The sequence below is a fragment of the Streptomyces sp. NBC_00358 genome, from assembly GCF_036099295.1.
Classification (GTDB): Bacteria; Actinomycetota; Actinomycetes; order Streptomycetales; family Streptomycetaceae; genus Streptomyces.
Genome location: NZ_CP107976.1, coordinates 285,146 through 400,488 on the forward strand (window position 1 = coordinate 285,146; position 115,343 = coordinate 400,488).

General features: G+C 70.6%; 61 protein-coding genes and 6 pseudogenes (2 of these 67 running past the window's edge). 26 read left to right on the forward strand and 41 right to left on the reverse strand.

What is annotated here, in order from left to right:
- Positions 1 to 2,862, forward strand: partial view of a lantibiotic dehydratase gene (locus OHT01_RS01430; RefSeq protein ID WP_328551242.1) — the 3' portion only. 519 nt of this gene lie to the left of the window's left edge; the window shows 2,862 of its 3,381 coding nt (coding positions 520-3,381); its start codon lies beyond the left edge, outside the window; the stop codon is at positions 2,860 to 2,862.
- Positions 2,863 to 2,928: 66 nt separating this feature from the next.
- On the opposite strand, the gene OHT01_RS01435 is transcribed toward OHT01_RS01430, so the two are convergent.
- Complete coding sequence (locus OHT01_RS01435; RefSeq protein ID WP_328551243.1) at positions 2,929 to 3,570, reverse strand: class I SAM-dependent methyltransferase; 642 nt, start codon at positions 3,568 to 3,570, stop codon at positions 2,929 to 2,931.
- A 284-nt stretch (positions 3,571 to 3,854) separates the two neighbouring features.
- On the opposite strand from OHT01_RS01435, the gene OHT01_RS01440 reads away from it, so the two are divergent.
- The 3 genes from OHT01_RS01440 (at position 3,855) to OHT01_RS01450 (ending at position 6,807) form a co-directional block, all read left to right on the forward strand.
- Positions 3,855 to 4,826: a lanthionine synthetase LanC family protein gene (locus OHT01_RS01440; protein ID WP_328551244.1), complete on the forward strand. Its 972-nt coding sequence runs from the start codon at positions 3,855 to 3,857 to the stop codon at positions 4,824 to 4,826.
- 102 nt (positions 4,827 to 4,928) lie between these two features.
- Entirely contained in the window at positions 4,929 to 5,756 is an 828-nt protein-coding gene (locus OHT01_RS01445; protein WP_328551245.1) for a class I SAM-dependent methyltransferase, read from the forward strand.
- A gap of 154 nt (positions 5,757 to 5,910) precedes the next feature.
- Positions 5,911 to 6,807: an aminoglycoside phosphotransferase family protein gene (locus tag OHT01_RS01450; RefSeq protein WP_328551246.1), complete on the forward strand. Its 897-nt coding sequence runs from the start codon at positions 5,911 to 5,913 to the stop codon at positions 6,805 to 6,807.
- Positions 6,808 to 6,994: 187 nt separating this feature from the next.
- Here the strand turns inward: OHT01_RS01450 and OHT01_RS01455 are convergent, their stop codons facing one another.
- Entirely contained in the window at positions 6,995 to 8,446 is a 1,452-nt protein-coding gene (locus OHT01_RS01455; protein ID WP_328551247.1) for a hypothetical protein, read from the reverse strand.
- 784 nt (positions 8,447 to 9,230) lie between these two features.
- On the opposite strand from OHT01_RS01455, the gene OHT01_RS01460 reads away from it, so the two are divergent.
- Positions 9,231 to 11,120 (forward strand): N-acetylmuramoyl-L-alanine amidase, encoded by a 1,890-nt coding sequence (locus tag OHT01_RS01460; RefSeq protein WP_328557991.1) that lies wholly within the window; start codon positions 9,231 to 9,233, stop codon positions 11,118 to 11,120.
- Positions 11,121 to 11,725: 605 nt separating this feature from the next.
- On the opposite strand, the gene OHT01_RS01465 is transcribed toward OHT01_RS01460, so the two are convergent.
- The 3 genes from OHT01_RS01465 to OHT01_RS01475 form a co-directional block, all read right to left on the reverse strand.
- Positions 11,726 to 13,279: an alpha/beta hydrolase gene (locus tag OHT01_RS01465; RefSeq protein WP_328551248.1), complete on the reverse strand. Its 1,554-nt coding sequence runs from the start codon at positions 13,277 to 13,279 to the stop codon at positions 11,726 to 11,728.
- A gap of 394 nt (positions 13,280 to 13,673) precedes the next feature.
- A complete protein-coding gene (locus tag OHT01_RS01470; RefSeq protein WP_328551249.1) occupies positions 13,674 to 14,702 on the reverse strand; it encodes a LacI family DNA-binding transcriptional regulator in 1,029 nt (342 codons plus the stop codon).
- Positions 14,699 to 17,098 carry a glycoside hydrolase family 2 protein gene (locus tag OHT01_RS01475; protein ID WP_328551250.1) on the reverse strand — a complete coding sequence of 800 codons (2,400 nt, stop codon included), beginning with the start codon at positions 17,096 to 17,098 and terminating at the stop codon, positions 14,699 to 14,701. Before OHT01_RS01475 ends, OHT01_RS01470 begins: the two co-directional genes overlap by 4 nt.
- Before the next feature lie 284 nt (positions 17,099 to 17,382).
- Between OHT01_RS01475 and OHT01_RS01480 the strand changes: the two genes are divergently transcribed.
- From OHT01_RS01480 to OHT01_RS01490, 3 genes are all read left to right on the forward strand, one after another.
- Positions 17,383 to 18,699, forward strand: coding sequence for an ABC transporter substrate-binding protein (locus OHT01_RS01480; protein WP_328551251.1), 1,317 nt, complete (start codon positions 17,383 to 17,385; stop codon positions 18,697 to 18,699).
- A 74-nt stretch (positions 18,700 to 18,773) separates the two neighbouring features.
- Positions 18,774 to 19,742 (forward strand): carbohydrate ABC transporter permease, encoded by a 969-nt coding sequence (locus OHT01_RS01485; RefSeq protein ID WP_443043348.1) that lies wholly within the window; start codon positions 18,774 to 18,776, stop codon positions 19,740 to 19,742.
- On the forward strand, positions 19,739 to 20,590 hold the full coding sequence (locus tag OHT01_RS01490; RefSeq protein ID WP_328551252.1) for a carbohydrate ABC transporter permease: 852 nt from the start codon (positions 19,739 to 19,741) through the stop codon (positions 20,588 to 20,590). Before OHT01_RS01485 ends, OHT01_RS01490 begins: the two co-directional genes overlap by 4 nt.
- A 389-nt stretch (positions 20,591 to 20,979) precedes the next feature.
- On the opposite strand, the pseudogene OHT01_RS40135 reads toward OHT01_RS01490, so the two are convergent.
- From OHT01_RS40135 to OHT01_RS01505, 4 genes and pseudogenes are all read right to left on the reverse strand, one after another.
- A pseudogene (locus tag OHT01_RS40135) lies at positions 20,980 to 21,203 on the reverse strand (hypothetical protein); the annotation flags it as partial.
- A 1,542-nt stretch (positions 21,204 to 22,745) separates the two neighbouring features.
- Positions 22,746 to 23,441, reverse strand: coding sequence for a DUF899 domain-containing protein (locus OHT01_RS01495; RefSeq protein ID WP_328551253.1), 696 nt, complete (start codon positions 23,439 to 23,441; stop codon positions 22,746 to 22,748).
- Between the two features lie 827 nt (positions 23,442 to 24,268).
- Positions 24,269 to 24,865: an NADPH-dependent F420 reductase gene (locus tag OHT01_RS01500; RefSeq protein WP_328551254.1), complete on the reverse strand. Its 597-nt coding sequence runs from the start codon at positions 24,863 to 24,865 to the stop codon at positions 24,269 to 24,271.
- A gap of 41 nt (positions 24,866 to 24,906) precedes the next feature.
- Entirely contained in the window at positions 24,907 to 25,725 is an 819-nt protein-coding gene (locus tag OHT01_RS01505; protein ID WP_328551255.1) for an inositol monophosphatase family protein, read from the reverse strand.
- A 137-nt stretch (positions 25,726 to 25,862) separates the two neighbouring features.
- Here OHT01_RS01505 and OHT01_RS01510 point away from each other — a divergent pair, with 137 nt between their 5' ends.
- Positions 25,863 to 26,768, forward strand: coding sequence for a LysR family transcriptional regulator (locus OHT01_RS01510; protein ID WP_328551256.1), 906 nt, complete (start codon positions 25,863 to 25,865; stop codon positions 26,766 to 26,768).
- Positions 26,769 to 27,368: 600 nt separating this feature from the next.
- Positions 27,369 to 27,941 carry a hypothetical protein gene (locus OHT01_RS01515; RefSeq protein WP_328551257.1) on the forward strand — a complete coding sequence of 191 codons (573 nt, stop codon included), beginning with the start codon at positions 27,369 to 27,371 and terminating at the stop codon, positions 27,939 to 27,941.
- A gap of 75 nt (positions 27,942 to 28,016) precedes the next feature.
- Here OHT01_RS01515 and OHT01_RS01520 read toward each other — a convergent pair whose 3' ends face one another.
- Complete coding sequence (locus tag OHT01_RS01520) at positions 28,017 to 28,553, reverse strand: DUF4240 domain-containing protein (RefSeq protein ID WP_328551258.1); 537 nt, start codon at positions 28,551 to 28,553, stop codon at positions 28,017 to 28,019.
- Between the two features lie 284 nt (positions 28,554 to 28,837).
- On the opposite strand from OHT01_RS01520, the pseudogene OHT01_RS01525 reads away from it, so the two are divergent.
- Positions 28,838 to 28,993, forward strand: a pseudogene (locus OHT01_RS01525) (IS630 family transposase); the annotation flags it as partial.
- On the opposite strand, the gene OHT01_RS01530 reads toward OHT01_RS01525, so the two are convergent.
- Complete coding sequence (locus OHT01_RS01530) at positions 28,994 to 29,233, reverse strand: hypothetical protein (protein ID WP_328551259.1); 240 nt, start codon at positions 29,231 to 29,233, stop codon at positions 28,994 to 28,996. It lies immediately after the preceding pseudogene.
- A gap of 269 nt (positions 29,234 to 29,502) precedes the next feature.
- On the opposite strand from OHT01_RS01530, the gene pnuC reads away from it, so the two are divergent.
- The 4 genes from pnuC to OHT01_RS01550 all read left to right on the forward strand — a co-directional run bounded on the left by pnuC (position 29,503) and on the right by OHT01_RS01550 (position 32,952).
- Positions 29,503 to 30,111 (forward strand): nicotinamide riboside transporter PnuC, encoded by a 609-nt coding sequence (gene pnuC / locus OHT01_RS01535; RefSeq protein WP_328551260.1) that lies wholly within the window; start codon positions 29,503 to 29,505, stop codon positions 30,109 to 30,111.
- Complete coding sequence (locus tag OHT01_RS01540) at positions 30,108 to 31,199, forward strand: AAA family ATPase (protein ID WP_328551261.1); 1,092 nt, start codon at positions 30,108 to 30,110, stop codon at positions 31,197 to 31,199. Before pnuC ends, OHT01_RS01540 begins: the two co-directional genes overlap by 4 nt.
- The gene (locus OHT01_RS01545; RefSeq protein WP_328551262.1) at positions 31,196 to 31,924 is read left to right on the forward strand and encodes an NUDIX hydrolase; all 729 of its coding nucleotides are present in this window, start codon (positions 31,196 to 31,198) and stop codon (positions 31,922 to 31,924) included. Before OHT01_RS01540 ends, OHT01_RS01545 begins: the two co-directional genes overlap by 4 nt.
- A gap of 860 nt (positions 31,925 to 32,784) precedes the next feature.
- A complete protein-coding gene (locus OHT01_RS01550; protein WP_238427035.1) occupies positions 32,785 to 32,952 on the forward strand; it encodes a hypothetical protein in 168 nt (55 codons plus the stop codon).
- An 89-nt stretch (positions 32,953 to 33,041) separates the two neighbouring features.
- Here the strand turns inward: OHT01_RS01550 and OHT01_RS01555 are convergent.
- Positions 33,042 to 33,191 (reverse strand): annotated as a pseudogene (locus OHT01_RS01555) (ATP-binding protein); the annotation flags it as partial.
- 145 nt (positions 33,192 to 33,336) lie between these two features.
- Between OHT01_RS01555 and OHT01_RS01560 the strand changes: the two are divergent.
- The 3 genes from OHT01_RS01560 to OHT01_RS01570 all read left to right on the forward strand — a co-directional run bounded on the left by OHT01_RS01560 (position 33,337) and on the right by OHT01_RS01570 (position 36,362).
- Positions 33,337 to 34,401, forward strand: coding sequence for a tyrosine-type recombinase/integrase (locus OHT01_RS01560; RefSeq protein ID WP_328551263.1), 1,065 nt, complete (start codon positions 33,337 to 33,339; stop codon positions 34,399 to 34,401).
- Positions 34,398 to 34,712 (forward strand): helix-turn-helix domain-containing protein, encoded by a 315-nt coding sequence (locus tag OHT01_RS01565; RefSeq protein WP_328551264.1) that lies wholly within the window; start codon positions 34,398 to 34,400, stop codon positions 34,710 to 34,712. The genes OHT01_RS01560 and OHT01_RS01565 overlap by 4 nt, the downstream gene beginning before the upstream one ends.
- 402 nt (positions 34,713 to 35,114) lie before the next feature.
- Complete coding sequence (locus tag OHT01_RS01570) at positions 35,115 to 36,362, forward strand: tyrosine-type recombinase/integrase (RefSeq protein ID WP_328551265.1); 1,248 nt, start codon at positions 35,115 to 35,117, stop codon at positions 36,360 to 36,362.
- Between the two features lie 465 nt (positions 36,363 to 36,827).
- Here OHT01_RS01570 and istB read toward each other — a convergent pair.
- From istB to OHT01_RS01585, 3 genes and pseudogenes are all read right to left on the reverse strand, one after another.
- Positions 36,828 to 37,475: pseudogene (gene istB, locus OHT01_RS01575) on the reverse strand (IS21-like element helper ATPase IstB); the annotation flags it as partial.
- Positions 37,472 to 39,085, reverse strand: coding sequence for an IS21 family transposase (istA, locus tag OHT01_RS01580; protein WP_328557993.1), 1,614 nt, complete (start codon positions 39,083 to 39,085; stop codon positions 37,472 to 37,474). The pseudogene istB and the gene istA, both read right to left, overlap by 4 nt.
- Positions 39,086 to 39,188: 103 nt before the next feature.
- Positions 39,189 to 39,863 (reverse strand): alpha/beta hydrolase, encoded by a 675-nt coding sequence (locus tag OHT01_RS01585; RefSeq protein ID WP_328557994.1) that lies wholly within the window; start codon positions 39,861 to 39,863, stop codon positions 39,189 to 39,191.
- Positions 39,864 to 40,067: 204 nt separating this feature from the next.
- On the opposite strand from OHT01_RS01585, the gene OHT01_RS01590 reads away from it, so the two are divergent.
- The 3 genes from OHT01_RS01590 to OHT01_RS01600 are packed head-to-tail and all read left to right on the forward strand — an operon-like array spanning position 40,068 to position 44,010.
- The gene (locus OHT01_RS01590; RefSeq protein WP_328551034.1) at positions 40,068 to 41,138 is read left to right on the forward strand and encodes a tyrosine-type recombinase/integrase; all 1,071 of its coding nucleotides are present in this window, start codon (positions 40,068 to 40,070) and stop codon (positions 41,136 to 41,138) included.
- Positions 41,135 to 43,474 carry a tyrosine-type recombinase/integrase gene (locus OHT01_RS01595; protein WP_328551033.1) on the forward strand — a complete coding sequence of 780 codons (2,340 nt, stop codon included), beginning with the start codon at positions 41,135 to 41,137 and terminating at the stop codon, positions 43,472 to 43,474. Before OHT01_RS01590 ends, OHT01_RS01595 begins: the two co-directional genes overlap by 4 nt.
- A gap of 44 nt (positions 43,475 to 43,518) precedes the next feature.
- On the forward strand, positions 43,519 to 44,010 hold the full coding sequence (locus OHT01_RS01600) for a hypothetical protein (protein WP_328551032.1): 492 nt from the start codon (positions 43,519 to 43,521) through the stop codon (positions 44,008 to 44,010).
- Here the strand turns inward: OHT01_RS01600 and OHT01_RS01605 are convergent.
- A complete protein-coding gene (locus OHT01_RS01605) occupies positions 43,977 to 45,557 on the reverse strand; it encodes an ISL3 family transposase (RefSeq protein ID WP_328551266.1) in 1,581 nt (526 codons plus the stop codon). The two genes, OHT01_RS01600 and OHT01_RS01605, sit on opposite strands and share 34 nt — an antisense overlap.
- Before the next feature lie 738 nt (positions 45,558 to 46,295).
- Positions 46,296 to 46,619: a DUF5132 domain-containing protein gene (locus tag OHT01_RS01610; RefSeq protein ID WP_328551267.1), complete on the reverse strand. Its 324-nt coding sequence runs from the start codon at positions 46,617 to 46,619 to the stop codon at positions 46,296 to 46,298.
- Positions 46,620 to 46,820: 201 nt separating this feature from the next.
- Between OHT01_RS01610 and OHT01_RS01615 the strand changes: the two genes are divergently transcribed.
- Positions 46,821 to 47,752, forward strand: a protein-coding gene (locus OHT01_RS01615) for an IS5 family transposase (protein WP_443043345.1) whose coding sequence is annotated in 2 segments (ribosomal slippage) — positions 46,821 to 47,196 and positions 47,196 to 47,752 — 933 coding nt in all. Because the reading frame shifts where the segments join, the coding sequence is not laid out codon by codon here.
- A gap of 15 nt (positions 47,753 to 47,767) precedes the next feature.
- Here the strand turns inward: OHT01_RS01615 and OHT01_RS01620 are convergent.
- The 11 genes from OHT01_RS01620 to OHT01_RS01670 form a co-directional block, all read right to left on the reverse strand.
- Positions 47,768 to 48,880, reverse strand: coding sequence for an alpha/beta hydrolase (locus tag OHT01_RS01620; RefSeq protein ID WP_328551268.1), 1,113 nt, complete (start codon positions 48,878 to 48,880; stop codon positions 47,768 to 47,770).
- 260 nt (positions 48,881 to 49,140) lie between these two features.
- The gene (locus OHT01_RS01625) at positions 49,141 to 49,821 is read right to left on the reverse strand and encodes a thioesterase II family protein (protein ID WP_328551269.1); all 681 of its coding nucleotides are present in this window, start codon (positions 49,819 to 49,821) and stop codon (positions 49,141 to 49,143) included.
- Between the two features lie 539 nt (positions 49,822 to 50,360).
- A complete protein-coding gene (locus OHT01_RS01630) occupies positions 50,361 to 50,768 on the reverse strand; it encodes a DUF5132 domain-containing protein (RefSeq protein ID WP_328551270.1) in 408 nt (135 codons plus the stop codon).
- Between the two features lie 129 nt (positions 50,769 to 50,897).
- A complete protein-coding gene (locus tag OHT01_RS01635; RefSeq protein ID WP_328551271.1) occupies positions 50,898 to 52,658 on the reverse strand; it encodes a DUF885 domain-containing protein in 1,761 nt (586 codons plus the stop codon).
- Between the two features lie 223 nt (positions 52,659 to 52,881).
- Positions 52,882 to 53,070, reverse strand: a complete 189-nt coding sequence (locus OHT01_RS01640; protein WP_328551272.1) for a hypothetical protein — start codon at positions 53,068 to 53,070, stop codon at positions 52,882 to 52,884.
- 32 nt (positions 53,071 to 53,102) lie between these two features.
- Entirely contained in the window at positions 53,103 to 53,846 is a 744-nt protein-coding gene (locus OHT01_RS01645) for an SRPBCC family protein (protein WP_328551273.1), read from the reverse strand.
- Positions 53,847 to 53,873: 27 nt separating this feature from the next.
- Positions 53,874 to 55,121, reverse strand: a complete 1,248-nt coding sequence (locus tag OHT01_RS01650; RefSeq protein WP_328551274.1) for a cytochrome P450 — start codon at positions 55,119 to 55,121, stop codon at positions 53,874 to 53,876.
- Positions 55,122 to 55,132: 11 nt separating this feature from the next.
- Positions 55,133 to 55,348 (reverse strand): MbtH family protein, encoded by a 216-nt coding sequence (locus OHT01_RS01655; protein WP_328551275.1) that lies wholly within the window; start codon positions 55,346 to 55,348, stop codon positions 55,133 to 55,135.
- 5 nt (positions 55,349 to 55,353) lie between these two features.
- Entirely contained in the window at positions 55,354 to 79,377 is a 24,024-nt protein-coding gene (locus OHT01_RS01660; RefSeq protein WP_328551276.1) for a non-ribosomal peptide synthase/polyketide synthase, read from the reverse strand.
- A 117-nt stretch (positions 79,378 to 79,494) separates the two neighbouring features.
- A complete protein-coding gene (locus OHT01_RS01665; RefSeq protein WP_328551277.1) occupies positions 79,495 to 81,792 on the reverse strand; it encodes an ABC transporter ATP-binding protein/permease in 2,298 nt (765 codons plus the stop codon).
- Positions 81,793 to 81,998: 206 nt separating this feature from the next.
- The gene (locus tag OHT01_RS01670) at positions 81,999 to 82,304 is read right to left on the reverse strand and encodes a DUF5132 domain-containing protein (protein ID WP_328551278.1); all 306 of its coding nucleotides are present in this window, start codon (positions 82,302 to 82,304) and stop codon (positions 81,999 to 82,001) included.
- An 800-nt stretch (positions 82,305 to 83,104) separates the two neighbouring features.
- On the opposite strand from OHT01_RS01670, the gene OHT01_RS01675 reads away from it, so the two are divergent.
- Positions 83,105 to 84,445, forward strand: coding sequence for a glutamine synthetase family protein (locus OHT01_RS01675; RefSeq protein WP_328551279.1), 1,341 nt, complete (start codon positions 83,105 to 83,107; stop codon positions 84,443 to 84,445).
- Between the two features lie 321 nt (positions 84,446 to 84,766).
- Here OHT01_RS01675 and OHT01_RS01680 read toward each other — a convergent pair whose 3' ends face one another.
- The 3 genes from OHT01_RS01680 to OHT01_RS01690 form a co-directional block, all read right to left on the reverse strand.
- Positions 84,767 to 85,324, reverse strand: coding sequence for a GNAT family N-acetyltransferase (locus OHT01_RS01680; RefSeq protein ID WP_328551280.1), 558 nt, complete (start codon positions 85,322 to 85,324; stop codon positions 84,767 to 84,769).
- Positions 85,321 to 86,553, reverse strand: a complete 1,233-nt coding sequence (locus OHT01_RS01685) for a type III PLP-dependent enzyme (protein ID WP_328557995.1) — start codon at positions 86,551 to 86,553, stop codon at positions 85,321 to 85,323. Before OHT01_RS01685 ends, OHT01_RS01680 begins: the two co-directional genes overlap by 4 nt.
- A 790-nt stretch (positions 86,554 to 87,343) precedes the next feature.
- A complete protein-coding gene (locus tag OHT01_RS01690; protein WP_328551281.1) occupies positions 87,344 to 87,607 on the reverse strand; it encodes a hypothetical protein in 264 nt (87 codons plus the stop codon).
- A gap of 673 nt (positions 87,608 to 88,280) precedes the next feature.
- On the opposite strand from OHT01_RS01690, the gene OHT01_RS01695 reads away from it, so the two are divergent.
- Both OHT01_RS01695 and OHT01_RS01700 read left to right on the forward strand, forming a co-directional pair.
- Complete coding sequence (locus OHT01_RS01695; protein ID WP_328551282.1) at positions 88,281 to 89,450, forward strand: acyl-CoA dehydrogenase family protein; 1,170 nt, start codon at positions 88,281 to 88,283, stop codon at positions 89,448 to 89,450.
- A gap of 4 nt (positions 89,451 to 89,454) precedes the next feature.
- Positions 89,455 to 89,637: pseudogene (locus tag OHT01_RS01700) on the forward strand (AMP-binding protein); the annotation flags it as partial.
- A gap of 156 nt (positions 89,638 to 89,793) precedes the next feature.
- Here the strand turns inward: OHT01_RS01700 and OHT01_RS01705 are convergent.
- The 4 genes from OHT01_RS01705 to OHT01_RS01720 all read right to left on the reverse strand — a co-directional run bounded on the left by OHT01_RS01705 (position 89,794) and on the right by OHT01_RS01720 (position 93,716).
- On the reverse strand, positions 89,794 to 90,561 hold the full coding sequence (locus tag OHT01_RS01705) for a thioesterase II family protein (protein WP_328551283.1): 768 nt from the start codon (positions 90,559 to 90,561) through the stop codon (positions 89,794 to 89,796).
- 93 nt (positions 90,562 to 90,654) lie between these two features.
- A complete protein-coding gene (locus tag OHT01_RS01710; RefSeq protein ID WP_328557996.1) occupies positions 90,655 to 92,265 on the reverse strand; it encodes a GMC oxidoreductase in 1,611 nt (536 codons plus the stop codon).
- A 500-nt stretch (positions 92,266 to 92,765) separates the two neighbouring features.
- Positions 92,766 to 93,323, reverse strand: a complete 558-nt coding sequence (locus OHT01_RS01715; protein ID WP_405914928.1) for a LuxR C-terminal-related transcriptional regulator — start codon at positions 93,321 to 93,323, stop codon at positions 92,766 to 92,768.
- A 186-nt stretch (positions 93,324 to 93,509) separates the two neighbouring features.
- Positions 93,510 to 93,716: a hypothetical protein gene (locus OHT01_RS01720; RefSeq protein ID WP_328551285.1), complete on the reverse strand. Its 207-nt coding sequence runs from the start codon at positions 93,714 to 93,716 to the stop codon at positions 93,510 to 93,512.
- A gap of 104 nt (positions 93,717 to 93,820) precedes the next feature.
- Here OHT01_RS01720 and OHT01_RS01725 point away from each other — a divergent pair, with 104 nt between their 5' ends.
- Positions 93,821 to 97,360, forward strand: a complete 3,540-nt coding sequence (locus OHT01_RS01725) for a BTAD domain-containing putative transcriptional regulator (protein WP_328551286.1) — start codon at positions 93,821 to 93,823, stop codon at positions 97,358 to 97,360.
- Positions 97,361 to 97,515: 155 nt separating this feature from the next.
- Here the strand turns inward: OHT01_RS01725 and OHT01_RS01730 are convergent, their stop codons facing one another.
- From OHT01_RS01730 to OHT01_RS01755, 6 genes and pseudogenes are all read right to left on the reverse strand, one after another.
- The gene (locus OHT01_RS01730; RefSeq protein ID WP_328551287.1) at positions 97,516 to 97,710 is read right to left on the reverse strand and encodes a ferredoxin; all 195 of its coding nucleotides are present in this window, start codon (positions 97,708 to 97,710) and stop codon (positions 97,516 to 97,518) included.
- A 53-nt stretch (positions 97,711 to 97,763) separates the two neighbouring features.
- Positions 97,764 to 98,978, reverse strand: coding sequence for a cytochrome P450 (locus OHT01_RS01735; protein ID WP_328551288.1), 1,215 nt, complete (start codon positions 98,976 to 98,978; stop codon positions 97,764 to 97,766).
- A 597-nt stretch (positions 98,979 to 99,575) separates the two neighbouring features.
- Positions 99,576 to 100,784: a cytochrome P450 gene (locus OHT01_RS01740; RefSeq protein ID WP_328551289.1), complete on the reverse strand. Its 1,209-nt coding sequence runs from the start codon at positions 100,782 to 100,784 to the stop codon at positions 99,576 to 99,578.
- 64 nt (positions 100,785 to 100,848) lie between these two features.
- On the reverse strand, positions 100,849 to 102,105 hold the full coding sequence (ccrA, locus tag OHT01_RS01745) for a crotonyl-CoA carboxylase/reductase (RefSeq protein WP_328551290.1): 1,257 nt from the start codon (positions 102,103 to 102,105) through the stop codon (positions 100,849 to 100,851).
- Positions 102,106 to 102,165: 60 nt separating this feature from the next.
- Positions 102,166 to 112,215: pseudogene (locus OHT01_RS01750) on the reverse strand (type I polyketide synthase); the annotation flags it as partial.
- A 46-nt stretch (positions 112,216 to 112,261) separates the two neighbouring features.
- On the reverse strand, positions 112,262 to 115,343 hold the end of the coding sequence (locus tag OHT01_RS01755; protein WP_328551292.1) for a type I polyketide synthase. It continues 15,413 nt past the right edge of the window; the window shows 3,082 of its 18,495 coding nt (coding positions 15,414-18,495); the start codon falls outside the window, past its right edge; its stop codon occupies positions 112,262 to 112,264.

Here is a 115,343-nt window from a genome sequence, read left to right on the forward strand (position 1 = left end):
GACCACCCGTCCGTCCGTGACAGCGTGCGCTTCCATCCGAACACGACGCTCTACGAGGCGGCCGGACGTCTCCGGTACATCTGCGAGCGCGTGAAGGACGGACACCGGACCCATCACCTCGTCGCCGTCGCCCCTTCCGCGGAGTTGTCCGCTGTCCTGAAGCGCGCCGCCTCGGGAGCGCGACGGTGCGAACTGGTGGCGGCCCTCGGTAGCGAGGACGCCGACAGCGCTGACGAAGACGCCACCGATTTCGTGAACCAACTCATCCACCACCGGATCCTGGTCCCCGAGCTCGGCCCGAGCGTCTGCGGACCCGACCCCGCGGCCCAGCTCATCGGGCAACTGCGGAGCCTGACGGACTCAGGCCCGACCGCCGACGTCGTCGACGGGCTGACCCGGGTGCGTGACGCCCTGGCCGTCCTCGACGCGCAACCCCTCGGATCGGAACCCGCCGTCTACCGGAGGATCTCCTCGGCCCTGCCGAGCCCGCCGGCGAACACGAGGGGACACCGCGTCGCGCCCTTCCATACCGACCTCGTGAAGCCGGCGCGGTCCGCCGTACTCGGCCAGGACGTGACGGAGGAGATCCTCCGCGGCGCCCGCTTCCTCCACCGGATGGACCGCGGCGGCCACGACCGTGAGATCCACTGTTTCGCCGACGCTTTCAGGCAGCGGTACGGCGGCCGGGACGTGGCGCTGTGCGAGGCGCTCGACGAGGAGACCGGGATCGGCTTTCCGGTGTCGGAGGCGCAACGACCGGCCGCCGAGTCACTTCTGTCGGGACTCACGTTCCCCGACGCCACAGCGCACCACGCCGCACCGTCCGCCGACCACGACCTCCCTCCCCTGCTCCTGGCGAAATTCGGCGATGCCCTGCGCTCGGACGCCGGCGAACTCAACGTGGACGAGACCGACCTGCATGCCTTCGGCCTGAGCGAGGACAGGCAGGCCAAGCCTCTGCCGGACTCCTTCAGCGTGGTGGCGACCCTGCTGGCCAAGGACGAGCGGAGTGTCGCCGCGGGCACCTACCGGGTCTTCGTCTCCGCCGTTGTGGGCCCCTCGGCCGTCACGCCCCTCGGGCGACTGTGCCGTCATGACCGTGAGCTGACGGAGCTGCTGCGCACTCACGTCAAGGCCGAGGAGGCCCTACAGCCCGACGCGGTGTTCGCGGAGATCGTGCATGTGCCCGACGCGCGCGTCGGAGACGTACTGACGCGGCCCTCTCTGCGCGATGCCGAGATCGCCCTGCTGGGACATCCTGGAGGCGACCTCACCCGCCGTATCCCCTTGACCGACCTGTACGTCCGCGTCTCCGGTGACCAGGTGGTGCTCATGTCGCGTGAACTGGGTCGCAGAGTGCTGCCCCGGCTGACATCTGCACACAACTTCGGCGGACCCACCAATCTCGGCCTCTACCGCTTCCTTGGCGCGCTGCAGGGGCAAGGGGTGACGCGCCCGGCGTTCTCGTTCGGCGCGCTGCGGGCGGCACCGTATCTTCCGCGGGTGACGTCCGGCCGTCTCGTGTTGTCGCCGGCCCGGTGGAACATCGCGAGCGAGGAACTCCCGCCGCTCGCAGGGCTGGAGGACCGGGAGCGGTTCGAGGCGGTACGGCAGTTGCGCACACGCGTCCGCATGCCGCGCTGGGTGGCGCTGACGGAAGACGATCGCCTTCTGCCGGTCGATCTCGACAATGTGATCAGCGTCGACGGCCTGGTCCACCACCTTCTCCGCCGGCCCCGCGATGCGACGTTCACCGAGTTGTTCCATGGACCGGACGACGTATGGGTGCGAGGCGATGAGGGGCGGTACACCCATGAACTGGTGGTGCCGTTCCTTCGGGTTCCGCACACGCGGCCTGCACCGAGCCCGGCTTCCAGGCGTTCTGCCCTCCAGGTGCCTTCCGTGGCCAGGGCTCACCCGCCGGGATCCGACTGGCTCTACGCCAAGCTCTACACGGGGCCTGCGGCGGCGGACGACATCCTGCGAGAAGTCGTGCGGCCGGTGGTGAGACATGCGCAGCAGGCGGCTCGCTGCGACAAGTGGTTCTTCATCCGCTACGGCGACCCCGCGTGGCACGTGCGCCTCAGAATCCACGGCGACCGCAGTCGGCTCCTGCGCGAAGTCCTGCCCTGTCTCGTCGACACCGTCGCACCCTTCCTCTCCGACGAAACGCTCCAGGGTATGCAACTGGACACCTACGAGCCGGAGATCGAGCGGTACGGCGGCCCGGAAGGCATGCTCCTCGCCGAACGCCTCTTCTGCGTTGACAGTGAGGCGGTCCTCACCGCCTTGGAAGCACTGGCACTGGCCACGCACCGGACGGAAACAGAAGCCGGTCCGGAGAACGCCCTGGCAGCAGACCCCGACGGTCGCTGGCGGCTCTGCCTGGTGAACATGGACCGGATTCTGCGCGGACTGGGCATGTCCTTGACGGCCCGACGCGCGGCGACGACCGCCGCGCGCGACACTCTGGCCGAGGAACTCTCGGCCGACCGGGCTCTGCGCCGCGGGATCGGTGAGCGATACCGCTCGGAGCGCGGGGTTCTGGAGCACTTGATGGGCCCTGACTCCCCCGGCGAAGGACGCCGAAGGACCACTGCACCCCCGAGCGGGGTCCGGGCGCTGGACGGACTCAGTGTTCCCTTGCCGGCGGTGCAGCAGGTGGCCGAGGACCTGCGCCGCGCGATCGAGGCGGGGCAGGTCACCGCCTCGCTCCCGGAGCTGGCGAGCACCTATCTGCATATGCACGCGAACCGTCTCCTGCGCTCGGCCGCCCGACCTCAGGAGCTGGTGCTCTACGACTTCCTGCACCGGCTGTACGCGTCACGAGCCGCACGGCGCGGCGGCGCCGGGCGACCGTGAATCCGCGTCCCGCCCCTGACTCTGACTCTGACTCTGACTCTGACAGAGAGTGAGCGACGCGAACGGTCACACCGGTGGATACCGGATGAGGACCATGCCCGCGCCGTCCTGCCGGTGCAGCACGACGAACCCCGCCTCAAGAAGGAGGTCGTGGTGCCGGGAGTGCGCGTAGACGACGAAGAGCCGACGGGGAGCCCTCCGCTGGGACGCGGTGATCCGCTCGATCACGCGGCTGAGCGTGGGGGGCGGGAAGGGGTTGTACAGGTATACGACCTCCACCGCGTCCGGGATGTCGAAGCCGCCGGCGTCGGCGCAGTGCACTTCGATCGCGGTCCCGGGGTGGCGGCGCAGAGCACGGTGCACGTTGCGCCCGGCGATGCGGCACAGCGCCGGCGAGATCTCCACGCCGATGGCTCTGCGGAAGCCGTGCCGTCCGGCGAGCAGTAACGCCCTGCCCTTCCCCGCTCCCAGGTCGAGGAACACGCTCTCCTGCGGAACCACCGGGACCCGGCGGATCAATTCCATGAACACCAAGGGATTGGAGGCCTCGTGACCGGAGCGGGAGGCGCTGCCAAGCGGCGTGGTCGGGTCAGGCAACTCGATGGACGTGTCGGTTCCGTGAACGACGTCGAAGAGGATCTCGTGCAGCGCGAGACGGAGCCCGCGTGGGGTTCCGTGCCTCCTGCGCACGGAGGGAAACGCGCGCATCACCGTCGCCGTATGCCGCAACGTTCGTTCGCACACGGCCCCACACCCTTCTGACGACACGGACGGCCGGGCGCTCGAATGCCGCGCGCGTCAAGCGATTGGCGATGGGCGATGGGCGATCAACTGATCCAGCACTGCACGACGGTCGCAGATCGCTTCATATCATGACATCTTGTCCATATAGCCGCGATCTCTGCCGGGCAGGACACTCCCGTGCCCCGTGGCGTCCGACGCAAGTGAGCGCCCCACGATGGACAGGAAGGAAGAGAGAGCGGAGCGAGAGGGTGACAGGTGCACCTGAACCGACGTGGACCAGCGTGGTCGGCGGGGTACGCCAAAGCGCCGCGCTGGAAGTGGCCCTCGATGTCGCAGAACGTGCCGTCGGCTGCCGGGACATCGCCGACAGGCCTGCGGCGACCCGCGATCCGGCCCCCTCCCCGCAGACCTGGCGGCCGTACTCCGTGGCAGCAGGCGACGCAGGGCTCGCCGTGCTCTGCTCGTACCTGGACCGATGCTTCCCCCGAGCCGGGTGGGACGCGACAGGCGACAAGTTTCTCCGTGCGGCGCTGCGCGCAGCCGACCGCTCAGCGCACCTGTCCGCCGGTCTCTTCGCCGGGATCAGCGGACTGAACTTGACCGCAACACTGCTGCACCGGCACGACACACATGACCAGCACCCCACGGCAGCCCTGGACGCGGAACTGGCCTCGCGCATCTCGCTCATGACATCCCGCCTGCACTCCGGTCAAGGGCTTGCCCCAATGGAAGGCCACGACGTCGTCTCCGGGGTGAGCGGTGTGGCCACCGGCCTGCTGGCCCATGACCCGTACAACAGGCTGCCGGAGGTACTGGGTGCCCTGGTGTGGCTGGCCGCCCGCGTACCCGGCCCACCGCGCTGGGCGACCCCGCCCGAACGGCTGGTGAGCGAGCCGGCGCGCCGGTTCTACCCCTACGGCAAGCTTGACTGCGGGCTGGCGCACGGCCTCCCAGGCCCATTGAGCGCACTGGCCCTGGCACTGCTGGAAGGCCATGAGGTACCGGGCCAGTCAGCAGCCGTACGGCACATGGCCGACTGGTTGGTGGAACATCGCAGCGACGTGTCCTGCGCACGCCGGGCACGCTCCGCCGCCACCAGTGGTTCCAGGTGCTCCCACACAGAGATCACCGATCCGCCCGGGATACCCGGAGACGGGCTCAATGCCGACCACGCCATGCGTGACGAGGGCGCCCAGGTTGTCGCGGGCAAGATCGGATGAGGGCAGTTCTCATGCACGAACGTCCGCGCCCGGGCCAGTCGTACGGTGCGGTGTCGGCTTCCGGCGGCATCTCCATGGACGAGCCCTATAGTTTGTGCGCTCGTGACCAATGACCCGAAGGCGCGCCTGAATGCACACGACCTCGGCCGGGTGTTCAACGAGGTCCCGGAGCTCTACGACCGGGTCCGGCCGGGATACCCCGACGAACTGTTCGCGGACCTTGTCGCCGTCACCGGTACGGACGACAGGTCGTCGGTGCTGGAGGTGGGCTGCGGTACCGGTCAGGCGACGCGCTCGCTGGCAGCACTCGGATGCTCAGTGACCGCCATCGAGCCGGGCCCCGACATGGCCGCACTCGCTCGCCGGCGGATCGCCTCCTTCCGCAACGTCCAAGTCGAGACGTCAACGTTCGAGCAGTGGGACGACCGCGGTCGACGCTTCGATGTCCTCGTGGCTGCGTCGTCGTGGCACTGGGTCGATCCGTCGATCGGCTGGCGGCGAGCGCACGACGTGCTCCATTCCGGAGGCTGGATGGCGCTGCTCGGCCACGTCGTCGTCCGCCAGCCGGGAGAGCCGGAGGTGTATGCCGAGACCGCCGATCTCCACGAGCGGTTCTGCCCCGGGAACCCCGATTGGGGTCATCCGCCACTCGAAGAAGACGTGCGTTCCACCGACGAGGGCTGGGGCCTGGTCGACGATCCCGGCGGTTTGTTCGGCCCAACTACCGTCCGCTGGTATCCAACCGTTCAATGGTTCACCGGGGACGGCTTTGCCGATCACCTTCGCTCGTTGTCGCTGTACCGGAGGCTTGACCGCGATGTTCGCGAGCCCCTGCTCGACGCCATCGCCGAGCGCATCCGTACCCGGATGGGCGACCGAGCATCACGTCGCTATTTGAGCGTCCTACGTGTCGGACAGCGCGCTGAGTGAGACCGGGAACCGATCTGAACTTTGAGGCCGTTCCGTCCCAAGGCCTCTGATCCCAAGCTCTCTGAAACCGCATTGATGACGCCAGAGGATCACAGCGACATGTTCCGGAGAGCGAGAGCCCGCTCCGTCTGCTGCCTGAGTACGGTGACGTCTCATGACCGACACCGGGATCGAGATCACCGCAGACCTGGTCCGCGACCTGCTGCTGGAACAACATCCAGATCTTGCAGGGCTGGCCATCCGCGAGGTGGCGGGCGGCTGGGGCAACCAAATGTGGCGCCTCGGGGACGAGTTGGCCGTACGCATGCAGCGCATGGACCCCACCCCGGAGCTCCAGCTCAAGGAGCGGCGGTGGCTCCCCGTGCTGGCCCCGCGCCTGCCGCTCCCGGTGCCGACCCCGGTGCGGTTCGGCGAACCGTCCGAACGCTTCCCCAAGCACTGGACCGTGATGACGTGGGTTCCCGGCGAGCCACTGGACCACGGCTCGATCAGCCGCGGCGACCACGCGGCCGACACGCTGGCGGGCTTCCTCCGGGCGCTCCATGTGGAGGCGCCCGCCGAGGCGCCGATCGCTACGGACCGCGGCGGCCATCCCAAGAACTGTACGGAGGGCTTCGAGAACTTCTTCCGGGCCGTTGTCCCCGACGACATCGCTGCGGATGTCCGGGCCGTCTGGGACGACGCCGTTGCGGCCCAGGCGTGGGAGGGACCGCGGGTGTGGGTGCATGGCGACCTCCATCCCGCAAACGTCGTCGTCTCGGACGGAACGCTCTCCGGCATCGTCGACTTCGGCGACATGTTCGCCGGCGACCCAGCGTGGGACCTCGCCGCCGCATGGGTGCTACTACCCGCGGCCACTGCCTCACGGTTCTTCGACGTGTACGCCCATGCAGACGACGCGGCGATCCGGCGCGCCCGCGGGCTGGCCGCCATGAAGAGCCTCTTCCTGATGCTCATGGGGCAGAACGGAGACCGGGGCCTCCCCGGCGGCAAGCCGAACTGGGGACCCGCAGGCCGGGCGGCACTTGAGCGTGTTCTGAAGGGCGTTTGACGCACGCTCCTTTGCTGAGTTCCATGCTCCGCGCAACGACTGATCAGCCCGGAGAGCAACGCAGTTCAGCTTGCTGGTGCGAGAGTATCCAGCTTCCCGACGCTGTCGAGTGGCGGTCGGACCAGCAGGTCGCATCCGGTCGGCACCGCCGGGCCGGCTGACCCGGCGGCGCGCCCGCCGCGACCTGTCATTCGGGGGCGAAGGTGTCCGTGACGAAGGACGTCCGGTCGCGGGAGCCGGTGCCGTCGGTGATCCACCAGTACGCGGGGTGCTCGCCGTACAGGCCGAACAGCAGACCCGGTGCCCAGGCCAGGACGAGTTCGTCGCGGCCGTCGCCGTCGAAGTCTCCGGCGCCCACGGGGCGGGCGTGCAGCCACTTGGCCGGCGTGTGCTCGCCGCCGACGGTCGCGGGGCCTTGGCGCAGCACGTTGGTGCGGCGGTCGCCGTCGATCAGGGTGGCGCCCTGGTAGGTGGCGACCAGGATGCCGTCGCGGCCGTCGCCGTCGGGGTCGGCGGCGGTGAAGCCTCCGGGGCCGTAGTCGGTGCCCAACCCCTCGGGAACGTCCGGCAGCCGGTGCACGACGGGCGGCGTGCCGGAGCCGGGGTAGACCGTCAACGAGTTGTCCGCGGGTGCGGTACCGGGCGCGTCCTCGTCGTTGCGACTGTGGTCGCCCCCGACGGCGACGTCTCGCACACCGTCGCCGTCGAAGTCGCCGAAGGCGTGGGCATTGCCCCGGCGCAGCACGGTGCCCCGGGCGGCGAGCCCGGTGCCGCGGTGGGCGACGACGAGCGTATTGCCGGACTGTTCACCGTCGTTGATGTCGTGCACGAGCAGGGAGGTGGCACGCGGCTTGCCGGACGGATCGATCGCGTCGGCGAAGAGTGAGCCGCTCAACCAGGGCAGCCGGGTGTCTGTACGGGCCGGGGCACCGGAGCGGTCGAACGGGCCGTAGAGCACCACCAGGGATGATTTGTCCGCGGCGGATCCGGCGAGGTCGTGGTGCCCGTCGCCGTCGAAGTCGCCGCGGACCAGCGTCGAGATCCCCAGGTTCGCCACCCGGCCGGGCATCCGCAGCGGGGTCGCCCCGGGCGTCGGTCCGGTCGGGCCGCCCCAGGAGACGTACGGGACGGCGCGCGACACGGGGAGGAAGCCCTTCTCCTTGACGGTGGGCCCGCTGCGGACCGTCACGAAGTCCGGGAAGCCGTCGCCGTCGAGGTCGGCGGTGACCACCCCGGCGGCGGGGAGGGTGTCCTTGAAGCCGTGCGCCACGTCCGGCTCGGGCAGGCCCAGGTCGGCGCGCGACCAGACGCTGTGAACGGCGGGGTCGAGGCCGTGGGCGGAGCCGAAGACGACGCCGACGCGTTCCTCGCCGGCGGGGTTCGTCTTCCGGTCGAATCCGCCGACGGTGACGGGGACCAGCAGGTCACGGTAGCCGTCGCCGTTGACGTCGTCGGGGTCCGTCGAGACCTTGCCGGAGTGCGGTGCCTGGCGGGCGGGGGGCGTGGCCGGTGACGTCGAGCCCGGGGACGGCCGGCCGGCCGTCGCGTCGCCGCATCCGGCGAGGGCGAGGGCGAGCAGGGCGCAGGCGACAGCGGTCGCGGACGTGGGCGACGCGGACCACGGAACTCGGCACTTCATCCGCCCACCCTCGCATCCCCGAACGGAGCGTCGGCAGGCGGGTGGGTGCGGGAGCGTCCAGGGCCCGCCAGGTCCGTGCGAGTTCCGCGGCCCACCGCCCGAGAATCACTTCGTTCGCCCGGCCACGGAATCCCGAGCCTCGGCAGCGGTCGGGCCAGGGCGTCAGGGCGGTCGGCTGGGTCAAGCCGCCGTGAGCCACGTCAAGGTTCCCTACGTTGTTCTGCGGGAGGCCTTGAGCCCTTCGTAACGGAACGGCGGGCGTTCGTCGGTCAGCCCACCGCACTGGGCATACCTCATGTACTCCGCATACCGCGGGGTTGACGGACCGTCAGTTCTCTCACGCCACGCTTTGAAGGTCAGTGGCCTTTACGGGACAGCCCTTACGGAGTTGGAATCAGCTGCACGTCTTGGAACGATGCGCTGCCGCCCAAATCCTCAAGAACAGTTCTTTCCCTGAACAACGTTCCGACAGAACTCCATCCCTCTCAGTCAAGTGGTCAATCTGCCCAATCCTAGGGTGTCTTGCACGTCAGAGCTCGCTGACCATATAGTTTCAGTTCATCCACTTGACGAGACTTTTGACGTCTCGACATGAAGTGCGATACAGCAAGAGTCGCCTTCGGGGGCGTTCACGGCACGGCAATCTCTGAATTTTTCTCACTTTCCACCCCGAAGCGACATCGACCTTGACGTCCGACAAACACGCAAAGTCGACGATTCCTTCCCGGTTGTCCTGGAGCACAAAAAAGTGAAGACGAAGAAGACAACGGACAGCGCTTCCCAAATGCGCGCGTCCCGGTACCGGCTGATCTGCTTGGCCGCCACGAGTGTGTTGACCGCAGGAGCCTTAACTGCCCTGGCACCCGCGACCGCACAGGGCGCCGCAGCCGTACCGAGCACACGGCAGCATGCCTTCGTGGCCGCCGCTGCCAAGTACCACGTCCCCGTCGAGGTGTTGCTCGCTGTGGCGTACCAGGAGTCGGCATGGGACGCCCACTCCGGCCGGATGAGCACCAGTGGCGGCTACGGCCCGATGCACCTCACGGACGTCACTCCCGCGATGCTGGCCGACGGTCCGGCCGGGGCCGTGGGGCGGGCGGATCTCGGCGAGTTGGCGAAGGACCCCGCCCTGCACACCCTGCGGGCTGCGGCCAGACTCACCGGCCTGACCGTTGCCGAACTGCGCGAGGACCCTGCCGCCAACATCGCGGGCGGTGCCGCGCTTCTGGCCTCCTATCAGCGGGCCGTGTCCGGCAGTCGGTCCTCGGACGCCGGCCAGTGGTACGGGGCGGTGGCCCGCTACAGCGGTTCGTCGCAGAAGCGGGGCGCCAGGGCGTTCGCCGGCCGCGTCTTCGCCACCATCAGGACCGGGGCCACGCGTACCACCCCCGACGGCCAGCGGGTGTCGCTGAGCGCCGACAGCAACGTCCGCGTCGCTACGGGGCAGTTGAGCAGGCTCGCCCTAACCGGCACCACGGAGTCCGAGGCGACCGAGTGCCCGCCTGAAGTCTCGTGCACGTTCGTGCCGGCGGCGTCGTCCAATGGCCAGGTCTCCAACCGCCCGGCCAACGGCATCAGGATCGATACGATCGTCATCCACGACACCGAGTCGTCGTACGAATCTGCCATCACGACCTTTCAGAGTGCGGGCGGAAGTGCCGCGCACTATGTGATGCGGTCCTCGGACGGCGCGGTGACGCAGATGGTGCCGACCAAGGACATCGCCTTCCACGCCGGCAACTACTCAACGAACCTCCACTCCATCGGCATCGAGCACGAGGGTTACGCCGCGCACGGCGGCACCTGGTACACCGAGGCGCAGTACGAGGCGACGGCGTCCCTGGTGCGGTACCTCTCGGACCGCTTCGGCATACCGCTGGACCGTGAGCACATCATCGGCCACGACAATGTCGCAGGCCCCAACTCCAGCCTCGTCGCGGGCATGCACTGGGACCCGGGCACTTCCTGGGACTGGGAGCACCTGATGAGCCTGCTCGGCGCTCCGGTGGCGGGGGACCACGGAGTCGGGTCGGTCGGCTCGGCGGTGACGATCACTCCCGGCTTCACCGAGAACCAGCAGACCGTGCAAGTCTGCCCCGGCGACGACCCCACCGGCGCCACTCCTGTCTGCACCCCTCAGCAGCAGTCCTCCAACTTCGTCTTCCTGCGTACCGCGCCCAGCAGCACCGCCCCGCTCTTCGGCGACCAGGCCATTCACAAGGGCGGAGCGGGCACTGACCGGATCAGCGACTGGGGGTCCACCGCCCAGGCGGGACAACAGTTCGTGGTGGCCGACGCCGACGGCGACTGGACCGCCATCTGGTACAGCGGCGAAAAGGTCTGGTTCTACAACCCGGACGGCATCAACACCACCCCCGCGCACGACGCAACGCTGATCTCCGCCGGCGGCACCACACCGGTAGCGGTCTACGGCTCCAGCTACCCCGACCGAGCGGAATACCCCGCGGGACTGTCCCCTTCCACGCAGGCACCCGTCAGCTGGTACACCGTCCCCGTCGGCCAGGCGTACGTCGCCACCCGGCCGCCGGCCTACACCGACGACTACTTCACCTCCGGGGCAGTCGTCATCGGCGCCAAGCAGATGTACACCATCCAGTACAACCACCGCGTCGCGTTGGTCTACTCGGCGGATGTGACAGCGACGGGCATGTGACCTCGGCTTCTGGCCCGTCACGCCGATCCGCCCAATGGCCGTCACACGTGGTCGCGTTGATCAGACCACGGGCAGTTTACGAAGCCGTCCACCCGGGCTCTTCCTCCCGGTCGTCTTGCAGGGCGGCGTCCCGCCCGGACCTGGATGAGTCTCGACGAGTTGGCCTCCTGAGGCCGGCCTGACGGCAGCACGTTGCGACCGTGTTCGGTACATCTTTTGATGTGCCGAACACGGAACTGCCCGTCAGCGATGCGCGGTGTTGCCGGTGATGGCACTCAGCTTTGCGGAGTCCGAAGCTGCTCCTACTGAGAACGCGGAGTGCCAACCGGGTCACGACTCCAACACCGCGGCCGGTCAACGTAGATGCGCACTCACGTATCGCCGTTTGCGCGCCCTGGCGCGAGCCTCGACCAGCCAGAGCCCACGGCATGGACCCAGCAGCACCTGATCCCTCAAGAAGACTTGGCGTCTGCCTGCGGATCTCACCCCGGACGTCGTACCACTCGGTGTGCCACAGAAGAGCCGGAAGGTGCGGCTGCTCCCGGTCGATGAAGGCGCCGGCGGGACAGGCTTCCTGCCCGGTGGCATGTACGGCAGTACGAGCCTCAGGACATGCTGCCCCGGCACACCTTCCCCGGGGCCGGGGTGCGGCCCGTGCGGAGGTAGTGGTCGACCGTCTCCGTGACGCAGCGGTTCATCGGGTAAGTGCCGTGGCCCTCCTCCTCGGCCGTAAGGAGGACACCGACGCCGTCGCCCAGGGCGCGGGCCATGTGGCGGGCGCCGGGGTAGGGGGTGATCGGGTCGCCGGTGCCGCCGACCACCAGGACGGGGGCCGCGCCGTCGGCGTTCACCTGGAGCCTGGCGCGCTCGCCGTCGAACGGCCAGCCGTAACAGAGGTAGACGCCGCTGGACCAGGCCGCGCCGAAGACGGGTGACGCGGCTTTGATGCGGGCCTCGTCCCTGTCAAGGCGTTCGAAGCCGGGGCGCAGGCTGGAGTCCGCGCAGGTGATCGCTGTCAGGGCGACGCGGCTGTTGTCGCGCGGGGTCGCCGCGCGGTCGGCGGAGCCGATGTCCTCCGCGCCCTTGCTCAGCGGACGGCCGTCGTTGTGGTCGATCAGCGCGGTGAGGGCCTTGGCGAGCGGCGCCCAGCCGTCCGTGCCGAGGCGGAGATGGTCGCTGACGGCGTACGCGAGGTCGTCGGCGTCGAGATTCCTGCCGACGCCGGCCGGGGCGGGCTTCTTCTCCAGGCGGTCGGCCAGGCGCGCCATGCGCCGCGCGGCCTCCTCGGGCCCGTCGCCGGTCGGGCAGTGGCGGATACGGGCCGCGCAGTGCGCGGCGAACCGGTCGAACGCCGCCTGGACCGCCTTGACCTGCGACACTTCCTTCTCGTCGTGGTCCTCGGTCGGATCGACGGACGCTTCGAGGACGAGCCGTCCGACGTGCGACGGGTACAGGTGGGCGTAGACCGCGCCGAGCGCCGTTCCGTACGAGACGCCGAAGTAGTGCAGCCGCTCGTCGCCGAGGAGGTAGCGCATCAGGTCGAGGTCACGCGCGGTGTGCGAGGTGCCGATGTACGGGAGGAGCGCCCCGGAGTGCTCGGCGCAGGCGTCGGCCCCGTCGTAGCCGGTGTCGTCCGCGGTCTTCCCGCATCGCACGGGGATGGTCGCGCCGACGCCGCGCGGGTCGAAGGAGACCAGGTCGTAGCGGTCGAGGAGCGGCTCGTACTCGTTGAGGAATTCGGGCAGTCCGCTCACGCCGGACACACCGGGGCCGCCGAAGTTGAGGACGAGCGAGCCGATGCGCCGGGCGTTCGGGCCGGTGGCCTTGCGGCGGATCAGGGCGACGTCGATCGTCCTGCCGTCCGGTTTCCGGTAGTCGAGGGGGGCCTTCATGGTGACGCAGTCGTAGCCCGTGCGCGCGGTGGGCGGCGAGGTGCACTTGTGCCAATGGAGGTGCTGGCCGGTGGTGAGCGCGGTGGGCAGACCGGCGGGCGGGTTGTTCGCGGTGAACTCCGTACGCGGCTGCGCACTCCGACCGGGAGCGTCGTGGTGGAGCCAGGTGCTGACGGACCCGATCGCGGCGAGGACGACCACCGCGATGATGCGCGCGCCGACCGAGAGACCCGGCCTGTGGCTTCGTATCGGATGTGCGTCACTCATCGAAATCCCCGCGCTCCCGCCCCTGGACGCCCGCCCCGTGCCCGCACGCCCGTATCCGTGATCGTCCGATCGTCGAATGCGTGCAGGATACAAGCCGCCTCCGACAGCACGGCCGGACGCCTGGCGTGCAATGTTCGGGGGGGGCGGCGGGCTCGTCACGGCCGGTCAGCCGGTGGCGGACGGGGACACGGCTCGACCACCGGCGCGCGGGCGGCGCCCAGGCCCGACAACCGGCGGTGCCCATGTCACTCGTAGTGGATGGTGTTCCGACTCGCGCCGACGGAGCCGGGTTCGCGGAGAATTCATCGGAGGTTCCCTCCACGGCGCCGACTTCGATCGCGGCGATGAGGTGCCGGAGCTCATCCGGGCGGCGCGGCAGGTGGCGCGTTCGCGTTCAGCGCGACGGTGGACCCGTCGAGCCTCGCGGGGTGAGGCTGGGAGTGGACACCTGGTGGGAAGCGGGTCCTTGGCCCGAGATGACGGCGAACAATGTACGCATCACCTCGGCTCCGAAGCCGTGCACATCGTGGCTCATCGCAGAGAGCGGGGGGTGGGTCAGACGGCACAACTGCGAGTCGTCCCACGCCAGCAGCGACAGGTCGCCGGGGACGGCGAGCCCGAGCTCCTGCGCCACGGCCGCGCCCGCCACCGCCATGATGTCGTTGTCGTAGACGATGGCCGTGGGCCGATCGGGAGTAAGGAGCAGCGAGCGGGTGGCGCGGGCGCCGTCCTCGCCCGCGAACCCGGTGGCCACCTGTGGGCCGCTCTCCAGCCCGAGTTCACGTCCTACCGACTCGAACGCTGTCGTGCGGATCCCACTGTGTCCGAGGCCGGCCGGGCCTCCCACTCGGGCGATGCGGCGGTGTCCGAGCGCGGCCAGATAGCGGACGGCTTCCTCGACCGCGGTGGCGTCGTCGGTCCACACGGACGTCAGGTCCCCGGTGAGGGAGGGGTGGCCCACGGCCACCGTGGGCATGCCGAGGTTCTCCAGCGCGGGGACGCGGGGGTCGTCCTGGTGGAAGTCGACGACGATGGAACCGCCGACCTGCCGACCCTGCCACCAGTGCTTGTAGAGATTGACCTCTTCGTCAAGATCTCGTACGAGGCGCAGTAGCAGTGAGTAGGACCGGTCGCTCAGTACGCTCTCGATACCGGAGATGAATTCCATGTAGAACGGTTCGAGCCCGAGCAGTCGTGCCGGCCTGCAGATGGCGAGTCCCACGGTGTCCACCCGGGTCCCGGACAGGCTGCGCGCCCGGCTGTTCGGGGTCCATCCCAGTTCGCGCGCTGCCTCGATGATGCGCTCGCGGGTGGCGGGGGAAACCCCGGGTTTGTCGTTGAACACGATGGAGACGGCTCCCGTGGACACCCCGGCGTGCCGGGCGACGTCCCGGATGGTGACACGGTCGGACGGAGCGCTCACGCCGGCTCCACGCAGAACAGCGCAGCCCGTACGGCCTGGACGTCACGCCCCGTCCAGCCGCGGACGCGGATGCGGACGTCTTCACCGGGGAGCAGGCTGGTCAGCCCGCGGTCCGCGGTCGCGTCGGGGGCCAGGCGGTCGGGCTGCAGCAGCAGATCGCGTACCAGGGTGTGTGCGGTGACCACGATGTCGACTCTATCGCCCTTCCCGTCCACCGGCTCGATCCGGACATCGAACCTCGGCCTCGGGTAGTCGAAGTTCCTGTCCGTCACCGCTATGTGCAGGGCGCGGAGCTCGTCCGCGTCGGCCACCAGGAACTCCCTGGGGGCTCCCGGGGCCAGAGCCACCTGCGGCGGAACTCGCGTCCGCGCGACGGAGCGGGGAGCGACCTCGACCTCCCAGGTACCGAGGCCGGTCTGTGAACCATCCGTCGTGAACCGGCGCAACGCGACTGCGGTGCTCCAGGGGTGAGCCGACTGGTTCACCAGGGTCACGGTCGGTCCGCCTGGGTCGGGCTGGATGGTGAGCAGGTGGTCGGCATAGAGGCGGCGGAGCTCGTGGTAGAGCGGCTTGAGCCGGCCGTCCCCGTCGATGGCGGACCAGGACGACACCGGCCAGCAGTCGTTGAGTTGCCAGAGTACTGTGCCCGCGCATTCGGGCCAGTGCGCCCGCCAGTGCTCGATCCCGGCGGCCACGGCGCGGGCTTGGACGAGCTGGGTGAGGTAGTGCCAGCGGTCGAAGTCCCCCTCGGGCAGGGCGAAGTGCCGGCCCACTCCCCGGTTGAGCTTGCCGTTGCCGTCTTCGGCCTTCTGGTGGTGGAGCATGCCGGGTGAGTCGGGCGAGAGTGTCTCTCCCGGCAGCGCCCGCCGTAGGGTCGTGATCGCGGGCGGGGCCTGCCAGCCGAACTCGGCGACGAACCGGGGCACGCTGTCCCGGTACTCGGCGTAGTCGCGGCGGTTCCACACCTCCCATGAGTGGTGGGTGCCGTGGGCCGGGTCGTTGGGGTGCCGCTCCCAGTCGCCCGACCATGGGCTTCCGGCGGTGTAGGGCCGGGTGGGGTCCAGTTCGGCGAGGATGCGCGGCAGCAGGTCGAGGTAGTACCCGCCGCCCCATGAGTCACCGCCCAGCTTCGGCTCCCAGCCCCAGTCGCGGAACCCCCAGAGGTTCTCGTTGTTGCCGTTCCACAGTACGAGGGAGGGGTGCGGCATGAGACGCACGACGTTCTCACGCGCCTCGGCGTCCACTTCACCGCGCAGTGGCTGCTCTTCGGGGTAGGCCGCGCATGCGAACGGGAAGTCCTGCCAGACCATGAGGCCGAGTTCGTCGCAGATGTCGTAGAAGGAATCGTCCTCGTAGATTCCTCCGCCCCACACGCGGACGAGGTCGACGTTGGCCTCCGCGGCCTGGGTGAGTCGTCGGCGGTAGCGCTCGGATGTGACCCGGGAGGGGAGGGCGTCGTCCGGGATCCAGTTCACGCCGCGCGCGAAGAGACGTTCACCGTTGACGATCAGGGTGAAAGCGGTGCCGTGTTCGTCGGGTGTGCGGTCCAGTTCGACCGTGCGGAAGCCGATGTGCCGCCGCCACGTGTCCAGCACGTCCTGCCCTGCGGAAAGCACCACCTCCAGCTCGTAGAGGGTCTGTTCGCCGTAGCCGCGCGGCCACCAGAGGGCGGGGTCCGGTACATCCAGCGTCAGGACCCCGCTCGTACCGGTGAAGTGCGCTTCGGCCCGGGCGCCGGCGACGGTCGCGAGGGCCGTCAGCCGGCGCCCGTCGCCTGCGACGGACCGCTCGACCTCGAGGTGCACCTCCACGCGCCCCGCTGCTTCTGCCAGGGTGACCATGGGACGTACCCGGGCGATGCGGGCCGTGGACCAGTGCTCCAGGCGGGCGGGACGCCAGATGCCGGCCGTGACGAGGGTGGGTCCCCAGTCCCAGCCGAAGCTGCAGGCCATCTTGCGGATGTACTGCGAAGGTGCCGGATACACGTTGGGACGGTCGCCGGTCCGTTCCCGCACGGCTTCGGCTGCCGTGTACGCGGACAGGAAGCGCACCGCCAGTTCACCGGACCGGCCGGTGACGTCGAAGCGGTAGGTCCGGTGCATGTTGTGTGTTCGGCCCAACTCGACACCGTCAAGCGTGATTTCGGTGGCCGTGTCGAGACCGTCGAAGACGAGGTCGGTGCGTTCGTGCGCGGTCGCCGCGCCGATGTGCGTCGAGTACGTCCACGGTCGCTCCCCCACCCAGGCGACGTCGAGTTCGTTGGTGCCGATGTACGGGTCCGGCAGCAGCCCCGCGGCCAGCAGGTCGGTGTGCACACAGCCGGGAACGACGGCGCTCAGCGCCTTCCCCTCGTGATGCAGACTCCACCCCTTCGAGAGCAGGGTGATGTCCTTCATGACGCAGCTCCCCTCGCTGGACCGTCGCCCGCCGTCCACGGACTACAGGCAAGCTAGGCCCTCCCTCGGAGCCCTGTCCATAGACCGGTTCAGTTCACCCATTCCGACTAGATCCTCTTGTCGCACGGCCCTGAGCACGGATGATGTCGCGTTGCCGCAAGCGCAGGATAACGATTACGCATCGAAGGAGAACCGTGAGCTTTACCGGTTCACTTGGCCGCTGCCATAGTGCCGCTCAGCCCACCTGGAAGCTCGAGCCGCAACCGTGGAAGGGAGCCGGGCACATGGCGAAGAAGCCTTTCTTGACCGCCGTGTTCACCGCTACGACACTGACACTCGCCGGATGCAGCGGTGCAGGGGCGCCGTCCGGAGAGGCTGCCAGCGCGCCGGCCGATCCCGGCAGCGTGTCCGGGGACATCACCGTTCTGACGCAGCGGACGGACCTGGTGCAGGACGGCACGATGAAGAAGTACGCCGCCGCGTTCAACAAGGTCTATCCGAAGGTGAAGGTGAAGTTCCAAGGCATCACCGACTACGAGGGGGAGGTCAAGATCCGGATGAACACGGAGAACTACGGCGACGTCCTCATGATCCCTGCCGCCATCTCCAAGGACGACTATCCCAAGTTCTTCGCCCCCCTGGGGAGCACCACTCAGCTCAGCAAGAAGTACCGGTTCACCGACAAGACCGGCGTGAACGGCAAGGTGTACGGCATCGCGAGCTTCGGCACCGCCAACGGCTTCGTCTACAACAAGGCCGTCTGGAAGAAGGCCGGCGTGACGCAATGGCCCGCCACTCCCGAGCAGTTCATCGCCGACCTGGGCAAGATCAAGGCGGCCACCGACTCGGTCCCGTACTACACGAACTTCAAGGACCTGTGGCCGCTGACCGCCTGGACCAACAGCCTGGGCTCGGTCAGCTGCGACCCGCAGTCGAGCAACAAGCTGGCCACGACCGACTCCCCGTGGGCGCCCGGCAGCGACCTGAACGTCATCGACACGCTGCTCTACGACATCGTGCACGACAAACTGTCCGAGAAGGACCCCACGACCACCAACTGGGAGAGCTCCAAGACCCTGATCGCCCAAGGGAAAGTCGCAAGCATGCAGCTGGGTTCCTGGGCCATCACCCAGATGCAGGACGCTGCGCGGAAGGCCGGCACCAACTCGGACGACATCGGCTTCATGCCCTTCCCCGCCCAGAAGAACGGCAAGTTCTGCGCCACCCTGCTGTCCGACTACCAGCAGGCTGTCAACGCTCACTCCAAGCACAAGGCTGCGGCCCGCGCCTGGATCGACTGGTTCACCGACAAGTCCGGGTACGCGCAGAACGAAGGGGCCGTATCAGCCCTCAAATCCGCGCCCATGCCGGACACGCTCAAGGCCTACACCGCCGCCGGCGTTCTGTTCGTGGAGCGCTCCGAGGCGGACACCGGGAAAGTCAACGCCATCGACGACGCCGCGGAGATAGGTCTGAGCAAGCCCGACTATCGCCAGAAACTGGTCGACCTGGCCCGCGGAGCGCAGAAAGGCAGTCTGGACGGCTTCCTTCGGGATCTCGACAAGCGGTGGAACGAGGCGAGGAAGACCACGGTTTCGTGAGGGTCCGCGCGGGGGCGACAGCGCGACGGCCGGCCTTTGCCGGTCTCCGCGCCCCTCGACGACGAAAGGCCGAGATGCCCGACACGACTCGCGCCCCTGCGGCGCACCTCACCCCGCCATCTCCGCGCCGCGCCATGGCCCGGGCGGCTCACGGAGCCCCGCTGCGTTCGTGGCGCTCGGCTCCGATGCACACGCTCACACCCTGGCTGTTCCTGCTGATCCCCGTCGGGCTGCTGATCACGTTCACCTATGTACCGGTGGGCAACATGATCTACTACAGCTTCACCGACTGGGACGGGGTGAGCCCTGAGCGCCATCTCACCGGCCTGCGGAACTACACGGACCTCTTCACCCGTCCTGAGCTGTTCCGTGTGTTCTTCGTCAGCCTCTACTATCTGGCGGCGTCCGCGGTCCAGATCGCCGCGGCGCTCTACTTCGCCACGGTCCTCAGTTTCGACCTGCGGCTGCGTAACCTCTTCAAGGGGATCCTGTTCTTCCCCTACCTGATCAACGGCGTGGCCATCGGGTTCGTCTTCCTGTACTTCTTCCAGGACGGCGGCACCCTCGACACCCTTTTGTCGTGGTTCGGAGCAGGCTCGGACCATGCCTGGCTCGGTGATCCCCGATCGGCGAACATCTCGTTGGCCGGCGTCTCGGTGTGGCGGTTCACCGGGCTCAACTTCGTGCTCTTCCTCGGCGCCATCCAGTCGATCCCCGGTGAGCTCTACGAGGCCGCGGAACTCGACGGAGCCAACCGGTGGAAGCAGTTCCGTCACCTGATCCTTCCCGGGATCCGGCCCGTCATCAGCCTCAGCGTCATCCTCGCCGTCTCCGGCTCACTGTCAGTGTTCGAGATCCCCTACGTCATGACCGGCGGCGCCACGGGCACCTCCACCTTCGTCATCCAGACCGTCAAGCTGGCCTTCCAGTTCAACAAGACAGGTCTGGCGTCAGCCGCCGCCGTCGTCCTGCTTCTCATCGTCCTGTTGATCACGTGGCTGCAGCGCCTCCTCGTACCCGACGACAACGTGGACCTGGTATGAGCAACCTCACCCACCGTTCCCAACGGCCCTTCATCGCCCGGACGTTCGTCTACGCCTCACTGGTCCTCGCCTCCCTCGTCGTCCTGATACCGCTCGCAGTCGTCCTCCTCACATCCTTGAAGACTCCGCGTGAAGCCGCCGACAGTGGCCGGGCGTTGAGCCTGCCCCACAACTGGCTCAACCTGCACAACTACGCCACCGCCTTCACCGACGGCCACCTGCTCATGGCACTCGGCAACACGGCCTTCATCCTTGGCTTCTCCATCACGGGCACAGTTCTGATCGGTTCCATGACCGCGTACGCCGTGGACCGCTTCGACTTCCGCGGCAAGAGGCTGGTAGTGGGCCTGTTCCTCATAGCCGCCCTCGTCCCCGGCGTGACCACCCAGGTGGCCACCTTCCAAGTGGTCAACAGCTTCGGCCTGTTCGACACCCGTCTGGCCCCCATCCTGCTGTACACGGGGACGGACATCGTGTCGATCTACATCTTCCTCCAGTTCATCAGAGGTATCCCCCGGTCCCTGGACGAGGCCGCCCGCATCGACGGCGCAAACGCACTGACCATCTACTGGAAGATCATCTTCCCGCTCCTGAAGCCGGCGGTGGCAACCGTCGTCATCGTCAAGGGGATCACCGTCTACAACGACTTCTACATCCCCTTCCTCTACATGCCCTCCGAGGAACTGGGCACAATGTCCACCGCCCTCTTCCGGTTCAAGGGCCCCTTCGGCGCTCACTGGGAGGAAATCTCCGCCGGCACAGTCCTGGTCATCCTGCCCACGCTCACCGTCTTCCTCTTCCTCCAGCGGTACATCTACAACGGCTTCGCCCGGGGAGCCACGAAGTAGACCGAGCTCGCGTGGCACACGCAGACTCAACTCGCCCAAGTCAACGCGAGCCGACCGTGGTTGGAAGCAGTGACAGCGCGGCACTCTGCCGCAGGCCACCGCCAGGATGAGACGACGAGAATCCCTGGACGTCACACTGACGGAACCCATGCTGGTGGTGGAAAAGGATCTCGGATTCACCGGTACCCATCGTGGATTGTCCGCGCGATGACCGGCGTGCAGGGCAGGTGGGGCCAGGGAACGGTCGGCAGCGCGACGATGACAACGAAGGATCCGTCGAAGCTGCGGCTACCATCTCGGCACCGTCAACCTGTCGCTCCAGGTTACGAAACCGGTCCATGGCGGCGATGTCGAGTATGAGCGCCACGGTCACGTCCAAGTACCGGTCTTCATTGGCACGCGGCAGCTCGACCAGAAGGCCAGAGGTCACCAAACGGGAGACCAACGGTCTGGGGGCGTTCGACGAGGTGGCTGCGTTCGAAACGGGATCCGGCGCGGACGACGGCGACGAGGTGAGGTGCTTGACCGCTCTCCAGCGCTCCTGGGCGGACTCGACGAGGTCACTGATCCAGTCCTGCGGCCGGAAGCACTCGGCGGAGCCCGAACCGGCTCCGCCTGCACTGCCGGCTGCCAGGACCTTCCGGCCAGGCGAGCACTCGACAGAACACGTCGCGACGTCTGCAGTGGAGTGCTGGGATGCCAGCTTCACGCTGTCAGTACGGCGGTAGCGGTAGCGATTACAAGCACAGCGGGGCAAGCTCCACAAGCTGGTCTGGCGCTGCTGAACGCACTACACGGCCGTGCGGGAAACTAGCCGAGAGGTGATCCAACACCGAGTCCCTGCTGGAGTATTGACCTACAGGGCAGAAGTGAGCAGCATACGATTGTGATCAAGCATCGTCCCGTAATTGCACAGGGCCATCATGGCAGTTGAACCACGACACGATGTGCGTCGGCTGCGTGTGCGTCTGCGCGGCTACATACTTGCCGTGTTAATCCTCGCCGGGTGGACGGTCATAGGTCACTGGTGGGTGCCTGAGCCGTGGTCAGCGAGCATAACGACCGTGGTCTTGATACTTGCGGCATTCGTGCTCACCGGCGAGATCCGCGCCTGGCGACTCCGTCGTAGCCACCGCATGTCCGACTAGTCAGAAGGTGCCCGTGCCCCACACCATCGCTGGCCGACGCCCCTGACCGCAGCCTGACGGCGGTTCATGTCGAGCAACTGGATGGTCTGCGGGCGCAGCCCCGCCGTTCCTGCCCCTGGTCACCGTGACCCCGGCGGCTCAGGGATCTTCCCCTTCGTACGGGAACCAGGCAATAGCCGGGCCGGGGAGAGTGGCCGCGTGCCACGACCGTGCCACTTCCTGCGGTCAGTCACGGTCAAGGACGGCCCGCCGCAGTCAAGATGCCCCGCTGAGCGGGGATGGCGCCACAACCGCAGTGACCTGGACGTCCTTCCGATCCACCACGTCCGCCCTTACAGCGCAGTGGTCGCGCGCTTCTTGGCAAGTCATGATCTGCCGATGGATGAGTACACAATGCCAACGCGCCGCCCCAACGTGCCGGGGCAGTCGCCGGAGGAGACCTGGGCGGCGACCGTTGCAGCCCTCCCCCTGGGGCCGCCATCGCAGGAGAGGTGATTGGACGCCAGCCCTTCGGCGTCTTTATCCGTGTCGACGGAGTTCCGGGCGCCGTGGCGCTAGCCGGGATCCTTGCCATTCCCGAGGTGATGGGATTGCCCGTGCTTGGGGCCTACGTCCGCGGTGAGGTCATCGCGTACACGGAGCACAATCACCAGGTGAGAGTTCAGCTGTACGTGCCTGGGACATCGCTCGGGTGATCACGTCCGGGCCGTCCCTGGGCCGTGCGAGGGCGCTCGGCAGTGACCGGCGGCGACAACCAGTGACAGATCAGCTACGAGCAGCGGCGGCGAACGGCCAGGTCACGCCCCCGGGACCGAACGGGTTTGAGGGCTGTCTTGCACGCGGTGCCGGTCGACCCCGAGGCAGCCGAGCAATGGGCGAAGGATCGCCTGACCAGCCGCTGAACGCTCTGGTCGGCTTCCAGCCCCCTCCGTGCCGCCTGCACCGGCCCCGCCGGCGGGCCGCGCTGCCCGGGCCCGCCGGCGAGGTGGCCAAGCCATGCAGGTCGTTCAGCCGCCGCCAGAGCCCAAGCCATAGAGCGCAGCGATGTCTTCGGACGTCGCCCACCGACTGTAGGTGGGCGACTGAGGCCATCCCTCGGGCGAATCCTGCCATTCCTCCTGCCGTCCGTACGGCAGGAGGTCGATCAGCGCGAAGGTGTGACTGAGCTGCTCAGTACCCCGACCGTTGGTGTGCCAGGTGCGATAGACGGAGTCGCCGTCGCGCAGGAACACGTTGACCGCGAATCCTCCGTCGGGCGGTGCGCCGACGTCGGCCCCGAACGAGCTGTTGGCAGTCGAGTACCACGTCATCTGGTTGCCGACCCGCTGCTTGTAGGCGAGTGCCTCTTTGATCGGGCCCTGGGTGACGATGACGAATCGCGCATCGTAGTTGTCCAGGAACCCCAGGCGGGTGTATTGCGAGGTGAACCCCGTGCAGCCCGAGCACTGCCAATCCTTGCCCGCGAACCACATGTGGTTGTAGACGATCAGTTGCCTCTTGCCTTCGAAGACGTCCGCCAGCCGAACGGGGCCGTCCTCGCCCTCCAGGGTGTAGTCGGGCATCTCGACCATCGGCAGGCGACGACGCTCGGCGGCGACGGCGTCAAGCTCCCGCGTCGCGGCCTTCTCCCGGGCTCGCAGCGCCTCGAGTTGGCGATCCCAAGTTGCGGCGTCGACGACGGGTGGTAGTGCGTGGGTAGTCATGGTCCCCTCACAGAGCTCGTGCGCAGCTTTCGCTTGTGCGGAGGTAGACCCCACCGGGCCCAGGAACTCATCGGTCGGCACAGGGGAATGCGACTGACGCGGTGGATCCACCGACGCACTCTGGCCGAGATCACCGCTGAAGAACTGGCGCGTCCTCGGCAACGAACCCACCGACCCGAAGTGGGCGTCCGCGCTGGTGAGGGCCCTGCTGGTACTGACGAACCGCGAAGTCGCCCGCTGACCGACCATCTGCCATAGCGCGCCATCGATGGTCGGCCGGACGGCTTCTCGATGCGATCCGGGCCTGGTGCAAGTTCGGTTGACTGGTTGTGCCGAGGTGAGTGGGACTGGTCAAAGCGGTCCGATGGACACCAGCGAGCCAAGTGGCTTGTCACGCAATCCGATTTGGCAGCACTTGTGTCACCGACTGGGGAAGGCTGCGCGACAGACCCGACAGTTCATTGGATCAGGTCGGTGTGTGGACTGCTCGGCAGAGGTCGGGCAGACGTGGAGCTGCATATTGTCCGTGCTGCCGACTTCGACGTTTGGTCGGCGCCGGTGCCTGGCCAGAGCGATGACGGGTCAAAGCACCGATCGTGGGTCGGCGTGGGTCCACCCGGGCCCTGAGTGGCCGGCTGGGCCACGGCAGGTACCGGCGGGCGGCTCCGCAAGGGCGTCCGCCGTGAGATAGCCGTTCCCGGTGTGAGGCCGAAGGCCACCGGAAGGGCCACGGGTCGCCGTCCGACGCCGGACCGTTGGCCCCGCCCCCGGCTCCGCAGCCGTATCCATTCTGGACGAGGGCCCGCGGGCGGTGAATTGCGTGCGGATCAGCGAGTGATCGAGATCGCGAAGGGCGTGAATCCGCTGGACCGAATCACGTGCGGTACGAACAGAATCGCGGCCTCCGTGGCGCGGGCGGTCTGGATCCCGCCGAGGTCGGTGATCCACTCCTTGCGCCAGCCGAGGTCGAGGAGCAGTTCGCGGACGGTCTGCTTGGCCTGCTGGTCGTCGCCGGAGAGGAAGGCATCGGGCGCCCGGGTGAGGGTGGCGGGCGCGGTCATCACCGGGAAGAGCATGGTGTTGAGTGTCTTGACGACGTGCGTTTCGGGGAGCGCTTCCTGGAGTTGCTCGGCAAGGCTTGAGCCGGGGTAGAGCAGGTCGGCAGGCAGTCCGTCGGGGCCGTCGACGGTGGCGTTGGAGACGTCGACGAGGATCTTGCCGCGCAGTTCCTCTCGCAGGGCGGCAAGCCGGTCGAGCGAGCCGGCGCCCGGGGTGGCGTTGATGACGATCCGGGCTGTCCGGGCAGCGTCGGCGGCGGCGCCTGGAGCGCGGTTCGCCACTGTCACCTCATGCCCTGCCCGGGTGAGGGCTGTGGCCAGGTTGCCGCCGACGCGGCCGTTTCCGAGAACTGCGATCGTGGTCATGGTGATCTGGTCCTTTCGTGCGTGCAGGTTGTGGTGCGTGGTCAACGGGAGAGCGTGGCGACGGCCTCGGCATGGACACCGGGCGCAGCGGCCAGGAAGCTCTCGCTCTGCGGGGTCCAGGGGCGGCCCTCGGCGTCGGAGATCTCCCCGCCGGCCTCGGTGACGAGCAGCGCCCCCGGCAGCAGGTCCGCGCGGGCGCCGGAGTACTGCCAGAAGGCGTCGATCCGGCCGGCGGCCACGTTCAGCAGGTGCAGGGTCGCGGGTACGGCGGCGCGGACGACGAGCGCGTCGAAGAGCATCGCGGTGATCGAGGAGCCGACGCGCCGTACGACCTTCTCGTCCTCGTCCGGCCGGGCCTGGCTTGTGGCCACGATGCCCAGAGCGAGGTCCGCGGTCCGGGAGACCTGCAGTGGCCGGCCGTCGAGGTGGGCGCCCGCGCCTGCGAGCGCGGTGTAGGTCTCGCCGGTCAGCGGCAGGTGGACCACGGTGAGCACCGGCTGGTTCTCACGCACGAGGGTGGCGGTCACCGCCCACTCCGGAAGGGCGTGCAGGTGGTTGACGTTTCCTTCTGCCGGATCCACGACCCACCACTCGCCGGGCGGCAGCGCCCCGCCGTCCAGCTCGTCCTCCACCCAGCCGGCGTTCGGGCGCAGGCGCGTGAGGCCGGGGCGCAGGATGGCGAGGGCCGTGTCGTCGTTGGCGGCGAGGGCGCGCATCAGCTCTTCGCGGGTCTCGTAGCGGACCACCTCGCCGAAGCGCTCGCGCAGCGCGGATCCGGCAGCGCGCACGACGATGGCGGTCTGGCTGAGCAGGTCGGCGTCGGGGGCGGCGACGTCGGTGGTCTGAAGCGTTTCGGACATGGCGGTACTCCCGTGTGAGGAGGGGTGATGAGGCTGGTCGGGCCAGGCGGTGCGTTCCGTCTTGCGCTCTCACCTCGAAGGTATAGAGCCCCTTCATTAACTTCAAATGCATGTCAAGCACGGCTAGGATTACTCGCATGCAATTGGATTTGAACCTGCTCACCGCCCTCGACGCGCTGCTGGAGGAGGGGAGTGTGACCGGGGCGGCCGCACGCCTGCACGTCACCGCCCCCGCGATGAGCCGGAGTCTGGGCCGAATCCGGCACGTGACCGGGGATCAGATCCTGGTGCGCACGGGGCGCACGATGACCCCGACGCCGTATGCGATCGCCGTCCGGGAACAGGTGCACGAGCTGCTGCACCAGGTCCACGGTGTACTGGCACCGAGCCGTGAACTCGACCTGGCAACGTTGGAGCGCACTTTCACCCTCCGCTGGCACGACTCCCTGGTCGCCATGAGTGGCCCCGCCCTGCTCACGGCCGTTCGCGGACAGGCTCCAGGCGTGCGCTTGCGCTTCGTCGCGGAATCGGGCACCGACACCCCCGAGTTGCGGCGCGGCGAGGTCGACCTGGAGGCGAACGCCAACCGCCCCGGCGCACCGGACATCCGTGCCGAGAACGTGGGCGAGACCCGCCTCGTCATCGTCGTGAGGCGGGGGCACCCACTCACCCGCGTCAGGACCCTCACGGCAAAGCAATACGCCGCCGCCGAGCACGTCACCGTCTCACGACGTGGCAACCTCAGTAATGCCCTCGACGACGCCCTCACGCGGCTCGGCCTCACCCGCCGTGTGGTGGCGACCGCGCCCACGGAAGCGACCGCCTTCGAGTTCGCGCGTGGCTCCGATCTCCTGATCAGCGTCCCAGAAGCCACCACGCGCTCCACAGTCGCCGACCTCGGCCTGGTCGTCCTCCCCCTCCCCCTCGAACTGCCGTCGGCACCGGTATACCTGTCATGGCATCAGCGTTACGACACCGACCGCGCCCACGCCTGGCTGCGCGGCCTGGCGCGAACCGCGCTGGCCGTGTGCGAGGCGCCGTAGTCGGCGTCGTCAGGCCGCTTCACCCATGCGTCCACGCGACCACCTTGATCTCGCACGGCCGGCCGCCGCGCGGGACCCCGCAGTGGTTCACCAGGCTCCGGTGGGGGGCGTACCCGACCACCTGAAGGCGGTCGCGAAGGCCCGAGTTCGCCGAGGATGCCCGCGATGAGGAGACGGTGGCGGTCTTCGAAAGATGGTGGTCGACCGGCTGATCGCGCGCTGGGAGGCCCACCTGCTAGAGAAGACGCTGTGGCGGACGCTCTACGAGACGGGATCTCGCCGGGCGCCGGACCCCGGTGAACGTCAAGGGCAGCCGGGCGCGCGAGGGCTTCGTGCCGGAGACCGTCTACGGCCTCTGGTGAGCTCGCGTGTTCAGGTGTCGGGTATTCGTGGCCGAGCCCAGACGGAGCTCGCGCTGAGTGATCTGCGCGAGCTCGGCGGTGCCCCGCAGTCTGCTGGTCGGCGGTTGGCGGTTGGCGGTTGGCGGTTGGCGGTTGGCGGTTGGCGGTTGGCGGTTGGCGGTTGGCGGTTGGCGGTTGGCGGTTGGCGGTTGCCATGATGGGCGGCTGTAAGTTCTCAGGTGTTTCTGGAGGTGCGGCCGTGGCGTTCGAGACCGAAGCCGATTTCGGACTCGCCGAACGCGATGAGTGGTCTTATGCGCCGGCAGTCGGCGTCGGACCGCTCCGGTTCGGCATGACCGTCGACGAAGTGGTCGAGGCGGCTGAGATCCTCGGCCGGACGGAGGTCAGCGATTGTGTACGGGACTACGCGATCTTCTCGCCGACTTGGAAGATCGAAGTACACCGTCACGGGGTGGCTTCTCAGCCTGCTGTCACGGCCTATGTGAGTCAAGGCGTGGGGCTGTTCTGCGTCGCCGCCGACGCTGGGCAGGGCCCCCAGGTCGCGTTCGACGGACTCCCGCTGGTCGGGCGAGACCTGTCGGAGCTGGAAAGCGATGCAATCGCGTATGCCGAGGCGATGGGCGTGCACCTTCGCTACACGCCCGAGGGCTACGCAGGACCGGATGACCCCGGGGTCCTCATGCGCGGGCAACTCGTCGGGCGGGTTCTCCGCTCGCGTCCGCTGTTCATGGTGACGCGTGACGGCGCGAATACGGAATGGGACTCGGTGCCCTCCGACGAGTACCACGTCAAGGGCAAGCCCATGGCCTGAGGTGGTGTGACGGACAGTGATGCTCGGGACTCCCCCGCCGCTGTTTGACCTCGCATTGTGACTGCGGGTTTCCGCCTACTCCAGATGGAGAGCTGCCAAGCGGGGCAGTCGGCGAGTCATTTCGTTGTGGTCATCGAAAGCGAAGTTCCAGGTGGGGTCGAGCTCCGGGTAGCGGATGGTGGGTGGGCTCGCGGGAAGCTGATCACCAGTCGCCGAGATGTGTGCGTTCCAGGCGATGCCCAGCATGTCCTCACCCTCCAGGTCGACGCCGTCGGCCGCGCAGGCTTGAACGATGGGCAGTTCTGCCAGGGCATCGGGGTCGGCGACTGCGAGCTCGAAGACTTCACGGCCCTGAGCGATCAGCCAGCCGCGGAAGTAGTCGAAGCCGTCGTCAGAGCACCCACCGTTGGCGATGTAGGCAGCGGCCCACAGAGGATTGGTGTAGGAATCAACCATCAGGTCCCACAACACTTGCTCAGCGGCGACGATCTCCTCGACCGGCCGGGAGGCCAGTAGCGAGGTCGCATTGCGCGCGACCGCTTCGCCGTCGTTCGGGTCGGTCGCCTGGTTGCGGGCTGCCTCAATGAGCTGCCAGAACTGCTTTTTGTTCATGGAGGCAGAGCCTGTCACCTGGCACTGACATCGCCGGTTGCGGGCGCTTGGCCCGTAAGAGCAGCCACGTCGCTCCTGTCAGCGTGTGTGATCGCCGGGGGCGATCGGCTCCAGGTTCACCGACTTCGGTGACCAGGCGGCTGGCAGTCTTGTCGTGGTGGCCCAGCGCCCTTCGCGATGATGGGTGCCGGGGCTTCGAGGACAAGCTGGCGGATCGCGGAGGTGCTGCCGCGCTGCGGCGGAACGCCGAACTTTCGTGTGCAGCAGTTGGTGCCCGACAGCGCAACCACACGGTCCAGACCCGGGCTCTGCACGCCGACCTGCGATGGCGCAACAAGAACGCCCGTCACCCCGACGTCCTCGCCGCCCAGCGGAAGGAGCGTGCTCGCATCCGCAGGGGGAAGGGCATCCGTCGGGGCGGACGATCGCTCGCCGCGTGATCAGTCGCTGACGTTCAAGGTCGCGTACTCCCGCACGCCGAGCCCGGCCAGCACGGAACGAACCCGTTCCAGTGCCACCCCGCGATCGAGGCTTCCCTCGATCTCCAGGTCGAGATGACAACGTCCCGCCCCGCTGCCCGCGCCCGTGATCTCCCCGTCGGGACCGAACACGGTGTCCAACGCTTCCTCGACCTCATCTCGGTCGATGGGCAGACCGGCGAAGACGATCTCAACGAACATCGCGTTCCTCCTCTCCGGCCCGGCGAACCATACCGGTCACGGCACCAGACAGGGGCTCCCCGATGAGGACGGCCCCACCAACAGGCCGCTCCCGCAAGCGGCTTCGCGCACCTCGCGGGCCGCGCCCGGACACCATAGGGGCAGGCCCCTGGCCCGGTGCACTCCCCCGCTGCGCGGTGACGTGGCGGCGCCCCAGGCGTCACTGGTTTCTCCCTTGCCTCCATCCGCTCACCCTATTTATAGTCATGGCGACCATTAAGGAGTCGTCCATGAACTGGAACCTCAGCTGGACCGAAGCGCTCGGCTTCGCCACCGGCGCCGTCTGCGTCTGGCTGGTGGCCCGTCAGCACATCGCCAACTGGCCCGTCGGCATCGCCAACAACGTCTTCTTCATCGTGCTCTTCCTGCAGGCCGGCCTGTACGCCGACGCCGGCCTCCAGGTCGTCTTCATCGCGCTGGCCGTCTTCGGCTGGTGGACCTGGGCCCGCGACCGCGGAACCGCGACCGCCGGCGCCCTGCCGGTGCGCCGCACCACGGGTGCCGAATGGGCCTGGCTCGCCGCCGCCGGAGTGCTGGGCACCGGCGCCCTCACCCTGCTGCTGGACCGGGCCACCGACTCCACCGTCCCCTTCTGGGACGCGCTCACCACCGCCCTCTCCCTGACGGCCACCTACGGCCAGTGCCGCAAGCTGCTGGAGTCCTGGTGGCTGTGGATCGCCGCCGACCTGGTCTACATCCCGCTGTACGCCTACAAGGGCCTGTACTTGACCTCGCTTCTGTACGTCGGCTTCCTCGCCCTGTGCGTGGCCGGCCTCCTCGGCTGGCGGCGCAGCCTCGCGGGCGTCGCCCCCCGCCCCGCCACGGCGGTGACCGCATGAGCGCCGCCACCCGCCCGTACGAGCACGGCCTGGTGCTCGGCAAGTTCTATCCGCCGCACGCCGGCCACCACCACCTCGTCCGCACCGCCCTCGCGCAGTGCGACCGGCTGACCGTCCTGGTCTGCGCCGCCTCCGTGGAGTCGGTACCGCTCGCAGACCGGGTGGCGTGGATGCGCGAGGCCCACCCGGAGGCCGAGATCGTCGGCGCCGTCGACGACCACGCCGTCGACCTGCACGACCCCGCGGTGTGGGACGCCCATATGGCCGTCTTCCGCTCCGCTGTTCCGAAGCCGGTCGACGCCGTGTTCACCTCCGAGTCGTACGGCGCCGAGCTGGCCCGCCGGTTCGACGCGGCCGAGGTCAGCGTGGACCTGGACCGCACCACGTACCCGGTCTCCGGCACGGCCGTACGCAAGGACCCGGTGGGCTGCTGGCCGTTCCTCGGTCCGGGCGTGCGCGGCGCCCTCGCCCGGCGCGTGGCCGTCCTCGGCGCCGAGTCCACCGGCACCACCACCCTCTCCCGAGCTCTCGCCGACCACTACCGCGCGCGCGGCGGCGTCTGGACGGACACCGGCTGGGTGGCCGAGTACGGTCGCGCCTACAGCGAGGAGAAGCTCGCCACTCTTCGGGCGGCCGACCCCGAAGCCGACTGGGCGGACGTGGAGTTCACCTCTGAGGAGTTCCCCGTCATCGCGCGCCGCCAGGACGATGACGAACAGCGGGCGGCCCGCGGCGGTTCCCCCGTGCTCTTCTGCGACACCGACTCCTTCGCCACCGCGATCTGGCACGAGCGCTACCTCAACGCGCCCAGCCCCGAGGTGATGGCCGTCGCCGCCCGCACCCCGCGCCACCTGTACCTGCTCACCGACCATGAGGGCGTGCCCTTCGAGGACGACGGCCTGCGCGACGAGCCGCACCTGCGCCCGTGGATGACCGGCCGGTTCCGGGAGGAACTGGAGCGCACCGGCCGCCGGTTCCTGCTGGTCACCGGCAGTCCCGAGGAGCGGTTGCGCACCGCTGTGGCGGCGGTGGACGGCCTGCTCGCCGAGGGCTGGCACTTCGCAGACCCGCTCCCGGAGCACCGGTGACGGCCGCCCCGTACGACCCGTCCGCGTACGAGCCCTTCTCGGTGACCGTCGACCTCGCCGTGCTCACCGTGCGCGCCGCCGTCCTGCACGTACTGCTGATCCGGCGCGGCCAGGATCCGTACGCGGGGTCCTGGGCTCTGCCCGGCGGCTTCCTGCTTCCCCGCGAGTCGGCCGAGGAGGCCGCCCGCCGCGAACTCGCCGAGGAGACCGGCCTGGCGCCGTCCCTGGTCGACGGCCTCCATCTGGAGCAGGTACGCACCTACAGCGACCCGGACCGCGACCCGCGGATGCGGGTGGTCTCCGTGGCCTTCGCCGCGCTGGTCCCCGATCTGCCCGAACCCGCGGCCGGCGGCGACGCCGCCCAGGCCCGCTGGGTGCCGCTCGCCGAGGCCGAGGCCGCCGCCCTCGCCTTCGACCACGACCGTATCCTCGCCGATGCCAGCGATCAGGTCCGATCCCGGCTGGAGTACACCTGCCTGGCCACCGCCTTCTGCCCGCCCGAGTTCACCCTCGGCGAGTTGCGGGCCGTCTACGAGACCGTCTGGGACACCGGCCTCGACCGCCCCAACTTCCGACGCAAGGTGCTCGCCACCCCCGGCTTCGTGGAGGCCGTCCCCGGCGGCGCCCGCCTGACCGGCGGCCGCGGCAAACCCGCCGCCCTCTACCGCGCCGGTACGGCCACCGCCCTGCACCCGCCCCTGCTGCGACCGGAAGGCCCCCGATAACACCCGCGTACACCGGCCGACGCCCCGCCGAGAACCACTCGGACTCGAAGTTCAAGATCGGGCCACCAGTACGAAGGGGGCGGCTGATGCACGGCCGAGGATGGAAGTTGGCCCTGATCGCGGCCGCGGCGGTGCTGTCGGTCTCCGCGTGCGTGGGCTGGGGCGGCTACCCGCCGGCGAAGAACGTCCACGAATCTCAACTCATAGGCACCTGGCGCGCCCGAGATTGCGGCACCACAGTGGTCTTGCACCCAGAGGGAGCGGCATCCGCCACCGGCATCCCTACCGAGATGGAACTCGACTCCAAGGTCACGCACAGGGTCAACGGGGACGGCACCTGGAGGATCGACGAGGTCGGCGGTGAGCAGCAACTCGACGTAGCCATGGGGTACGTGGCTTTGTTCATGTTCAGCAGCAGCGTTTGTCTGCCGGTTTGGGCGTCAGTTGGTGATCACTGGGTCTCGGAATGTTCACGAGAGATAGCGTCAGCGCATGGACCAGCGCGGCCTGGACCGCTGGCTCGGGTGTCAGGGGGACATGTTGGCGCCCCGGAAAGACGTTCGCCGCCTGCCGTCTAACCTCTCCTCTTGAGGGGTGGGATTATGGAAAAGTCGATCTTGGTTGAGTCCATCAGGTACTCCGCCGTGTGCCAGGGGTGCGGTGCCGAGGCGGAGTGGTGCGGTGTTCAGGCGCTGGTGGGTGAGGCCCTGCGGTGGGATGTTGAGTCGACGTGTCCAGCCTGCGGGTTTGCCCTGGCTGTGTGTGACGGTGACCTGCCGGAGGAATTGCGTGGCCGACTGCTCTCCGAGCACGGGCGGGCAAGGCTGCGGGTAGCCCCGCCGACGAGGAACGCCGCCATCATGCGGGTGCTGCGGGCCGAACTCGGCATCGGCCTGGACGGCGTCCGGGCCGTGCTGGAGCAGGTCTTGACCGGGCAGTACTCAGGGACCCTGCCCGAGATGGAGCTCCTGGCGCGGAAGCTGCGGGCATCAGGCATCGAGGCGGCCGCTTCGCGGACGGTGGATTGAGTGAGCCTGCCGGGCGGAACGACTGGGTTCGGCGAGGCCGGCCCGCCGCCCGGAGGGCGGCGGGCCGTCGAGGTAGGCAGTGGCAGGGATCAGCCGGCCTTGGCTGCCTCCTCGGCGCGGGCTCGGGTGCTGGCGAGGCGGTAGGAGTCGGTGCCGGTCTCGATGATGGTGCCGTTGAAGGTGAGACGGTCGACGATGGCCGCGCAGAGGCGGGGGTCGGTGAACGTCTTGGTCCAGCCATCTGGGGCTGGCACTTGTTCCCTCACAAGAGTTGCTGCTGCCACCTGGCCGTATCCGCCTCCTGCGGTCCTCGTTGGTTCTCGTGGCAGTGCCCCGGTTTTCGAGGTGCTGCCTGAACAGTTCAGGTGCGAGGAAGGTGTGCCGGTGGCCGAGGCGAGACTGCAGGTCATCACGGGCGGGGCTGTCCCGCAGGAACCGCTGGTCACCGACCCATGGCAGTTCCAGATCGCATGCGTCGACGCGTTCGTGGCCTCTTGGCGGGCCCGCGGGTTCAGCCCGGTGACCATTGACAACGACATCGGACTGTTGGAGCGGACGCTGAAGGCTCTGGGGCGGCCCGCGTGGGAGGTGACGCCGGAGGACATCGACCGCGTGGTCGGTGATCTGGCCCTCCAGGGCCGCAAGACCTCGACCCGGCGCGAGTATGTGCAGATCTTCAAGGGCTTTCACCGGTTCCTGCAGGCCCGCAAGGCGGTCGAGATCGAGGCCGCGTTCGGCGTCCGGCTGGTCTGCCCGGTCGACGAGTTCAACGCTTCGCGGCATGTAGGCGACGACTCTCCGGCCCTGCTGCCGCCGCCGACGCCGGAACGAGTTGGTGAGTTCTTCGACTTCATGAAGCAGCGGATCGCGACCGCGCGAAAGTACGGACCCGCGGCCCGGGACTATGCGATGTTCCGGACGCTGTATCACGCCGGACTCCGCTCGGAGGAGGCATCGCTGCTGGAGAAGCCGGACCTCCACTTCTCCCGCGGCCCGTTCGGCAAGCTCCACGTCCGCTTCGGCAAAGGTGCCCACACCTCCGGACCGCGACCACGCTGGGTGCCTATGCTCGATGGCCTCGACCTGGTGCTGCGGTGGTTCCTGGAAGACGTACGGCCCAAGTTCCCCGACTCGCCCGTACTGTTCGCCGACGAGTCCGGCGGCAACCTCCACCGCGGAACCATCCGCAACCGGCTGCGGTATCTCATGGAACTCGAAGGACGACCATCGGCTGACCGGTTCAGTCCTCATGCCCTGCGGCGGGCATGCGCGACCCACAACTACGAACGCGGCGTCGACCTCGTGGCGATCCAGCAGTTGCTGGGGCACTGGACAGTCAGTTCGACCATGCGATACGTCCGGCCCTCCGCGATGTTCATCGAGGACGCCTATCAACGGGCAGTGGCCAGCACCCTGGCCGAGCTGAGCGGGAAGGACACCATCGCATGAAGATCCAATGGCGGCTGCGGATGGCCGCCGCCCAGCGCGAGGTGTGGACCGGAACCGAGCTGCGGCGGCTACTGGCCGAGAAAGCCGGCCTGGAGCTGTCCTCCGCATCGGTCTCCGCACTGTTCACCAAGGAGCCCTCGCAGGTGAAGATGACCACCCTGGCAGCCTTGTGCACCGCACTGGAGTGCACCCCCAACGACCTCATCGAGGTCGACACCACCCCCGTCCAGCGGCCGATCGCCCCGCCCCGGCCCGTGGCTGACCTCCCGAAGGCCGCGTCCTCCCGGGGCCGGTCGATGCCGCCCCTGTGACGGGCGGCCGCGATGGGCAAGAAGCAACGCGACTGCATCAGCTGCGGTGCCCCAGTCGGCTATCTCGACCGACCACACTGCTGCCGGTGCTGGCGCCAGATCAAGGAACAGGCCGCGAAAGCGAGCTGTCCTTCCTGCGGCCGCGAGCGCGTACTCCAGGAGGACACCGGCCGATGTGTGCTCTGTTCACGGGTCTGCGAACAGTGTGGCCGCCCGGTCCGGTCCGCGCAGAACCGTCTATGCCGCGACTGCCGGAACAAGGCCCGGCGGCTGGCGGCCCAGCAGCCGTGTCCCCGCTGCGGCAAGCTGGGCTATCTGCGCGAGGAAACCGGCTGGTGCGGTCCCTGTTCTCATCCAGGATCGTCGAAGCAGCCGCCGCGGGCCTGCCGTGGATGCGGGCAGTTGCGGCGCCATGAAGGACTGGGCCTGTGCTCGGCCTGCTGGCAAAAACACCCCGGCCGTCCATTCCTCCGAGGCGAACACCTCCACGATCGGCTGACCGATCCGCCGGAGTGGCTGGCCGCTTTCGTCGCCCACGTCGCGGCCCGCCACTGCGTCTCCAGGGCCTGCGGCTTCATCACCGACCTGGGCCGTCTCCTGGAGGACGAGCACTCCAACTCACCCCGGGCCCTGCTGGAGCGTTCCCGCAGGCCCGGACGGTCGATGGGCTCCTTCGCCCGCTCGCTCGAGGACTTCTTCACCCTCCGCGGCCTGGCCCTGCCCACCGACCAGGCCGAACGGCTCGCCGCCGGTCGGCGACAGCGCCGTCTCGATGCGGTTCCCGAGCCGCTGCAGCAGTCTGTCGTTGCCTTCGACGCCTCTCGGATGCGAGCCCAGGACCGGGCCCGCCGGGCCGGCACCCGGCCTCGCAGCGATCACACCCTGGAGACCGCCCTGGCCACCATGCGTGACCTCGCGCTCTTCCTCGTGACCCACCGTGGGAAGGACGACTGGGCCCTGGTGGACGTGCACGACATCGAAGCCTTCCTGGCCACCTTGCCCAAGGCCCGCAAGCGCCGGCTGATCGTGCTGCGGCAGTTCTTCCGCTTCGCTCGCGCCCAGCACATCGTGCTGATCGATCCGACCCGGACCCTGACCGCGAAGGAGCCGAACAACTTCCGCGGTAGGACGCTCACCCTGGACGAACGGCGCAAGCTCTTCCGCCGCTGGACCACTGACGAGCGCGTGCACCCGCACGAGGCCCTGGTGGGCACCCTTGCCCTGCTGCACGGAGCCTCCAGCTTGGAGGTCCGGCTGCTGCAGATTGCCGACGTGGATCACCAGGCCCAAGCGGTCCGCCTCGGCAAGCGGCCTCATCGCATTCCACTGGATCCGGCCTCCTGGATGACACTTCAGCGGTGCCTGGCCCATCGCGATGGCTGGCGGACCGACAACCCTCACGTGATGGTCACCAAAGGAACGAAGGCCGGGCGGAGCCCGGCCTCAACTGCCTACCTTTCCCACGTCCTTGACGACTGCGGGTTCCCGCCCCGCATGATCCGCAGCACCCGTCTCGTCGACCTTGTGACCACCATGGATCCCAAGCTCGTCGCCGCCGCGTTCGGCATGGACCCGCAGGCCACAATGATCTATCTCGGCGACCACGTCGAGGAGGGGCGCCTTCCTGCCTCGGAGACCAGCAGGAAATGACGAGAGACCGTCCCGGAGGCCGGACAGAATGCGGGCATGACCGTCTTCTCCTGCATGAACTGTCGGCAGCAAATCAGCCCTGACCTCCGGGAAGTACCGATGCCCCCGCCTGTCACGGAGGATGCCCCGGGACACAGGTTCTTGCCATCGCTGATGCCGCGCGGGTCGTATGCAGTCAGCCCTCACAACGGCGTGTTCGTCCTCAACCCAGACGATGTCTCGGGAGTAGCCAGACACCCTGACCGTGGGCGCCTCAATGGATGCTGCGGACTCGACGGCCTGGATGGCCCCAACCTCGTCTGCGATGCCTGCGGAGCCGAGGTCGGCACCCAGCAATCGGACTGCTGGTCTCAACAGCTGATCGCGCTGATACCCGACGCGGTGACCGCAACCGTCTCTCCATCCGCCTGAACCCGTGAAGTTTCGGCAGCACCTGGCACGGGTTCGCCGGAACATGTGCGCTTTGCCGAACGACTCGTTGGAGGCGATGGCGACGCTGTTCTTCTCCTCGCGTTCGGTCAGGACCTGGAAGAGGAGTTCGGCGCCGCGCCGGTCGAGTTCCATGTAGCCGAGTTCGTCGATGCAGAGCAGGTCGACACGTCCGTATCGGGCGATCGTCTTGGAGAGCTGCTTCTCGTCGGCGGCCTCGACGAGCTCGTTGACCAACTTTGTGGCCAGCACGTACTTGACCCGGTAGCCAGCCATCGCCGCCTCGGTTCCCAGCGCGATCAGCATGTGGGACTTGCCGGTTCCGGAGTCGCCGATCAGGCAGAGCGGCTGGCTCTTCTTGATCCATTCACAGCTGGCGAGCGTGTGGATGGTCGCCGCGTCGAGGTTCGGGTTCGCGTCGAAATCGAAGGTCCGCAACGACTTGTCCCGAGGGAAGCCGGCCGCCTTGATCCGTCGTTCTGACCGGCGCCGGGACCGGTCGTCGCACTCGGCCATCAGCAGCTCGGCGAGGAACCCGCGGTAGGTCATCTGATCCTTCAGCGCCCGGTCGGCGATGTCGGAGAACTCGTTCCTGATCGAGGGAAGCCGCAACAGGCGGCAGGCGGTGTCGATGGCCGTGTTGGCGGCCTGCTCGGTCAAGCCTCGCTGGCGGGGCAGGGTCACTGTGCTTCTCCCTCGCGGTGTTCACCGCCGCTGGCGCGACGGCGTCGGAGCAGTTGGTCGTAGTGGGTCACCGAGGGCAGCGGCCTGGTGTCCGGGGGAAGATGCGCGAGCCGCCACTCGTGCAGAAACGTCACGGTGGCCGCGCCCGGGGTTCCGGCCGGTTCGTCCTCGGCCTGGGCGATCTTGCGGGCTTCCAGCGCGACCGCGTCCGCGGTCAGGGCTCCTGCCCGCAGGGCCATCGCGAGTCCGGCGACCAGATGCTCGTGCGGCAGGTGGCGGGCCAGCAGCAGCACCTCGATCAGCGCCCTCGTCCCGGCCGTGTCTCCGTGGGCCTTGACCGCCGCGGCCCACCAGGCGTCATGGACCGGGGTGAACTTGCCTGCCGAGCGGGCCTGTTCGAGCGCGGTGGCGCCGGGGAAGGCACCCGGCTTGCGGATCAGGGCCTCCAGGTAGTGGTCCAGATCCAGGCGGCAGCCGCCCTTCGCGATCAGCCGCTCGTGCCGGGCCACTTCCACGTTCCGGTCGTAAACCATCAGGTGAGAGGCGTGCAGCACGACCCTGACCCGCTTGCCGATCAGCCGGACCGGCACCGAGTACCGGTTCGTGCGGACCGCGATCTGGCTGTAGCGGTCGACCCTGGGAGTGAAGAGCCGGCCCGTTTCGAACGGTTCCTCGGGCAGCGGCATCAGCAGTGGCCGCTCGACCTCGAAGTACTCGTCGATCGTCCGCGGCCGCGAACCGATCCGGCGCCGCCCGTCGTGAAGATCCCACTGGTCGACGAGTTCGTTCAGCTCGGCCAGCGAGTCGACCTCGGGCACCAGGGTGAAGTGGTTGCGGCGGAAGTAGCCGATCTGTCCCTCCACTCCGCCCTTCTCGTGGGCGCCCTCGATGCCGGGCCGGCAGTAGAAGCTCTCGATCCCGAAGTGCGACCTGAAGGCGATCCACCGGTCGGCCTCCACCCTGGCCCGGCTCAGCCCCAGCACCTGGGCGACGGCGGCCTTCAGGTTGTCGTAGCGGACCTTGCTCCGCGGGACCCCGCCCAGCGTCCGCAGCGCGTGAACGTGCCCTTCGAAGAAGGCTTCCTGGCCGCAGGACGCGAAGACGCGATGGACGGCCTTGCCCGAGTAGGACAGGCGGAAGGAGAACAAGTAGCAGGTCACAAGCTCGCCGGCGAGGCGGATCGTGACGTCGCCGAAGTCGACCTCGGCCTCCATGCCGGGCTGGTGGGTCTGCGGGATGAACGCTTCGACCGGGGCCTTCCCCGACTCGACGAGGATCTGCGGCTTCCGGTCCGAGACGTAGCGCCGGACCATTTGGTAGGAGACGTCCGCGGCGTGTTCCTCGACCAGGCGGTGGAAGATCCGCGTGATCGTGTGCCGCTGCTTGCGCGGCGCGTCCAGATCCGCCTGAAGCATCCCGTCGATCACCAGCTTGTAGGGGTCCAACGCGGTCGGCCGCGGCGGCAGCTGCTTCCGCGGCTCCGGCCAGACCGAGTCCACGGCCTTGCGAACCGTCCGCCACGACACGTTGTACTTGCGCTCGATCTCCCGGATCTTCATGCCGCCGCGGTGGTCACGCCGAATCGCCGCGTACAACTCGACCTTCGACATCTGCGGCATGACCAGGCCCTTTCACCAGGAGCATCCCGATGCTCCCGTGGCAAGCACCCCGGCGACTTCAAAACTCGGGCTCTGGCTCATTTTCCGTGATCGGTCACTGAGAGTGTCCGGTGCTGGGAAGAAGCAAGCTCCGTAGTACGGCGGCGACGCTGCCGGGCTGGCTGATGAAGGGTGAGTGGCTCGTGTGCCACGTCAATGTGCTGGAACAGCGCCTGCTCATCTCCCTCTGCAGGTCGGGTTCAATCGCGCGATCCTGAGTGCAGATGACGTAGGTGGAAGGTGTGTTCTGCCACGATTGGCATTCCGGTACGCCGCGGCCACATCCCGGTTTCTGGGGTCGCAGCAACGACGCTGCCCAGGTCGCACGTTCGATCGGGGCGTCGGCGTAGAACACTTCTATGGCCGCCGCGGGATCCACGTGGGTCACGCCGTCTCCGTCTTGCACGATGGAGGAGGCGAGGATCTTGGTCGAACCACCGAGACGAGCCGCGCTCTCGCCCTCAGCAGGCACAAAGGCTGCCAGGTACACCAAATGAGCAGCACCTGTCAGGCCGGTGATGACTGACCCGCCGTAAGAGTGGCCTACAACCAGGGGCGGCTGTTCCATGGCATCAACGACTGCTTGCACCGCTTCGGTGTCGGCCTGAAGCGAGCCACGATGCAGTTCCGGAACAGCGACCTCGACTCGGGCAGCAGCCAACTCCCCGACGACCAGGTTGAAGTGCTGGGGGTCGTGGTACAGGCCGTGTACCAACACCACACCACTCACGAAGATCCCCCGATTCAGCAGAGCATTCACTTCTCCCGCAGCCATGATCACCTGCGCGCCGCCGATCACGCCAGAAGCACACGTTTGCGCAGGAGGGCGAATCCGGCTCGGCCGAACATCTGGCGCTTGAGCATCTTAAAAGTTACGTGGAATCTGCCGGGGTGATCATGTCTCCCTGGTGTAGCCACGAACTTGGGAGACGGCTTGAGCGCCGCTGTGGGAGTGACGGAGAAGTGGCCGGTGCTGGGGCGCCACGAGAGGGCAGCGGGCTGGCTGCAAGTGTGGTGCGATCTTGGCCGTGCGCCTCGGACGATCGATGCCTACGCCCGCGGGCTGGCCGAGTACCTGGTGGTGTGCGAACGAGAGGGGGTCGACCCACTCGCTGCCAGTCGGGCTCATATTGCCCTTTATGTAAGGGAGTTGACTGCGCGGCCGAGCCGTCGGGGCGTGAACGTGGTCTCGATCGATTCGGGGTCGGGTCTGGCGAACGCCACGATCCAGCAGCGGCTGGTGCCGGTGCGGTTGTTCTACGACTTCCTGATGGAAGAGGGACTGCGGGAGTCCAATCCGGTGGGTCGGGGCCGTTATACGCCGGGCCGTCGTTGGGGTGGGCACCAGCGTGGCCTGGTGCCGCGGCTGACGAAGCTGCCGTGGATCCCCAGCGAACAGCAGTGGTTGGGAATCTTGGAGGTCGCGCGGGGGGAGCCGGTCCGCAACCGGGTGATGCTGGCTTTGGCCTACGATGCCGCGCTGCGGCGCGAAGAGCTGTGCTCGCTGCGGACCGATGACCTGGATCCGGCTCACCGTACGTTGCGGGTACGCGCGGAGACGACGAAGAACCGACTGGAACGGGTGGTGCCGTACTCGGCGTCGACCGGCGTGCTGATGTCGGCCTACCTTGCCCACCGGGCCACGGTCAGCCGGGCGAGAGGCCCGCTGTTCCTCTCCGAATCACGGCGCAACTACGGCCAACCGCTGAGCCTGTGGACGTGGTCGAAGGTGATACGGCGGATCGCCGTGACGGCCGACGTCCCGCAGTTCTCCACGCACACCACCCGGCACCTGTGTCTGACCGATCTGGCCCGGATGGGCTGGGAATTGCACGCGATCGCATCCTTCGCCGGCCACCGTCACACCGACTCCACGCTTCAGTACATCCACCTGTCCGGCCGGGACCTGGCCGATAAGCTCGCCCGCGGCATGGAGCACATCCACGCGTGGCGAATAGAGGCGCTCGCCTCCTCGAACGGCACGTTGCCGGAGGTGGCACGGTGAGTACATCCCGGCTGGCCCTGCCTGAGGAGAACGGCCCCGAACGCTGGTCCTGGCCGATCATCCCAAACCACTACGACACTGCTGTCGAGATCCGGCCCGCCGAGGTACTGGCAGTGAGCGAACTCGGGGTGCGGAATCTGCGCCGGCTCAAGGACCACGACCCGTCTGCTGCCAGCTGGCGAGTGATCCGCCGTCTGCTGGTCCCGCTGGAGGCGGTCAACGCCGCTCTGGACTCGCCACCCACCCCACACCGTCGGCGCGCCATGCTCGACGTGATCGCTGTGCTGCTGACACGTTGCGCGGAGACCGGCCGAACCTTTTGGGGATGGACCTCGCAGGAGTGGATCCATCTGCTCGGCCGCAACCAGACCGAGTTCCACCAGCACGCCCCGGGCTGGGTCAACGACGAGGTCCGCCCCTATCTTGCCGCGCACGCCTACCTGTTGGGCTCCTTCAACGAATTCCACCGACTCGGCAGCTTCCAGCGACTCACCCTGTCCTGGCGGATCTTCGGACGCGGCCTGGTGAGCAGCGAGATCGCCCGCATCCGCGCGGTCCTCGCGTCCTGGGGCTATCAACTGGGGCGGGACGACGACACGCTGCTGCCGATGGTCGTCTGCCAGCTGCTTCTCCTCAACCGGAGCCCGCATCTGGAGGATCTCGACACCTCGCTGTTCGACCGGGTCCGGCGCGAGAAGATGCTGGCCGGCTCACAGCGCTACACGCTGCACGCCACGCAGCGAGCGGTTGCCGAACTCGGGTTCTGTGATCCTCCGCAGCCCATCACTGGCCGCCAGTCGGTACGGGCGACCGGCGGCGCGAAGACGTGGGAGCAATGGGTCGATCGCTGGTACGCCACCTCTACGCTCACCCCGGGCGTCCGTGGCGCCATGCGTTCCGCCCTCCTCAGGGTGGGCCGGTGGATAGCCGCGGAAAAGCCCGACGTTGCTGACCCGACGGACTGGACGCGGCAGACCTGCGCGACCTGGATCGCCGCAGTGGACCGGATGAGGGTCGGTGACTACGTTCAGCGGACGGCTGGCCTGGGGGACCGTCTCGGCAAGCCGCTCGAAGCGGCGACCAAGGCCGGGCAGATCACCGCGCTGCGAACGTTCTTCAGGGACTGCCAGGAATGGGAGTGGCTGCCCCGCAGCTTCGACCCACTGCGCTCGTTGGCGATCCCTCGCAGCATCACAGCCCTCCTCGGCCCTGACCCGCGGGTGATCGCCGATGAGGTCTGGGCGAAGCTTCTGTGGGCGGGTTTGAACCTGGAAGCCGCTGATCTCCCGCAGTCCCAGGCCGGGCAGTTCTACCCCTTCGAACTGGTCCGCGCAGTCACACTGACCTGGCTGTTCTCCGGTCAACGCAGCAACGAGATAGCCCGATTGAGGGTGGGCTGCATCCGTTGGCAGCACGACGGCACCCCCATCACCGGTGACTCGCAGCAGGTCCTAGCCCGCGACACCGTCTGTCTCCTCGACGTCCCGCCCCACAAGACCGGCACCGCCTTCAGCAAGCCGGTCGACCCGATCCTCGGCCAGGCCGTCGATGCCTGGCAGGCCGTCCGCCCGGATCAACCGAAGTTCACTGACCGCCGCACCGGCGAGCGCGTCGACCTGCTGTTCGCCATCCGGGCCCGCCGCGTCTCCACGCACTACATCAACAACACGGTCATCCCGATGCTCTGCCGCAAGGCCGGAGTCCCGGACGCCGACGTCCGCGGGAACATCACCAGCCACCGGGCCCGGTCCACCATCGCCAGCCAGCTCTACAACGCCAAGGAACCGATGACGCTGTTCGAACTGCAAGCCTGGCTCGGACACCGATCACCGCAATCCACCCAGTACTACGCGAAGATCACCCCGAACACCCTGTCCAAGGCATACTCCGAGGCGGGCTACTTCGAGCGGAACGTCCGCACGATCGAGGTCCTGGTCGACCGGGACGCGGTCGCCTCCGGTGCCGCCGCTGGCGGTGAGCCCTGGCAGCACTACGACCTCGGGCACGGCTACTGCAGCTACACCTTCTTCGAACAGTGCCAGCACCGCATGGCCTGCGCACGCTGCGACTTCTACACCCCAAAGGAATCCACGCGATCCCAACTGCTGGAAGCCAAAGGAAACTTGCAGAAGACGGCCGTGTCCATCCCGCTGACCGACGACGAGCAGGCAGCCATCGAGGACGGCCAGGCGGCCCTAGACCGGCTACTTGACCGCCTCGCCGACACACCCACTCCGGCCGGCCCGACACCACGCGAACTGGACGTGCCAGCGACAACCCGCCTCCTGCCGCTTGTCGACGTCCGACAGGGCGGGACGGGTTGCGCATCGCGCTGATATCGGAGTGCGCACAGGCGCGGAAGAGTGTCACAGTCACTGCCGTGACCTTGATGAACGTGCTCGTCGACTTCGCTCGAACTGGCAGGATCGGGCCGCTTCACTGCGGAATGCCCCTGACCGAGGCCGAGGATCTCCTCGGTCGCGGGCGCCCCCACCCCGCCCTCCTCATGAAGGGCCCCGACATCGATGGCTATCCCTATGCATGGGGAGGCCTTCGACTGGTCGTCACCCAGAGGGCTGTCAGCGGCATCTGGATCGACCTCTGGCCCGGATCAACGGCGAGTCTCCCGCCGCTCGTCCTGCCTGATTCCGAGTCGTTCGAGGCCACTGTGCTCCGTGAGGAACTGATCACGGCCCTCGACACCGCAGGCTGCCACAACGAGGTCAACCCCGTCCTCACCTTCGGCGAGCAGTCGAGCATCCCCACCCAGCCCGCCGAGGTCTGCGCTGTCTTCAGCCTGCCCGGCCGGGACCACCATGTTCCACACCGCGATCGGCACTACCTCGACGTGATGCACAAGCACACGGCTTGACATCGCTGATTCCACAGAATGATGCGGTTGACGTGTCCTTCGACGACGCCGGAACTCCAGGGCAGGGTGAGGCCGGCGATGACCGCATCGCGGTCACGGTCGATGCCGGCGGCGAGTGTGTGGAGGCCAGGGAGATCGTCTCGCCGGACTGCATCGAGCCACTGCGGCAGCCGTTCACCTTGGCGCTCAGTGAGCATCTGGCCGAAGGAGCGGACGTGGCCGGTGAGGGCGTCCAGTTCAGGGCAGTGGACCAGAACGGCTTTGAGCCGAAGGTGCTCCGTCTCGTTGAGAGTCTCCGGCCGGCGAAGGATCCATCCGGCGACGACGCGGGGTGACGGTGGCCGAGCTGTGACGGGGCCCGACGAGAGCCGCTTCTCCCGGAAATAGGCGCGAACCCGCTGGTAGCTGCCCTGGTAGCCGAGTGGCACGATCTCTTCCCACACGGTCCAGGCGTTCGTGCAGCCCTGGTTCCAGCGGTCATCCAGGTAGGGCTTGAAGGCGTCGAGTTTGGACGGCCGGCCCTGCCATTGGCCGTGGAACAGGTCCTCCGGGGTGGCTGCGTCGGCCAAGAGTTTGACGGTGCGGGAGGTCATACGGAGTTGGCGGCCGATCGCCCTCCGGCTGAGCCCGGCGGCGAGTAGTTCGTGGACGGTCGCGTGCTTGGCGCGGGTGCGGTCGGCGAAACGATGCCCGGTAGGCCACGGCGAGCCGGACGGGTCTGTGAACTTCTCCGGCTGGGGGACGGACTGGGCTGGATCCGGCGCCAGGACCCGCAGGCACCCGCGGTGGTCTGCGACACAACGCTCAGCGGCCTCGCTCAGGTTGTGCCAGAGGTGCCACCTGTCCGCGACCTGCACCGCCTGGGGCGCCCCGGCGGTGGCCCCTTCGGCGAAGAACGGTGCCCGGTCGCGGCATACGACCTCCACCCCGGGCCGCTTCGCGAGCCAAGCGGCCAGACTGGAAGCCTCCCGGTCGGGCAGCAGGTCCACCGGACGCCTGCTTTCGACGTCGACCAGGACGGTCCCGTAGTGACGCCCTTTGCGGGTCGCGTACTCATCGACCCCGACCACGCGCGGGGCGGGAACTTCCGGGTCGGGCAAAGCTTCGACCAGCCTCAGCACCGTGCTGCGGCTGACGGACACGCCAAAGACTCTCGCCATGCGGGCCCCGGCCCGTCCGGCGAGCGCGAGGCCGACCGCGGCCAGCGCCGACCGCAGGCGCTCGGTGCGCCGGCCGTATCGACGGGTCAGCCCCTGCATCTGCTCAGCGAAGGTCCGGCGCCCGCAGGAGATGACCGGGCAGAGGAACCTGCGGACACGCAAGCAGAGGACGACCCGTCTGCCACCGCTGGGCACGTCAGCGGGAAACCGCAGGTAGGAGCTGTGAATCCGCCGTGACCAGCACAGACAGCCCGGGCAAACGGACTCGGCCGCCGTGCTCCGAGCCTCGATGCGCACCGACTCATCGTTCACGTCGACCGACAGCACCGCCACGTCCGCGATCGACGGGAACAGCAACTCCTCCAGCCGTAGCACCACTTCTTCCACGAGCCGAACCGTCAGCCACACCGAACCGGAGGCAGGCTATTTTCGGGCAACCTGCCCCGGGCCTGCTCGCCCAACAATCGTCACTCAGCGTGGATAGTCCACGGAAAGTGCGCCAGAGCCAAAACTCGTGAACATCACCCGACCGTGGATCTGGGCGCCTCCCAAACCCGTGAACAACGGGCTTCACAACCCGTGAATAAAGCCAGGTACGAGCACATCTCGTTCGACCTTTACCGGGACAAGGGGCGCTTGCTGGTGGGTCTGACCGTAGGGGATCCCGACGATATGAACTGGTGCGTCCTGACCAGACAGTCGAAACCGGCAGCCGATGCTCCCGGCACATGAAGCGCAGCAACCACCCCAGACGCAGCCGAACGTGAGCAACCCCAGCCCCTGGCTGACCATTGGAATCGAGGAGACCTCGGACCGGGAAACGCGTCGCAGGCGGTTCAGAGGACATGGGCGCCTTCTGACATGAACGACTGACACCAACAAGCGCGAACAGTGGCGGTCGATGCCGGACAGATCGTTGCCACGAACATCCCCGCCCACCATCCGAAGTCGCCGCCGCGGAACCGGAGACCATCCGGATGAAGCTCTACCACCTGCCCGCCCGCATGACCACCCACGCCCGACCTCCGCGACTGGCCGCGACTGTGCAGGGTCCCTTGCCCGTGTTGCGGTTCCTCGGCGAGGCCGAGGTCGACGGACTTCAGCCGGCCGTGGCACCGTGCGCCGTCACCTCACCGCCGACTCCACACCACCTGTGCGAGCCGAACTCGCCATCTTCTCGGCAGCAGCCAGGGCGGTGAGGCCCTGGATCTCCTCCCCGGCCTCGATGACTGCACGCTTGACTTCAAGGGTCAGGCCGACCGATGTCTTGATGACGCCTCGCACCAGCGGTTTCGCCACTCTTTTGGCCAGAGGGGCCGCAATCACGCCGACGAGGAAGGGAGGGACAGCAGGGAGCATGTGTGAACCCTTTTCTTGTGTGCACAGCACGACTGCCGGCGCCTCACGAGCCGATACCGTCCGGCCGACAAAGCTGGGCAGGAATGTCACCCCCCACCAAAAGCACGATAGTCGGACCTTGGCCGATGTGCCCGTAGACGCCGGCACTGTTCATTCGGTCGGGCGGAAGCTCGCCGGAGCGGACCGTGGCTGCGCAACGGGATCAGAACGGCTCCGGCGCTCCCGGCCCGCACTAGGCGCTGTTTCTCGGATCTCCTGACGGGGCTGGGGTGTTGAGGTCACGCTGGTGGTATGGGTCGTGGGGATCTGACGAATGCGGAGTGGGATCGACTGGAGTCGTTCTTGCCTCGTGGTGGTGCGCGTGGGGGTCGGTGGAGTGATCACCGGCGGGTCATCAACGGGGTGCTGTATCGGGTGCGGACAGGTGTGCAATGGCGGGACCTGCCGGAGCGGTTCGGACCGTGGGAGACGGTCTACAAACGGCATCGACGCTGGTCAGCCGACGGAACGTGGAAGATGCTCCTGTCGCGTGTCCAAGCGGCCGAGGACGCCGCCGGCCAGATCGACTGGGATGTCTCGGTCGACTCGACAGTGGTCAGAGCCCATCAACATGCCGCCGGCGCGAGGAAGACGTCCCCGGCCACGGTCGCTCAAAAGGGGGCCGGTCCAGGGACGAACCAGGTCGATCCCATCCTGCGGAAGTTGGCCATCCGATTGGAGGAGGTGGTCAGCTCGGCGAGTGCCTGGGACGTTCCCGCGGCGGGTTCACCACCAAGGTCCACCTCGTCGCCGACGGACGATGCAGGCCCCTCGCCTTCGTCCTGACCCCCGGGCACTACGGTGACGGTCCCCAGTTCGAACGCGTCCTGGAGCAGATCGCCGTGCCCCGCAGCGGAGTCGGACGGCCCCGCAAACGGCCCGACCATGTCCTGGCGGACAAGGCCTACACGTCCCGCAGCAACCGCCGTTACCTGCGACGACGCGGAATCCAGCACACCATCCCGGAACGACTCGACCAGCAAAGACACCGACACAATCGAGGCTCCCGAGGCGGCCGGCCCACCGGCTTCGACAGTGAGCGGTACAAGAAGCGCAACACAGTCGAACGAGCCATCAACCGCCTGAAAGGCTTCCGCTCAGTCGCCACACGCTACGAGAAACGCGCCTACATCTACCTAGGCACCGTCACCCTCGCAGCCCTCCTCATCTGGCTCCGCACATGATCCGAGAAACAGTGCCTAGTCCAGCAGCGAGTCCACCACCTGCACAACGAAATCCGGTACGCGGTCCGGGAAGTCGTGGCCGGTTCCCTCTGGGGTGTAGACCCTCCGCCCCCTGCTGGAGGCCGCGAGGAACCGTTCTCTCACGGTGAGGAAGAAGTGCCGGACCCGGGCGCTCTCCTCCGGATCGTCGACCGCGTCGAAGATCTCGCCGCCGCCCGTCAGATCTCGTGGCGCCACGAGGAGGAGGGGCAGCGAGCCGAGCTCGCCGTCGTGTACGGCAGTCTGCCAGCCGTCTCTGGTGATGCCGTCCGGCGACAGCTCTCGCAGGATCGATGCCGCGGCGCAGCTCGCCTTGGTCCTGAGCTCGATCTCGGCGAGAACCTGCGCCGGGTCGTCGGAGGTGTGTGTCTCCTCCCTGCCCGCGAGAGGGTGGAGGCCGAAGAGGTGACGCAGCGCGAGGACGGTCTGGTCCCTCGGGGCACGTCGCAGGGCCGGAAGCGCCGGGCCGAAGGCGACGGCATCGGGCGGGGTGGGATCGAGCAGTACCAGACCGGCCACCAGGTCAGGGCGGCGCCTGGCGGCGTTGGCCATGAGCAGTCCCCCGAACGAGTGCCCCACGAAGACGTAGGGCCCCTTTTCACCGGCCTGTTCCAGCGCCGTGAGCAGTTCGACGGCTTCTGCCGCCGTCGTGCGCGGGAACGGGCCCGGGTCGCTCCAGCCGGACCCCGGACGGTCCACCAGGACCGAACGCATCCGTTCCCGTGCCAGCGCGTGCAGCCGGTACATGGCGTATCCGCCGGCATGGCCGCCCGGCATCCAGACCACGGTGGGCCTCGGTCCGGCGTCTCCCTCGGCCAGGACATGCATGCGGTAGCCGCCCACGTCGGCCATTCGCCCGGGTGGCGGATACCTCCCGCGTATCCGGCCCACATGCACCAGATGGCGGAACGACCCGAGACCGAGTGCGAGGGCCACGGCCCACAGCACACCGCCGAGAATCCGCCGGCCGGTACCTCTGGATACACACCGTGCACCCGCGGCCGCCGGCAGCAGAGCGATGCCCAGCCCGGCCCAGTCCCGGCTGAGCAGCCGGAGTATCGCGTCGACGGTACGTCTTCCCGGTCGCATGGTCCCTTCTCCGTCCCAGCCTTCGCGGCCGCTGCCGGGGACACCGCACGTCTCAGCGACCGGTACGACCATCGTCCCCTGGGAACCCCGCGGGCGCCATGCGCGGTGCCGGGACCCCGCCTTCCGTCACAGCCGGGCAGCCGCTGACACCGTACGGACCCTGCCAGGAACCGACCGCGCACGGTCGGGGAGCTGTGGGTGTGCGCCGTGGACTTCCAGGTTCTCGATACGGGCGTTCGCCATCCGGCCCGGCCTGCGCCTCACGCGCGGGCAAGTCGTGCTGCCACGTCCGCGACTACTTCGGCCTCCCGGGGTGCGAGGTAGAAGTGATCCCCTGGGAACGGGCACAGCTCGAAGGAGCCCGGGGCGGCGAGGCCGGACCAGGCGAGGACCCCGTCGAGCGCGCAACTCGGATCGTCCTGGCCGACGTACGCGGTGATTGGCGCCTTGACCGGGGCCGGATTCGGGGGGTCGTAGCCCTCGATCAGCCGGTAGTCCGAACGGAGGGCGGGCAGCAGCAGGTCGCGCAGCTCCGGGATGTCGTAGGCCTCCGAGTGCAGGTCGCCGAGGTGCCGGACGTGGGTGATCAGGGTTTCGTCGTCGGCGTCGTGCAGCGCGGCGCGTTCGGCCCACCCGGGGGCTTCGTGTGCGGAGACCAGCAGGTGCTCGGGGACCATGCCGCGGGTCTCCAGCCGCAGGGCCACCTCGTAGGCGACGCAGGCGCCCATGCTGTGCCCGAAGAGCGCCAGCGGCCGGTCGAGCCAGGGCCGCAGTGCGTCCTCGATCGTGTCGGCCAGGGTGGCCATGTCCTCGATGCAGGCTTCCGCGAGCCGGTCCTGACGGCCGGGGTACCGCACGGCGAGCACCTCGACGTCCGTCGGCAGCAGCGCGGGCCAGCCGTGGAACAGCTGTGCCGTGCCGCCGGCGTGCGGGAAACACACCAGTCGGAGCCTGGGCTCCGCCGCACGCCGGTGAACTCGGAACCACTTCCTCGCGTCGGTCGCCGTCATCGCCGACGGATCCCGCGCAGGTGCAGGGAGCCGATCCCGGCGAGAAAGGCGGGAGGCTGCTCCACCGCCTTCGTGGATGCGTATGCGGGCCGCACGGTGTGGCGCCGGCAATCGGTTACGAGGAGTCTGCAGGCACCGCCTTCCTGGATGAGTTCCGCGGAATACAGGGGGGTTTTGGTCGCATACATCTGACCTGCCTCCATCAGAGGGTGTCGTGATGGCCGATACGGCGCAGCCCACCATGTCGCCGGTGGCGTGGCGGTCGCATGCGAGAGGCCGGGACGACGAACGGCCGCTGTGTCCGCCGAAGACTCCATGGAGCAAAGTCAGCTTTGGCGTGGAAGGCCTTGAGCGGAAAGGAACGGGGTTGCTCCGGACGGGACTTGGCGGTCTCGACCGGTTACGCAGACGAAAACGTGCCCGTGCCCATCGGGACGAAGCAGAGTCACACGGAGAGTCGGCGGGCAGACTCAGTGCGCCTTGGTGGCGACCGAACCGGCGCCACGGGCCTTGGCGGCGGCCGAACCGGCGCTACGGGCCTTGCCGGCGGGCTTGGCCTGGCGGCCGGTCCGTCCCTCGTGGGCCTTTGCCGCTGCGGGCGCCGGCTTGGCGGCCGCTCCGGCCCGGCCCGCGGTGCCGTCCTCCGGGGCGCCGACACCGTGTCCGGCTCTCGGTGCCGTCTGGGCTGCGAGCACCTCGGCAGTCGCCTCGGCGGCGAGATCATGGATGCCCTCGCCGGCTTCATGGACGGCCCTCTTGACCTCGATTCCCAGGCCCACCGACGCTTTGACGACCCCTCGCACCAAAGGCTTGCCCAGCCTCTTCACCAGGGAGACGGCGATCAGACCGATCAGGAAAGGAGGTACTACAGGCGGCATGGCACAACATCCTTCTCTTCTGCCGAGGAGGTGATGACTGGATGGACGCACTCCGCTTCAGCGGACCCGCACGTTCCATCACAGAGAGTATCCAAGGGCGGGTAAGCGACTACGAATTCCCCGTGGCCTTCACTCATTCGAGTAGAGCGGCTTTCCCTGGAAGTCTGTTCGGCCGTATGCCCCGTGCAGTTCTCTCTCCACCCGTCGGCGCAGGACGGAAAACGGCAGTGTGCCGCCGGTCAGCACGGTCTCGTGAAAGGCGCGCACGTCGAACGCGGCGTCGGCGCCGCGTTCGCACGCTGCCCGCAATGCCGTGAACTCCGCATGACCCGCCCGGTACGTCAGCGCCTGCCCCGGCAGATCGGTCGCGTAGCGCAACGACTCGGTCGTGATCTGCCGTTCGGACTCGGCTGCCGCGTGGGCCCGCATGAAGGTGCGTGCCTCCTCCAGTGTCATCGTCCCGAGGTTGAGGCCGGTGTCGACGACGAGGCGCTGCGCGGTGAACCGTTCATGGGCCAGTCGTCCGTACGCGTCCCACGGGTCGTCGTACAGCCCCATCTCCCAGGCGAGCCCTGCCGCGTACTCCGCCCAGCCCTCCTCGAACCCGCTGAAGGCAGCCAGCTCGCGCCGCAGGTCGGGCAGCGCGGTGTTCTCGGCCTGGCGGGCGAGGTGGAAGTGATGTCCGGGCGACAGCTCGTGGTAGATGAGCGCGGCCGCGCCGAGCAGTGACCGGTGTGCCAGGTCCGAGGCGTTGTAGCGGTAGCGTCCCACCGGTTGCGCGGCGGTCGGCGGTTCGTAGTACCCGAACGTCATCGACCCCTCCAGCGCCGGGTCGAGACGGGCCACGTCGTAGGGGGCGCGTGGCAGGACCGCGAACCAGCGCGGCAGCAGCGGCGTGAGGCGGTCGAGGTGTCCGCGGTAGCGGGCTTCGACCTCCTCCGGGGTGGCGGCGTACAGGCGCGGCTCGGTCGCGAGCCGTTCGTTGAACTCCGCCTCAGTCCCCGCGAAACCGAGCGTGTCGCGCATCTCCCGCATCCGCTCGCCGAGTTCGCGGCAGTGCTCCCGGCCGAGTTCGTGGAGGCGCTCGGGTGGTGTGTCGCCGGAGGTGTACGTCCTGACGAAGGACCGGTATGCCGCCTCGCCTTCCGGGTAGCGGGCCCAGCCGACGGCCTGCGGTGCCCGCCGGAGGTAGTCCGGGTCGCCCACGAGGGCGATGATGCGGTCGAACGCGGGCTCCAGTTCGGTGGCCACGAGCCGCTCGACCGTGTCGCGCAGGTGCCCCCGGCTCGCCGCTTCGAGCCGGGTGAGCCGCTCGTCGTCCACCCGGACGCACTGTGCCGACGACGCCCGCAGGCGGGTAAGTGTGGTGTGGACGCCGGTCAGGGCCGGAGCGGGGATGTGAAAGCCCCGCTCCGCCTGCCCGGCGGCCTTGTCGCCGATCGTCGCGACGCAACGGGCCAGGTCCCGTACGAGGGTCACGTACCGGTCCGCGTCGGCTCGGTGCTCGAAGCGGAACGGGCGGAAGACGGTGTCACCGTACTGCTGGAGCCGGAAGAGCTGGTACGGCGTCGCGGTGGGGGTGAGCCAGTGGAAACGTCCCGCCTCCGCTTCCTGTTCGGCCAGTGCCCGGAGGAAGCCCGCTGTGTCGGCGGCGGGACCGGACAGCTCCGCCGGTCGCAGCGCACGCAGCCGGTTCAGCACCCCGGCAGCGAACCCGGCGCGCTCGTCGGCCTCCTCCGCGGACACCCCCGGCAGCGACTCGACCGGCAGCCCGCGGCGCGTGCGCAGCGACGGCTCGCGTGCGAGCAGGAAGTCCCAGTACGAGGTCGCGAGTCGGTCGATCTCTCGCGCCGTGGAGTCGTCCGGGGAGCCTCCTGGATTGATGACCATGGCGCCAGTGTGCGCCTTGAGGTGACGCAGCGTCAGCAACGGGGCCGTGAACCGCGCGTCGGGCGGCGCCGTCGTGTCAGCCGTGCCGGCCGGTTGCGGCGGCGGCGTGTCGTCGACGCGCACTCCTGTGGCTGACGTTCGGCCACAAGCGCCCGTCCACGAAGCCGGTGCCGGCCGGCAGTTGATCTGCGGGCGACACCGGCCTCATTGATCCGGAAGCGGTCTACCGGCGGCCGCGTGCCGACGCCGAGCCGAGCTTGGAACTCAGCACCGACAGGAGTACCGGGAGCCTGGCCACGGCGGATTCGGGAACCGGGGTGACCTGGACCGTGTCCCGGACCACGTCCTGCACCACGAGTTTGTAGGTGCCGTCTTCCTCGACGAGTTCGGCGGCGTAGAGCAGTGTTTCCACCAGGGGTCCTTCGGTCGTGTCGTGCGGCGGGGTCAGGCGCCGTTGAGCCAGGCGTTCCAGGCCTTGGTGGCCAGTTCTTCGTCCGCGTCCTCGGCGAACAGGTGGTGGCCCAGCCAGATCGGCCAGTTCCAGGAGCTGCCGTTGAAGAACCGGTACAGCGCGTCCGGGCCTCGCAGGCCGACGAAGTCAGGGCTCAGCCAGTCCACGACCACCTCCGTCGAACCGCCGTCCGCGCCCGGGAGGTCGAGCGACAACCGGTCGCCGACGGCCGCGTCGTCGTCGAGGCCGAGGCGCCGGCGCAGGGCGGCGAAGTCGGCGGGGTCTTCGGTGGACTCGCCACGGGCGGCCCTGACGTAGACGGCGGGGCGGCCGGCGAAGTGCCTCAGGTACTCGGGGAGGGAGTGCTGGTAGAAGTCGACGTGCTTCTCGGCCGCGTCCGCCTTCGTGTCCCAGTTCCAGGTGTCGTCGACCACGCCCGTGTGCACCCAGTGGATTCCCATCCGCAGGTGGCTCGCGCCGTCGTCGGCCGGCTCGATGCGGTAGGTGAGCGTGTTGGAGAACCCGCCGTCCTGGGTGGCCCGAACCGCGAAGTGGTGCGGCGGCTCCCACGCCACGACGGTGCTGTCGCCGCGCGTGGCCTTTCCGCCGACGCGCGGCTCGACCTCCATCGGGTAGAGCCAGCCGAGGTTGCCGGCGCCGGTGGCGACCGCGTCCCAGACCTGTTCGGGCGTGGCGGGCAGGTCCTGTTCCCGGCGGACCTCGAGCTCTCGGGCCATGGGCACTTCTCCTTCGTCGTTCATGGGTCAGTAGGTGAGCGGAAGCGCGGTGAGTCGCCGTTGCAGCGGGTTGGGCCGCCAGTCGAGTTCCGCGTCGCCGGCCAGCCGCAGGTGCGGGAGCCGACGGACCAGCGTGCCGACGGCCACCTCCGCCTGGAGCTTGGCCAGCGGGCCGCCGAGGCAGAAGTGCGGGCCGTTGCCGAAGCTGAGGTGCCGGTTGCCCGGGCGGGTCAGGTCGAGCCGGTCGGGGTCCTCGAAGCGCTCGGGATCCCGGTTGGTCGCGGCGAGGAACAGGTAGGCCAGCTCGCCCTCGCGCAGCGTCCGCCCGCCGATCTCGACGTCCTCGGCGGCGACCCGGACGATCGCCTGGGTCGGCGTGTCGTAGCGGGCGAGCTCGTCGACGGCCGTGCGGATCAGCGTCGGGTCCTCGCGCAGCCGGGCCAGCTGGTCGGGGTGGCGCAGCAGGGCGAGCATGCCGTTGCCGACCAGGTGGGTGGTGGTCTCGTCGCCGGCGGTGATCAGGACGAAGCAGGTGGACAGCAGCTCGGAGTCGGTGAGCCGGTCGTCCTGCGCCTGGGTGGCGACCAGGGCGCTGATGAGGTCGTCGCCGGGGTCGGCCCGGCGGCGGCGGACGAGCCGGGCGAGGTACTCCTCGTACTGCTCGATCGCCGCCTCGGACTTGTCGATGTCCTCGCTCAGCCGGCCGAAGCGGTGGAACCAGGTCTTGACCTGCGGGAGGTCCTCGGGCGGGATGCCGAAGAGCTCGCAGACGACGGACAGCGGGAGCGGGGAGGCGACCGCCTCGATCAGGTCCATGGCCGGCCCGGCCGCGACCGCCTCGTCGATGAGCCGGTCGACGATCCGCTGGATGCCGTCGCGCAGATCTTCGACGCGCCGGGCGGTGAAGGCACGGTTGGCCAGCCTGCGCAGCCGGGCGTGGTCCGGCGGGTCGGTGTTGCTCATCACCCGGCCGAGCCGGTCGGTGAGCCGGCTGAAGGCCTTGAGGTCGCCGCCGAGCGCACTGTAGGCGCGGGTCATCCGGTCCCGGTCGTTGGACAGCCGCAGGTCGCTCAGGGCCGCCTCGACGTCGGCGTACCGGGTGAGGTACCAGATGCCCTGGGCGCTGCGGTGGACCGGGTCCTCGCGGCGCATGCGGGCGTAGAACGGGTACGGGTCCCGGCGTGCCTCGGGCGTGAGCAGAGCCGTGGCGAGGTCGTCGGACCGGGCGAGGCCCGCGCTGGCGCGGGCCTCGTCGGTGGTGTCGGTCAGGTTCACTGCGAGCCGCGCTACCGCTGGGCGTTCATGGCGTCGGCGAGGCTCTTGGGCCGCATGTCGGTCCAGTTCCGCTCGACGTACTCCAGGCAGGCGGCGTGGGTGTCGGGTCCGTGGGCGACGTTCCAGCCGTCGGGGACGTCCGCGAACTGCGGCCACAGCGAGTGCTGGTTCTCGTCGTTGGTGAGCACGAGGAAGGTGCCGTCCTCGTCGTCGAACGGGTTGGTCATGGGAATCAGTCCTCCTGGTGGTGGGTTGGGGTGTCACCGGCGACCTCGGCGAGGCGGGCGGCCAGGATCGGTCCGATCTGGGCCAGCGAGCCGGCTTCGGTCATCCGGTTGTGCCGGGTGGTGATCTCGTGCGATTCGATCCGGCCCGCGATGTACGGGCGCCAGGTCGCGGGCCCGGCGTCGTCCCCGTCGCGGTCGATCGTCGAGTTGAACAGCAGCAGGTCGCCGTCGAACCCGGCGGGGACGAAGGCGACCGCCAGCCTCGCGTTGTTGATCATGATGTGGACGATGACCTCGATCTGCTGCTCCGTCAGGCCCTGCAGCGCGCTGCCCCGCCGGTTCAGGACCTCGGCGACCTCGGCGTAGGTCAGCTCCCGGTCGCCCAGCTCGTCCGGGTCGACGTCGAGCACACCGACGAGCACGTCCCGCTCGGTGGGCACGGGCATCTCCTCGAACTGCACGTCCTTCACCGGATACGCGTCGAGGATGGCCAGCAACGCGGTCCGCCCGCCGCGCACCTGCAGCTCACAGGCGACCGCGTGGGCGATCAGCCCGCCGGCCGACCAGCCGAGCAGCAGGTACGGGCCCTCTGGCTGGATCTTGCGGATCTGGTCGACGTAGTCGGCCGCCATCTCCTCGAAGGACGTCGGCAGGGGTTCGGGCCGGCCCAGGCCGCGCGCCTGGATCGCGTAGACCGGGTGCTGGGGACCGATGTGGTTCAGGAGCCCGCTGTACGACCAGCTGATGCCGCCGCCGGGGTGGATGCAGAACAGCGGCGTGCCGGTCCCGGTCGAACGCAGCGGCAGCACCACGTCCAGCGCGTCGGCGGGGTCGTCCATGACCAGGCGCTCGGTGAGACCGGCCACGGTCGGCGCCTCGAACAGCATGCGCAGGCCGAGCTCCAGGCCGAGGGTCTCGCGGACGCGGGAGGCCAGGCGGGCGGCCAACAGCGAGTGCCCGCCCAGATCGAAGAAGTTGTCGTCGATGTGCACCTGTTCCCGGCCGAGGACCTCGGCGAAGAGGCCGCACAGCAGCTGCTCCCTCGGCGTCCGGGGGCCGCGTCCGGTGCCCTGCGCCCCGTACTCGGGGGCGGGCAGGGCGGCCCGGTCCAGCTTGCCGTTGGCGGTCAACGGCAGCGTGTCCAGGATGACGAACGCCGACGGCACCATGTAGTCGGGCAGGTCACGGCGCAGTCGCCCGGAGAGCTCGCCCGCCTCGGGCACGCCCTCGGGGGCGGGCACCAGGTAGGCCACCAGCCGCTTGTCGCCGGGCCGGTCCTCGCGGGCGACGACGGCCGCCTGGGCGACGCCCGGGCAGCTCGCGAGGATCGCCTCGATCTCGCCGGGCTCGATCCGCAGGCCGCGGAGCTTGACCTGGTGGTCGGTCCGTCCGGCGAACTCCAGTGTGCCGTCGGCCGGCCACCACGCCAGGTCGCCGGTGCGGTACATCCGGCTCCCGGGCGGCCCGTACGGGTCGGCGGTGAAGCGCTCCGCCGTCAGGCCGGGTCGGCCGAGGTAGCCGCGGGCCACGCCCGTCCCCGCGAGGTACAGGTCGCCGACCAGGCCGGTGGGCACCGGCCGCAGGCGGTCGTCGAGGACGTAGGCGCGCATGTTCGCCATCGGCCCGCCGATCGGCACGGTCGCGGCGTTCTCGGGGAGGCTGTGCACCGGGTGGCAGGTGGCCAGGGTCGTGGCCTCGGTGGGCCCGTAGCCGTTGACCACCTCGATGCCGGGGCAGGCCTCCAGCACCCGTGCGACGGCGGCCGGGGAGACCACGTCACCACCGGTCCACACCTCGCGGACCCCCGCGAGCAGGGCCGGCCGCTCCTCGGCGACCAGGCGGAACAGGCCGGCCGTCAGCCACAGTCCGGTCACGCCGTGGGTGCTGATCGTGTGCTGGAGCAGGTCGAGGTCGAGCCGCTCGGGCGGTGCGACCACGACCCGGCCGCCATTGAGCAGCGGCACCCACAGCTCGTAGGTCGAGAGGTCGAAGGCGGTCGGGGAGTGCATGAGCACCCGCTCGTGTCCGCCGCCGTGGTACTCGGGGGTGAGCGCGAGGCCCACCACGTCGCGGTGGGTGACGGCCACGCCCTTGGGCCGGCCGGTCGAGCCGGAGGTGTACATCACGTACGCCAACTGCCGCTGGTCGCAGCGTACTTCGATGTCGGACGAGTCGGGCTCGCCCTCGATCGACGCGGTCAGCACGTCCTCGGTGAGCACCAGGGCAGCCCCGGCCTCCTGGAGGATCAGGTCGATCCGGGACTGCGGGAACCGCGAGTCGAGGGGCGCGTAGGCGCCTCCCGCCTTGATGATCGCCAGGAGCGCCACGACGAGGTCCGCCGAGCGGTCCAGCAGCACCGCGACCGGTGTCTCCGGTCGTACGCCCTGGCGGATCAGTGCCCGCGCGAGGCGGTTGGACCGCTGGTCGAGTTCCCGGTAGGTCAGCTCGGTGGCGCCCGCCACGACGGCCACCGCGTCCGGGGTGGCGCGCACCTGGCGGGCGAACAGCTCCGGCAGCGCGGCCTCGGGCAGCTCGACCGCGGCGCCGGTGGACCGGGACAGCAGCCGTCGGCGTTCCTCGCCCGACATGATGTCGATCCGGCTGATCGGCCGGCCGGGGTCGGCGACCACCGCGCGCAGCAGCCGCGCCCAACGCTCGAACAGCAGCTCCACGGTGGCCGGGTCGAACAGGTCGGTGGCGTACTCCACCGCGCCGACCAGGCCGTCGGGGTCGCCGTCCGGGCGGAACTGCTCGGCCAGGCTGAACGTCAGGTCGACCCGCGAGGTCCCGGTCGACGCCTCCAGGTGGCCGGTCTCCAGACCCGGCAGGGCGAACTCGCCCACCGGCGCGTTCTGCAGGGCCAGCATGATCTGGAACAGCGGGTGGTGCGACAGCGAACGGGCCGGGTTGACCACTTCGACCAGGTACTCGAACGGCACGTCCTGGTGGTCGTAGGCGGCGAGCGCCTTCTGCCGCACCCGGCCGAGCAGTTCGGCGAAGCCGGGATCGCCGCTCGTGTCGGTGCGCAGCACCAGGGTGTTGACGAAGAAGCCGACGAGGTCGTCCAGCGCCTGGTCGGTGCGGCCGGCGATCGGGCTGCCCACGGGGATGTCCGTGCCGGCACCGAGCCGGGTGAGCAGCGCGGCGAGGCCCGCCTGGAGCACCATGAACATGCTGGCGCCGCGCCCGGCGGCCAGGTCCCGCAGTGCCTGGTGCAGTTCGGGGTCCAGCCGGACCACGACCCGGCTGCCCCGCTGGGAGGCCACCGGCGGCCGGGGCCGGTCGGCGGGCAGCTGCACCTGCTGCGGAATGCCCGCCAGTTCGTCCTTCCAGTAGGCCAGTTGCCGGGCGAACAGGCTGTCCGGGTCGGCGGTGTCGCCGAGCAGGTCGCGTTGCCAGCAGGTGTAGTCGGCGTACTGCACCGGCAGCGGGGCCCACCGCGGTTCCTCGCCACGGCAGCGCGCCGTGTAGGCCGCCGCGAGGTCACCGGAGAGCGGCCCCATCGACCAGCCGTCGGCGGCGATGTGGTGCACCACGACCAGCAGCACGTGCCGGTCGGGGGCGAGCGCGTACAGCTCCGCCCGGACCGGCGGCTCCGCCGCCAGGTCGAAGCCTCGCCGGGCCGTCCGCGCCAGCCGCCCGGCCAGCCGGCTCTCGTCGAGCTCGACCACCGGCAGCTCCGGGTGCGCCTGTGAGGCGCTCAGCACGACCTGGTACGGCACACCGTCCGTCTCGCGGAAGACCGTCCGCAGGCTCTCGTGCCGGGCGATCACGTCCGCGAGCGCGGCGTGCAGGGCCGGGCGGTCGAGTTCGCCGGTCAGGCTCAACGCGAGCGGCATGTTGTAGGTGGCGCTCGGCCCGTCCATCCGGTGCAGGAACCACAGGCGGCGTTGGGCGAAGGACAGTGGGACCTTCCCCCAGCCTTCGGCCGGGGGTGCCCCCATGGGTCGCGGCCGGGCGGTCAGCGTGGGCCGGGCCGTGCCGGAGCCGTCGAGGCGGGCCGCCAGTCCGGCCACGGTCGGCGTCTCGAACAGAGTCCGGACCTCTAGCTCCGCGCCGAGGGTCGCCCGGACGCGGGAGGCCAGGCGGGTCGCCAGCAGTGAGTGTCCGCCCAGGTCGAAGAAGCTGTCCTCGACACCGACCTGGGCCAGGCCGAGCACCTCGGCGAACAGCTCGGCGAGGAGCTGTTCCTGCGGGGTCCGCGGCGCCCGCCCGGCTCCGGCCGGGCCCGGGTCGGGCGCGGGCAGCGCGCGGCGGTCGAGCTTGCCGCTGGCCGTCAGCGGCAACGTCTCCAGCGCCACGAACGCCGACGGGATCAGGTAGTCGGGCAGTCGCCCGCGCAGCCATTCGCGGAGTTCGCCGATGAGGGCGCCGGTGCCCCGGTTGCCGGTCGGGCGGTTGGTCAGCGACGACAGCGGCGTGCCGGCGGTCCGGGCCGACCGGTACGGCTCGGCCGGGGAGCCGTGATGCGCCCGCGGGCCGGCGAAGACGACGTCCAAGGCGTCGGCCACGGTGGCCGACCAGGTGACGCCCACCCAGCGGTCGAACTCCAGCCCGAGGGCCCGGAAGTCCTCGGGGTCGGGGAGTTCGCTCTCCTCCGGGCCGTGCAGCCGCTCCAGCAGTTGGGCGAGCGAGCCGTCGCCGTTCTGCAGTGCCCGGGAAAGGGCGGCCTCGCGCAGCACCCGACGGTTCGGTACTCCGGTGATCCGCAGCACGTCGGCGGGCGGCTGGGCGAGGAGTTCGCGCAGCTCGGCCAGTCCGGCGAGCCGGTGTCCCCACTCCAGCTCGACCGTCCGGCGCGGGGCCGCCGGAACGACCGGTGCCTTGTGCAGCGTCACGTCGTAGCGGTAGCGGGTCAGTTCGTTGTGGTGACGGCCGCGCTTGACCTCCACGGCCACCGCGCCGATGTCCGTGCCGTGCTCCCGCAGGACGGTGAAGAAGTCCGGGTCGACCAGGAGTTCCTTCTCCACCCTGACGGCCTGCTCCACCGCGCGGCGCACCGCCGCGAGGTCACCGTCGGCAGCGGTGCGGTGCAGCTGGACCGCGGTGGCCAGCGGGCGCAGCAGCCGCAGGTTGCGGACGTCGCCGACGAAGAGCGTGCCGCCGGGGGCGAGCAGCCGCATCAGCTTCCCGATCACGTCCGCGAGGTAGTCGGCGGACGGGAAGTACTGCACCACCGAGTTGATCACGACGGTGTCGAACCACCCGGCCGGCAGGCCCTCGGTGTCGTGCGCCGGGCGGGTCTGCAGCACCACACGCTCGGCCAGGTCGTCCTGTCGGCCGACCTGCGCGGTCAGCGCGTCGACCGCCGTGGCGGAGAAGTCCGTCGCCCAGTACGTCTCGCAGTGCGATGCGATCTGCGAGAGCAGCAGTCCGGTGCCGACGCCGACCTCCAGCACCCGGCGGGGGCGCAGGGCCAGGATGCGGGCCACGGTGGCGTCCCGCCACTGACGCATCTGCTCGACGGGGATCGGACTCGCGTCGTAACTGCTGTTCCAGCCGACGAAGTTCTGGCCGAAGCCGGCTTCCTCGGGGGTGATGGGCAGGGCGTCGTAGATGTCCTGCCACTCGCCCACGTGGTCCGCTTCCAGGCCACTGTCCCGGGCCTCGCCCTGGTGCGGGACGACGTAGCCGATGAGCCGGTCGTCCTGGGCGAGGACGGCGGCCCGGGCGACGGCGGGGTGCTCGGCCAGCGCCGCCTCGACCTCGCCGGGCTCGATGCGGAAGCCGCGCACCTTCACCTGGTCGTCGGCACGGCCGACGTACTCCAGCTCGCCGTCGTTGCGCCGGCGCACCAGGTCTCCGGTGCGGTACATGCGCTCACCGGACCCGAACGGGCAGGCGACGAACCGCCCGGCCGACAGGCCCGGCCGGTTCAGGTAGCCGCGCGCCAGACCCGCACCCGCGACGTACAGCTCCCCTGCCACGCCCGTCGGCACCGGCCGCAGCCGCTCGTCCAGCACGTAGACCCGGGTGTTGGCGATGGGACGGCCGATCGGCGGGACGCCCGTCCCCGGGGACAGCGGGGCGCTCATGGTCGCGCACACCGTGGTCTCGGTCGGACCGTACGCGTTGATCATCCGGCGTCCGGGCGCCCAGCGGTCCACCAGTTCCGGCGGGCACGCCTCACCCGCCACCACCAGCGTCGGCACCTGCACCGAGCCCTCCGGCACGGCGGCGAGGACGGACGGGGGCACGGTCACGTGGGTGACCGCGAGGTCCCGGTCGGTCAGCGCCGCGACCGGGTCCGCCGTCGGGGGCAGCACCAGGGCCGCGCCGCGCAGCAGGGCGGTGTAGATCTCCGACACCGAGGCGTCGAAGCTGGGTGAGGCGAACTGGAGCACCCGGCTGTCGGGTTCGATCGCGAACCGCTCGATCTGTGCGGCGACCAGGCTCGCGACGCCGCCGTGGCCGACCACCACGCCCTTGGGGCGGCCGGTCGAGCCCGAGGTGTAGATCACGTAGGCCGGGTGCCGGACGTCGAGCGCGACCACGGGATCGGTGTCCGGCCAGGCGGACACCTCGGTCACCAGCGCCGGGTCGTCGACCATCAGGGCCGGCCGGGCGTCATCCAGCATGTAAGCGATCCGCGCCGGCGGGTACGCCGGATCCACGGGCAGGTACGCGGCCCCGGCCTTCAGCACGCCCAGGACGGCCACCACGGACTCCACCGAGCGCGGCAGGGCCACGGCCACGGTCTGCTCCGGCCCGACGCCCCGGGCGATCAGCGCGTGCGCGAACCGGTTCGCCCGGACGTTGAGTTGACGGTACGTCAACTCGGTGTCGCCGCACACCAGCGCGAGGGCGTCCGGTGTCGCCGCGACCTGTGCCGCGAACGCCTGCGGCACCGGGACGGCCGCCACCTCGCGGGCGGTCGCGTTGCCCTGCTCCAGCAAACGGTGCCGCTCGTCGGCGTCGAGGAGCTCGATCCGTCCGATCGACCGGTCCGGGTCGGCGGTGACCGCCTCCAGAAGACGCGTCCAGCGCCTGGCGAGCGCCGCGACCGTCGAGCGGTCGAACAGGTCGGTGGCGTACTCCACCGCGCCGACGATCCCCGCCGGACCGCCGTCCGGACCGAACTGTTCGACGAGGCTCACACCGAGGTCGAACTTGGCGGTCCCGGTGGCCACCGCGTAGGTGGCGACGTCCAGACCGGGCAGGGAGAACCGGCCCATCGGAGCGTTCTGCACCGCGAGGATGGTCTGGAACAGCGGGTGATGGGACAGCGAGCGGGACGGGTTCAGCGCCTCCACCAGGTGCTCGAAGGGCACGTCCTGGTGCGCGTATGCCGACAGCGCCGTCTCCCGCACCCGCCCCAGCAGCTCGGCGAACGACGGATCGCCGCTCGTGTCGGTGCGCAGCACCAGCGTGTTCACGAAGAACCCGACCAGATCGTCCAGCGCCTCGTCGGTACGCCCCGCGATCGGAGACCCGATCGGGATGTCCGTGCCCGCACCCAGCCGCGTGTACAGCGCCGCCAGCGCCGCCTGCAGCACCATGAACAGGCTCGCGCCCGACTTTCGGGCCAACTCCACCAGGGATGCGTGCAGTTCGGGGCTCAGCTCCAGGCCGACGTGGTCCCCGCGCCAGCCGGCGACGGCCGGCCTCGGCCTGTCGGCGGGCAGTTGGAGCAGCTCCGGCAGGTCGGACAGCTGACGCTTCCAGTAGTCGAGCTGCTCGGCGAACCGGCTCTGAGGGTCTGCGGCGTCGCCGAGCAGGTCGCGCTGCCACAGCGTGTAGTCCGCGTACTGCACCGGCAGGACCGGCCACTGCGGCGCGCGCCCCTCGCACCGGGCGGCGTACGCCTCGGCCAGGTCGCGGGCCAGCGGGCCGGTGGACCAGCCGTCCCCGGCGATGTGGTGCATCACCAGCAGCAGCACGTGCTCGTCCGGCGCGAGGACGAACAGCTCCGCCCGCAGGGGTGCTTCGGCCTCCAGGTCGAAGGGCTGTCGTGCGAACTCGGCGAGCTGCTCGAACAGTTCGGCCTCCGACACCTCGGTCAGCCGCGCCCGGGGCCTGGCCTCGGCCGGGTCGAGGACGAGCTGGCAGGGTACGCCGTCGACCTCAGGGAAGACCGTCCGCAGGCTCTCGTGCCGTGCCACCACGTCGGCCAGCGCCTCGTCCAGCGCCCCATGGTCGAGCGTCCCGGTCAGCCGGAGCGCCAGCGGGATGTGGTACGTCGCGGCGGTGCCGTCCATGCGGTGCAGGAACCAGAGTCGGCGCTGGGCGAAGGACAGCGGCACCGCCTCCGGCCGCTCGTGCGTGGTCAGCGCCGGGCGGGCGTGGCCTGCCCCGCCCAGCGCCTCGGCCAGGCCGGCCACGGTGGGCGCCTGGAACAGCGCGCGCAGCGCCACCTCCACGCCGAGCACCGAGCGCACCCGCGCGGCCAGCCGGGTGGCGAGCAGCGAGTGCCCGCCCAGATCGAAGAAGTCGTCGTCGAGCCCGACGCGCGGCACGCCCAGCACCTCGGCGAACAGCTCGCACAGGATCTGCTCCTGCGGCGTGCGCGGCGCCCGCCCGGCCTCGGCCGAGCCGCGATCGGGAGCGGGCAGTGCCGCCCGGTCCAGCTTCCCGCTCGGCGTCAGCGGCAGCATGTCCAGCACCACGAAGACAGCCGGTACCAGGTAGTCGGGCAGCCTGCCACGCAGGTACCCCGCCAGCTCCGCCGGACGTACGACCGTGCCGGGACGGGCCGCGACGTAGCCGATGAGCCGGTCGTCCCGGGCGAGGACGGCGGCCTGGGCGACGGCGGGGTGCTCGGCCAGCGCCGCCTCGACCTCGCCGGGCTCGATGCGGAAGCCGCGCACCTTCACCTGGTCGTCGGCACGGCCGACATATTCCAGCTCGCCGTCGTTGCGCCGGCGCACCACGTCCCCGGTGCGGTACATGCGCTCACCGGACCCGAACGGGCAGGCGACGAACCGCCCGGCCGACAGGCCCGGCCGGTTCAGGTAGCCGCGCGCCAGACCGGGGCCGGCGACGTACAACTCCCCCGCCACCCCCGGCGGCACGATGCGCAGCCGCTCGTCGAGGACGTACACCCGGAAGCCCGCGACCGATCGGCCGATCGGCGGTACACCGCGTCCCGGGGACAGCGGGTCGCTCATGGTCGCGCACACCGTCGTCTCCGTCGGACCGTACGCGTTGATCATCCGCCGGCCCGGCGCCCACCGGGCCACCAGCTCCGACGTGCAGGCCTCACCGGCCACCACCAGGGTGGTGGCCGTGAGGTCGGAGCTCTCCAGCGCGGCCAGCGCCGAGGGCGGAAGCGTCACGTGGGTGACGTCGAGCCGACGGTCCGTCAGGGCCTCCAGCGGGACCTCGGACGGGGCCAGGACGAGGGCGGCACCGGTGAGCAGGGCGCCGCACAGGTCCCAGAACGACGCGTCGAAGCTGGGCGAGGCGAACTGGAGCACCCGGCTGCCCGGCGCCACGCCGAGCCTCTCGACCTGCGCCGCCACCAGGCCCGACACGCCGGTGTGGCTCACCATGACGCCCTTCGGGCGGCCGGTCGAGCCCGAGGTGTAGATCACGTAGGCCGGGTGCCGGACGTCCACCACTACATCCGGATCGGTCTCCGGCCGACCGGAAGCCTCGGTCACCAGCGCCGGATCGTCGACCACCACGGCGGGCCGCGCGTCGTCCAGCATGAACGCGATCCGTGCCGCCGGGTACCCCGGATCCACCGGCAGGTACGCGGCCCCGGCCTTCAGCACGCCCAGGACCGCCACCACCGACTCCACCGACCGCGGCAACGCCACCGCCACGACCTGCTCCGGACCGACGCCCCGGGCGATCAGCGCGTGCGCGAAACGGTTGGCCCGAGCGTCGAGTTGACGGTACGTCACCTCGACATCACCGCAGACGAGCGCGACCGCGTCCGGCGTCGCCGTCACCTGCGCCGCGAACAGCTCCGGCAGGCTCCCCCCGGCCGCCCCGTCCTGGACGGCGGGCAGCAGCTCGCGGCGCTCCTCGGCGAACAGCAGGTCGATCCCGCCGATCGGCCGGTCGGGCGCGGCGGCGACCGCGGCCAGCAGCCTGGTCCACCGGGCGACCAGGGCCTCGACCGTCGAGCGGTCGAACAGGTCGGTGCTGTACTCGACCGCACCGCCGATCCCGGCCGGCGCGCCGTCGGGCCCGTGCTCCTCCGCGAACCCGAAGGTCAGGTCGAGCCGCGCGGTCCCGGTGAGTACGGTCACCCCGGAGACCTGGAGACCCGGCAGCTCGAAGTCGCCGCCCGGCGCGTTCTGCACGACAAGACCGGTCTGGAACAGCGGGTGATGGGACAGCGAGCGGGACGGGTTCAGCGCCTCCACCAGGTGCTCGAAGGGCACGTCCTGGTGCGCGTACGCCGACAGCGCCGTCTCCCTCACCCGACCCAGCAGCTCGGCGAAACTCGGATCACCGCTGGTGTCGGTGCGCAGCACCAGCGTGTTGATGAAGAACCCGACCAGCTCGTCCAGCGCCTCGTCGGTACGCCCCGCGATCGGAGACCCGATCGGGATGTCCGTGCCCGCGCCCAGCCGCGTGTACAGCGCCGCCAGCGCCGCCTGCAGCACCATGAACAGGGTGGCTCCCGACCTTCGGGCCAACTCCACCAGGGCCGCGTGCAGTTCGGCGTCGAGCCGGAGTTCCAGCAGGTCGCCGCCGTACGACATGACGGCCGGGCGCGGTCGGTCGGCAGGCAGCTGAAGCTGCTCGGGCAGCCCGGCCAGCGCCTCGGTCCAGTACGTGACCTGGCGGGCGAACACGCTGTCCGTGTCGTGCTCGTCGCCGAGGACCTCGTGCTGCCACAGGGTGTAGTCGCCGTAGGTGACCGGCAGCGGCGGCCATGCCGGAGCCCCGCCACCCTGCCGGGTGGTGTAGGCGGTGGCCAGGTCACGGGCCAGCGGGCCCATGGACCAGCCGTCCCCGACGATGTGGTGCATCACCAGCAGCAGCACGTGCTCGTCCGGCGCGAGCGCGAACAGCTTCGCCCGCAGCGGTACTTCCGAGGTCAGGTCGAACGCCCGTACCGCCGCCTCGCGCAGCAGGGCGGGCACCTCCGCCTCACCTGCCGCGCGTACGGTCAGCGGGACGGCGGCCTCGTCGGCGTCCAGCACCCGCTGGTACGGGACTCCGGCGGTGTGCGGGAAGACCGTGCGCAGGGTCTCGTGCCGGGCCACCACGTCCGCGAGCGCGGCGCTCAGCGCGGTCCGGTCGAGGTCGCCGGACAGCTGCAGGGCGAGCGGCATGTGGTAGGTCGCGCTCGGCGCCCCGAACTGCTGGAGGAACCAGAGCCGTCGCTGTGCGAACGACAGAGGCATCGGATCGCGGCGGGGCCGGGGTACCAGGGCCTGCCGCGCGGTGCCGGCGTCGTGCAGCCCGGCCGCGAGCCCGGCGGGTGTCGGCGCCCGGAACAGGCTGCGCAGTTCCAGCTCGACCCCGAGGGTCGCCCGGACCCGCGAGACCAGCCGGGTGGCGAGCAGGGAGTGCCCGCCCAGGTCGAAGAAGCCGTCGTCGACCCCGACCCGCGGCACGCCCAGCACCTCGGCGAACAGCTCGCACAGGATCTGCTCCTGCGGCGTGCGCGGCGCCCGGCCGCCGACGGTCGTGCCCGGCTCGGGCGCGGGCAGCGCCGCCCGGTCCAGCTTCCCGTTCGGCGTCAGCGGCAGCGCGTCGAGCAGGACGAACGCGGACGGGACCATGTAGTCCGGCAGCCGCTCGCGCAGATAGGGCGACAGCGTCGCCGGGGCAGCCCCGGCCCCGGCCGACGGGACGACGTACGCGACGATCCGGTCCTCCCGGACGAGCACCGCGACCTGGGCGACACCCGGGTGCGCGGCCAGCTCGGCCTCGATCTCGCCCGGCTCGACCCGGAACCCGCGGATCTTCACCTGGTGGTCCACCCGGCCCGCGAACTCCAGCTCTCCGTCGGCGCGCCAGCGGACCAGGTCGCCGGTGCGGTACATCAGCGCGCCGGCCGGACCGTACGGGTTGGCGACGAATCGCGTGGCGGTGAGCCCGGGCCGGTTCAGGTAGCCGCGGGCGAGTCCCGCCCCGGCGAGGTACAGCTCACCCAGCACGCCGGGGGCCACCGGTCGCAGCGCCGAATCCAGCACGTATGCCTGGCAGTTGGCGATCGGGCGGCCGATCGGCACCGGCAGCGGGCAGTCGGCGGGGTCGGCCGGCAGCGGGTAGGCGGTGATCACATGGGTCTCGGCGGGCCCGTAGTGGTTGTGCAGCTCCCGGCCCGGCCGGCGGGTCTGGAAGCGGCGCACGGCACCGCCGAGGCGCATCGCCTCACCGGCCTGGGCGACCAGCCGCAGGCCGGGCAGTTCCAGCCCGGCCTCCTCGGCGGCCTCGGCCAGCGCCTCGACCACCAGGTTGGGCGCGAACAGCTCCTCGACCCCGTGCCGGTCCAGCCAGCGGGCGAACAGCTCGGCGCTGCGGCGCTGCTCCTCGGTCGGCACCACGAGGGTCTTGCCGTACAGCAGCGCGGAGAGCGTCTCCTGTACGGAGACGTCGAAGCTGATCGCGGTGAACTGCGCGGTACGCGTGCCGAGTTCGCCACCGACGGACCTGTGGTGCCACGCCAGCAGGTTCAGCAGCCCGGCGGCGGGCATCACCACGGCCTTGGGCCTGCCGGTGGAGCCCGAGGTGTAGATGACGTAGGCCGGGTGCCGCGGGTCCACGGCGACGGCCGGATCGTGCTCCGGCAGGTGCCCGTCCGGTGTGACGGCCGCGAGGTCGTCGAGCACCACGGCCGGCCGGGCGTCGTCCAGCATGTACGTGATGCGGGCGGCCGGATAGTCCGGATCGACCGGCAGGTACGCCGCACCCGTCTTGAGGACCGCGAGGACGGCGACCACCAGCTCGGTCGACCTCGGCAGCCGCAGGGCGACGACCTGCTCCGGCCCCACCCCGCGCGCGATCAGCGCGTGCGCCAGGCGGTTGGCCCTTCGGTTCAGCTCCCGGTAGGTCAGCACGATGTCCTCGAACACCACCGCCGGAGCCTCCGGGGTCGCCCGGACCTGCGCCTCGAACAGAGCGGGCAGGCCGGCATCGGGAGCCGGGCAGGCGGTGTCGTTGCGTACGACCAGCAGCTCGTGCCGTTCCTCGGCGGTGAGGACGTCGATCCGGCTCAGCGGCCGGTCCGGTTCGGCGACCACCGAAGCCAGCAGACGCAGCCACCGGGCGACCAGTGCCTCCACCATGGCGGGGTCGAAGAGGTCGGTGCTGTACTCGACCCGCCCGACGATGCCCTCGGCCGGCCCGCCGGTGCCACCGCGCTCCAGCAGGTGGAAACCGAGGTCGAACATCGCCGTCGGCGTCCGCACCAGGACGATCTCAGCGGCCAGACCGTCCAGCGCGAACTCGGTGCGGGGCACGTTCTGCAGCGCGAGCAGCACCTGGAACAGCGGCTGACGGGTGAGCGACCGGGACGGGTTGAGGGCCTCGACAACATGCTCGAACGGCAGGTCCTGGTGTGCGTACGCGGCCAGCGCGCCCTCGCGGACCCGGCCGAGGAGCTCGGCGAAGGTCGGGTCGCCACCGGTGTCCGTGCGGAGCACCAGGGTGTTGACGAAGAATCCGACGAGGTCGTCCAGGGCCTCGTCGGTCCGGCCCGCGATCAGGCTGCCGACCGGGATGTCCGTTCCCGCGCCGAGCTTGTCCAGCAGCGATGCCAGGGCGGCCTGCAGCACCATGTACACGCTGGCGCCGTGCTCCCGGCCCAGCCGGATCAGCCCGGCGTGCAGTTCGGCGTCCAGTTCGATCGCGAGGTGGCCGCCGGCGTAGGAGGGGGTCGCGGGGCGAGGGCGGTCGGCGGGGAGCCGGATCTGCTCCGGCAGGTTGGCCAACTGCTCGGTCCAGTAGGCCTGCTGGCGGGCGAAGAGGCTGTCCTGGTCGGCCGGGTCGCCGAGCAGCTCCTGCTGCCACAGGGTGTAGTCGGCGTACTGCACCGGCAGCGGTGCCCACCCCGGTTCCTCGCCCTGGCGGCGTGCCGCGTACGCGGTGGCCAGGTCGGCGGCCAGCGGGCCCAGCGACCAGCCGTCACCGGCGATGTGGTGCATCACCAGGAGCAGCACGTGCTCGTCCGCCGAAACCTCGAACACCTCGGCGCGCAGCGGCGGTTCGGCCGCGAGGTCGAATCCGCGCGCCGCGGCCCCCGCCAGCAGTTCCGGCAGGTCCGTCTCGTCGGCCGTGGTGACCGACAGCCTCGGGCACGCCTCCGCGGTGGCCAGCACCTGCTGGTGGGGCACTCCGTCCACGGCCGGAAAGACCGTGCGCAGGGTTTCGTGCCGGTCGACGACGTCGCCCAGCGCCGCCTCCAGGGCCGCCAGGTCCAGTGGCCCCGAGAGCCGCCACGCGAGCGGCATGTTGTAGACCGAGTCGGCGCCCTCCAGCTGGCGCAGGAACCACAGCCTCCGCTGAGCGGACGACAGCGGCACCATCCCCCGGCCTTCGGCCGAGGGTGCCCCCACGGGCCTCTCCGCCCGCCCCAGGGCGAGCCGGGCCCGGTCCGCGCCGCCCAGCCCGGCGGCCAGCCCGGCCACCGTCGGGGTCTGGAACAGGGTGCGCAGCGCCAGTTCCACGCCCAGGGCCGCACGGACCCGGGCCACCAACCGGGTGGCCAGCAGGGAATGCCCGCCGAGGTCGAAGAAGTCGTCGTCGACACCGACCTGAGGCAGACCCAGTACCTCGGCGAACAGCTCGGCCAGTACCTGTTCCTGCGGAGTGTGCGGGGCCCGGCCACCCCGCGACGCCGCGTACTCGGGCTCGGGCAGGGCGCGCCGGTCCAACTTGCCGCTGGCGTTCAGCGGCAGCACGTCGAGGGCGACGAACGCGGCCGGCACCATGTAGTCGGGCAGCCGCTCGCGCAGGTGCGCCCGCAGGTCTTCCGGTCGAAGCTCCGCCCCGGTGGCGGGCACCAGGTAGGCGACCAGGCGGGTGTCCCCCGCCCGGTCCTGCCGGACGGTCACGGCGGCCTGCGCGACCTGCGGGTGTTCCGCCAGTGCCGCCTCGATCTCGCCGAGCTCGATCCGGAATCCCCGGACCTTGACCTGGTCGTCGATGCGGCCGAGGAACTCCAGGTTCCCGTCCGGTCCCCACCGCGCCAGGTCACCGGTGCGGTACATCCGCGAACCGCCGGGACCGAACGGGTCCGCCACGAACCGTCCCGCGGTCAGGCCCGGCCGGTTCAGGTAGCCGCGCGCCAGCCCCGCACCGGCGATGTACAGCTCACCCGGCACACCCGCGGGAACCGGCTGCAACGCGGCGTCGAGCACGTGCAACCGGACGCCGCCGAGCGGTCGGCCGATCACCTGGCGCGGGCTCGATTCCAGCGGTGCGAAGGTCGAGTCCACCGTGCACTCGGCCGGCCCGTAGTAGTTCAGGGCGAACACGCCGTCGGCCGCCCGCAACCGTTCCCACAGTTGCTCCGGAACGGTCTCCCCGCCCAGCCCGACCAGCGACGGACGCCACCGCGGGTTGTCCAACAGGCCGTGGTCGACAAGGACTTGCAGGTAGGACGGGGTACCGCCGACCGTGTCCAGCCCGGCCCGCGCCGCGTACGCGAGGTAGGCGTCCGGATCGGTCCAGGTCGCCTCGTCCAGGACGTGCAGCTCGTGGCCGGCGTACAGGGCGAACATCTGGTCGCAGGAGGCGTCGAACGACACCGACGTGGTCAGCCCCACCCGCACCCGCTCCCCCGTCCGGAAGACCAGCGGACACTGGTCGGCGAACAGGTTGGACAGGCCACCGTGCGTCGCCAGCACGCCCTTGGGCCTGCCGGTGGAACCGGAGGTGTAGATGACGTAGGCCGGATGGCCCGGGTCGACGGCCACCGCAGGGTCCGTCGACGGGCACCCCACCACCAGCGCGGTCGTCTCCGGGGCGTCGGCCACCAGCCATCCGGCGGGACCGGTGTCCGGCAGCCGGCCCCGGGTGCGGGTGTCGGTCACCACCAGGACCGGTCGGGTGTCGTCGAGCATGTACGCGATCCGCGCGGCCGGGTACTCCGGATCGACCGGAACGTACGCGGCGCCGGTCTTCAGCACCGCGAGGATCGTCACCACCAGCTCCGCCGAGCGCGGCAGCGCCACCGCCACCAGCCGCTCCGGCCCCGCACCCCGCGCGATCAGGGCGTGCGCCAGCCGGTTCGCCCGCGCGTCCAACTCCGCGTAGGTCAGCGATGCTTCCGGCCCCACCAGCGCGACGGCGTCCGGAGTCGCACGCACCTGAGCCCGGAAGAGCTCCGGCAGGCTCTCGGTGAAGGCCTGGGCCGCCGGGCCGGTACCCAGCGCCGTCAACTCACCGTGCTCCTCGGCGGTGAGCAGGCCGAACCGGCTGAGCCGCCGCTGCGGGTCGGCGACCACGGCGCGGAGCAGCCGCTCCCACCGCTCGATCATCGTCTCGACGGTGGCCGGGTCGTACAGGTCACCGGTGTACTCGACGAACGCGTCGATCCCCTCCGGGGTGGGGGCACCTCCCGGGCCGCCAGGCCCAGGGGGACCGTCCTGTGCGTGCCGCTCGGACAGGGTGAAGATCAGGTCGAGTTTGGCGGTGGTCGACGTCGACGGCATGTCGCCGACGCGCAGCCCGGACGGCGCGAAGTCGGCCCGGGGCGCGTTCTGCAGCACCAGCATGACCTGGAACAGCGGGTGGTGCGCCAGCGACCGGACCGGGTTGAGGGCCTCGACCAGGTACTCGAACGGAAGGTCCTGGTGCGCGTACCCGGCCAGCGCGGTCTCCCGGACCCGGCCCAGCAGTTCGGCGAACGTCGGATCGCCCGAGGTGTCGGTACGGAACACCAGGGTGTTGACGAAGTAGCCGACCAGCTCGTCCTGCGCCTGGTCGGTACGGCCCGCGACCGGGCTGCCGACCGGGATGTCGTCGCCCGCGCCGAGCTTGCTCAGCAGCACGGCAAGACCGGCATGGAGCACCATGAACAGACTGGTGCCGTGGGCGCGGGCGAGTTCGCGCAGCCCGCGGTGCAGCTCGGCGTCCAGCCCGGCACGCACGGAACCGCCCCGGTGCGAGGCGACCGCCGGGCGGGGCCGGTCGCCGGGAAGCTGGAGCTGCTCGGGCAGATCGGCCAGCTGCCGGGTCCAGTAGGCCGCCTGGCGGGCGAACAGGCTGTCCCCGTCGGCCGCGTCGCCGAGCAGCTCGTGCTGCCACAGGGTGTAGTCGGCGTACTGGACCGGCAGCTCCTCCCACTGCGGCTCCTCGCCGCGGCGGCGCGCCGCGTATGCGGTGGTCAGGCCCTGCGCGAGCGGGCCCAGCGACCAGCCGTCACCCGCGATGTGGTGGAGGACCACCTGGAACACGTGCTCGTCCGCCGCCAGCTCGAACAGCCCGGCACGCAGTGGCGCATCGACCGCCAGGTCGAACCGACGGGCCTTCGCTTCCGCCATGACGTTCGGCAGCTCGGCCTCGGTGGTCCGGCTGACGAGCAGCCGCGGGCGGGATGCCTCGACGTCCAGCACCTGCTGGTACGGCACTCCGTCGACCGCCGGGAAGACGGTGCGCAGGCTCTCGTGCCGCTCGACCACATCCGCCACGGCGGACTCCAGGGCGTGCCGGTCCAGATCCCCGGACAGCCGCCAGGCCAGGGAGATGTGGTAGTTCGCGCCGGCGCCCTCCAGCTGGTGCAGGAACCACAGCCGCCGCTGCGCGAACGACAGCGGGATCGCCTCGGGGCGTTCGCGCCGTGCCAGGGCGGCCTGCGCCGGTCCGGCCGCCACCAGGGCGGCGGCCAGGCCGGCCGGGGTCGGCGCCTCGAACAGGGTGCGCAGCGGCATTTCCACGCCGAGCGTCGCGCGGATACGGGCGGCCAGCCGGGTGGCCAGCAGCGAGTGCCCGCCCAGGTCGAAGAAGCCGTCCTCGACGCCGGCCGACGCCACGCCCAGGACCTCGGCGAACAGCTCGCACAGGACCTGCTCCTGCGGGGTGCGCGGCGCGCGGGCGGAGGCCGTCGGGGCGAGGTCGGGGGCGGGCAGGGCCCGGTGGTCCAGCTTGCCGTTGGCGGTCAGCGGCAGCGTGTCCAGCACGACGAACGCCGACGGCACCATGTGTTCCGGCAACCGCTCGCGCAGGTGCCCGCGCAGGTCGGCCGGACTCGGTACGGCGCCCGCGGCCCGCACCAGGTACGCGACCAGCCGGGTGTCGTCGGCCCGGTCCTGCCGGGCCAGGACGGCGACCTGGGCGACGCCGGGGTGCTCGGCCAGCGCCGCCTCGATCTCGCCGAGCTCGATCCGGAAGCCGCGCACCTTCACCTGGTGGTCGGCCCGGCCGACGTAGTGCAGGCTGTTGTCCGCCGCGCGGCGGACCACGTCGCCGCTGCGGTACATCCGCGATCCCGGCGGTCCGAACGGGTCGGCCACGAAGCGCCCGGCGGTCAGGCCGGGCCGGTTCAGGTAACCGCGCGCCGGCCCTGGACCCGCGACGTACAGCTCGCCGGGCACACCCGGGGCCACCGGCCGCAGGTGGGCGTCCAGCACGTACGTCCGCAGGTCCGGAAGGGCCGTGCCGATCCCGCCGACGGCGCCGCCGGACCGGTCGAGTGCCGCGTACGTGACGTGCACGGTGGTCTCGGTGATGCCGTACATGTTGACCAGCAGCGGCGCGTCGTCCGGGTGCCGCTCGTACCAGCTCGCCAGCCGGGCGTGCTCCAGCGCCTCACCGCCGAACACCACCGTGCGCAGCGCGAGCGGGCCGCCGGTCTCCGGGGCCTCCGCGTCCGCCTGCATCAGCTGGTAGAACGCGGACGGAGTCTGGTTGAGCACGGTCACCCGCTCGCGGGCGAGGAGCTCCCGGAAGCGGCCGGGCGAGCGGCTGGTCTCGTGGTCCACGACCACCAGACGGCCGCCGTGCAGCAGCGGGCCCCACAACTCCCACACCGAGAAATCGAAGGCGTAGGAGTGGAAGAGCGTCCAGACGTCCTCTGCGGAGAAGCCGAACAGCTTCTCGGTCGTGCCGAACAGCCGCACCACGTTCCGGTGCGTGACCACCACGCCCTTGGGGTTGCCGGTGGACCCGGAGGTGTAGATGACGTAGGCGGGGTGGCCCGGGTCGAGGGCGACCTCCGGGTCGGTGTCCGGCAGCCCGTCGAGGTCGGCGGTGTCCAGCAGCAGCCGGTCCACCGGGTCCGCGCCCGGCAGGTCGCCGGTCCGGCTCGTGGTCACGAGGAGCGCGGGCCGGGCGTCCTGGAGCAGGTAGGCGATCCGGGCGGCCGGGTACTGCGGGTCCACCGGGAGGTAGGCGCCGCCCGCCTTCAGCACGGCGAGCACCGCCACGACCTGCTCCGCCGAGCGCGGCAGGGCCAGCGCCACGCGCTGCTCCGGCCCCACCCCCCGGTCGATCAGGGCGTGCGCGAGCCGGTTCGCGCGGGCGTTCAACTCGCCGTACGTCAGGGCGACTTCGCCGTCGGTGAGGGCGACGGCGGCCGGGTTCGCCCTTACCTGTCGCTCGAACAGCGCGGTCAGGCTGCTCTCCGACGGCCCCTCGCTCCGGTCGGTGCGCGCCGGGAACAGCGCGCGGAGCTCGTCGGCGGACAGCACGTCCACCTGACCGATCCGTCGGCCGGGGTCGGCGACGACGGCGCGCAGCAGCCGCAGCCACCGCTCGACGATCCCGGTCACGGTGGACTCGTCGAACAGGTCGGTGCTGTACTCCACCACGCCCGACAGGCCCTCCTCACCCGGCTGTTCGCCCAGGATGAAGGTCAGGTCGCACTTGGCCGTCCCGGTGTGGACCAGGTCGGTCGCCACCCGCAATCCCGGCAGGTCGAACGTGCCGAGGGGCGCGTTCTGCAGGGCGAGCATGGTCTGGAACAGCGGGTGGTGCGCCAGCGTCCGGGTCGGGTTGAGCGCCTCCACCAGGTGCTCGAAGGGCACGTCCTGGTGCGCGTACGCGGCCAGCGCGCCGGCCCGCACCCTGCCCAGCAGTTCGGTGAACGACGGGTCGCCGGAGAGGTCGGTGCGCAGCACCAGGGTGTTGACGAAGAAGCCGACCAGGTCGTCCACGGCCTCGTCGGTGCGTCCGGCGATCGGCGTGCCCACGGGTACGTCGGTGCCCGCGCCCAGCTTGCCCAGCAGGGCGGCCAGCCCGGCCTGGAGCACCATGAAGAGGCTGGCCCCGCCGTCCCGGGCGAGCGTGCGCAGGCCCTGGTGCAGCTCGGCGTCGATCCGCACCGGCAGGTGGGCGCCCCGGTAGGACATCGCCGCCGGCCGGGGCCGGTCGAACGGCAGCTCGACCTGCTCGGGAAGGTCCGCCAACTGATGCCGCCAGTAGGCGAGTTGACTGTTCAGCAGACTGCCCGGGCCCGCGCCGTCGCCCAGCAGTTCCCGCTGCCAGAGGGCGTAGTCGGCGTACTGGACCGGCAGCGGCGACCACTCAGGCTTCGCCCCCTCGGCACGGGCCGCGTAGGCGCTCGTCAGATCCCGCAGGAGCGGCCCCGTCGACCAGCCGTCACCGGCGATGTGGTGCACCACCAGCAGCAGCACGTGCTCCTCGGCGCCGAGCCCGAACAGTTCGGCGCGCAGCGGCGACTCCTCGGAGAGCTCGAAGCCGTGCCGGGCCGCCTCCGCCAGCCGCTCCGGCAGGTCACGCTCGCCCACTTCGGTCACCCGCAGCCGCGGCCGTGCCGCGCCCGGGTCCAGCACCCGCTGGCAGGGCACGCCGTCGAGCACCGGGAAGACGGTGCGCAGGCTCTCGTGCCGTTCGACCACGTCCGCCAAGGCGGCTTCCAGGGCCCGCTGGTCCAGGTTCCCGGACAGCCGCAGCGCCAACGGGATGTTGTACGTGGCGCTCGGGCCCTCCATGCGGTGCAGGAACCACAGCCGGCGCTGCGCGAACGACAGCGGAACCGTCTCGGGCCGCTCACACCGCCGCAGGGCCGGCCGCGCCCGGCCCGCGACGTCCACCGCCGCCGCCAGTTCCGCGACCGTCGGCGCGTCGAACAGGTCGCCGAGCCGCAGCTCCACGCCGAGGATCGAGCGGGCCCGGGCGACCAGTCGGGTCGCCAGCAGGGAGTGCCCGCCGAGGTCGAAGAAGCTGTCGTCCAGCCCAGGCTCGGACACCCCGAGCACCTCGGCGAACAGCCCGACGAGCAGGTGTTCGGTCGCGGTGCGCGGTGCCCGGCCCGGCGCGGCGGGCGCTCGCTCGGGCGCCGGGAGGGCCCGCCGGTCGAGCTTGCCGTTCGGGGTCAGCGGCAGTGCGTCCAGCAGCACGTACGCGGCCGGCACGAGCTGCCGGGGCAGCCGGTCCCGCAGGTGGTCGCGCAGGGCGGTGTCGGTCACGGTGGCGCCGGGCTCGGGCACCGCGTAGGCGACCAGCCGGGATTCCCCCTCGGTGCGCACCATCACGGCGGCCCGGGCGACCTGCGGGTGCTCGGCGAGGACGGCCTCGATCTCGCCGAGCTCGACCCGGAAGCCGCGGATCTTGACCTGGTCGTCGGTGCGGCCGAGGAACTCCAGGTTCCCTGCCTCGTCCCAGCGCACCAGGTCCCCGGTGCGGTACATCCTCGACCCGCTCGGCCCGAACGGGTCGGCGACGAACCGCCCGGCGGTCAGCCCCGGCCGGTCGAGGTAGCCGCGGGCCAGCCCCGCGCCCGCGATGTACAGCTCACCCGCCGCACCGGTCGGCAGCGGCCGCAGGGCACTGTCGAGCACGTACAGCCGGGCGTTGGTGACGGGCCGGCCGATCACCGGGCGTGCGCTCGAACCCAGTTGCGCGACCACCGAGTTGACGGTGCATTCGGACGGCCCGTAGAGGTTGAGGCAGGATGCCCCCTCCGTCGCCCGCAGTTGCTCCCACAGCCGCTCCGGGACGGCCTCGCCGCCCACCGCGACCAGTGCCGGGCGGCGCTGCGGGTCACTCAACAGCCCGTGGGAGACGAGCACGTGGAGATAGGACGGGGTGGCTTCGATGTAGTCGAGACCGCACCGCGCCGCGTAACCGACGAAGGCGTCGGGGTCGGTCCAGGTCGCGTGCTCCAGGACATGCAGCTCGTGGCCCCCGAACAGGGCGAGCAACTGGTTCCAGGAGGCGTCGAAGGACACCGAGGTGGTGAGCGCCACCCGCAGCCGCTGCCGCGCCTTCAGCACCGGCGCGAAGTGCACCTGCCGGAGGTCGGCGAGCAGGTCGAGCAGGCCTCCGTGGGTCGGCAGCACGCCCTTGGGCCTGCCGGTGGAACCGGAGGTGTAGATGACGTACGCCGGGTGACCCGGGTCGACGGCCACCATCGGGTCGGCCGCCGGGCAATCCGCCACCAGGGCGGCCGTCTCAGGGGCGTCGAGCACCAGCCGGTCGACGGGACCGCCGTCCGGCAGGCGGTCCCCGCTGCGGGAGTCGGTGACCACCAGCGTCGGCCGCGCGTCGTCGAGCAGGTACGCGATCCGGGCGGCCGGGTACTCGGGGTCGACCGGAACATACGCGGCGCCGGTCTTCAGCACCGCGAGGATCGCCACCACCAGCTCCGCCGAGCGCGGCAGCGCCACCGCCACCAACCGCTCCGGCCCCGCACCCCGCGCGATCAGGGCGTGCGCCAGCCGGTTCGCCCGCGCGTCCAACTCCGCGTAGGTCAGCGAGACGTCGCCGCACACCAGCGCGACCAGCTCCGGAGTCGCCCGGACGTGCTCCCGGAACAGTTCCGGCAGGCTCGCGGCCGGGGCCGGCGCCACCGGCCCGGCGCCGAGCACCGCCAGCTCGTGGCGCTCCTCGGCGGTGAGCAGTTCGATCCGCCCCACCGGCTCGTCCGGGTCGCAGTCCGCGACGGCGTCGAACAGGGCGAGCAGCCGCTGCTGGTGCGCGGCGAGGTCGTCGTCGCCGTACGCTTCCGGCGAGCCGTGCAGCCGGAGCAGCGGCGGGTTGCCGTCCCGGTAGTCGAAGACCCAGACGGCGAGGTCGGTGGTCGACCCGGACACGAAGTGGTGCACGGAGGCCGGGTGCCCGGCGAAGCTCGGCCTGGAGTTGAAGGCCATGATGTTGACGATCAGCGGGAACGCCGTCCCGATACTGCCGGGGGCGGCGAGGTCCCGCAGCAGGTCCTCGCTGCGGTAGCGCTCGTGCGCGACGGCCGTCTCGACCTCCCGCGCCGCCTGGGCGACGAGTTCGCGCCACGGCATGTCCGGTCGCACCGTCAGCCGCAGCGGCACCACGTTGGACGTCGTGCCCGGCACCGCCGTCAGGTCGCGGTCGGCGCCCCGACGGGCGGTGACGGGCAGGGCGAGCACCACGTCCTGGTTGCCGGTCAGCCGGTGGGCGTAGAGAGCCGTCGCCGCGACCACCAGCCGGGACCACCGGACGCCGGAACGTCCGGCCGCCGCCCGCAGGGCGTCGGGGCGGCGCAGTTCCCGCTCCTCGGCCAGCCGGAGGGCGCGGTGCGGGTCGGTCGCGGAGGCGTCGGTGAGCCGGGTCGGGGCGGGCAGGTCGGCGAAGCGCTCGGTCCAGTAGGCGCGGTCGGCGGCGAAGTCGGTGGAGGCGCGGTAGGCGGCGTCGCTGTCGACCAGGTCCCGCAGCGAGCCGAACGGGCAGGGCGGCACGGCGCCGCCCTCGGCCAGTGCCGAGTACACCTCGCCGACCCGCTGCCGGAGCATGGAGCTGCTGATCGCGTCCAGCACCACGTGGTGGTAGTTCAGGTACCAGAGGTACTCCGTCGGCGACGCCTTGATCAGCGCATGGCCGAACAGCGGGTCACGGGCGAGGTCCAGCGGGCGCAGCAGGTCCCGCTCCATCCATTCCACGGCCGCCGCCCGGGGGTCGGGCTCCCCGCTGAGGTCGAGGTGGGCCGGAGCCCAGTCCCAGCTCTCCCTGAGGACCTGGCGCGGGCCCTCGCCGCCGTCGACGAAGGTCACGTGCAGGGCGTCGACCTCGCCGACCACCCGGCGCAGCGCGGTCTCGAACAGCTCCCGGTCCACCGGCCCGTGGATCTCCAGGCACTCGCCGACGCGGTAGCCCGGGATCGGCGTCCGGGAACTCTGCTCGGCAAGCCAGATCTCGCGCTGGGCCGCTGTCAGGGGAAGGGAGGCGCCGTCGAGACGGGGCATGGGGGGATACCTCCGGGAGGGGGACAGACGTGGGGGGAGAGTGGGGGGAGGGCACGCCAGGGAGCACCGGCCGCGGTGACGTCACGTGGCGGGCGGCCGGTGGTACGGCTGGTGGGGTCAGGCGACGAGTTCTCCGGCCTGGAGCTGCCAGAGGGATGCGTAGAGTCCGTGCAGGGCGAGGAGTTCGTCGTGGGTGCCCTGCTCGGCCACGACGCCGCCCGTGTCCATGACGTAGATCCGGTCGGCGTGACGGACCGTGGAGAGCCGGTGGGCGATGATCACCATCGTCCGGTCGGCGGCGAAGACACGGAGCGTGCGCTGGATGGCGGCCTCGGTCTCGTTGTCCACGGCGGAGGTGGCTTCGTCGAGGATCACCACCGGCGCGTCCTTGAGGATCGCGCGCGCCAGCGCGATCCGCTGCCGCTGGCCGCCGGAGAGGGCTGCGCCGCGTTCGCCGATCACCGTGTCGTAGCCGTCCGGCAGCGTCGCGACGAAGGTGTGGGCCTCGGCCATTCTGGCCGCCTCGGCCAGGGCCTCGTCCGAGGCGCCGAAGCTGCCGTAGCGGATGTTGTCGGCGATGGTGCCGTCGAAGAGGAAGGGGTCCTGCGCGACGAAGGCGATCGCGTGGCGCAGATCCTGCCTCGGCAGGTCGCGGACGTCCCGCCCGTCGAGCAGCACGCTGCCCGACTCCGTTTCCACGAAGCGCATCAGCAGCTTGGCGACGGTCGTCTTGCCGGAGCCGGTGCAACCGACGAGGGCGGTGACCTGCCCGGCGGGAATGGCCAGCGAAAGCCCCTCCAGCACCGGCGGCCGGTCGGGATAGGCGAAGGTCACGTCGTCGAGGACGATCTCGCCGCGCACCTTCCGGGCGTCGAGCGCCGCGCCGTCGCCGTCGACCTCGAGGGGGAGGGCTTGCAGCCGCCGGACGCGGTCGTAGGCGACAAGCGTGCGCTGGTACTGGTCGACGATGCCGCCGAGCCGGTTCATCCGCAGCAACACCATCTGGGGCAGCCCGATGAGCGGGCTGAACACCTCGAACGGCAGGCTGCCGTCGAGCACCGCCCGGCCGCCGATCAGCAGGGTTCCGGCCATCGAACTGGTCGTGCAGACCCGGACGATCTCGGCGTGGCGGATCGTGCTCCGGTCGGTCCGCCGGCTGCTGTCCTGGACCTCCCCGCTCAGCAGGTCGATGCGCTCGGCCTCGTAATCCTCGGTGCAGAAGCTCTTGACGGTGGCACCGGCGTCCAACGTGTTCACCAGTTGGCTGTGCAGCTTGGCCCGGTGCTCGCCGGAGACTGCGTAGTCGGCCGCGACTTTGTCCTGGTAGTGGAACGACAGCCAGGCGATGACCGGGATGGGCAGGAACGCGATCCAGGCGATCTGTGGCGCCAGCAGCAGGAAGAGTGGAACCAGGAGGGTCAGGCTGGTGCCAAGGTGCAGCAGGTCGCCCGCCGAGGTGGCGAAGAAGGTGCCCAGTTGACGGACGTCGTCGGTGAGCGCGCCGGCGATCCGGGTGGTCCGCTCGCCTTCCAGGTGCCGTAGTTCGAGGTGCTGCACGTGGGCGTACGTCCGGTTGCGCCAGTCGTGCTCGATGTCCTGGCCGAGTCGGCGCCACTGGAGGTTCGAGGCGTACGAGAGGCCCGCCACGGCGGCACAGGCGGCGGCCATCAGCCCAGCCAGACCGAAGAGTTGGGTGGACGCGGTGGTCAGGCCGAGGCGAGCCAGTGGAGCTGCCTCACCCTTGATGAGGACCAGTCCGGTCCAGCCGAGGAAGGTACCGAGCGCCATCTCCGAGACCTGGCAGGCGACGGACAGGGCAACGGCCTCGTAGAGACGGCGTCGGTGCGGTCCGACGATCTCCAGCAGGGGATGACGTTCGGCGCCGGGCCCGGCCGCTTCCCGGGGCGCGTCGGCCGTTCCGCGCCAGGCCTTCCGGAGGACGGCCGTGGTCAACGCGGCCACCCCGCCCACTGCCACCAGTTGCCTGCTCAGCGCCGACCCCTTGATCAGCGCGACCCCGGCCGCGACCCCGCCGCCGACGGCGAGCACCGGTCGCACGACCAGGCCGCGGTCCACCTGCGGGGCCGGTGCGGCGACGGGGCGGGCCGGTGTCGGGCGTCCCGCTCCGGTCGGATCCTCCGCGACCAGGGTGACGGCTCTGCGGACGATCCGGCCGACGTCCGTGGCGCGCAGCCGTGCATCGTGCCGGACGAGCACCCCGCCGGTGACCGGGTTGGCCCGGGCCTCGGTGATCCCGGGAACGCGGCGCAGCGCGGCGGCGAGGAACTCGGCCGTCCGTGGCCGTCCGAGCACCAGCTTGACGTCCCAACGCTGACGGCCCGGAGTGACCGAGCGCGGGTTCACGTCCCATTCCGCGGACCGGAATCCGGCTGCGGCACCCAGTAGCGATGACATGCGTACAATCACCTGTTTGCGGAGGTCACGGGTAATCCGTCAACGGGCGCGACGGAATTCGGCGCACGGCGGATTCACTGCGACGGAGCGGAAAGTCCGAGAGGGAGGAAGAGGCGCGGCCGAAAGGCCCACGGCCGACCGCCGCGAGGACCCGTCTTCCGAGGTCGACAGGAAGACGCGCCCAGGCGGCGGGCATCAGGGCGTCACTACGCCTTCGCGGCACCGACGGTCGCGCGGATCTTCGGAGTCCTGGCCTCGTCCTTCTCGGCGTTCGAGGCTGCACCCTCGGCAGGCCGTTGGTCGTCGGAGACGATCTGCGCCGCCACCATCTCGGCAGCCACCTCGACCGCGAGGTCGTGGATGTTCTCTCCGGCCTCTTGGGCCGCTTTCTTCACCTCCATGACAAGACCGACGGATGTCGTGACGACACCGCGCATCAGTGGCTTGAGGACACGCTTGGCCAGTGGCGCGACGATGAGACCGATCAGGAACGGCGGAACGACGGGCGGCATGATGCTCCAACTTCTCTACGCAGATGTATGACAGGGGACCCAGGGCACTGCGCACTCCGGAGCACGCACAGCGGGGAAGGCGGAAGCACCCATTTCTCGGAATTCTCGATATCCAGTGCCGGACTCTCTGCCGGGTTGAATTCCTTGTCGATGAGGTAAACCGTCCGCTTGTCGATCACCGTAGCCCAGTCATGACTGTCGAGGCCAAACGGTCTCGGCGGGTTTCACTCATGCGAGTGCCATCCCTGTTCCGACCGTCACGAATTGCTGTAGGGGAACTCACCGAGCGAAGTGCTTTTCTCATTTACCTATTACCGCTGATCTGCTTCACGGTGACTTCGGAGTTCGCGCGCCCCCTCCCCTCCGGCGCCGGGCGGGAAATGACAGCGCGACTCCTCCCGGCACCGCTTCGCGGAAGGCCCGCGCGTCCCGGACCCGGCACTCACCGCGGTCCGGCCGCCGCCGTACGCGCCCGGCCTGAGCCCGTTCGAGGTCGCCGTCCGGTCACCCGCGCGCAGAGCAATGACCCACACCGCCTGCGACACACCGACGGGCTCGACCGCACACTCCGCCGCGCGTTACGCAGGATCCAGCTCCGGCCCCACCTGACGGCGGTCGCCTCACCGCCACCGCCGTGCCCCGCGACTCACCTCACCGAGCCCGCCCTGAAACGCTCAGCGATCGAAGAGACTTCCCGCGCACGCGTCCTGAGTCACGTCGCAGGTCCGACCGTTCACGGACGAGTGAACTCCCGGCCGGCCACTGGCGCACCGGCTGCCGCGAACGCCAGCATGATCGGCATGGCCACCACGTACCCCCGAGCTGAGCGGGCCGCCCAGGCCCGGGCGGCCGAAGCCCAGCTCGCCGCCGACGGAATCGACGGGGTGGTGTTCGGCTGGGTCGACAACGCCGGGCTGACCCGGGTGAAGTCCGTCCCGCTCGCCCAGCTCGAACACGCCGCCGAGTACGGCGTCGGCGCCGTACCCTGCTTCGACGTCGCCCTGGTCGACGACTCCATCACCACCGCGCCTTCGAGTACCGGCCCGGTGGGCGACCTGCGGCTCGTCCCCGACCTCGACCGGCTCACGCCGCTCGCCGCCCAGCCCGGCTGGGCCTGGGCCCCGGCCGACCGCTACACCCAGGACGGCACCCCGCACCCCGGCTGCCAGCGCCGATTCGCCCGCCAGGTCACCGAGGCCGTCGAGCGGCGCGGGCTGTCGGTGCGAGCCGGGATCGAGATCGAGTGGGTGGTGGCCGACCTGTCCGAGGCCCCGGCGACGGTCGGGCCCGCGTACGGGATGACCCGTTTCATCGAGCACTCCGACTACCTGCGGGAGGTGCTGCGCGCCCTCACCGCCCAGGGGCTGGCCGTCCTCCAGCTCCACCCCGAGTACGCCGCCGGGCAGTTCGAGGTCTCGGTCGCCGCCGAGGGGCCGGTCGAGGCGGCCGACACCACGATGCTGGTGCGCCACACCATCCGGGCCGTCTCCGCCCGGCACGGCCTGCGGGTCTCGTACGCGCCCGTCTTCACCGAGGGCTCGGTCGGCAACGGCGGCCACCTTCATCTCAGCCTCTGGCGAGAGGGCCGGAACCTCGGGCACGGCGGCCCCGGCCGCCACGGGCTGCACCCCGACGCCGAGCAGTTCTTCGCGGGCGTGCTGGCCGAACTGCCCGCCCTGCTCACCCTCGGCGCGCCCAGCGTCGCCTCCTACCTGCGGCTGGTCCCCTCCCGCTTTGCCGGGGCCTACCGCTGCTGGGGTCTGGAGAACCGTGAGGCGGCGCTGCGCCTGATCACCGGCTCCGCCGCCGGGCAGGCCAATGCCGAGTTCAAGTGCTTCGACGCCGCCGCCAACCCGTACCTGGAGATCGGCGGCGTGCTGGCCGCCGGACTCGCCGGCCTGGACGCCGGCCTGCCCCTCCCGCCCGAGACCCCGAGCGACCCCGCCTCCCTCGGCGCGGCCGAGCGCCTCCCTGCGAGCCTGCCGGAGGCTATCGACGCCTACGAGAAGTCCGCACTGCTGCGGCAGGCCCTCGGTCCCGAGTTGTACGAGGCCGTGCTGGCCGTCCGGCGGGCGGAGGCGGAGCTGTTCGCGATGCACACGGATGCGGATGTCATCGAGGCCGTCCGCTGGCGCTACTGACGAGCCCAGGCTCTGCTCCTCCGGCTCCCCACGTTCCTGCCCGAGGCGACTGCCGGCCGCCTCGGGTGGAGTGCCGAGGGTGGCGAGGGCGCCGGGGATCGTCACGGTGGCGTCGGCGGTACTGCCGCCGAGACCGGCGACTACCCCGGCATTGTGATCAGTCGCGCTGCTGCGGTCGGTCTGTCCGGGCAGGACGGACGCCTTCGCGACTCGGCAAGTGTCCAAGAACCCAGGTGGCGTACTGGAATCCGCGGACGAAGAAGAGTGCCTTGACGGTCAGTTGAGAGCGGCGGAACTCGTCGGACACGAAGGACATCCGCATCAGCCCACTTCGGCTCTGGGAGAGGATCCGAGAGCCGAACCGGTAACAGCGGGTGCCAGCGGCTTCGCCATGTAGACCGCCTCGGCACCGTAGCTCGCGGGCAGCCCGATCTCGGGCCGGGCCCGGTAGCCCAGCCGGGACCACAGCGCCTCGGAGCCGCGCACGGCGACCAGAGAAAGGGTCCGGTAGCGGGCCGCCCGCCCGGTCTCCTCCAGATGCCGCTGCATCCGGCAGGCCAGGCGCCGGCCGCGCGCCCGCTCGACGATCGCCACGTCATGGGTGTGCAGGTTGCTTCCCCCGTCGCCCTCCTGTGCCGCGCCTTCCTCGGCCAGGCTCAGGTCCGGGCAGCGGAACAGCGGGTACGGCAATGCGAGCAGATAGCCTCCGAAGCCACCCGCGTACTCCAGTACGAAGCAGGTCGAGGGCGAGGCGCGGTGCCGGGAGCGGAGCGCCTCCCGCCCTTCGGACAGGCCACTCGCGGCGTAGGCGCGTTCCTCCAGCGCGACCACCTCGTCCCAGTCCTCCTCCCGAAACAGCCGGATCCGGGTGTCGGTCATGCGCCTCCTCCGTCCGGAGCCGGGCCTCCGACGCAGGCGTACGGCAGCGGCGCGAAGCCGTTGAACCCCCGGGTGGCATAGGCGGCGGCGTACGCGCCGCAGGAGTGGACCCACACCGGGTCGCCGGAGGTGATCGCGTGCGGGACCCGTACCAGGCCGTCCTCCTGGGCGTACGCGTCGTCGCTGTCGCAGGTCGGGCCGGCCACCATGGCGTCGACGAACTGCCCACCGGAATGGGTGGGGAACTCCAGGCGGTACTGCAACTGATCCATCTCGTAAAGGCCGTTGAACTTGCCGCAGCTCAGGTAGAGCCAGTCCTCGCGGGTGCCGTCGAGCCGGTGTCGGGAAGAGAGCCGGGCGACGTGGGCGCGGATCGCTCCGTGGTCGGCGACCAGGTGGCGACCGGGCTCCAGCAGGAAGTCCAGCGGGGCGGCGTTGACGGCACGCAGCCGTTCCATGCCCTCGCGGATCACCACGAACATCTTGTCCAGCGGCGGTTCCAACGGCCGGCCGCGCCGGTCGAGGACGCCGAGGGCGGGCAGTCCGCCGCCGAGGTTGATCCGGTCCGGGGTGATGCCGCGCCGGCTGAGCGCCTCCAGGACCGCCGCCAGCGAGTCGATCGCCGCAACCCAGGCCTCGGCGGTCATCTGCTGGGAGCCGACGTGCACCGACAGGCCGGAGGGCACCAGCCCGGCGCTCCGGGCGGCGCCGAGCACCCGCAGGGCGTCCTCGGGCGAGCAGCCGAACTTGCGGCTGAGACCCCACAGCGCGCCCTCGCCGGTGGTCGCCAGTCGGCAGAACACCCGGGAGCCAGGGGCGTGTTCGGCGATCGCGCCGACGTCCTCCAGGCAGTCGGTGGCGTAGTCGCGTACACCCAGCCGGTAGGCCTCGGCGATGTTGCGGTCGGACTTGACGGTGTTGCCGTAGTGGATCAGCCCGGGGGCCACCCCGGTGCGCAGCGCCTGGGCGATCTCCTGCGGGCTCGCCGCGTCGAAGCCGGAGCCGAGCCGGGCGAGGTGGCCGAGCACCTCGTCCACCGGGCAGGCCTTCATCGCGAACCGGACGGCGACGCCGGGCAGTTCGGCGCACAGGGCGGAGTACTGGCGGCCGATGCCGTCCAGGTCGTAAATGATGGTGTCCTCGATGGCGGCGGCGAGCGCGGCACGCAGGGCGGGGTGGTCGTGCTGGTCGGGGAGGGACGCGTTGGATGCGTCGACGGTGCCCGGCATGGTTGGGGCGTGATGGCCGGCTCTGCCGTGGTCGGCCGTCCGACGCGGTTCGGCGATCTGGCGTACGTCGGTGGTCTGAGGTTTCACGTGTCAACTCCCGGTCCGACTGGATGAATGATGCCAAGGGCCTGCCGGCCCGCATGAGATGAGGCGAGGGAGTCCAAAGGTCGGCTGTGACGCCTGACCTGGACTCCCTCCACGCCGCACTCTATGCACTTCCGCGGCCTGCATTTCACCTGCTCCGCACCCTGCGCGGCCCCCGCCACCTTCGCGCTGACCAGCGCAAAGGCCGACGATCATGCTTGTCCCCCAGCGCGGTCAGCCCTTGTCCGGCCTGCCGCTCACTGCCGCAGTACGCCACCGCGTCATCGGCACAGCGCTCGAACTGCGCGGTGGGGAACGCCCGGTCCAACCGGGTATCGAACGCGTAGTGCACGAACATGTTTTGCCGGCACTGGCGAGACAGCGGACCCTTGAGGAGTCCCCCGATCCCGCTCCCGCTCCCGCAAGGTGCCGCCGGGCAGTTGCAGCGCGCATTGAGCCACCGCTCGGCATACAGAACCACCCGAACGGCGTCGGTGTGAGCCTCCACGACCTTGACGATCAGATACCACCGGACGCTGCGGGCTCGTCGGCCCCTCGACCTGCTCGGCGAACGTCGTCGCCGGACACGGCGGATCGAACCACCTCAACCGCGCACCACGAGTTCGACCCCCGCCGGGACTCCTTCGACGCGCGCGTCAGCGAGCCGGCGTGCATACCGGCCGCGCACACGCCGCGACACCACTCCTCATCTTGAGCACAGCGCCGTCGGCACTGCGAAGTACACACAGAACGCGACCGTCCCAGCCGCGCGCTCGATCGACTCGATCACCGCACTGGCCGGGACTGGCCGAATGCCGCAGCAATCGATACGCCGAAGAGGTCCGAACACCCTGGCTGCGTACCTGAAGAAGGGGATGAACGGGGCCTGGAAAATGCCCCGTTCGGCGACCTCGGCCAGCCGGACCGCATCCAGCTTGTCGGTGTCGGGCCGACCGAGGACGTTCTTCACCTCGGGTGCGTGTCCCCGTTGGGTGAGGTTAGCGGGGTCGCCCGTGTCCGGTGTGATGCCCGTCTCGTTGCGATAGGTGGTTGATCAACTGGCGCGGGAGGTGGGTCGGATGAGCTGTGCTGAGGTGCTTCGGCTACTCCGGGAGCGGGAGGCCGCCTGCCACAGCGAAGCGGCACGGCTTGGGGCCGAGGATGAGCGGATCACAGTGCGGCCGGTGATGAGTGAGCAGGAGCCGGCCCGGATCTCAACGGCGCGCGAAGTCGTCGGTGAACTGCCGCGCATCGAGCCGGTGCCGGTATCCCCTACCGGCTCCACCGGCATGGTCCCCGACCCCGCGCCGGGGCGGACATCCGCCGGACTCCCAGGCCCTGGAACATCTGCGTGCGGTACTGGCCTGGTATGCCGGTCCGGTGTATTGCCGACAGGCAGTGGAGGGTCTCGGCCCGAAGGTGGTGCCCCGCCGAACGGAAGCGATCCGACACCGTTCGAAGAAGGCCGTTGCGGCGAAGCCGACAGTGCGGACTCCGGGCGGGTTGTTCACCGTGACGCGTGGCACGGTCGCGCGGCGAGCGGGTGAACGTGCGGCAAGAGGACGGTCTTCTCCTCGTCGGCCGGGCTGATCTGCCTGACCGCGCAAGAAGGAAGACCTTCGCCCCGACAGTTGGAAGGTGCCATGAGCGCGCGTCGTCTGCTACCCAACGATGAGTCCCTTGACCTCATCAGGCTGGTCCGGAAACTGGCGGCCGATGAACTCGCGTCGCGAGCGGATGCCGATGAGGCGAACGAGGCATTCCCTCGTGACGTGTTCAGGCTCCTCGGACGCGTCGGCCTGCTCGGTTTACCGTACTCCGAGGCTTACGGCGGCAGCGGCCTGTCGTACGAGGTGTACCTGCAGGCTGTCGAAGAGATCGCGTCCGTGTGGGCTTCGGTCGGCGTAGGCGTCTCCGTGCACGTGCTGTCGTGCTTCGGCCTGGCGACGATGGGCACCGAGGAGCAGAAGCAGGAGTGGCTGCCCGCGATGCTCGGTGGCGAGTTGCTGGGTGCCTACTGTCTCTCGGAGCCGCACGCCGGCTCGGACCCGGCCGCGCTGCGGACCCGGGCCCGTCTCGACGGTGATCACTACGTCCTGAACGGTGCGAAAGCCTGGACGACCCACGGTGGCCACGCGGACTACTACAAGGTCATGGCCCGCACCTCGGAGGACCGCACGGGTATCTCGTGCTTCATGATCCCCGCTGGCACCGAGGGCCTCACCGCTGATGTACCCGAACGGAAGATGGGCCTGACCGGGTCCACGACGGCGACCATGGTCCTCCGGGACGTTCGTGTCCCGGTCGTGCGGCGTATCGGCGCCGAGGGCGGCGGCCTGCGTATCGCTCTCGCGAGCCTGGATTCCGGCCGTCTCGGTATCGCGGCAGTCGCGGTCGGTCTCGCCCAGGGCGCTCTCGACCACGCGATCGCCTATGCACGCGATCGGGAGACGTTCGGATCACGCATCATCGACCACCAGGGAGTCGCGTTCCTGCTCGCCGACATGGAGGCCGCGGTCTTTTCAGCGCGTGCTGCGACCCTCCATGCCGCCCGGTTGAAGGACGCGGGACTGCCGTTCAGCCGTGAGGCGTCGGTCGCGAAGCTCGTCGCGACCGACAACGCGATGCGTGTCACCACAGATGCGGTGCAGGTCCTCGGCGGGGTCGGCTACACGCGCGAATTCCCGGTCGAACGGTACATGCGTGAGGCCAAATTGACTCAGATCTTCGAAGGCACGAACCAGATTCAACGCATGGTCATCGGGCGGTCACTCGCCAAGTCCAACCATGGCGACCTCACCCTGGCCCCTTGAGACTTGGCTCTACACCCACAACGCCGTCTTCGACCTCAAGCCGGCCACCGACGTCTACTGGTGCACCGCCGACATCGGTTGGGTCACCGGACACTCCTGCATCGCCTACGGGCCGCTCTCGAACGGCGCGACACAGGTGATGTGCGAGGGGACCCCGGACACCCCGCACCAGGGCCGGTTCTGGGAGAACCGCGAAGCTCGGTGACGTCACGACGCTCACCGACTCGACGGTGATGGTCGGGTCTCCGCAGGACGGCCTGTTGCCGGCAGACCGCGGCAATGTACGGCGGCCGGATCGCCGTGCTGTGCGGAGGTCTCACGGCGCGACGGGCAGGGCCGGTCCTCACGCCCGGTCGGACACCTCCAGTTGGGTGGCCATGAGGCGGACGATTTCCGTCTGGTGCTGGGCCAGGAAGAAGTGGCCGCCGGGGAAGACCTTCAGCATGAAGGGGCCGTCGGTGTGCCCGGACCAGGCGGCGGCCTCCTCCACGGTGACCTTCGGGTCGTCGTCGCCGACAAGGCAGGTCACGGGACAGCGCAGGGGCGGCCCGGGTTCCCAGATGTAGGTTTCGGCTGCGCGGTAGTCCGCCCGGACGGCCGGGAGGATCATGCGCAGGACTTCCCCGTCGCCCAGCAACTGGCGGTTGGTGCCGCTGAGGCCGCGCATCTCGGCGACGAGGCCGTCGTCGTCGCGCAGGTGGACGCTCTCGTCGCGGTGCGTGGACGGGGCACGGCGGCCGGAGGCGATGAGGGCGGCGGGTATGACGCCCCGCTCCTGCTCCAGCCGTCGGGTGATCTCGTAGGCGAGGGAGGCGCCCATGCTGTGCCCGAACAGGGCGATGGGCCGGTCGGTCCAGGGCCGGAGGGCTTCGTAGACCTTGTCGGCGAGCGCCGGTACGGAGTCCAGGAGCGGTTCGCCGCGGCGGTCCTGGCGGCCGGGGTACTGCACGCACAGCACCTCGACGCTGTCGGGCATGGACCGGGACATGGGGAAGTAGAAGCTGGCGGAGCCGCCCGCGTGGGGCAGGCAGACCAGCCGGACGCGGCTGTCGGGGCGCGGGTGGAACCTGCGGATCCAGAGGCGGTTGTCCTCGGTGAGCGGGGAGTTCACGGAATCGTCCTTTTCGGTTCGGGTTCGGCCGCCCACCGTGGCGGGGCGTTCACCGGAAGGAGAGGGGCGGGGCGGGCTCCGCCCCGCGCCTGGTCAGGAGCCCGCGACATCCTCCTTGAGGATGCGCTCGACGTTCCGCTCCGCCAGCGCCGTGATGGTCACGAACGGGTTGACGCCGATGCTGCCGGGGATGAGCGAGCCGTCGGTCACGTAGAGGTTCTTGTATCCGGCGACGCGGCCGTAGTTGTCGGTGGCCTTGCCGAGGACGCAGCCGCCGAGCGGGTGGTAGCAGAAGTCGTCGGCGAAGGCCTTGATCTGCTTACCGAAGAGGTCGTACCGGTAGATGGTGGCGTTGGCCTTGTTGATGCGGTCGAACAGCGACTTCGCGGCTGCGACCGCGGGCGCGTTCTGGTCCCGGGTCCAGTTCAGGGCCGCCCGGTCCTTGGCGGCGTCGTAGACGAAGGTGCCGCGCTCGGGGTTCTTGGTGATGGCCAGGTAGAGGCTGGCCCAGGTCTCGACACCCGCAGGCAGGGGGGCGATCTCGGCGAAGACGGGGGTGTCCGGGTTGTCCCAGTCGTCGATGCCGAGGGCGGGGATCGACGACTGCTTGGTGCCCGTGGGGTTCCACAGGTGGTTGGCGCGGGCGGTCATGATGTTGCCGTTGGGGCCCCAGCCTCCGCCGATCTCGGAGCTGAGGTTCGCAAGAGTGCCGGTCTCCCGGGCACGCAGCAGCAGTTCGGTCGAGCCGAGGCTGCCGGCACCGAGGAAGAGGTGGCGGCAGGCGACCTCCTTGGTCGCGAGCAGCTTGCCGTCGGTGTCCCTCTGCTCGACGGTCAACAGGTACGTGCCGTCGTTCTGCTGATGGATCGTCTTGACCTGGTGCAAGGTCTCGATGGTGACGTTGCCGGTGCCCAGGGCGGCCGCCAGGTAGCTCTTGTCGAGCGAGACCTTGCCGTGGTTGTTGCCGTAGATGACCTCGGCGGCCAGCGCGGACTTGGGCACCGCACCGTCCGCCTCACGGCGCATGTAGTCCCAGTCGTAGACGTTGGGCACGAAGGTGGTGCTCAGGCCCGCGTTCGAGGCCTGAGCGCGCGAGACACGCGCGAACGAGTACCAGTCGGTCTGCTCGAACCAGCTCTTGTCGATGCTGTTGACCCGGAGGGTGGAGTTCGCGCGGGGGAAGTACTTGGTGTACATCTCCTCGGCGTCGACCTGGGGCAGCACCTCCTCGAAGTACGAGCGCCGGGGCGTGACCGCCATGCCGCCGTTGACGAGCGAGCCGCCGCCGACGCCGCGTCCCACGTACACGGACATCTGGTCGAAGTTGACCCGGTCCAGTACACCCGCGTAGGGCTCGATGTCCCGGTTGGCGAGGTCGAGCCACAGGAAGGAGCCGAGCGGCGCCTCGGTGCGGGTCTTGAACCAGCTCGAGCGCTTGTCGGGCTTGAGCATTCCGGAGAACACCTCGCCGTCCGGACCGGGCTGGTTCCACAGCCGGCCCATCTCCAGCATCAGCGTGGGGACCCCCGCTTCGCCGAGGCGCAGGGCGGAGACGGCCGCACCGTAACCGGTGCCGACCACGACGGCGGGGACGAACGTGCCGCCGGAACCACCGGTCGCGGTGGCAGCGGCCGCCCGGGGTGCGTCGGTGATCGTGCTCTGCCCCGCGAGCGCGGCGGCGCCCAAGGCCGCCACTCCGAGCATGCGGCGACGCGACAGAGGCTGGTGTGCAATCACGCTGTGTCTCCTGAGCTTCGGGAAGAGGAAAGAGGAATCGGAAGGCCGGCCGGGGCGGCCTGGGATACGACGAACCGTGCGGAGACCGCGCAGAGGCCACGAGATCCGGATCGGGTGGGCCGACCCTGTGGACGCCGGGCCCGGAGGTGCGGATCCCCGCGCCCGGAAGAGGGCGTCACGGTACGGCCCGCTCCCGGGCGTGGGCCGTGCTCACGGATGTCGTCAGGCATCCGCCGGGCCGGGCAGGAGTGGACAGGACACGGCCGGTTCGGGCCGTCCCGGCGCCCCGGAGCCTGTGGTAGGTGCCGGTGAGGTACTCGTCCCCCGCACGTGCACGCACGCGAGCCGCTCCGCCATGTGCTTGCCGGACACCGAGCGGCGAGTCCGGCGACCCGCGTCCGGCCCGGGTGAACGCCGGCCGCGGCCACCCGTGCGAGTGGCCGCCTGGCGCGGGTGGCCGTGCCCGCTCACTTCACGAAGTCGTCCACGACCTGGGGCGGCCAGGTGCCGACCTTGAGTACGCCCAGTGAGTAGGCGCGGGAGACCAGCGCGGCGCGGTTGGGCACCTTCAGTTTCCGCAGCAGGCAGGTCACGTGGTACTCGACGCCCTGCCTGCTGAGGTAGAGGCTTGCCGCCAAGGGGACGGTGGAGACGCCGGCGGCGATGCCTTCGAGGATGCGCGCGTCCATCGCGGAGAGGATCTTCTTGCGTCTGGTCACGACAGGTGTCTGCTCGGCGTCCCCGGCCGTGGGCATCATGACCAGGATCGCGGTCGTGTCGGGCAGGACGCCGCGCACCGCGACCGCGGTGAGGGGAACGGTGAAGGCGGACTCCGCACCGGGCCCCACGGCGATGACGGGCGTGACGAATCGCTGGTGTTTCCCTTCCAGTAAATTGAATAATTGACGCATCAACGGTTGCTGCACGCTCGGGTGCACGACGTCACGGAAATTGCGACCGCATATGTCCTCGGACGATCCGTTGAACTGCCTGAAGAACTCCTGGTTCGCTTGCTGAATGGTCAACGTTTTATCGAGGCTCGCCATGCACAGGCCCGGAGTTGCAGGTGCTGGACTCAGCAAGAGATGCCTCCCCCGTCAGGAAACTTGAGCGAAATGAACTCGGACGCCGGCGAACGGCCGTGAAGGCTGTCGGCAGGGGCGGCATCGGCCCTGGGACCAGCGGTAACTCCAGATGCCGAGCATCGTGCGTCACCGCCCTTGCGGGGTTCTGGTCGAGTCGCTGGCGGCACCTTGCCGCCGCCCGCCGTCGTTTTCCGGCCCCTTGTCGAAATCCTTGCCGGACACCTGGCGCTTTCTTGCCAATCGATGCATCTCCGGCTTGGAGGGCATCGTTCGCCATGTCAGGATCCACAGAAGAAGGTGTGAGACCAGCCAGCTCGAACCGTCGTCAGTCATATCCGCAAGCACGATGAGGACCGTTCATGCCTTTACCTCCGCCCGCGAACGTGTCCCCCAGGACGACCGGCCAGGCTGAGCTCCTCCTGAGCGTTCTGGGGCCCATGTCGGCGCGACACGACGGGCATGACCTGCCGCTCGGCCCGCCACGTCGGCGAACCCTGCTCGCCCTGCTGCTCATCCGCCTCGGCCGCGTGGTGCCCACCGAGCTGCTCGTCGAGGAACTGTGGGGTGACCAAGCGCCCCGACACGCCGTCGCCACACTCCAGAGCCACATCTCCCATCTGCGGCGGTCCCTGCGCACAAAGACGGGAACAGGCCAAACTTCGGCGCTGCGTCATCGGACACCGGGCTACGTCCTCGATCTCGATCCCGAACAGGTCGATGCCTGCCGCTTCGAGCGTCTGGTCACCGACGGACGGCGGCTGCTGGAGCAGCGCGATCCGCGCACCGCGCAGGCCCGGTTCACCGAGGCCCTGGGGCTGTGGCACGGCTCGCCCTACGCGGAGTTCGACGGCCATCCGCCACTCAGCGACGAGTGCACCCGACTCGAACAGATCCGGCTCACCGCCGTCGAGTCCCGCGCCGAGGCACGGCTGGCTCTCGGCGCGGCCGAGGAGGTGGCCGCCGACCTGGACGGGGAGGCACGCCGTCATCCCACGCGGGAGCGGCTGGTGGGCCACCTCATGACGGCACTGTCCCGGCTCGGGCGCCAGGCCGAGGCGCTCGAGGTGTACGAGCGGACACGCAGTCATCTGGTCGAGGAGTTCGGTGTGGACACCGCGGCCGAACTGCGCCGGGTCAGAAGCGCGATCCTGCGCCAGGAGCCGGGAGCGAGCGCCCCCTCGAAGAAGCTGTCTCCCCCACCGCTCGATTCCACCGGAGCGTCGTACGTCCCGCCGGTGATGAACGAGCCCGGTGACGTCGGAGTACGGAACTCCGAGGGCTCGCAGGGCTTCGGGGGCTCCTGGAACGACGGGACGGCCGTCACGGCCCGGAGGTACGACCCGGCGGTGGCACCCGGCGGCGCCGACGGGACGGACGAGTCCGGCACGGCCGTCGAACGCGAGGGGAACCCGGGGACCGACGCCCGCCCGGGGGCGCGAACCGATGTGCCGCCGGGGTCGCGGGCGGATACCGTCGGCACGCGGACCGGGCCGTCCCGGTTGCGGCCCGTACCCGGGCCGGAACACGAGCCGGCTGCCGCCCGGGAAGCCGGGGGATCCCCGGAGTTCGAGTCGGGGTGGGCTCCTGCCCCTTCGCCGTTCACCGGCCGAAGCCAGGAGCTCGACCGCCTGACGACCGCCGCCGCGAGCGCGGTCGTGGGCCACGGCCATGTGGCCGGTGTCCTCGGCCCACCAGGAGTCGGGAAGACCCGCCTGCTGCTCGAACTCGCGGCACGTCTGGAGAGCATGGACGTGCACGAGAAGAGCTCCAGGCTGGAGGTGCTCTGGAGCCACTGCTTCCCCGGCGAGGGCGTGCCCGCCTACTGGCTGTGGACGCAGATCCTGCGGCGGCTGTCGGCGACCCGGCCGGATGCCTTTCGCGAGGCGACGGAACCGTTCGGCGCCCTGCTCGCCCCACTGATGCCCGAGCGGTCGGCGGTCCGGACCGGAGGCCCGGGATGGGCCTCCTCCGACTGGTGCCAGGCCCGCTTCCTCGCCCACGACGCGGTCTGCGAGGTGCTGCTCACCCTCGCCGGACAGCACCCGCTCGTACTGCTCCTCGAAGATCTGCAATGGGCGGACACCGCCTCCCTCGACCTGCTCAGACTGCTGAGCACCCGCTGCCAGGGCCATCCGATCAGCATCGTGCTCACGGCACGGGCGTTCGAGGCCGAGTCGGACGAGACGCTGCGCCGGATGGTCTCGGAGGTGCTGCGCGGCCCCAGGACCGAGACGCTGCGGCTCGGCGGCCTTTCCCCGCAGGCCGTCGGAGCGCTCGTCGAGGCACACGCGGGACCTGGTGTGGACCCGAAGGTCGTCGAGGTGCTGCACCGGCGCAGCGAAGGCAACCCGTACTCGGTGATCCAGCTTCTCTCTCTCGTGGACGACGCGCGCAAGCTCCGTCGCCCGGATGCGGTCGACACGCTCCTGGCTCACATTCCCACCGGAGTGCGCGAGGCGCTGCACCAGCGGTTCGCCGCGCTGCCCGAGCCGGTCCTGCGGGTGCTTCACCTGTGCGCCGTCATAGGCGCCGAGGTGGACACCGACCTGTTGCACCGGACCGCCACGCACGACGAACCGGTCACCGCGGGTCTTGAGTCGGCCATCCGTGCCGGCCTGCTCGGGGAGGACCCGCACCATCCGGGACGGCTGCACTTCGCTCACGCCCTGGTCCAGGAGACGCTCGTCGACGAGCTCCCCCGTGAGGACCGCCACCGGCTGCACGCCAGGGTCACCGACGCGCTGTGCGCGCGCAGGCGCGGGCAGGTGGGGGACGAGGAGATCGAGCGGGTGGCGCACCACAGCTGGCACGCCAAGAGTGCGCTGCCCGCCGCCGAGGTGCTGCCCCGGCTGCTGCTCGCCGCGGAACACGCCGAGCAGTCCATGGCGTACGAGCAGGTGGAGATCTGGCTGCGCCGCGCCGTGCACCTGGTCGGCTTCCTGCCGCCGGACGATCCCGCCACAGGGAGGTTGGAACAGGACCTGCACATACAACTCGGCCAGGTACTCGCCACCACTCGCGGCTACGGCCACCCCGAGGCGGAGACGGCGCTGACGCATGGTCGCGCCCTCAGCACCGCAGCTCATGCCCCCGAGGAGCCGTCGGTGCTCTGGGCGCTGTGCACGGCGTACCTGGTCACCGGCCGCTACGACGCCTCGCGGCAGTTCTCCGGCCTGCTGCGGGACATCTCGCGGCAGACCTGGGAGCCCCTGGCGGCGCTCGGTGCGGCGTACGGCGAAGGCATCGTGCTGCATGTGCGCGGAATGCTCCCGCAGGCACTCGCCGAACTGGAGCGCGGCGTCGGCATAGCGGATCGTTTCGCCGCCGAGGATCACGCGCTGGCGCGAACCTTCCAGCACGACCCGCGCGTCTCCTGCCGCTCCTACGACACCTTCACCCACTGGCTCCTCGGCCACCGGCAGACCGCCGGCACGCGCCGACGTGAGCTGTTGAGCCTCACCAAGTACGAAAGCAGGCCGTCCGACCGCTCCTTCGCGCTGTACGTGGACGGGGTCGTGGCGGCTTGGGAGGGTGACACCCGCACCGCGCTCGCATCGAGCGACGAGGGCGTCCGTGTCGCGGGCGAACACGGGCTGCTCTACTGGAAGGCGATGCTGGGTGTCGTCAAAGGGTGGGGCCTGGCGCACACAGGGCATCACGACGACGGCCTCGCCCTCATGCACACCTCACTGGCTGAATTGGGCCAGTCCAGGACGTACTTACGCCATCCGCTCCACCTTGGCCTGTTGGGCCAGGCGCAACATCACGGCGGGCGGATCGAGGAGGCGAGGACCACTTTCCGGAAGCTGCTGGCCGCCGTCGAACAACGCCGCGAGAGCGTGTACCTCCACCCGGCGCTGCCCGCGACCCCGCTGCTCCACGAACTGCTGGGCCACGGTGCCGTCGACGTGCTCACGGGACGGGGCCCGGGACGGGGCCCGGGACGGGTCGGGCCCGGCTCCGGCCGACGAGCGTGATGGATCCACGCTCTGGCTCGTCGGCCGACTCGTCCGGTTCCGTGTCCCCGTGATACGCCGCTGCGGGATTCGGCAAACGGTGGCCCTGGCCGCCCGACTCCCGAAGAGCCACCACTCGCACGGTCGCGGACCCCGAGTCCCACGGCCGATGCCGCTCAGTCCTCGTGGATCGCGACCGCCTGTACCGGACAGGCCATGGGGACGTCGTGCACACGCGGGTCCCCCGCCCCGTCCTCGTGTCCCGGGACCAGGGCGACCAGCGCGTCGTCGTCCTGGGTGAAGACGCCGGGTGCGGTCATGACGCACTGGCCGGAGCCGATGCACCGGTCGCGGTCGATGGTGATGCGCATGGTGTGGTCCGCCTCTCTTCCTTCCGTTCCTTCCGTTCCTTCCGCCCGGGCCCTCACCAGGTGACGGGGAGCTCGATCGGCCCTTGGCCGTCGTGGCCGGCCTTGATGGGCACCTGGTCCAGGGGTACGGCCAGCCGCAGGCCCGGGATGCGGGCGAAGAGCGCGCCGAGGGCGATCTCGAGCTCGGCGCGGGCGAGGTTCTGCCCCAGGCACTGATGGATGCCGTGGCCGAAGCCGACGTGGTGACGTGCGGTGCGCCGGGCGTCGAAGACGTCGGGGTTCTCGTACGCCTTGGCGTCGCGGTTCATCAGTGTGATGGAGACCAGCACCGCGTCCCCGGCCCTGACGGTCTCGCCGCCGACATCGATGTCCTCCTTGGCCAGCCGGACCACGTAGTCGGAGACGGAGGTGAACCGCAGCAGCTCCTCGACCACTCCCGGGAGCGCACCGGGGTCGCGCAGCAGCACGTCGGTCTGCTCGGGGTGCTGGAGGAGCGTGAGGGCACCGAGGGCGATCGCGTTGACGGTGGTCTCGTGGCCGGCCACCAGCAGGACCAGCGCGATCATGACCACCTCGTCGTGGTCGAGGTCGCCCTCCTCCACCTGGCGTGCGATCAGCTCGTCCAGCAGGCCGTCCTCGGGCTCGGCCTGCTTCTTCCCTACCAGGCCGTGCAGATAGGTGTAGAGCTCGCCGAAGGCCGCGTCGGCCTCCGTCGGCGTCGCTGCGCCCACGAAATTGCGGGAGCACTCCTCGAAGAAGCCGTGGTCGCCGTACGGGACGCCGAGGAGCTCGCAGATCGCCATGGAGGGCACGGGCAGCGCGAAGGCCGACACCAGGTCCGCGACCGGTCCCTTCGCCAGCATGTCGTCCAGGAGCCGGTCGACGAGGCTCTGAAGCCTGGGACGGATGGCGTTCATGCGCTTGACGCCGAAGCTGGGGATCAGCATGCGCCGCTGCCGGGCGTGCAGGGGGTCGTCGACGCCGATCAGCGGGAACGCGAGCTCTCCGCGGTCCTCGGTGCGCCGGACGACGACGGGGAATTCCGGGTGCCCCCAGTCGGAGGACAGCCGGGGATCGACGAGCAGGGCCCGTCCCTCGGCATGCCCGGTGATCAGCCACGCCGGCCGGCCGTCGAACAGCGTGACCCGCGTCAGCGGGCTCTCGTCCCGCCATAGCGCGTAGGCGGTCGGCGGCCGGTACGGGCAGGTCCGGTCCTGCGGGAAGGCCGGGGCCCGCGGCCCGGTACGGCGGATGTCGGTCTCGGTCATGTCGTGCCTTTCGAACAATCGGCGGTGCGGTCGTTCATCGGTGCGTGATGGGCTGTGGAACACAGGTTTCGGTCCGTCGGCGAGGCCGTGCGCAGTCCGGTCGGCACCCGGCCGGCAGGCTCCGGCCTTCGTCGGCGAGTGGGCCGCGAGTTGCCGACACGGGTTCCTCCACGCCGTCGTGGCCGGTCGTCGGAGTGTTCGGCGGCCGACCGGACGCCGGACGCCTGCCGGGACACGGAGGACGAACGGTCGCCGCACTCGGTGACGGTGGCCTCGGTGAACGGACTGCGCGCCGGGCTCCGGGACATGGCCGCCGCGCCTCGTCGGGCTGTGCCGTGCCGCAGGCGGCTTCGGGGCCGTCGGCGCGAGGGCCGCGGCAGGACGAGCACGAGGGCCGTGGCAGGGACAGGAAGGTCACGGCGGCACGGCGACCGGCGTGCGAAATCCCGCCGTCCGGCGGCAGTTCGCCCCGAAGCAGGTCGGCCGCCGGTGTCCGGCGGCCTCGCCGCCCGCGGCGGGAGGCGGCGTGGCAAGGCGTGATCGGCGCACGCGGTCCGCGTGCGCCGATCTCCCGCGGGAGCGGACCGGGTGCTCAGGTCACCAGGTGACGGGCAGCTCGTGCACGCCGTAGAAGACCATGTCGCTGCGGAAGCGGAGCTCCTCGACGGGCTTGGCCAGGCGCAGGGTCGGGAAACGGCGGAACAGGCTCTCGAAGACGATCTGCAGCTCGATCCGGGCGAGTTGCTGGCCGATGCACTGGTGTGCGCCGAAGCCGAAGGCCAGATGCGGGGCGGGGCGGCGGGTGATGTCGAAACGCTCCGGCTCCTCCACGAAGGCGGGGTCGAAGTCGGCGGCGAGGACGTGCGCGACGACCTGCTCGCCCTCGGCGATACGCACGCCACCGAGATCCACGTCCCGGGTGGCGACGCGCTCGCCGCCGAACTGGCCGATGGTGAGGTAGCGCAGCAGTTCCTCGACCGCGTTGCCGACCAGCGACGGGTCCTCGCGAAGCAGGGCCAGTTGGTCGGGGCGGTCCAGGAACAGCGCCGCGCCGAGGCCGATCATGCAGGCGGTGGTGTCGTGGGCCGCTATCAGCAGGGTGCCGGCCGCGTTCATGAGGAACATGTCGTCGACGACGCCGTCGGGGTCCTCGGTGGTGATCAGCGCCGAGATCAGGTCGTCACCGGGGTCGGCCCGGCGCTCCTGGACGAGCTGGTAGAGCAGCCCGCCCAGGCGCATGCCGGCGGCCTCGGTGGCGGCGGCGTCCTGGTCGACCCGCATCATCGCCTCGGCGATGTCCTGGAACTCCGCCCGGCGTTCGACCGGGACACCGAACAGGTCGGAGATCACCATGGACGGCACCGGATCGGCGAAGGTCTTCACCAGGTCGACCGGGCCGCCCCGCGCCTCGATGGCGTCGAGGTGTTCGTCGACGATGCGCTGGATGTTCGGCCGGAGCGCCTGCATGCGCCGGACGGTGAACTCCCTGACGAGCAGCTTGCGGTCCGAGGTGTGCTCCGGTTCGTCCTGCCACAGCAGGCTGCCTCGACCGGGCTTCTGGGTGACGACGCCGTCCCGGGTGTGCAGTGCGTGGGGCACCTGAACGCTGAACGAGGGGTCGCGCAGCAGGGCGCGCACCTCCTCGTAACCGGTCACCAGCCATGCCTCGTGGCCGCTGGTGAAGGTGGCCCGGGTCACCGGGGCGGCCGCCCGGATGCCGTCGATGCCGTCCGGCGGCAGGAACGGGCAGCTGCGGGCCTTGGGAACGGCGGGCGCGGCGGGCGCGGCGGCGGTGGGCTCGGGCATGACTCTCCTTGCGCTTGTGGAAAGGGGGTTCGTACGTGGAAAGGGAGTTCGTACGGCGGGACGGTCAGGCGGCGGAGAGTTCGAGCGTGGTACCGCCGCGCCGGGGCGCGTTCACGAGGACGGCCATGTTCCCGGAGGGGTGCACGTTGTCGTGCATCATCTGGTGCATGCGCCCGATGTCCTGGAAGCCGTCGCAGACGGACAGACAGGGGTCGAGCATGCCGGCGCCGACGAGGTTGATGACCTCGCGGCACTGGCGTGTGTCGGCGTAGTGCGAGCCCTGGAGGCGCTTGGAGCGCATCCACAGGTGGCGCAGGTCGACGTCTCCGTTGTAGCCGGAGGTGCCGCCGCAGATCACCACCATGCCGGCGTTGTCGCACAGGTACATCGAGGTCGGCAGGGTGTCCTGGCCGCTGTGCTCCAGCACGATCCGCGGGGACCTGCGCTCGCCGAGGATCGCCCAGACCTCCTTGCCGACCCCGCGGGCGCCGCGCAGGAACCGCGCCGACGCCTCGGCGTCCCCGGCGTCGGGCAGCCGGCCCCAGTGGTCGAAGTCGCGGCGGTTGATGGTGCCCGCCGCGCCGAGACGGCGGCAGTACGCGGAGCGGTCCTCGCTGGAGACCACGGCGATCGGGATGCCGCCGGCCAGCCTGACGAGCTGGATGGCCATCGAGCCGAGTCCGCCCGCGCCGCCCCAGATCAGGACGGGATCGCCGGGGCGGACCGTGTTGCCCTGCCAGCCGAACAACTGCCGGTAGGCGGTGGGCCCGGTGAGCAGGAAGGCCGCCGATTCCTCCCACGACAGGCGGGCGGGCTTGGGGTGGCACTGGTATTCGTCGACGCGGCAGAACTGCGCGAAGGAACCGTAGTTGGTCTCGTACCCCCAGGCCTTGATGCTCTCCGAGACCAGAGGGTCCGTGCCCATCCGGATGTCCGCGGCGGCCTCGTCCCACTGGCCGCTGGTGAGCAGCACATGGTCGCCCACCTTGACACTGCGGACGCCTTCGCCGACGGCCCACACCACGCCGGAGGCCTCCGAGCCTCCGATGTGGAAGTCCTCGGGCCGGCCCTGGCGCTGCCGCATCCCTATGACGTCGACCGGCTTGCCCAGCGCGGACCACACGTTGTTGTAGTTGATGCCGGCGGCCATCACATAGACCAGCACCTGGCCCCGGTCCACCGCCGGGGTGTCGACGACCTCGGTGCGGAACGCCTGCTTCGGCTCTCCGAAGCGGTTCTGGCGGATCACCGAGGCGTACATCTGCCGCGGGACCTCACCGAGCGGCGGGGTCTCGCCCATCTCGTAGAGAGCTTTCGTCATGTTCTCACTCCCACATCTGCTCTGTCCGGGTCCGGGGGGCTCGCGGTGGTCGCGGGCCGGTCATGCGGTCGTCGCGTCCGGAGGTGCGGCGGGGCCGGAAACATCGGTGACGACGTCCGCCAGCCAGGAATCCACCGCCGCCGCGGTGGTGCCGGCGTGGTCCTCCAGCATCGAGTAGTGGTTTCCGGTCACTTCGACGGTCGTGTCCACGTGCTCGGGCGGTGCCGCGCGCCCGGCGTCGGCCGACATGGGCTCGCTCGCCCGTACGAGCAGGGTCGGCGCGGCGATCCGCGGCGCGGCCCAGTCGTCGAAGAGGCTCATATAGCGGCCCATCGCGGTGAGCTGTTCGCCGCCGGACCTCATGAAGTCCAGGCGCTGCGACTGCGCCTGGGCCATCGCGCCCAGCACCTGGTGGTCGAAGGGGACCTGCCGGCTGAAGCTGTCGACCATCACCACGGCCGCCGGCCGTTCGCCCATGGCCTCCAGGTGTGCCGCCACTCCGTGGGCGATCCAGCCGCCCGAGGAGTAGCCGAGCAGGACGACCGGCTTTCCGCCGGCGCACTCCCGTACGGTCTGCGCGTGCAGGCGGAGCACGACGTCCGGATCGGACGGGACCGGCTCGCCCTTCTCGTAGCCGGGGTTGACCAGTGCCCACACGTCCAGCCGGTCGCGGAAGGGGGCGGCGAACCGCGCGTACTGGTGCGCCCCGGCCGGTACGACGTACGGGGAGAGGCACATCAGCGCGTAGGGAAGGTCGCCTTGCGACAGGCGCACCGGGGCGGGCCGCCGGTCCAGTTCCTCGGGCCGCGCGAACGAGGGCCGGAAGCGGGCCGCCTCCATCAGCATCCCCATGGCCTCGGCGGCCGTCCCGTTCTCGCTCGCGTGCCGGTAGAGCTGGACCAGCATGTCGGCGGGCCGCTCCTCCTCCGCCGCGCCGCGGCCGGCGCCCCGGAGCCGTGCCGCCAGGTGCTGGGCGAGCCTGGCGGGTGTGGGATGGTCGAAGGCCAGTCCGGCGGGCAGGCGCAGACCGGTCGCCGCGGACAGGCGTCGGCGCAGGTCGATCGCGGTGAGTGAGTCGAAGCCGAGCTCCAGGAAGTGCGCGGTGGGCGGTACTTCCTCGGCCGACGCGTGACCGAGCACCACGGCGCTCTGGGCGCGGACGTGCTCCAGCAGCCGTTCCTCCTGTTCGGCGGGGGTGAGTCCGGCGACCGCGGTCGCCAGCTCCGCTCCGGCGCCGGTCTCCTCGCCGACGGACCGCTCGGTCTCCAGGAGCCGCTGTACGTCGGGCAGGTCGGCCAGCAGCGGGCTGGGCCGTCCCACGGTGAAGGCGGGCAGGAACTTCTCCCAGTCGATCGGGGCGACGACGAGGGCCGCCTCGTCGTGATCGACGGCCTGGCGCAGGGCGGAGATCGCGAGTTCGGGGGCCATGGTGCCCAGGCCCCGCCGCTCGCCTCGCTCCTGGACCGCGTCGTCGACCATGCCGCCGCCCGCCCACCCGCCCCAGGCGACCGAGGTCGCGCTCAGGCCGCGGGCCCGCCTGCGCAGTGCCAGGGCGTCGAGGAAGGCGTTGGCGCAGGCGTAGGAGGCCTGCCCACCGCTGCCCCAGACGCCGGCACCGGAGGCGAAGAGGACGAAAGCGTCCAGTTCACGGCCGTCGAGCAGCTCGTCGAGGTGGACCGCGCCGGCGACCTTGGCGGCCGCGGTCTCGGCGAACTCGTCGAGACCGGCGACGGCCAGCATGGACGACCGTGCCGTGCCGGCGGCGTGCAGCACCGCGGTGAGCGGGTGCCGGGACTCGATGCCGGCGAGCAGCCGCGCGACCGCGTCGCGGTCGGCGATGTCGCAGGCGGCGATGGTCACGTCGGCGCCCAGGGCGGTCAGTTCCGCGTGCAGCTCCTGCGCACCGGGGGCGTCGGGCCCGCTCCTGCTGGTGAGCACCATGTGCTGTGCGCCCGCGCCGGCCAGCCAACGGGCCAGGTGGCGGCCCACGCCGCCGGTTCCGCCGGTGACCAGGACGGTGCCGCGAGGCCGCCACGGTGTCGCGGGCTCCGCGTCGGCGGGCCGCGCCCGGACCATGCGCCGGCCGTACACGCCGTCGCCCCGTACGGCGAGCTGGTCCTCGTCGTGCCGGGCCAGCACTCCGGCCAGGCGGCGCAGCGCGTGCTCGTCCAGCTTCTCGGGCAGGTCGACGAGACCGCCCCAGCGCCGGGGCAGTTCCAGTGCGGCGACGACGCCCAGGCCCCAGAGCTGTGCCTGGTCGGCGTCGCGCAGCGGGTCGGTGGCTCCGGTGGACACGGCTCCGCTGGTCGCACACCACAGCGGTGCCCGGACGTCCGCGTCGCCCAGCGCCTGGAGCAGGGTGACGGTCGCGGCGAGGCTCGCGGACAACGTCGGGTGGACAGGGTGGCGGCCGGTGGCGAGGCCGAGCATCGAGAGGACACCGGCGGGCTGTTCGCCGCCGAGTTCCTCGGTGAGCCGCTGCGCGGCCCGGGCGCGGTCGCAGTCGGCGGGGAGTTCGACGACCCGCACCTTGGCGCCATGGGCGCCGAGCACGCCGACGACACAGGGCGCCCACTGCTCGTCCGCCAGCCCGGCGGGCAGGACGGCGAGCCACAGGCCGTCCAGACCGGGGGCCGGGTGGTCGGTCAGCCGCCGGAAGGAAACCCGGTAGCGCCAGCCGTCCACCGTGGACTTCTCGCGGCTGCGCCGACGCCACGCGGACAGTACCGGCAGCGCCGGGCCGATGAGGGCGGCGTCGTCCGTCCCGAGCTCCTCGGCGAGCCCGGACAGGTCCGTGTTCTCCACCAGCTCCCAGAACCCGGCCTCGACCGGATCTGCGCCCGCCGGCACCGGGTCGGCGCTGTCCATCCAGTACCGCTGCCGCTGGAACGCGTACGTCGGCAGGTCCACGTGCCGTGGCGGACGCCCGGAGAAGGGAACCGTCAGGTCCACGTGCACGCCGCTCACGTGCAGTTCGGACACGGAGCGCAGGAAGCGGTCCATGCCGCCCTGGCCCCTGCGCAGCGAGGCGCCGGTCACGGCGGCGGCACCGGCCTCCTCCGCGATCTCCTGCACCGCGTCGGCCAGCAGCGGGTGCGGGCTGCACTCGACGAACACCCCGTGCCCGTCGGCGAGCAGCGTCCGTACGGTCCGCTCGAACTCCACCGTGTGCCGGACGTTGCGGTACCAGTACTCGGCGTCGAGGGCGGTGGTGTCCAGCACGGTGCCGGTCACCGCGGAGTAGAAGGGGATGTCCGCCGCGCGCGGCGCGACCGGGGCCAGCAGGTCGAGCAGTTCGGGGCGCAGGCTCTCGACCTGGGCGGAGTGCCCGGCGCCGGTGGCGCCGCGGACCTTGCGCACGCGCACGCCCTCGGCTTCGAGTTCCGCCAGGAGTTCGTCGACCGCGTCGGGGTCTCCGGAGACGGTCAGGGCGGCAGGCCCGTTCACGGCGGCGACCGACAGCCGGTCCCCGTACTTCTCCAGTCTCGCGCGGGCCCGGTCGGCGGGCATGGCGACCGCGAGCATGGCGCCCTTGCCCATGAGCCTGGTCAGCGAGCGGCTGCGCAGGGCCACGATCCGTGCGGCGTCGTCCAGTGTCAGCGCGCCCGCGACGTACGCGGCGGCGACCTCGCCCTGCGAGTGGCCGACGACGGCGGCAGGCGTCACACCGTGGGAGCGCCACAGGGCGGCCAGCGACACCATCACCGTGAACAGGGCGGGTTGGGCGACGTCCACCTCGTCCAGGCTCGGTGCGCCCGGCTCGGCGCGCAGTACCTCCAGCAGCGGCCGGCCGAGGTAGGGGGCGAACGCCTCGGCGCAGGCCCTGGCCTGCTCGGCGAAGACCGGGGAGGTGTCGAGCAGGTCGCGGGCCATCTCCGTCCACTGCGAGCCGTGGCCGGGGAAGACGAAGGCGACCTTGCCGGAGGCCGCGGCGGTGCCCTGGACCACGGCGTCCGTGGGTTCGCCGTCGGCGAGCGCCGCGAGCCCGGCCCGCAGCTCGTGCCGGTCACGGCCGACGACCACGGCCCGCTGCTCCAACTGCGTCCGCGTGGTGAGGAGGCTGCGACCGACGTCGGGCAGGGAGAGCCCTTCGGCGCTGTCGAGGTGGTGCAGCAGCCGGCGGGCCTGCTCGCGCAGGGACCGGGCGGTCTTCGCGGACAGCGCCCACGGGAGCACGTCCAGGGGCCGGGCGGCGGTCGCGTCCTGCGCTGCGGTGGCCTGCTCGCCGTCGGTGGCGGGCGCGGTCCTCGGGGCCTGCTCGATGATGGTGTGCACGTTGGTGCCGCTCATCCCGAACGAGGAGACGGCCGCACGCCGTGGCCTGTCCCGGTCGGGCCAGGCGGTCTGCTCGGTGAGCAGGCGCACGTTCCCGTCGGTCCAGTCGACGTCCTGGGTCGGCTCGTCGATGTGCAGCGTCCGCGGCAGGATTCCGTTGCGGATGGCCATCACCATCTTGATGACGCCGCCGACGCCCGCGGCCGCCTGCGCGTGGCCGATGTTGGACTTCAGCGAGCCCAGCCACAGCGGCCGGTCCGCACTGCGCCCGTTGCCGTACGTGGCGAGCAGCGCCTGCGCCTCGATCGGGTCGCCGAGCCGGGTTCCGGTGCCGTGGGCCTCCACGGCGTCCACTTCGTCCGGGGCGAGCCGGGCATTGGCCAGCGCCTGCCGGATGACCTCCCGCTGGGCCCTGCCGCTGGGCGCGGTCAGGCCGTTGGAGGCGCCGTCCTGGTTGACGGCGCTGCCCCGCACGACGGCGAGGACCTGGTGCCCGTTGCGCACGGCGTCGGACAGCCGCTCGACCAGGACCAGGCCCACGCCCTCGGCGAAGCCGGTTCCGTCGGCCGACGAGGAGAACGCCTTGCAGCGGCCGTCGGCGGACAGCGCGCGTTGCCGGCTCGACATCGTGAACGCGGACGGTCCGGCCATCACCATCACGCCGCCGGCCAGTGCCATGGAGCACTCGCCGCCCCGCAGCGCCTGTACGGCGAGGTGGAGAGCGGTCAGTGAGGACGAGCACGCGGTGTCGACGGTGACCGACGGCCCTCGCAGGCCGAAGGTGTAGGAGAGCCGGCCGGAGATCACACTGGCCGCGTTGCCACTGGGAAGGTAGCCCTCGACGCCGTCGGGCACCTTGAGCGGGCGGCCCGTGTAGTCCTGGTAGCCGGAGCCGACGAAGACGGCCGTGGCGGTGGAGCGCATCGTGTGGGGGGCGATCCCGGCGTGCTCGAAGGCCTCCCAGGTGGTCTGCAGCAGCAGGCGCTGCTGCGGGTCCATGGCGACGGCCTCGCGCGGGCTGATTCCGAAGACGGCGGGGTCGAACTCGTCCGCGTCGTGCAGGAATCCGCCCTGGGTGGTGTACGTGGTACCGGGGTGGTCGGGGTCCGGATGGTAGAGCGCCTCGACGTCCCAGCCTCGGTTGCCGGGGAAGCGGGAGATCGCGTCGCGGCCGGAGGCGACCAGCTCCCACAGGTCCTCGGGCGAACGCACGTCGCCGGGGTAGCGGCAGGCCATCCCGACGATGGCGATCGGCTCGGCCGGCACCGCGGTCGCCGCTGCGGCCGTGGCCGCCACGTCGTGGCCGCCGGTGAGTTCGGCGAGCAGGCGGGCGGCGAGGTCCGCGGCCGTGGGGTGGTCGAAGACCAGCGTCGTGGGCAGGCCGAGGCCGGTGGCCTCGTTGATGCGGTTGCGGAGTTCCACGGCGGTCAGGGAGTCGAAGCCGAGGTCCCGGAAGGGCCGGTCGGCCTCGACGGCGGCCGCTGTGCGGTGGCCGAGGACGGCGGCGGCGTGCGTGCGTACGAGGTCCACGAGGGCGCGTGCGCGGTCTTCGTGCGACAGCCCGGCCAGGCTCTCGGCGAGCGCTCCGGAACCGTGACCCGTTTGGGGGGCGTCCTCCGCGAGCGTCGCGCGTACCTCGGGGAGGTCGCCGAGCAGCGGGCTGGACCGGCCGAGGGTGAACGGCACGATGAAGCGCGGCCAGTCCACGTCCGCCACGGTCAGCAGGGTCTCGTCGCGGTCGAGCGCGCGCTGCAGGGCGGTGATCGCCGATGCGGGGGTCATCGCGCGCAGGCCGCGGCGGCGCAGCCGCTCCTCGTCGTCGCCGTCCTCGACCATGCCGCCGTCGGCCCAGGGCCCCCAGGAGACGGCGGTCGCGGTGCGGCCGCGGTCGCGGCGCTGCCGGGCGAGGGCGTCGAGGAAGGCGTTGCCGGCGGCGTAGGCGGCCTGGCCGCCGCTGCCCCAGACGCCGGAGACGGAGGAGAAGAGGACGAAGGCGTCGAGCTCCTGGTCGCCCAGCAGCTCGTCCAGGTGCGCCGCGCCGCCGGTCTTGGCGGCGAGCGCGGCGGCGAAGGCGGCCGGGGTGGTGGCGTCCACGGTGCCGCCGTCGGCGACTCCGGCTGCGTGTACGACGGCGGTGAAGGAGTGCTCGGCGAGCAGGGCCGCCACGGCGTCGCGGTCGGCCACGTCGCAGGCGGCGAGTGTGACGCGGGTGCCGAGGGCTTCCAGCTCGTCCCGCAGGGCGGCGGCGCCCGGGGCGTTCGCGCCCCGGCGGCTGGTGAGGACGAGGTGTTCGGCGCCGTCGCGCGCCAGCCAGCGGGCGACGTGGCCGCCCAGCGCGCCCGTCCCACCGGTGATGAGGACGGTGCCGCGGGGCTGCCAGCGGCGGGTGGCGGCCCGTGCCGGTGCGTGGGCGAGCCGCCGGGCGAAGACGCCGGAGGCGCGGACGGCGAGCTGGTCCTCCTCCCACCGGCCCGTCAGAGCCTGTCCCAGCACGTCGGCCAGGCGTCCGGCGGCCCGGTCGTCGACGGACTCCGGCAGGTCGATCAGGCCGCCCCAGCGCCGGGGCAGCTCCAGGGCGACGGTGCGGCCCAGGCCCCAGACCTGGGCGTGCCGGGCGTCGCGTAACGCGTCGGAGCCGCTGACGGCCACCGCGCCCGAGGTGAGGCACCACAACGGGGCGTCGACGCCCGCGTCGCCCAGGGCCTGGACGAGCAGCAGGGTGGGCAGCACGGGGTCGCCGGTGACGAACAGGGACAGCACGCCGTCGACCGGCCCGGTCCCGGCCAGCTCCCCGGCCAGAGCGGCGCGGTCGCTCTGCGCGCCGACGACCAGCGTCCGCACGGTGGCGCCGCGGGCGGTGAGCGCGGTGCGGACCGCGGCGGTCTGCTCGTTCTCCTCCTCCGGCACGGCGAACAGCCAGGTACCGCCGGTGCCGGCCGGAGCGGGCTCGCCCAGGCGCTTCCACGACTCGCGGTAGCGCCGGTCGTCGACGGTGGACTGCTCCTTGCGCTCGCGCCGCCACGACGACAGCCTCGGCAGTACGTCGCCGAACGCGTCCCCCGCCCCGATGCCCAGGGTCTCGGCGAGCGCCGGCAAATCCCCGCGCTCCACGTTCTCCCAGAACTCCGCGTCCACCGGGTCCACGACGGAGGCGGCCTTGTCCGGGGCGTCGACCCAGTACCGCTCGTGCTGGAAGGCGTAGGTCGGCAGATCGGTCCTGCGCGCACCGGCGAAGAACGCGTTCCAGTCCACGGAGACGCCGTGCGTGTGCAGTTGGGCCAGGGACATCACGAGCGCCTGCCGCTCGGAGCGGTCACCGCGCAGCACGGGCACGGTGACCGCCTCGTCCACGCAGGCCTGCGCCAGGGCACTGAGGACTCCGCCGGGGCCGATCTCGACGAACGTGGTCGCCCCCAGGCCGTGCAGGGTCCCGACGCCATCGGCGAAGCGGACGGCCTCACGCACGTGCCGGACCCAGTACTCGGGGCTGTACGACTCGACGAGCCGACCCGTCAGGTTGGAGACGACGGGCAGTCGGGGCTCTTCGAAGGCCAGGCCACGGACGACCCGCGCGAACTCTTCCAGCATCGGGTCCATCAGCGGCGAGTGGAACGCGTGGCTGACCTTCAACCGGGACGTCTTGCGGCCCTGCCGGGCGAACACCTCGGCGATCTCCAGCACGGCATCCTCGGCACCGGAAACCACCACCGACGAGGGGCCGTTGACCGCGGCGACGCCCACCCCGCCGGTGAGGTGCGGCAGCACCTCCGCCTCGCCGGCCTGGACCGCCACCATCGCGCCACCTGCGGGCAGGGCCTGCATCAGCGCGGCGCGCGCGGACACCAGCTTCGCCGCGTCGTCGAGGGACAACGCACCGGCCACGTGCGCGGCGGCGATCTCGCCCACGGAGTGCCCCATGACGAAGTCGGGCCGGACGCCCAAGGATTCGAGGAGCCTGAACAGGGCCACCTCGACCGCGAAGAGGGCGGGCTGGGCGCACCCGGTCAAGTGAAGCGTTTCGGCATCGACGTCGGGCGGGGCGTCCAGGCGCGCGCACACCTCGTCGTAGGCCGCGGCGAAGACGGGGAACGCCGCGTGCAGTTCACGCCCCATGCCCAGGCGCTGCGAGCCCTGACCGGAGAAGAGGAAGCCGGTCTTGCCGCCGGCCGGGCGCCCCAGCAGCACACGGGACGAAGGGGTCCCGGCGGCCAGGTCCGCCAGCCCGAGGAGCAGTTCCTCACGGTTCTCCCCCACGACCGCGGCCCGGTGGCGCATGGTCGCGCGGGTCGTGGCCAGCGACAGCCCCACGTCCCGCGACCGGGCCTCGCCTCGTACGAAGGGCAGCAGTCGGGCCGCCTGGTCCTGCAGCGCCGCATCGCTCCTGGCGGAGAGCACCCATGTCAGGGGGCCGTCGGCGGGGGCTCCCGCGGGCTCCTCGGCCGGGGCCGGCGGGGCCTGTTCGATGATGGTGTGGGCGTTGGTGCCGCTGACGCCGAAGGACGAGATCGCGGCCCGGCGCGGGTGATCGGTCTCCGGCCACTCCACGGCCTCGGTCAGCAGCCGGACGTCACCGGCCGACCAGTCCACGTGCGGCGTCGGCTCGTCCGCGTGCAGGGTCCGGGGCAGGATGCCGTGGCGCATCGCCATGACCATCTTGATGATGCCGCCGACGCCGGCCGCGGCCTGTGCGTGGCCGATGTTGGACTTCAGCGAACCCAGCCACAGCGGCCGGCCCTCCGGGCGCTCCCGGCCGTACGTGGCGAGCAGCGCCTGCGCCTCGATCGGGTCACCCAGTTGCGTCCCCGTACCGTGCCCCTCCACCGCGTCGATCTGAGCGGGAGACAGGCCGGCCCCTACCAGGGCCTGGCGGATCACCCGTTGCTGCGCCGGACCGTTCGGCGCTGTCAGGCCGTTGGACGCACCGTCCTGGTTCACGGCGCTGCCCCGCACCACCGCCAGCACCCGGTGCCCGTTGCGCACGGCGTCGGACAGCCGCTCCACCAGCAGCATGCCGACGCCCTCGGCCCAGCCGGTGCCGTCGGCCCCGGCACCGAACGCCTTGCACCGTCCGTCGGGGGCCAGCCCGCGCTGCCGGCTGAACTCCACGAACGCGGTGGGGGTGGTCATCACCTGCACACCGCCGGCCAGCGCCATCGTGCACTCGCCGTTGCGGAGGGCCTGGGCCGCCCAGTGCAGCGCCACCAGCGACGACGAACACGCCGTGTCGACGGTGACGGCCGGGCCCTCCAGACCGAAGGTGTAGGCGATACGGCCGGACATCACGCTGGCGGAGTTGCCGGTCCCCAGATGGCCGTCGGACTCGCCGCCCACCCCGACCAGGAGGTTGACATAGTCCTGGTAGCCGGAGCCGACGAAGACTCCGGTACGGCTGCCGCGCACCGACTCCGCGTCGATACCCGCCCGCTCGAACGTCTCCCACGAGGTCTCCAGCAGCAGCCGCTGCTGCGGATCCATCGCCACGGCCTCACGCGGGCTGATCCCGAAGAACCCCGGATCGAACTCCCCCGCCTCGTACAGGAATCCACCGAGGCGCGCGTACGTCTTGCCGGACGCATCCGGGTCCGGATCGTAGATGCCCTCCACGTCCCAGCCCCGGTCCGCCGGAAAGTCACCGACCGCGTCGCCACCGGACACCACCAACTGCCACAGGTCCTCCGGCGAACGCACCCCGCCCGGATACCGGCACGCCATACCCACGATCGCGATGGGGTCCTGGTCCTTCTCCTCGACCTCGCGAAGACGCTCCCGGGCCTGACGAAGGTCTCCGGTGACGCGCTTGAGATAATCGAGAAGCCTGTCTTCGTTGCTGCTCATCCGCCTCATCCGTCCTCGGCTGTCGTTAAAGGTAGGGCGCCAAGAACTAGGAATTTTCTAGATCTTGATCGATCAGATCGAAGATGTCGTCGATCGTCGCGTCCTGGAGTTGTCGCTGCGCATCGGCTGATTCCGCGCCTTGCTCCCCGGCGGAATTCACCAGGGACAGCAGTTCCTGGAGCCGCCTCCGCACCCCCGACCGGACCGTCTCCTCGGCCGAGGCGGCCGTCGAGATCACCGACTCCAGCCGGTCGAGTTCGCTGAAGACCGACGCCTCCTCCGGGCCCGGCTCGCCGGCGAGTTCGCTCCGCAGGTGGCGGGCGATCGCCTCGGGCGTCGGGTGGTCGAAGACCAGCGTCGCGGGCAGGGTCAGGCCGGTGTCGGCGGTGAGCAGGTTGCGCAGCTCCACCGCGGTCAGGGAGTCGAAGCCGAGGTCCCGGAACGCCAGGTCCGGTTCCACCACCGCGGAGCCGCTGTGGCCGAGTACGGCCGCCGCGTGCGCGCACACCGTGTCCACGAGCAGGCGTTGCTGTTCGTCCTCGGACAGCGTGGACAGTTTCGCGGTGAGCGCGGACGGCTCCGCGGCCTGCTCGGCAAGCTCCTCCGCGAGGGCGTCCCTGACCTCGGGCAGGTCGCTCAGCAGCGCGCTCGGCCTGCTGACGGTGAACGGGACGACGAACCGCTCCCAGTCCACGTCGGCCACGGTGACCGTGTCGTCCCCGCCGCTCAGCGCACCGTGCAGCGCGGAGATCGCCCGGTCCGGCCGCAGCACGGTCAGACCGCGCTGCCGCAGCCGCTCCTCGTCCCCGGTGTCGGCGACCATGCCGCCCTCGCCCCACGGCCCCCAGGCGATCGCGGTCGCGGCGAGGCCCCTGGCCCGCCGGTGCTGCGCCAGGCCGTCGAGGAAGGCGTTCGCGGCGGAGTACGCGGCCTGCCCGCCGCCTCCCCACACGCCGGAGACGGAGGAGAAGAGGACGAAGGCGTCCAGTTCCTGATCACCGAGCAGTTCGTGGAGGTGCACGGCCCCGAGGGCCTTCGCGGCGACCGTCGCCGCGAAGTCGCCCAGGTTCGTCTCGGCGAGCATGCCCGCCTCGGCGGTGCCGGCCGTGTGGACGACGGCGTCCACCGGGTGCTCGGCGAGCAGCGCCGCCAGCGCCTCACGGTCGGCCACGTCACAGGCGGCGACGGTCACGCGCACTCCCGCCTCCTCCAGCTCGGCCTTGAGGCCGGCGGCGCCGGGGGCGTCGGGGCCTCGGCGGCCGGCGAGCACCAGGTGCTCGGCACCGGCACCGGCGAGCCAGCGGGCCACGTGCCCGCCCAACGCACCCGTACCACCGGTGATCAGCACCGTGCCGCGCGGCGACCAGGAACGGTCGCTCCCGGCTGCGGGCAGACGGGACAGGCGCCGCGCGAACACCCCGCGGTCGCGGATCGCGACCTGGTCCTCGGCCGACTGGCCGAGCACCGCGACGAGGTGGCCGACGACCCGGTCGTCGACGGTGCCGGGAAGGTCGACGAGACCGCCCCAGCGCTGCGCGTGCTCCAGCGCCGCCACCCGGCCCAGACCCCAGACCTGGGACTGGTACGGGTCCGCCACCTCGTCGGCGGGGCTCACGCCCACCGCGTTCCGGGTCGCGTACCACAGCGGGGCGCCGATGCCCGTGTCGCCCAGGGCCTGGACGAGCAGGACGGACAGCGTGACGCCGACGGGCAACGCGGCGGCCTCCGGTGCGGCCCCGCCGTCGACGGCGAGCAGCGACAGGACGCCCGCCACGGTCTCGTCACCGGCCGCTCGGGCGAGCTGCGCGGTCAGGTCCTCACGGCCGGTGTCCGGCTCGACCGGGACCGGCAGCGGGGCCAGGCCCCGCGCGGTCAGCCCGCGGAGGCAGGCGGTGACCCAGTCGTCGCCCAGTTGCGCGGCGCTGACCGGAACCAGCCATATACCGTTCCGGGCAGGGCTCTCCGGGGAGGGGTCGGGTATCGCTTTCCAGGTGACGCCGTAGCGCCAGCCGTCCACGACGGACTGCTCCTTGCGCTGCCGCCGCCACGACGACAGCCTCGGCAGTACGTCGCTGAACGCCTCCCCTGCCCCGATGTCGAGCGTCTCGGCGAGGGACTGCAGGTCCTCGCGCTCGACGCTCTCCCAGAACTCCGTGTCCCCCGGATCCGCCGCGACCGCAGCGGCGGCAGCGGTTTCCGGGGCGTCGACCCAGTACCGCTCGTGCTGGAAAACGTAGGTGGGCAGGTCGGTCTTCCGCGCACCGGCGAAGAACGAGCTCCAGTCCAAGGAGGCTCCGTGCACGTGCAGTTCGGCGAGCGCGGTGAGGAGGGCCTGCTGCTCGGGGCGGCCGGCTCGGAGTACGGGGACGGTGACGATGTCGTCCGCGCAGGCCTGTGCGAGGGCGCTGAGGACTCCGCCGGGGCCGATCTCGACGAACGTGGTCACGCCCAGGCCGTGCAGGGTCCCGACGCCATCGGCGAAGCGGACCGCCTCACCCACGTGCCGCACCCAATATTCAGGGGTGTAGGCCTCGACGAGCCGACCCGTGAGGTTGGAGACCACCGGAATCCTCGGCTGACTGAACGTCAGACCGCTGACGACCTCCGCGAACTCCTCCAGCATCGGGTCCATCAACGGCGAATGGAACGCGTGACTGACCTTCAACCGCGAGGTTTTGCGGCCCTGTTGGACGAAGACCTCAGCGATCCCCAGCACGGCGCCCTCGGCACCGGAGACCACCACCGACCGAGGCCCGTTGACCGCCGCGATCCCGACCTCGTCGGTCAGATACGGCAGCACCTCGTCCTCGGTCGCCTGCACCGCCACCATGGCGCCACCCGCGGGTAACGCCTGCATCAACGCGGCACGCGCCGACACCAGTCGCACGGCATCGTCCAACGACAGCACCCCGGCCACATGCGCGGCAGCGATCTCACCGACCGAATGACCAGCCACGTAGTCCGGCCGTACGCCCCACGATTCGAGGAGACGGAACAGCGCCACCTCGACCGCGAAGAGCGCGGGCTGGGCACACCCGGTCTGATGCAGAGTCTCGGCATCGACATCGACCGGCGCGTCCAGACGCGCACACACCTCGTCATACGCATCGGCGAACACAGGGAACGCC

Coding starts and splice junctions, on each gene's coding strand:
- OHT01_RS01550 (WP_238427035.1), top strand. CDS start 32,785: ATGCGGGTGCTGCGGGCCGAACTCGGCATCGGCCTGGACGGCGTCCGG.
- OHT01_RS01665 (WP_328551277.1), bottom strand. CDS start 81,792: ATGTCATCGCTACTGGGTGCCGCAGCCGGATTCCGGTCCGCGGAATGG.
- OHT01_RS01505 (WP_328551255.1), bottom strand. CDS start 25,725: ATGTCCGAAACGCTTCAGACCACCGACGTCGCCGCCCCCGACGCCGAC.
- OHT01_RS01435 (WP_328551243.1), bottom strand. CDS start 3,570: ATGCGCGCGTTTCCCTCCGTGCGCAGGAGGCACGGAACCCCACGCGGG.
- OHT01_RS01520 (WP_328551258.1), bottom strand. CDS start 28,553: ATGAACAAAAAGCAGTTCTGGCAGCTCATTGAGGCAGCCCGCAACCAG.
- OHT01_RS01660 (WP_328551276.1), bottom strand. CDS start 79,377: ATGCCCCGTCTCGACGGCGCCTCCCTTCCCCTGACAGCGGCCCAGCGC.
- OHT01_RS01635 (WP_328551271.1), bottom strand. CDS start 52,658: ATGGTCATCAATCCAGGAGGCTCCCCGGACGACTCCACGGCGCGAGAG.
- OHT01_RS01620 (WP_328551268.1), bottom strand. CDS start 48,880: ATGCGACCGGGAAGACGTACCGTCGACGCGATACTCCGGCTGCTCAGC.
- ccrA (WP_328551290.1), bottom strand. CDS start 102,105: ATGACGAAAGCTCTCTACGAGATGGGCGAGACCCCGCCGCTCGGTGAG.
- OHT01_RS01510 (WP_328551256.1), top strand. CDS start 25,863: ATGCAATTGGATTTGAACCTGCTCACCGCCCTCGACGCGCTGCTGGAG.
- OHT01_RS01500 (WP_328551254.1), bottom strand. CDS start 24,865: ATGACCACGATCGCAGTTCTCGGAAACGGCCGCGTCGGCGGCAACCTG.
- OHT01_RS01730 (WP_328551287.1), bottom strand. CDS start 97,710: ATGCGCATCACCATCGACCGCGACCGGTGCATCGGCTCCGGCCAGTGC.
- OHT01_RS01695 (WP_328551282.1), top strand. CDS start 88,281: ATGAGCGCGCGTCGTCTGCTACCCAACGATGAGTCCCTTGACCTCATC.
- OHT01_RS01685 (WP_328557995.1), bottom strand. CDS start 86,553: ATGCCGGGCACCGTCGACGCATCCAACGCGTCCCTCCCCGACCAGCAC.
- OHT01_RS01540 (WP_328551261.1), top strand. CDS start 30,108: ATGAGCGCCGCCACCCGCCCGTACGAGCACGGCCTGGTGCTCGGCAAG.
- OHT01_RS01735 (WP_328551288.1), bottom strand. CDS start 98,978: ATGACCGAGACCGACATCCGCCGTACCGGGCCGCGGGCCCCGGCCTTC.
- OHT01_RS01565 (WP_328551264.1), top strand. CDS start 34,398: ATGAAGATCCAATGGCGGCTGCGGATGGCCGCCGCCCAGCGCGAGGTG.
- OHT01_RS01720 (WP_328551285.1), bottom strand. CDS start 93,716: ATGACTGACGACGGTTCGAGCTGGCTGGTCTCACACCTTCTTCTGTGG.
- OHT01_RS01740 (WP_328551289.1), bottom strand. CDS start 100,784: ATGCCCGAGCCCACCGCCGCCGCGCCCGCCGCGCCCGCCGTTCCCAAG.
- OHT01_RS01455 (WP_328551247.1), bottom strand. CDS start 8,446: ATGAAGTGCCGAGTTCCGTGGTCCGCGTCGCCCACGTCCGCGACCGCT.
- OHT01_RS01490 (WP_328551252.1), top strand. CDS start 19,739: ATGAGCAACCTCACCCACCGTTCCCAACGGCCCTTCATCGCCCGGACG.
- OHT01_RS01480 (WP_328551251.1), top strand. CDS start 17,383: ATGGCGAAGAAGCCTTTCTTGACCGCCGTGTTCACCGCTACGACACTG.
- OHT01_RS01485 (WP_443043348.1), top strand. CDS start 18,774: ATGCCCGACACGACTCGCGCCCCTGCGGCGCACCTCACCCCGCCATCT.
- istA (WP_328557993.1), bottom strand. CDS start 39,085: ATGTCGAAGGTCGAGTTGTACGCGGCGATTCGGCGTGACCACCGCGGC.
- OHT01_RS01475 (WP_328551250.1), bottom strand. CDS start 17,098: ATGAAGGACATCACCCTGCTCTCGAAGGGGTGGAGTCTGCATCACGAG.
- OHT01_RS01680 (WP_328551280.1), bottom strand. CDS start 85,324: ATGACCGACACCCGGATCCGGCTGTTTCGGGAGGAGGACTGGGACGAG.
- OHT01_RS01725 (WP_328551286.1), top strand. CDS start 93,821: ATGTCGGCGCGACACGACGGGCATGACCTGCCGCTCGGCCCGCCACGT.
- OHT01_RS01710 (WP_328557996.1), bottom strand. CDS start 92,265: ATGCTCGGAGTGGCGGCCTTGGGCGCCGCCGCGCTCGCGGGGCAGAGC.
- OHT01_RS01460 (WP_328557991.1), top strand. CDS start 9,231: ATGCGCGCGTCCCGGTACCGGCTGATCTGCTTGGCCGCCACGAGTGTG.
- OHT01_RS01675 (WP_328551279.1), top strand. CDS start 83,105: ATGGCCACCACGTACCCCCGAGCTGAGCGGGCCGCCCAGGCCCGGGCG.
- OHT01_RS01450 (WP_328551246.1), top strand. CDS start 5,911: ATGACCGACACCGGGATCGAGATCACCGCAGACCTGGTCCGCGACCTG.
- OHT01_RS01645 (WP_328551273.1), bottom strand. CDS start 53,846: ATGGCCCGAGAGCTCGAGGTCCGCCGGGAACAGGACCTGCCCGCCACG.
- OHT01_RS01655 (WP_328551275.1), bottom strand. CDS start 55,348: ATGACCAACCCGTTCGACGACGAGGACGGCACCTTCCTCGTGCTCACC.
- OHT01_RS01630 (WP_328551270.1), bottom strand. CDS start 50,768: ATGCCGCCTGTAGTACCTCCTTTCCTGATCGGTCTGATCGCCGTCTCC.
- pnuC (WP_328551260.1), top strand. CDS start 29,503: ATGAACTGGAACCTCAGCTGGACCGAAGCGCTCGGCTTCGCCACCGGC.
- OHT01_RS01495 (WP_328551253.1), bottom strand. CDS start 23,441: ATGACTACCCACGCACTACCACCCGTCGTCGACGCCGCAACTTGGGAT.
- OHT01_RS01465 (WP_328551248.1), bottom strand. CDS start 13,279: ATGAGTGACGCACATCCGATACGAAGCCACAGGCCGGGTCTCTCGGTC.
- OHT01_RS01530 (WP_328551259.1), bottom strand. CDS start 29,233: ATGTTCGTTGAGATCGTCTTCGCCGGTCTGCCCATCGACCGAGATGAG.
- OHT01_RS01670 (WP_328551278.1), bottom strand. CDS start 82,304: ATGCCGCCCGTCGTTCCGCCGTTCCTGATCGGTCTCATCGTCGCGCCA.